This is a genomic window from Blastococcus sp. SYSU DS0616, assembly GCF_054051015.1.
Window position 1 is genome coordinate 56,655 of record NZ_JBJHAJ010000009.1, and the last position, 83,360, is coordinate 140,014.

Here is an 83,360-nt window from a genome sequence, read left to right on the forward strand (position 1 = left end):
GTAGAAGGGGTAGTTCCACGGCTCGATGGCGAGCAGGACGCCGATCGGGCGGGTCTCGATGACCGCCTCGCCCTTGCCCATCAGCGGCTGGATCGGCGTCGGCTCCAGGAAGCCGGGGCCGTTGTCGGCGTAGTACTTGAGGATCATCGAGCAGAGGTACAGCTCACCGGTGGCCTCGTCGCGGCGCTTGCCCATCTCCGTGGTGATGAGCTTCGCCAGGTCCTCGCGGCGCTCGTCCATCAGCTCGGCGGCTCGGCGCACCACGGCGGCGCGGTCGGCGACCGGGAGCTCGCGCCACTGCTGGTAGGCGGCGTGCGCCCGCTCGATGATGCCGTCGATCGCCTCGGTCGGCGTGAAGTCGAACTCCTTCTCCGTCTCGCCGGTGAAGGGGTTGACCGTCGCGTAGCGCCGGTCGGCGCTGTCGCTGGCGGTCTTCGGGTGGTCGGTCGGTGGGTTCTGCGTCGCGGTCACGCGGTGATCCTCGTCTCTCGTCGAGCGTTCCGACAGAGGGGCCCTACCCGGTGGTCGCTGGCACACGCACGGGCGCCGGCTCGTCGGTGGCCGCACCTACAGTGCTGGGGGAACAGCCCCGTGCCCTCGAGGAGGCGTCATGTGCGGTCGCTACGCGGCCAGCCGCAAGCCCGAGGACCTCGCGCTCGAGTTCGAGGCGGTCCCGGCCGGCGGGCAGCCCCCGCTGGCCGCCGACTACAACGTGGCGCCGACCAAGGACGTCTACGTCGTCCGGCACGCCCGCGAGCGCGACACCGAGGGCAGGCCGACCGGTGGAGGGTTCCGCGAGCTGCGGGCGGTGCGCTGGGGGCTGGTGCCCTCGTGGGCCAAGGACGTGTCGGTCGGCAACCGGATGCTCAACGCCCGGGCGGAGTCGTTGACCGAGAAGCCGGCCTTCCGCAGCGCGGCGCGCTCGCGGCGGTGCCTGGTCCCGGCCGATGGCTGGTACGAGTGGGCCAAGCGCCTGGACTCCCCGGCCAAGCAGCCCTACTTCGTCACCCCCGAGGACGGGTCGGTGCTCGCCATGGCCGGCCTCTGGGAGGTCTGGGGAAAGGGGGAGGACCGGCTCTACACGTGCACCGTGGTCACCGCCCCGGCCACCGGTGCGCTCGCCGAGATCCACGACCGGATGCCGCTGGTGCTCCCGCGGGAGCGCTGGGCGGAGTGGCTGGACCCCGCACGCGAGGACGTGGCGGAGCTCGCCCGGTCCACCCCGCCGGAGCTCGTCGCCGGCCTGGAGCTGCGGCCGGTGAGCCCGGCGGTCAACAGCGTGCGCAACAACGGGCCCGAGCTGCTGGCCCGGGCGGACGGCGTGGACGCCCCCGCCGACCAGCCGGCGCTGTTCTGACGTGGCAGCGGACGAGGCATCCGCCGGTGCTCCGGTCGACACGCCGCCGCCACCCCCACCACCGGGCGGCGCGCTGCCGGCCTGGGTCGCGGCGGGGCTGACCTTCCTCAGCTCCGGCGCGGTCCTCGTGCTGGAGATCGTCGGCCTTCGGCTGATCGCGCCCTACGTCGGCGTGACCGTCCAGACGAGCACCGCCGTGATCGGCTTCGCCCTCGCGGCGATCGCCGTCGGCGCGTGGCTGGGTGGTGCGACGGCCGACCGCACGGACCCGCGCCGGCTGCTGGCGCCGCTGCTGATCGCCGGCGGGGCCCTGGTCGTCGCCGTGCTGCCGCTGGTCCGGTTCACCGGCTCGCTGCTCAGCGGGGCCGACGCCGGGGGCGTGCTGCTGCTGGCCGCGGTCGCCGTGGTCGTGCCCGCGGCGCTGCTCTCCGCCGTCCCGCCGATGGTCGTGAAGCTCCAGCTCGCCAGCCTGGACGAGACCGGCGCGGTCGTCGGGCGGCTGTCGGGCATCGGCACGCTCGGGGGGATCGCGGCGACGTTCGCCACCGGGTTCGTGCTCGTGGCGGTCCTGCCCAGCAGCGTCATCCTCGTCGCCACCGGTGCGGTCACCGTGCTCACCGGCGTGGCGGTCGGCGTGGTCCTGCGGCGCGGTGACGGGCTGCGCACCGTCCCGGCCGGCCTGCTCGTCCTGGCCGTCGTCGGCGCCGGCCTCGCCGCGGTCGCCCCCACCCCCTGCGAGGAGGAGACGGCCTACCACTGCGCGCGGGTGGTGGCCGATCCGGAGCGGCCCTCGGGCCGGGTGCTGATGCTCGACACCCTCAGGCACTCCTACGTCGACCTCGCCGACCCGACCCACCTGGAGTTCGCCTACATCCGGGCGGTCGCCGCGGTGACCGATGCCGTCTTCCCCACGGGCGAGCCCATCTCCGCACTGCACGTCGGGGGTGGTGGGCTCACGCTGCCGCGGTACCTCGCCGAGGTGCGGCCCGGCACCGAGAGCGTGGTGGTGGAGGTGGACCCCGGCGTGGTCGCGATGGACCGCGAGCAGCTCGGGCTGGAGACGTCGGCCGACCTGCGGGTGCGGGTCGCCGACGGCCGGGTCGGGCTGGCCGAGGAGCCGGCGGGGCAGCGCGACCTCGTCGTCGGCGACGCCTTCGGCGGGCTCTCCGTGCCCTGGCAGCTGACCACCCGGGAGGCGCTGGAGCTGGTCGACCGGGCGCTGGCCGACGACGGCGTCTACGCGGTCAACCTCATCGACCACCCACCGCTGTCGTTCGTGCGCGCCGAGCTGGCCACGATGCGCGAGGTGTTCGAGCACGTGGTCCTCCTGGCCCGCGCGCCGGTCCTGGCCGGGGAGGACGGCGGCAACGTCATCGCGGTGGGGTCGCAGCGGCCGCTGCCCGCCGAGGAGATCGCCGCCGCGCTGACCCGCCGGGACCTGGCCTGGCAGGTGGCGGAGGGGGAGGAGCTGACCCGGTTCATCGGGGACGCCCGCGTGCTGACCGACGACTTCGCCCCGGTCGACCAGCTCCTGACGCCGTACGCGGCGCCCTGACCTCAGCGTCCGATGGAGGCGGTGCGGGCGCGCGTCAGCCGCACCAGCTCGGCCGGGGGCAGCTCCAGCTGCAGCCCGCGCCTCCCGGCGCTGACCAGCACCGTCGGGAAGTCCAGTGCGGAGGCGTCGACGACCGTGGGCAGCGCCTTGCGCTGCCCCAGCGGGCTGATGCCGCCGAGGACGTAGCCGGTGGCCCGCTCGGCGTCGACCGGGTCGGCCATCGCCGCCTTGCGTCCACCGGCGGCGGTGGCCAGCGCCTTGAGGTCGAGGGTCCCGCTGACCGGCACCACGGCGACGGTGAGGACGCCGTCGACCCGGGTGACCAGGGTCTTGAACACCTGCCGCGGATCAGCCCCCAGCGCGGCGACCGCTGCCTCGCCGTGGCCCTGGTCGGCCGGGTGCTCGGGGTCGTACGGGTGCAGCGTGTGGGCCACGTTCGCCTGCTCCAGGACCCGTACCGCCGGGGTTGCCGCCACGGCGCCGCAGCGTAGCGAGCACGGCCCGTCGGGAATGGCCGCGGCCGCCGGTGCCGTTGCACCGGCCGTGAGCAGCAGCGTCTCCACCACTCGCGCACGGGCTGTGCACCGGCGTCCCCCGGGCCGTCCGGACGCCGCACGGCTAGGATCGACCGACGTGGTGCCCCGCGTCCGGGGGCCCCGGAGAGGACGGTCGGTGCCTGAGGATTCCGTGGTCGACAACCCCGGTCAGCTGCCCGAGGGCGCGCCGGTGGAGGTGCCCGAGGCCCGCGAGGGCGGGAGTCGCACGGAGCTCGCCGAGACCCGCGCCGAGCGGGACGCCCGGTTCGAGCGCGACGCGCTGCCCTACCTGGACCAGCTCTACCCGGCGGCCCTGCGGATGACCCGCAACCCGGCCGACGCCGAGGACCTGGTGCAGGAGACCTTCGTGAAGGCCTACTCCGCGTTCCACCAGTTCGCCGAGGGCACCAATCTCAAGGCCTGGCTGTACCGGATCCTCACGAACACCTACATCAACAGCTACCGCAAGAAGCAGCGGCAGCCGCAGCAGTACCCCACCGACCAGGTGCAGGACTGGCAGCTCTACGCCGCCGAGGAGCACACCTCCTCGGGCCTGCGGTCGGCCGAGATCGAGGCGCTGGACCACCTGCCGGACTCCGACATCAAGGAGGCCCTGCAGCAGCTGCCGGAGGACTTCCGGCTCGCGGTCTACCTGGCCGACGTCGAGGGGTTCGCCTACAAGGAGATCGCCGAGATCATGGGCACGCCCATCGGCACGGTGATGTCCCGGCTGCACCGCGGTCGCCGAGGGCTGCAGAAGCTGCTGGCCGACTACGCCCGGGAGCGGGGCTTCGTCCGCGCCGGGGCCGGTGAGGAGGCGACCCGCCCGTGAGCGACCAGCAGGGGGCCGGTGAGCCCCTCGACATCAACTCGTGCGACGACGTCCTGACGCACGTCTTCGAGTTCCTCGACCACGAGACCTCCGACGAGCGCCGGGGCGTGATCGCCGAGCACCTCGACGAGTGCTCGCCCTGTCTGCGCCAGTTCGGCATCGAGCAGGAGTTCAAGGCGCTGGTCCGGCGACGCTGCGGTGGCGACAAGCCGCCGTCGGGTCTGCGCGACCGCATCAAGATGCAGCTGACGAGCGTCTCGTTCGAGGAGGACGGGACCCAGGTCAGCGTCGAGCGGCTGACGATCGAGCACTCGGAAGAGCGTCCCACCGCCTGAGTGGGGGGCGAACGCCAGAGGCCCAGAACCCGACGGGTTCTGGGCCTCTGGCGTCCGGCCCCGTTCAGGGGCCCACCCTGAGCCTGCGAAGGGTGGGGAGGACGGGGTCCTTCTAGGCGTTGGGGCGCTTGCCGTGGTTGGCCTTGTTCCCCTTGCGGGAGCGACGCTTGCGTCCGCGCTTGGACATCGCTGCCCTCCTCTCATACTTGCTGGTGGGCCGGGCGGCCCGTGGGTTGTGCGGGGGGCCGGAGCCGGCGCACGCGGGGTGCGCCGCGCTGGCGGACCCGCCAAGCTGACCCGGCAAGCCTCTCACGGGGAGAGCCGGCCGTGCGCCGGGCAGGGCGAACGCAGGAGGAGCAGCAGTGCCGCAGCTGGGGATCGAGACCGTCCTCGTCGCCGGACGGGGACCCGCTGGGTGCGCCGTGGTCCGGGCGTGCCAGCGGCTCGGCCTCAAGGCGGTGGCGGTGCACAGCGAGACGGAGCGCTCGGCACGGCACGTCCGCCTGGCCGACGACGCAGTGCTGCTGGGGCCTGCGCCGGCCGCCGAGTCCTACCTGGCCGTCGACCGGATCGTGGAGGCGGCCCGGCGCAGCGGCGCCGATACGGTCCTCCCGGTTCCTCCCGCCCTGGCCGGCAACGCGCGACTGGCCGCCGAGGTGGTCCGGGCGGGTCTGCGCTGGGGCGGCCCCGATGCCGAGGTCCTGGAACGCCTCGGTGGCGACGGCGTGGAGCCGGCCAGCGAGCGCGGCTTCCTCGCCTGGGTGACCGCTGACGGACTCCGTTTCGACACCCCGGTGGCGCGGGATCGCGCCGCCGGCATCGCCCGGGTGTCCTGGACCCCCGGCGAGCCCCGGCAGCTGCCCGCGGCCGCGCACCGCCTCGCCGAGGTGGGCTGGCGCGGGCTGGTCACCGTCGGCATCGCCCCCGACGGCGAGCTGGCCGAGGTCGCCGCGGGCTTCTCGCTGGACATGGCGGTGCTCGAGCGGTCGCACGGTGTGGACGCCGTCGAGCTGGCGCTGCGCAGCGCCGTCGGGCCCCGGGTCCCCGGGCCGGGCCCCGTGGCCCGCACCGAGCCGCGGGCGGCGGTCGTCGCACAGCTGCGCGCCACGCTCCCGCCGGGGACCGCCGGCCGGATCAGCGGTCGCCTCCCCGGCTCCGGGCGACCGCCCGCGGCCGAGGGCGGCGTGGACCTGGTCGCGGTCAGCGGTTACGACCCCGGTGACCGGCTGGACGGCTGGTACGACGCGCTGCTGGCCACCGTGAGCGCCGGCGCGGACGACGTCGCGGCGGCGGCGCGTGCGGCCGGCCTGGCGCTGTCCGGGCTGGCCGGGGCCGGGGTGCCGCACGACGGCCCCGAGGTCTGCGCGGTGCTCGGCGGGCTGGCCGAGGGGCGCGCCTTCCCCGAAACCTGACGCCCGGGGCCCGTGCTTGGATGGGGGCTCATGATCGGGCGGGCGCGGGAGGTTCCGGTGGCGGTCGAGGAGATCCACGCGGAGATGGTCTCCAGTGTCTGGAAGGTCCTGGTGGAGCCCGGTGCGCGGGTGTCCGCCGGTGACACGCTGGTGATCCTGGAGTCCATGAAGATGGAGATCCCGGTGCTCACCGAGCGCGCGGGGACCGTGCAGGAGCTCCACGTGGTCGAGGGCGAGGTCCTCCAGGAGGGCGACCTCATCGCCACCGTCGCCGACGCCTGAGAAAGGACCCCGTCCTCCCCACCCCTCGCAGGCTCGGGGCGGTCCCCTGGACGGGGCCTCAGACGTCGCGGGTGTAGACGAGCAGGTCGACGCCGGGGGCGGGCGTCCAGTCGCGCGCCGGCAGCCGGGTGAAGCCCAGCCGCTCGTAGAGCCGGTGGGCCGCGCGCATGCGTGTGCCGGTGGAGATGACGACGCGCCGCCGGCCCGCCGCGCGGGCGCGGGCCAGGCACGCCTGCACCAGGGCGGCGCCCACTCCGCGGCCCTGCGCCCGCGGGTCGACCACGAGCATGCGGAAACCGGCCTCGTCGGGGGACTCGAGCACCTCGCCGAACTCGCCGCCCGCCACGAACGCCACGCTGCCGATCAGCCGGCCGGCCTCGTCGCGGGCGACCAGCAGCTCGGCCAGCCGCGCACGACCGGCCACGTCGGCCAGCTCGGCGGCGTACCCCGCCGACGCCAGGCCGCCGCGCACGTACACGTCCACGGTGAGCGCGGCGATGCGGTCGTGGTCGGCGGGGACCGCCGGCTCGATGCGGACGGCGGGGAGGGGAGGCACGCGGTGCAGCGTAGGAGAGGACCCGGTCCCGCTCGCCCGCTCGGGGTGGGCCTCGGGACGGGTCATAGGCTCGGGGCACCATGAGCAGCCTCTCGGAGCGCCTCACCCGTGGCACGGCGTCCAGCCCCGCCCAGATCGACCACGCCCGGCGGCTGGTCGCCGACTGGCAGCTGCTGGCCGACCTCGCCTTCGCCGACCTGACGCTCTGGGTGCCGCTGTCCTCGGGATCGTGGTGGTGCGTCGCCCAGGTCCGCCCGCTCACCGCGCCGACCAGCCGGCCGGAGGACATGGTCGGCGTCGAGGTGGACGCCGACGCGGCGCGGTCGTTCACCGCGGCGCTCCGCGACGGGCGGCCGGTCACCGACGGGGAACCGGACCGGTCGGGGACGCCCCCGCGCCGGCGCGAGGTCATCCCCGTGCGGCACGAGGGCGTGGGGATCGCCGTCCTGGCCAAGGACACCAACCTCGCGGTGACGCGGGCGCCGTCGACGCTCGAGCTCACCTACCTCGACATCGCCGCCGACCTCTGCCTCATGGTGTCCGCGGGCACCTTCCCGCCGGTCAGGGCGCAGGACGCGGAGATGAGCCCGCGTGTGGGGGACGGGCTGGTTCGCCTCGACGGGGCGGGCAGGGTCACCTACGCCAGCCCGAACGCCCTCTCGGCCTACCGCCGGATCGGGGTGGTCGGCGACCTGGCCGGCGCCGTCCTCGCGGAGGTGACGTGCCGCGTGGTCACCGACCGCGTGGCGGGGGAAGCGGCGGCCGCCGGCATCACCGCGGCGATCGCGGGTCGCTACCTGGACCCCATGGACGTCGAGGCAGCCAGCGCGACGCTGCTCCTGCGGGCCCTGCCGCTGCACGCCCCCGGCGCCGAGCCCGGGGCGCTGGTGCTGGTCCGCGACGTGACCGACGTGCGGCGTCGGGACCGGGCGCTGCTCACCAAGGACGCGACCATCCGGGAGATCCACCACCGGGTGAAGAACAACCTGCAGACGGTCGCCGCGCTGCTGCGTCTGCAGGCCCGCCGGATGACCGAGCCCGCGGCCCGGGCGGCGCTGGAGGAGTCGGTGCGCCGCGTGGCGTCCATCGCGGTCGTGCACGAGACGCTCGCCGGCAGCCGGGAGGACGTCGTCGACGTCGACGACGTCCTGGACCAGGTGCTCCCGATGCTCGGTGACCTGACCTCCGTGGGGCCCGCGGCCCGCACCCGCCGCACCGGCTCGTTCGGCGAGCTGCCCGCGGCGGCGGCGACCCCGCTGGTCCTCGCCGTGACCGAGCTGCTGCACAACGCGGCCGAGCACGCGTTCCCCGAGGGGGAGCCGGGGGTCATCGAGCTGGTCGCCGAGCGCGAGGGGGACGACCTACGGGTCCGGGTCCGCGACGACGGGCAGGGCCTGCCACCGGACTTCGACCCGGCGACGAGCGACGGGCTCGGCCTGCAGATCGTGCGGACGCTGGTCACCAGCGAGCTGGGCGGGAGCCTGACGATGGGGACGCTGGAGGGCCGGTCGGGCACCGAGGTCGTGCTGACGTTGCCCTGCACCGCCCGGCCGCGGCGGTGAGAGCTGCACCGTCCCGGACGACGCCGAGGCCGGTCCGGGAGGACCCGGACCGGCCTCGTGGCGGTCGGTGCGTTCGCGGTGGTGCGGTGGGCCGCCGGTGAACCCCGGCGGCCGTCGTGGTGGTCCGGATCAGGCGGTGTGGACCCGGGTGCGAGCCTGACGCCGCTTCAGCGCGCGCCGCTCGTCCTCGGAGAGCCCACCCCAGACACCGGAGTCCTGGCCCGAGCGCAGGGCCCAGTCCAGGCACGACGAGACCACCGGGCAGCGCTGGCACACGGCCTTGGCCTGCTCGATCTGGACGAGAGCGGGGCCGGTCGTCCCGATCGGGAAGAACAGCTCCGGGTCCTCGTCCCGGCAGAGCGCGCGGTGGCGCCAGTCCATGGCGTTGTACTCCTCGATGTCGTCTGCGGTCGGTGCGTCAGTCGCCTTGCTCGGTCTGCGATCGCCGGGCCGACACCGGTCACCCAGCGTCTTGGCGGCAGCGACTGCCTGCTTTGTTACCGGCAGGTTGCGTCCCAGCAGCGATGTTTTCACGTGCCGGACGCCTGTCAAGCGAATCGGGGTCGACGCTGACCCCCGCGTGAGCAACCTCACCACGCCCGTGCTAGGCCCGCCACCCGGCGGGGGGAAAAGCCGTGCCGATCACTCAAGAAGAGCCGTCAGGCGATCACGCGCAGGGCGTGCGGGACGTCCGTGATCCGGACGCCGGTGGCCGTGCCCAGGTGGTCGCCGTCGACCTGCCAACCCTGCGGCCGGACGGCGGTGATCGACAGCTCCCGGAGGTCGTGCCACCGGTGCAGGCCGCGTCCGCGCAGATCCGGCTCGGGCCGCATGGTCTGCCGCAGGGCGCGCAGCATCCGGGCGGCACCCATGCGGCCCAGGGCGAAGACGTCCAGCCCGGTGTCGAAGGAGGCCTGCGGCGTCGGGTTGACCGGTCGCGCCCCCAGGTAGGTCCAGGGGCTGACGTTGGACACCAGGCAGAGGAACAGCTCCTCGACGGGTGGCTCGCCGGGCACCTGGAGCGTCATCGCGGGGCGTCGCCGCTCCCGCCCGAACAGGAAGGCGCTGGTGCCCTCCCGGACGTAGAGCGCGCCGGTCGACCGGCGCCCCCGGGCGCGATGGGCCTCCACCCGGGCGATCACCTCGGCGTCGAACCCGAAGCCGGCGGCGAACACGAACCACCGGGGGGCGGTCCACCCCGGGCCGTCGGCGTCGGCGTCGGCCCGGGCGACCGCCTCTGCCGCCTCCGGCGCGACCCCGGTGACCGCCGCGGTGCTCGTGCCGGTGGCGCTCGCGGTGCCCAGCGACACCGACCGCGTCCGGCCGGCGCGCAGCGAGGCGAGGATCTCGGCGGTCGCCTCCACCGGGTCGCGCGACCGGCCGAGGGCCCGGGAGAACACGTTGGTCGACCCGCCCGGCACGACCGCCAGCGTCGGCACGGCCGGTCCGGGCCCGTCGGTGAGCAGGCCGTTGACCACCTCGTTCACGGTGCCGTCGCCGCCGAGGGCGACGACGACGTCGATCCCCTCGGCGGTCGCCCGGGCGCCCAGTTCACGGCCGTGCCCCCGGTGCGTCGTCTCGGCGACGTCCACCTTCAGCTCGCTGGCCAGCGCGCCGACGAGCACGTTGCGCATCTTGGCGGTCGTGGTCGTGGCCGCAGGGTTGACGACCACGAGCGCGCGCATGCCGCCAGGCTATCCAGCGGCCCGGCGTGGGTGCGGCAGGACGTCCGGTGGGCGACCGCAGCCCGGGCCCGGGCGTAATCTCGCCGTCGTGACCGAGGACCGCGGAGCGCCCACCCCGCCGCCCCGTCGCCTCGCCGACCGGCTGTTCGGCGCCACCGCCGCCCAGCCGGCGCCGCGCCCCGCCGGGCCGGCGACGGAGGCGCCGCCGTCACTGCGCCGGGCGGCCCTGGCGGTGGCCCTGGAGGCCGTGGCGTTCGCGGTGGGCGCGCTGGTGCTGCTCTACCTCACGTTGACCGGCGCCCCGCAGAGCGTGCCCCGCGCGCTCGCCGAGGTGGTGCTGGCCGCGCTGGCCGCCGGCGTGCTCGGGGCCGCCGCGCGAGGGCTGTGGAGGGTCGCCGGCTGGGCCCGGGCGCCGGTGGTGGCGATGCAGCTGTTCCTGGGGCTGACCGGCTTCACGTTCGCCTTCTCCGCGCAGCAGCCGCTGATCGGCCTGCCGATCCTGGCGCTGGTGGGCGCGGTGCTCTACCTGCTGGCCGCGCCCGACTCGCGGCTGGCGTACGACGGCCGCTGAACGAGGACCCCCTTCCCCCATCGCTCGCACGCTCGGGGCGGGCCCCTGAACGGGGCCGGTAGGGGGTGGGCGACGGGTTCCTTCTTCAGACCAGGTCGATCACGTCGGCGATGGAGTCGAGGACCCGGCTGGGCCGGAACGGGAAGCGGCTCACCTCGCTCGCGGAGGTGGACCCGGAGAGGACCAGCACCGTCTCCAGGCCCGCCTCGATACCGGCGACCACGTCGGTGTCCATGCGGTCGCCGACCATGATCGTCGACTCCGAGTGCGCCTCGATCCGGTTCATCGCGCTGCGGAACATCATCGGGTTGGGCTTGCCGACGAAGTACGGCTTGGCGCCGGTCGCCGCGGTGATCATCGCGGCCACCGAGCCGGTGGCAGGCAGCGGACCCTCCGGCGAGGGGCCGGTCACGTCCGGGTTGGTCGCGATGAACCGGGCGCCGCCCTCCACCAGCCGGATCGCCCGCGTGATCGCCTCGAACGAGTACGTGCGCGTCTCCCCGAGGACGACGTAGTCCGGATCGGTGTCGGTCATGACGTACCCGACCTCGTGCAGCGCGGTGGTCAGCCCCGCCTCGCCGATGACGTACGCCGAGCCGCCGGGCAGCTGGGTGGCGAGGAAGTCGGCGGTCGCGAGTGCCGAGGTCCAGATCGCCTCCTCGGGTACGAGCAGGCCGGTCCGGCTGAGCCGGGCCGCGAGGTCGCGGGGCGTGAAGATGGAGTTGTTGGTCAGGACCAGGAACCGGCGCCGTCGCTCGACCAGCCGGTCGAGGAAATCCTTGGCACCCGGCAGGGCGTTCCCCTCGTGGACGAGGACCCCGTCCATGTCGGTCAGCCAGCACTCGATCGGTCCGCGCTCGGTGGTCACGGGTCGAACGCTAGCGCCGCGCGGTCAGGTTCGGTCGTCGGAGGCGAACGACGCGAGCGCGTCGTCGGTCAGGCGGAACACCGTCCACTCGTCCATGGGGACGGCGCCGGCCGCCCGGTAGAACTCGATCGACGGGGTGTTCCAGTCCAGCACCGACCACTCCAGCCGGGAGTAGCCGCGCTCGACGCAGACCGCGGCGAGCGTGCGGAGCAGCTCCTTGCCCAGGCCCGTGCCCCGGTGCCGCGGCTGGACGTAGAGGTCCTCGAGATAGATGCCGTGGGTGCCGCGCCAGGTGGAGAAGTTGAGGAACCACAGGGCCATGCCCACGACCTGGCCGTCGCGTTCGGCCACGTGGCCGAACAGGGCCGGGGAGGCGCCGAACAGGCAGTCGGTGAGCTGCTCCTCGGTCAGCCGGACCTCGGAGAGGGCGCGCTCGTAGTCGGCGAGCTCGCGCACCAGCCCGACCACGGCGGGGACGTCGTCGGGCCGGATCGGCCGCACGCTCACGACAGGACCTCCTTGAGCCGTCCGGGCACCAGCCGGCCCAGCGGGGAGAGCACCGGGACGAGGACCGGGGCCAGCAGGTAGCCGTAGGCCAGCACGCACCCGGTGACGACGGGGAACAGCGCGAAACCGATCACCAGCAGCACAGCCGTGGCGACCAGCCCGTAGGGGCGACCGCTCTTGGGGCTGACCAGCGAGCGGAAGGACCGGAACCGGATGTTGGTCACCATCAGCACGGCCGGGACCGCGACCACCAGCAGCACCCAGAGCCGGTCGCGGCCCTGCATGTCGTCGCCGAACGCGAACACCGACGCGAGCACGACACCGGCCGCACCGGGGCTGGGCATGCCGATGAAGTACCGCTTGTCCGCCGTCGGGTCGATGGTGGTGTTGAAGCGGGCGAGCCGGATGGCCGCGCACGCCACCCAGAGGAAGCAGACCACCCAGCCCACCGGGTCCCACTCGTCGCGGCCCTCGGAGAACAGCGTGAACGCCAGCAGCGCCGGTGCCAGGCCGAAGGAGACCAGGTCGGCCAGCGAGTCGAACTGCAGGCCGAAGGGCGTCACCGCGCCCACCAGCCGGGCGACGGCGCCGTCGGTGATGTCGAACAGCACCGAGAGCCCGATCAGGACGGCGGCGAGGGTGTACTGACCGCGGATGGAGACCAGGATCGCGCCGAAGCCGCACAGCATGTTGCCGAGGGTGAACAGGCTGGGCAGCGTGGCCAGCGCGCGGCGCCGGCTTCCCCGCACGGAACCGCGGACGAACTCGACGGTGGCCGTGCGACGGGTCTGCGGACGGCGCTCACCGGACGCGGAGCTGGGCACGCCGATGCCCTCAGCCGGCCGAGGGCCAGCGGGCGATGACGGTCTCGCCGCCGCGCACGCGCTGCCCCTTGGTCACGGTGAGGGTGCACTCGCGCGGCACGAAGACGTCCATGCGGGAGCCGAACTTCATCAGCCCCATGCGTTCCCCCGTCGCCAGCGTGCGGCCCGGCCCGGTGCGGGTGACGATCCGGCGCGCCAGCACCCCGACGATCTGGCGGAAGACGACCGTGCGGTCGCCGTCCCGGAGCCGCAGCTCGCTGCGCTCGTTGCGGTGCGCCGATTCCTTGCGGTAGGCCGCCAGGAAGCTGCCCCTGCGGTAGGAGCTCTCCACGACCTCGCCGCGGTAGGGGGAGCGGTTCACGTGCACGTCGACCACCGACAGGAAGACGCTGATCTGCTGCCAGCCGCCCTCGGGGGCGTCGTCGGGCGCCACCCCTTCCTGGGGCTCGCCGGCGACCATGACCACGCCGTCCGCGGGGGAGAGGACGTCGTCCGGATCGGCCGGCACGGTGTCGCACCGCCGGTCGGGATCCCGGAAGAACAGGGCCATGTAGGCCGAGAGGGCCAAGAACGGCCAGACGGCCCACCGGCGTCCGGCCACGCCGAGGCCGGCCGCGGGAAGGAGGGGTCCGGTGATGAAAGGCCACCCGGCCCGGTCGATGCGCATCGTCCTCAGACCGTACCGGCCCCGGCCCGGGATGGTCCGGACGCCGGGTTCAGGCAGGGGGCGAGGTGATGTCAGGGTCGGCCCCCTGCTCGGTGGTGCGCGACCGGGGCGGCCCGCCGTACCAGTCGAGGCAGATCATCGTGGCGTCGTCGCGGAGGTCCCCGCCGGTCTCCTTGAGCACGGCCCGGCCGAGGGCGCGGACCACCTCACGCGGGTGAAGGTCGGCCGTGTCGGCGAGAGCCCTGGCGACGTCCAGGTCGACCGCGTTGCGCTCCTGCATGCCGTCGGTCAGGAAGACGATCCGGTCCCCGGGCTCGAGCGGGAAGGGCTGGGCGCCGAAGGACTTGCCGGGCACGACGCCGAACGGCGGTTCGACCCGTAGTTCGATCTCCTCCACCCGGCCGTCGCGCAGCCGCAGTGGGAGGACGTGCCCGGCGTTGACGACGGTCGCGGTGCCGGCGTGCAGGTCCACCTCCACCAGCTGCCCGGTGACGAACTGCCCGGCGTCCGCGTTCTCCGCCAGGGAGTCGTTGGCGTACCTGGCCTGTTCGGCGAGGTCGAGGCCGCGGCGTCGGCCGTTGCGCAGGGCGCCGACCAGGAGTGTGGCCAGCAGGGCTGCCGAGACCTGGTGGCCGACGGCGTCGGTGATCGACAGCTGGAGGCGGTCGCGGTCGAGCGTGTAGTCGAAGGTGTCCCCACCGACCGAGCTGGCCGGCTCCAACCAGCCGGCGAGGGTGAACTGGCCGGCCTCGCACGTGTAGGACGCCGGCAGCAGTCGGCGCTGGATCTCCGCCGCCAGCGCGAACGGCGTCGTGCGCTGGCCCCACTCGAAGACGTCGGTGTGCCTGCGGGCGGCGATGACGACGTAGGCGAGCGCGTGCGCCGCGTTGCGGACGTCGGCCATCTCCTTCTGGGAGGGGTATCGGGCCAGCTCTATCTCGATCACGCCGATCGCGTCGCCCCGGTCGGTGACCGGCACGACCATCACCGCCCCGCCGGCGGACTCCCGGACGTCGGCCTCCTGCGTCCGCAGCACCTGCTCGTAGACCGTGCCGTCCAGCGGCAGCGTCTCGGCCTGCTCGGCCCCGCGCTCGCGGGCGCCCTCGACGGGCACGGCGGATGTCAGCCGGACGACGGCCCGGCCGGTGAAATCGGCGATCAGCAGGGTCACCCTGCGGGCCTCGACCATTGCGCCCAGGGCGTCCGTCACGGCCTCCACCGCCTCGATGGGCGGCGCGGCCTCGACCTTCTCCAGGAGGGCCCCGACGTCGATCACGAAGTCCTCCGAATCACGCATGGGCAAACCCTAGGCGCAGGCCCGGCGCCGCCAGGCCCGAAGGGCTGCACGAGACGTGGCTGCCGGGCCGCCCACCTGGGCGGCCCGGCAGCCGAGGGGTCCTGCGGGAGGCTCAGGCAGCGGCCTTGGTCTCCCAGAAGATCTTGTCGATCTCCGCGATGTAGTCGAGCAGCTTCTGGCCCTCGGCGGGGTCCATGCTGCCCTTGCCGCCGGCCGCACCTGCCTGCTTCGTGGCCTTGTTGAACAGCTCGTGCAGGTGCGGGTACTTCTCGAAGTGCGGCGGCTTGAAGTAGTCGGTCCACAGCACCCACAGGTGGTGCTTGACCAGGTCGGCCCGCTGCTCCTTGATCATGATCGCCCGGGTTCGGTAGACCGGGTCCTCGTTGCTCTGGTACTTCTCCTGGATGGCCTTGACCGATTCCGCCTCGATGCGGGCCTGGGCCGGGTCGTACACGCCGCAGGGGAGGTCGCAGTGCGCGGTGGCCTCCACGGCGGAGAACATGCGGAACAGACGCATGAGAGGTGCCTCCGGGTTCGTGGGGTTGGATCTTCTGCGACCCTACCCCCGGTGATCAGCGCGAACACGTCGGGCGGTCGCGGTCCGGAAGGCGGTCCCGGGCTGCCGGCGCGCTGGGTGCTGGCCCGGGTGGCCGGCCCGTCGATGTCACCCACCGTCCGGCACGGGGACCGGCTGGTCGTGCGGCGGCTGCCCGTCGGGTCGCCGGTCCGCCCCGGTGACGTCGTGCTGGCCCGCTTCCCGGCCCGACCGGAGCTGCTGGTGGTCAAGCGGGTGCGCCGCGCCGTCGACGGCGGGTGCTGGGTCGAGGGGGACAACCCGTTCCTGACCGACGACAGCCGTTCCTTCGGTGTCGCCGTCGCCGTCGGCCGCGTCGTGGGCCGCCTCTGGCCGCGCCCCGGCCGGCTCCCGGACGCCCCTCCGCCGGGTCCGCTCTCAGACCTCGCGTAGCTGGGCGTACCGCGCGGCGCACTCGGCCATGGTCGGCAGCAACCCCTGCTCGCGCGCCTCGGCGAGGGTGGGCGCGTTCCGGTCCTTGGCCGACAGCTGGAGATCGAGGCCCGACGGCCAGGGCAGGTCCAGGTCGGGGTCCAGGGGGGAGATGCCGAACTCCCGGCCCGGGTCGTAGGCGGAGGAGACCAGGTAGGTGACCGAGCTGCGGTCGGCGAGGGCGACGAACGCGTGGCCCAGCCCCTCGGCCAGGTAGACCGCGCGCGGCTGCTCGCTGTCCAGCAGCACCGCGTCGTGCACGCCGAAGGTGGGGGAGTCGACGCGCACGTCGACGACGACGTCGAGCACCCGGCCGGAGGGGCAGTAGACGTACTTGGCCTGACCGGGGGGCACCAGGGCGAAGTGCACGCCGCGCAGGGCGCCCGCGCTGGAGACGCTGTGGTTGGCCTGCGCCAGGGTCAGCGGGTGTCCCACTGTCTGGGACAGCAGGTCGGCGCGATACCACTCGGTGAAACTGCCCCGCGTGTCCCCGTGCGGCGTCAGATCGATGACGTAACTGTCGGGCACGGCGAGCTCACTGATCTCCACGTGCGCACCGTAGCGACAGGGCGGCCTCCGGCCGTGGTTACGCTGCTGTGCCCATGAGCGGAAATCCGGCCTCCGGGGACCACGTCGGCACCGACCGCTTCGCCGCCGATCCGGCGTTCGCGGTGCACGAGGGCGGGAAGCTCTCCGTGTCCTCCACCCGCTCGATCGGCTCCATCGCCGACCTCGCCCTCACGTACACGCCGGGCGTCGCCCGGGTGTCCAGCGCGATCGCCGCCGAGCCGGAGCTGGCCCGCCGGTTCACCTGGGCGCCCCGTGTCGTCGCGGTGGTCTCCGACGGCACCGCCGTCCTCGGGCTCGGCGACATCGGCCCGGCCGCGTCCCTGCCGGTGATGGAGGGCAAGGCCTGCCTGTTCAGCGAGTTCGCCGGTCTCTCCTCGGTGCCGATCGTCCTCTCCACGACCGACGTCGACGAGATCGTCGAGACGGTCGCCGCCATCGCGCCGTCGTTCGGCGGGATCAACCTCGAGGACATCAGCGCCCCCCGCTGCTTCGAGATCGAGGCCCGGCTGCGCGAGCGCCTGGACATCCCCGTCATGCACGACGACCAGCACGGCACGGCGATCGTCGTGCTCGCCGCGCTGCGCAACGCCGCGGCGGTGGTCGGCCGGGAACTGGGGGACCTGCGGGTCGTCGTCTCGGGCGCCGGCGCCGCCGGCGTCGCCTGCACCAAGATCCTGCTCGAGGCGGGGGTGGGAGAGATCGCCGTGGCCGACTCGCGCGGCGTCCTGCACCTCGGCCGCGACGGGCTGACCGGCACCAAGCGGTGGCTCGCCGAGAACACCAACCCGTCGGGGTTCGCCGGCTCCATGGTCTCGGCGCTGCGCGGGGCCGACGTCTACCTGGGGGTCTCCGGGGGCTCGGTCCCCGAGGAGGCGATCGCGTCGATGGCGGAGAACTGCATCGTGTTCTCCCTGGCCAACCCGACGCCCGAGGTGGATCCGCAGATGGCCGCCAAGTACGCCGCCGTCGTCGCCACCGGCCGCAGCGACCTGCCGAACCAGATCAACAACGTGCTCGCCTTCCCGGGGGTCTTCCGCGGCGCGATCGACGCCGGCGCGACCAGCATCACCGAGGAGATGAAGCTCGCGGCCGCCACGGCCATCGCCGGCGTCGTCGGTGCCGACCTGCGGCCCGACTACATCGTGCCCAGCCCGCTGGACCGCCGGGTCGCGACCGCCGTCGCCGAGGCCGTGGCGGCCTGTGCGCGCGACCAGGGCGTCACCCGCTGATGGAGGACCTCGTCCTCCCCGCCCTTCGCACGCTCAGGGCGGGCCCCGGGACGGGGCCGGAAGGACATCAGGGCCGGTAGACCCGGCCGAGGACGCCGGCCAGCAGCCGCTCGGCGACCGGTCGGGGCAGCGCCGCGACCAGGGCGTGCACCGGGGCCATGCGCTCGGGTAGCGAGCCGCCGGAGATCCCGGCCAGCTCGAGCAACGCCTCCACCTCGGCCACGGTCAGCGCCGCGGGGTCGATCGTGGCGGCCGCCGCCACCAGCTCGGGATCGGGCACGGGGCGGGGGAGCGCGGCGGCCGCCCGGGCCGCGTCGCGGAGATCGGCCAGCAGGGCCGTCACCCGGTCGGCGGTGGCCGCCGTGACGGTGAGGTGCAGGGTGGCCGGGAGGTCCCCACCGTCCTGGGCGAAGGGCGGCTGCGGCTGCAGCAGCCAGCCGCGGGCGGTCATCTCGTCGGCGAGGTTGAGGACGTCCACGCCGTCCGGGCCGTCCGCGGCCAGCGCCACGAGGGTGGTGGCGGGGCGCCCGACCACGCGCACCCCGGGGATGTCGCGCACGCCCTCGGCCAGGGCGCACGTGGCCCGGCGCGCGCGGGCGGCGAGCTCCCGGTAGCCGTCGTCGCCCAGCCACCGGTGCACCGCCCAGGCGGCCGCCATGGCACCGGCCGGGCGGGTGCCGGCCAGGGTCGGGTTGACCACGGGGTAGCCCGGCCAGCCGGCGGTGGTGAACCAGTGCGCGTGCCGGAGCTCGGGGGTGGCGGTCAGCAGGACCGAGACGCCCTTGGGCGCGTAGCCGTACTTGTGCAGGTCCACCGACAGCGACGTCACCCCCGGTACCGACAGGTCGAAGGGCTCCGGGACGTCGTCCAGGAAGGGCAGCACCCAGCCGCCGATGCAGGCGTCCACGTGGCAGGGCACCCCGGCGCCGGCCGCGAGCCCGGCGATCTCCCCCACGGGGTCGAGCACTCCGTGCGGGTAGGACGGCGCGCTGACGACCGCCAGCACGGTGCGCTCGTCCAGCTGCCGCACCACCGCCGACGGGTCGGCGCGGCAGGTCTCCGCGTCGACGGGGATGTCGACGACCTCCACCCCGAACAGGTGCGCGGCCTTGCGGAAGGCCGCGTGGGCGGTGACCGGCAGGAGCAGCCGGGGCCGTCCGGCCCCGCCCCGCGCCCGCCACTGCTCGCGCGCGGCGAGGACGGCGAGCTCGCAGCTCTCGGTGCCGCCGCTGGTCAGCGTCCCCACGGCATCAGGCCCGCCGCCGAGCAGTCCGAGCGCGGCGCCGACCAGGTCGTTCTCGATGCGGGCCACGCTGGGGAAGGCGGTCGGGTCCAGCGCGTTCGTCCACTGGAACGCCGCCTGGGCGGCCGCCGCCAGCTCCTCGACCTCGGCCCGGCCGGAGTCGTAGACGTAGGCCATGGTGGCGCCCCCGTGGGTGGGCACGTCGCCGGCCTGCAACGCGGTGAGCTCGGCGAGCACGTCCTGCGGGTTCACGCGGGGACCTCCTGGGCGGTCGCGGGGGTGAGGCGGTAGCGGGCGAGCACGGGCAGGCTGGCCAGGACGAGCACGGCGGGCAGCACGCTGAAGCCGAGCCGGACGGCGGTGAGGGCGGTCGAGGACTGGGTCACCGTCTCCCCACCGGTGGAGGAGACGTAGCCGGCCAGCGCGAGCAGTCCGCCGAGCAGCCCCGGGCCGATCGCGAGCCCGAGGGTCTCGGCCGCCGTCCAGACCCCGGTGAACACGCCGGCCCGTCGCCGGCCGGACGCCGCCTCGTCGGCGGCGATGACGTCGGGCAGCATGGCGAGCGGGAACATCTGCATGCCGGCGTAGCCGATCCCCACGAGGACGACGAGGGCCAGCACCAGCCCGGTCCCGCCCGCGTCGCCCACCGCCAGGCCCGCCGCCGCGGCCGCGAAGAGAGTGACCGAGGAGAGCAGCCCGGCGCGCTTGCCCACGGTGCGGCTGACCCGCAGCCACAGCGGCATGACGAGGATCGCCGGGCCCACCAGCGCGGCGAACAGCAGCGATCCGGCGGCCGGGTCGCCGAGGACCTGGCGCGAGTAGTACGGCACCCCGGCCAGCATCACGCCGATCCCCAGCGCCTGGACGACGAACCCGGTGAGCAGCACCCGGAACGGCCGGGACCGCCACGCCAGCGCCAGCGCGGCGCCCAGCCGTTCCTCGCTGCGCACCTGGGTGAGCGTCGGCGCCCGCCGGGTCCCGGCGACCGCGCCCAGCATGCCGACCGCCAGCAGCACGGCCACGAAGACCGCCATCGCCAGGTGACCGCCGCGCCCGCCGCCGGCCAGGTCGACGACGGCGGGCGCCCCGGCGCCGGCGAGCAGGATGCCGACGGCGAGCGCCGCCACGCGCCACGACATCAGGGTGGCCCGCTCACCCGGGTCGTCGGTGATCTCCGCCGGCTGGGCTACGTAGGGCACCTGGAACAGCCCGTAGGCGGTGGCCGCCAGCAGGAAGGTCACCGCGACCCAGGTGGCGGCCACCCAGGGCGGGGCGCCGGGGCCGGCGAACACGAGCACGAACAGCGGGGGCAGGGTGACCCCGCCGGCCAGCATCCACGGCCGGCGGGGCCCCCAGCGGCTCACCGTGCGGTCCGACCGGCTGCCGATCCACGGGTTGAGCCAGACGTCCCACGCCTTGGGCAGGAACACCACCAGACCCGCGACCCCGGCGGCCACGCCCAGCACGTCGGTCAGGTAGTACAGGAGCAGCAGCCCCGGCACCGTGCCGAACGCCGCCGTCCCGATCGAGCCCAGCGCGTACCCGAGGTGGACGCCCCGGTCGAGCCGGGGACCAGGTGAGACGGCCGTCACAAGTGCTGCACGGTAGCGGCTCAGTCGCCCTTCACGTTCACCAGCTGGCGCAGCGTGTGGCGCACCTCCACCAGGTCGGCCGCGTCGGCCATGACGACGTCCACGTCCTTGTAGGCGGCGGGGATCTCGTCGAGGAACGCGTCGCTGTGCCGCCACTCGATGCCGCGCATCGACTCCTCCAGCTGGGCCCGGGTGAACGTCTTGCGCGCCTTCGTGCGCGAGAACACCCGGCCGGCGCCGTGCGGCGAGCTGTTCAGCGACTCCGGGTTGCCCAGGCCGGTGACGACGTAGCTCGCCGTCCCCATCGAGCCGGGGATGAGCCCCGCCTGCCCCTTCTCCGCCTGGATCGCGCCCTTCCGCGACACCCACAGCTGCTCGCCGAAGTGCTTCTCGTGCTGGCTGAAGTTGTGGTGGCAGTTGATCCGCTCGAGCTCCGGCGTGCTGTCGGCCCGCATGTGCCGGGCCAGGCAGTCGGCGACCCGGTCCATCATCTCCTCGCGGTTGAGCAGCGCGAAGTGCTGCGCCCAGCGCAGCTCGGCGACGTACCGGTCGAACTCCGGAGTGCCCTCGTCGAGCCAGGCGAGGTCGCGGTCGGGCAGGTCCAGGCCGTCCCGCCGGGCCCGCTCCTGGGCGATCGCGATGTGCTTCTGGGCGATCTTGTTGCCCACTCCGCGGCTGCCCGAGTGCAGGAACAGCCAGACGCGGTCGCGCTCGTCGGCGGTCACCTCGATGAAGTGGTTGCCGGAACCGAGGCTGCCCAGCTGCATCGCCCAGTTCGGCGCCGTCGTCGTGACCGAGGCCAGCACGCGGTCGCCGAGCTCCTCGGCCTTCGCCTCCAGCTCCTCCACCCGCCGCCGGGCGGTCGCGGTGAGCTTCTTGTTGTACCGGCCCGCCGACAGCGGGACCGCCCGCTCGATGTCCCCGCGCAGCGGCGCCAGGGGGCCACGTGCCCGCACCTCGTCCACCGACCAGGGTGTGCGGACGGCGATCATGCCGCAGCCGATGTCGACGCCGACCGCCGCCGGGATGATCGCCGCGCGCGTCGGCAGCACCGACCCCACGGTCGCGCCCTTGCCGAGGTGCGCATCGGGCATGAGCGCCACGTGGGGGTCGACGATGTCGAGGGAGGCGGTGCGCTCGGCCTGCCGGCGGGTCTCGTCGTCGAGGATGCTCGCCCAGTTCAGGAGCTTGTCGGACAGTCTTTCCACCCCTGGAGTCTGCGGGTCCCGGCCGATCACGGCGAGCGGTTTGTCCCAGGGGCCGATCGTGGGTACCGAACCGCGCATGGGAGCCAGCAGGGCGGCCGTCGCCGCCTCGGGTCAGTGGGTCGATCCCGACGACGGGATCCGGTACCCCGCCGGGGAGGTGCACGCCTGGGAACGCGGGCGCAACGAGACCTCCTGCGGGCTGTCGCTGCACCGCTCGCGGCTCACCCGCTTCCCGCACGTCGGCTGGCCGGACGTGCAGCCGGAGTCGGGCCGGCACGCCGAGGAGGTGCAGGAGGTCTGCCGCCGCTGCCGGGCCGCCCAGGGAGCCCGGCGGGACGACCGAGGGTGGACGCGCACCAACCCCCGCCCGTGAGCTGTGCCCAGCCGGTGCCGAGTTCGACAGCACGGTGTGCTGCGCCGTCCGCACGCCCTGACCCCCGCTGACAGCGTCGCCAGGTCAACGTGAGCGCTTGGCGGCCCTGCGTTCGGCCTTGCGTTCGGCTTTGCGTTCGGCCTTGAGTCGGGCCTTCCGTGCGCGGGCCTCGACGGCCTGGCGGGTGGTGCGGCCGTCCCTGCGGCCGAGCAACCAGCCCAGCAGCCGCGCGAGGGCCAGGTCGGGTCCGGCGTGGTTGCCCGGGGTGCCCTGGGACTGCTCGCCGAGGAAGTTCGGGTCCGGGGCGTGCCAGGGGTCGTGGCGGGGATCGGGACGAGGCATCGCGGACCTCCGGGTGTGGTGACGTCGACGGTGGGGCGCCAGTCGCTGCCTGGGGCGCCCGGCTCGGCGGGGAGCTGCGGAGTGTTCCCGCAGATGGCGAGGTGCTCGGCCTCGGCGAGCGCGCAGCCGGCGGACGGCTCCGGTGCCGGCGTCCGGCGCCGGTCCGGCCCGATGGCCCCGCTCGGACCTCCGCACACCTGGCGCACCGTGCTGCCGAACTCAGCCGGCGGTGAGCAGTCGGTCGACGGCCAGGTGCAGCTCGGTGTTCGTGTAGGCGAGCACGACGGTGGCGACGACGAACAGCGGCACCAGGGCCACCCGCTCCACGGTCGCGCCGGTGCGGATGGGGGAGAGCGCGAGCCGCTTGCGCTTCCCCAGCCAGAGCAGCGGCACCGGCACCCCGGCGGTGGTGATCGCGTCGCCGGCGATGTGGGTGAGCACACCGGCCGCGACCGCCCAGGGCAGCCAGGACGGGGAGGTCGTGTGGTCCAGCAGCAGCCAGGCGCCGCCCCACGACAGCACCAGGTTGCCCAGGATCGTGGTCTCGGTGCGACCGGGGATGACGAAGTGCAGGGCGCGCAGCGCCAGCCCGATGGCCAGCGCGAGCAGCAGCAGGCTGGACCAGAACGCGCCGGAGGCCGCCATGGCCAGCGCTCCGAAGGCGATCGGGGCGAGGACGGCGTCGTGGGTGCCCCAGCGGTGCCCGCCGGACAGCGCCCCGATCGCGCCCGCGGGCACGTCGGTGACCGGGCCCCACATGTCCGAGACGGTGGAGTTGCGGTGGTCGAGGTCGGGCAGCATCGCGAAGCCGCCGACGGCGGCGACCCAGGCCGCCTGGCCGACCGCTCCCTGCACGGGGGCCCACGGCAGGGTGGCGGCGCCTGCGGCCAGGCCGGAGAGCGCGTGGGAGTGACCGAGCACGTGCCCAGCGTGCCGCCGCGCCGAGCCGCGGCCGGGCAGGCGCTGCGGCGTGTCCCCGTCGATCAGTCGTCGAGCAGGTGGCGCAGCAGCCGCTCGGGCGCGGCGAAGAAGGTCTGCCAGTCGCGCACCAGGTCCAGCTCGGCCCACGGGCGCTCGGCGAACCCCGTCTCGTCCAGCTCGTAGACGCGGGCGCCCGGGAGCGCGGCCAGCACGGGGGAGTGGGTGGCCAGCAGCACCTGGGATCCGGTGCCGGCGACGCCGTGCAGCAGCGCCATCAGCCGGAGCGACGACCGGAACGACAGCGCCGACTCCGGCTCGTCGAGCACCCACAGCCCGCGCTCGAGGGTCCGGGACTCGAGGAAGGCCAGGAAGCCCTCGCCGTGGGAGCGCGCGTTGAGCGGCACGCCGTCGAAGGCGCGGGTGGCCGGGGAGGCGTCCATCCCGGCGAAGTGGTCGTGCATGGCCTCCGCCCGGAGCCAGACGCCTCCCTGCGGCCGTGGGCGCTGGCCGTCGAGCAGCAGGTCACGGTGCAGCTCCGAGTCGTCCACGGCCGGGGCCAACGGCCCCCAGTGCTTCACCTGCGCGGTGAGCGACGCGCCCCACGCACGGGCGACCGCCTCCAGCAGCGTGGACTTGCCGCTGCCGTTCTCCCCGACGACCACCGTCAGCGGAGCGAGCTCCATCCCGCCGGAGCGCAGCTGGGCGACGCCCGGCAGGTCCCAGAACCAGGCGTCGGGATCGGCGACGTCGGCCCGGACACGCACCCGCGACAGCGGGAGATCCGCGCCCGCGGCGGGGCCGGTCACTCGTCGAGGTCGTCGTCGTCCGTGCCGCCGCGGGCCAGCCAGGTGGCCAGCCGCTCCACGGGCACCTCGAAGTCGGGGTGCTGGTCGACGAACGCCTGCATCTGGTCGGCCAGCCAGGCCAGGGTCACCTGCTCCTCGCCGCGCCGTCCGGCCAGCTCCTCCAGGCCCCGATCGGTGAAGTACATGCCCCAGAACCTACGACGCCCGGTCCCCGAGCGGATCGGGGACCGGGCGTCGCACGGTCCGGTGCCGGCTCAGCCGGCCAGGTCAGCCGGCGAAGGCCTCGGCGACCAGCTTGCGCTGCTCGACCTCGTGCACCTTCGCCGAGCCGACCGCCGGGCTGGCCGACGCCCGGCGGCTGACCCGACGCAGCTTCCGCCCCTCCGGCAGCTCCTCGGGCAGGTTGACGGCCATGAACTGCCAGGCGCCCATGTTCGCCGGCTCCTCCTGCACCCACACCACGTCGGTGGCGTTCGGGTAGCGCTCCAGCTCGGTGCGGATCTGCTCGGCCGGCAGCGGGTACAGCTGCTCGACCCGCACGATCGCGGTGTCGGCGCGGCCGTCGGACTCCCGCTGTGCCATGAGGTCGTAGGCGACCTTGCCGCTGCAGAGGAGCACGCGCTTCACCGCGCCGGCGTCCAGGGACTCCCCGCCGACCCCCGTGTCGGGCAGCACCGGGCGGAAGTTCTGCTCGGTGAAGTCCGCGACCGGGCTGACCGCCGCCTTCGCCCGCAGCAGCGACTTCGGCGTGAAGACGACCAGCGGCCGGTGCACGTCCGACAGCGCCTGACGGCGGAGCAGGTGGAAGTAGTTGCCGGGGGTCGTGCAGTTGGCGACGGTCATGTTGTTCTCCGCCGACAGCTGCAGGAACCGCTCGATGCGGCCGCTGGAGTGGTCGGGACCCTGACCCTCCATGCCGTGCGGCAGCAGGAGGACGACGCCGGAGCGCTGGCCCCACTTGGCCTCGCCGGAGCTGATGAACTCGTCGATGACCATCTGGGCGCCGTCGACGAAGTCGCCGAACTGGGCCTCCCAGAGCACCAGTGCCTTGGTGTTGGCCACCGAGTAGCCGTACTCGAAGCCGAGCGCCGCGTACTCGCTCAGCAGCGAGTCGTAGACGAAGAACTTCGCCTGGTCCTCGGTCAGGTTGGCCAGGGGGGTGTACTCCGCGCCGTTCTCCCGGTCGATGAGCACCGAGTGGCGCTGCACGAAGGTGCCGCGGCGGGAGTCCTGCCCGGCCAGCCGGACGGGCACGCCCTCCATCAGCAGCGAGCCGAACGCCAGCAGCTCGCCCATGGCCCAGTCGATGCCGCCCTCGCTGGCCATCGCGGCCCGCTTCTCCAGCATCTTCTGCAGCTTCGGGTGCGGCGTGAAGTCCGGCGGGAAGGAGACGTGCGCGTCACCGATGGTCTTGAGGACCTCCTGCGTGACGGCCGTCTGCACCGTGGACTCCTGCGGCGTGCGCGGGTCCATCACCGGCTCGGGCTTGGAGGAGTCCTGCGCGTCGTGGGTCTCGGCGAAGGCGCGCTCCAGCTGGCCGCGGTAGTCCTTGAGGGCCTCCTCGGCCTCCTCGAGCGTGATGTCGCCGCGACCGACCAGCGCCTCGGTGTAGAGCTTCCGGACCGAGCGCTTGCGGTCGATGATGTCGTACATCTGCGGCTGGGTCATCGAGGGGTCGTCACCCTCGTTGTGCCCGCGCCGGCGGTAGCAGACGAGGTCGATGACGACGTCCTTCTTGAACTGCTGCCGGTACTCGACCGCAAGCCGGGCCACCCGCACGCAGGCCTCGGGGTCGTCCCCGTTCACGTGGAAGATCGGGGCGTTGACCATCCGCGCGACGTCGGTCGAGTAGAGCGTCGAGCGCGCCGAGCCGGGGCTGGTGGTGAAGCCGACCTGGTTGTTGATGACGACGTGCACGGTGCCGCCGGTGCGGTAGCCGCGGAGCTGGGAGAGGTTCAGCGTCTCCTGGACCACGCCCTGGCCGGCGAACGCGGAGTCGCCGTGCAGCAGGAGCGGCAGGACCGTGAAGCCCTGCTCGCCCTTGTCGATCATGTCCTGCTTCGCGCGGACGATGCCCTCGAGGACGGGGTTGACCGTCTCCAGGTGGGACGGGTTGCTGGCCAGCGAGACGGCGATCTCGGCGTCGGTGCGGAACGGGTTGCGGAACGTCCCGGTGGCGCCGAGGTGGTACTTCACGTCACCGGAGCCCTGGACCGTGCCCGGGTCGATGTTGCCCTCGAACTCACCGAAGATCTTGGCGTAGCTCTTGCCGAGCACGTTGGCCAGGACGTTGAGCCGGCCGCGGTGGGCCATGCCGATCGCGACCTCGTCGAGCCCGTGGTCGGTGCCGGCGATGAGCACCTCGTCGAGGATCGGGATGACCGACTCCCCGCCCTCCAGGCTGAACCGCTTCTGCCCGACGTACTTCGTCTGCAGGAAGGTCTCGAACGCCTCGGCGGCGTTCAGCCGGCCGAGCACGTGCTTCTGCTTCTCGCGGTCGGGCTGCTCGTGCTTGATCTCGATCCGCTGCTGGAGCCACTCGCGCTCCTCGGGATCGGTGATGTGCATGTACTCCACGCCGACCGTGCGGCAGTAGGAGTTGCGCAGCACGCCGAGGATGTCCCGCAGCGGCATGAGCCGCTCACCGGCGAAACCGCCGACCGGGAACGTCCGGTCCAGGTCCCACAGGGTGAGACCGTGCTGGAGGATGTCGAGGTCGGGGTGGGTGCGGACCTTGAACTCGAGCGGGTCGGTGTCGGCCATGAGGTGGCCGTTGCGCCGGTAGGACTCGATGACCTCGATGACCCGGGCTTCCTTGTCGATCTGCCCCTCGCGCGTGACCCGCACGTCCGGCATCCAGCGCACCGGCTCGTAGGGGATCCGCAGCGAGCGGAAGACCTCGTCGTAGAAGCCGTCCTCACCCAGCAGCAGCGAGTGCAGCTTGCGCAGGAAGTCGCCGGACTCCGCGCCCTGGATGATCCGGTGGTCGTAGGTCGAGGTGAGCGTGATGATCTTCGAGACGCCCATGTCCGTGAGCACCTCGGGGCTCATCCCCTGGAACTCGGCGGGGTACTCCATGGCCCCCACGCCGATGATCGCGCCCTGCCCGGCGGTCAGCCGCGGCACCGAGTGGTTGGTGCCGATCGTGCCCGGGTTGGTCAGGCTGATCGTGGTGCCGGAGAAGTCCTCCATCGTCAGCTTGTTGTTCCGGGCGCGCCGGATGATGTCCTCGTAGGCGGCCCAGAAGGCGGCGAAGTCCATCTCCTCGGCGGCCTTGATCGACGCCACCACCAGGGACCGCGAGCCGTCGGGCTTGGGCAGGTCGATGGCGAGCCCGAAGTTGACGTGCTCGGGCGCCACCAGCACCGGCTTGCCGTCGACCTCGGCGAAGGCGCTGTTCATGTTCGGGAACGCGTCGAGCGCCCGGATCAGCGCGTAGCCGATCAGGTGCGTGAAGGAGACCTTGCCCCCGCGTGCGCGGGCCAGGTGGTTGTTGATGACGATGCGGTTGTCGACCAGCAGCTTCGCCGGGACCGCGCGCACGCTCGTCGCCGTCGGCACGGTCAGCGAGGCGTTCATGTTCTTGACCACCGCGGCGGCAGCGCCGCGCAGCGGGGACTGCTTGCCGTCGCCGGCCGACGGCTTGGGCGCCGGCTTGGCGGCGGGGGCGGCCTTCTCCGCGGGGGCGGCCTTCTGCGCGGGGGCGGCGGGCTTCGGGTTGCTCTTCTGCACGGGTGCGCTCCCGGTCGGCTCGGACCCGGCGGCCGGGCGCTGGACGTCCGGCGCTGCCGCGCCGGCGGGCTCCGGCGCCGCGCTGGGCGCCGGAGCGGACTGCGGCGGGGACGCCGGTGCGGGGGCGCCCTTGGCGGGCGGCGCCTGCTCGCGGTCACCGCCACCGACGGGGCTGCCCGGCCGGTAGTCGGCGAAGAACTCGTGCCACGCCTGATCGACGCTGGACGGGTCGGCGAGGAACTGCTGGTACATCTCCTCGACCAGCCACTCGTTGGTGCCGAAACCGGCGACCGGGGACGAGGTGGACGACGGGCGGGATGAGTTCACGCTTGACACGGGGTCGAGTGCCTTCTTCGTCTTGGGGCTGCGTCTGAGGGGCGTCGCTGGACCGGGTGTCGAGTCTACGCCCGTGCCGGGTCGCCGACCCGGGACGGAGCGGGGACCGCGCGCCCGTCCCGCATGGTGGTCAGTGCGTCGCGCCGTGGGCCACGAGCAGTTCGACCAGGGCGTCGTTGCCGCTGGCCTCGTGCTCGTCGGCCCGCCGGTGCCGGGCCGCCGCCACGCGGCTGATGTCCAGCGCGCTGGCACCGTCGTGGGTGGTGGCGTTGACGTCGGCTCCCGCGTCCAGCAGCAGCCGGACGATCTCGGGCACGTCCCCCGTGGCGCCCGCCGCGACCGCCGCGTGCAGCGGCGTGCGGCCGGTGTCGGGATCCCGGCGGTCGACGTCCGCGCCGGCGTCCAGGAGGAGCCGCACCAGCTCCGCGCTGCGGCCGGTGGCGGCCGCGTGCAGCGCGCCGCCATCGGGGTCGGCGCCGCGTGCCAGCAGCAGCCGGGCGGTGCCGGCGGCGCCGCCGAACGCGGCCCACGCGAGCAGGTCGACCCCCGTGGCCGGGTCGGTCAGCGCTGCGCCGCCGTCGAGCTCGGCGGTGAGCCGGTCGACGTCGTCGAGGTAGGCCGCGCTGGGGGCGTCGACCACCGCGCCCAGCTCCACCAGCACCGGGACCAGCCCGGGCGCGTGCTCGAGCGCCAGGTGCAGCGGCGTGCGGTGCTGGTCGGTGCGGGCCGAGAGGTCGGCGCCCGCCCCGGCCAGCACGCGGACGACGTCGACCCGGTCGCAGGCGACCGCCAGGTGCAGCGGGGTCCAGCCGTCCTGGCCGTCGCGCTCGACGGTGCCCTGGACCAGCTGAGGCGACTCGGCGACCGCCGTCCGGACGGCATCTGTCTCCCCGTCGGCGATCAGCCGGCCGAGTCGTTGGACCGTCATGCGAGTGGTCACGCGTTCTCCGTTCTGCGTTCGGGGCTGCTGTTCGACCGGAGCAGGGGTCGTAGGCCTGCCACTGGCGCCTCAGGCGATGTCGCGGCGGACCGCCAGGAAGGTGCCCAGGAACGCCGCCAGGAGACCGTAACCGAGCAGCAGGAGGCCGCCCTGCCACGGCGTCAGCAACTCGGGTGCCTCGAAGTCGGACGTGAGGGCCTGCACCGCCCCGCCGGGCAGCCACTTGTAGGCCGCCTGGATGGCCCCGACGGAGGCCACGATCGGCTCCACGACGTAGAGGTAGACCAGCGCACCGACGATCGCGCCGACCTGGTTGCGCAGCAGCGCGCCGACCCCGACGCCGATCACGGTGAACAGGACCAGCACCAGACCCGACAGGGCGATGGTGCGCAGGTTGTCCCCGGCCAGGGACGGCGTGGCCCCGCGGGCACCCGCGTAGACGACCGCGACCAGGACGTTGACCGCCAGGACCACCAGCGCGAACGGGAGGGCGACGAGCGCGTACGCGAGCAGCTTCGCGCCGACCACCCGGCCGCGGTGCGGGGTCGTCAGGAAGGTGGGGGTCGCGGTGCGGTGCCGGTACTCCTGGGTCATCCCGATGATGCCGAGGATGAGCAGCAGCACGCTGGCGTTGGAGCCGACGGAGAAGATCAGCTCCTCGTAGGCGGGGGTGCCGACCGCCGGCAGTCCCGGCTGGCCCTGCTGCTCCACGCCGGCCAGGGCGGTGAACAGTGCCGTGAAACCGCCGGCCAGGACGCAGGCGCCGATCAGCAGCCCGATCCACACCCGGGTGGTGAAGAGCTTGGTCCACTCGGCGCGGACGAGGTCGGTCATCGGGAGACCTCCGGGGACGTGGCGCCGGCGGCGTACTGCTCCTGGCCGGCCGTGAGCTGGAAGTAGATCTCCTCGAGGCCGCTGGTGCGGGAGCGCAGCTCGTGCAGCTCCACCCCGGCGGCGAAGGCGCGGGCGCCGACCTCGGCGGTGGTCCGGCCGGAGACGGTCAGGGAGTCGCCGTCGAGGGTGACCGGTATGCCCGCGGCGCGCAGCGACTCGGCCAGCCGCGCGATCTCCGGGCTGCGCACCAGCACCGTGCCGCCGCTCTCGGCGCCGGAGCGGAGCTGCTCCATCGAGGCCTCGCGGACCAGCCGGCCGGCGCCGACGATGACGACGCGATCGGCGGTCTGCTCGACCTCGGCGAGGAGGTGGCTGGAGACCAGCACGGTGCGGCCCTGCTCGTGCGCGAGGTGGCGGAGGAAGCCGCGCAGCCACTGGATGCCCTCGGGGTCCAGCCCGTTGGCGGGCTCGTCGAGCACGAGGACGGCGGGGTCGCCCAGCAGCGCCGTCGCCAGACCGAGCCGCTGGCGCATGCCGAGGGAGTAGCCGCCCGCCCGGCGGCCGCCGGCGTCGGCCAGGCCGACCTGGGCCAGCACCGCGTCCGCGCGCTGCAGCGGCAGCCCGGCGGCGCGGCAGTAGACGCGCAGGTGGTTGCGGCCGGAGCGGGCGGGGTGGAACGCCGTCTCCAGGACCGCCCCGACGGTGCGGATCGGCTCCCGCAGGCCCGCGTACGGGGTGCCGTTGAACGTGGCGGTGCCCGCGTCGGGCTGCACGAGCCCGAGCAGCATGCGCAGCGTCGTGGTCTTCCCCGCGCCGTTGGGGCCGAGGAACCCGGTGACGGTGCCCGGCTCGACGGTGAACCCGAGATCGCTCACCGCCCGGACGGCGCCGAAGGACTTGGTGAGCCCCTGGACCTCGACCCGCACGGGGCCGGTCGTGGGGGCGGGGGCGGTGGAAATGTCGCTCTCCTCGTCTGCTGGCCCGTGTTCCCCACCCATCCAAGCGCACGCGGGTGACCTTCCGGGAGCCCATGGGTGCACGTTCCCCGCCACGTGGTCGACTGGGTGCGTGGGACCGGTGCGGCTGGGGCGTGCGCGGCTGGCGGTGACCGTCGTCTTCGCGGCGAACGGTGCCCTCTTCGGGAACTGGGCGGTGCGGATCCCCGCGGTCAAGACCGCCCTCGGGCTCTCCGACGCAGCACTCGGCGGCGCCCTGCTCGTGCCGGCGGTCGGGGCGCTGATCGCCATGCCGCTGGTCGGTGCGCTCAGTGCCAGGCTCGGCAGCCGGACGACGACGGTGGCCACCGCGCTGGCCTTCTTCGCGGTCCCGGTCCTGCTGGGGCTGGCGCCGTCGCTGCCCTGGCTGGTCCCGGCGCTGCTGGTGTTCGGGCTGGCGTTCGGCGGCCTGGACGTGGCCATGAACGCCCAGGCCGTCACGGTGGAGCGGGCGATCGCCCGGCCGGTGATGTCGTCGTTCCACGCGGCGTTCTCGGCCGGGGCCCTGGTGGGGTCGCTGACCGGTTCGCTGGCCGCGGCGGGGGACGTCGGGCTGCCCTGGCACCTGGGCGGCACCGGCCTGGCGCTGCTGCTCCTGACCGCGCCGCTGTTCCCGGCGCTGCTGCGGGAGCAACGGACCGAGGGGGAGGCGGGGCCGCTGTTCGCGTGGCCCCGCGGCCGGCTCCTGCCGCTGGCCCTCATCGCGCTGGTCGTCCTCCTCGCGGAGGGCGCGGTCGGCGACTGGAGCGCGGTCCACCTGCGCGACGAACTAGGTGCCTCCGCCGGGGTGGCGGGGCTGGCGTTCACCGCCTTCAGCCTGACGATGGTGGCCGGCCGGCTGGCGGGCGACCGCGTCGTCGCTGCGTGGGGGAGGGTCCGCACCGTCCGCACCTCGGCACTGGTGGCCACGGCCGGCGGGGTGCTGGTGGTCGCCGGCCCGACCGTCGCCGTGGTGCTGGTCGGCTTCGCCGCCCTGGGGGCCGGGCTGGCCTGCACGGTCCCCCTGGTCTTCTCCGCCGCGGCGGAGGGCGAGCCGGAGGCCGGGCCGGCGCTCGCCGCGGTGAGCACCCCCGGGTACCTCGGCTTCCTGCTCGGCCCGCCGGCGATCGGGGGCCTGGCCGAGCTGGTGGGGCTCTCCGCGGCGCTGGCGCTGCTGCCGCTGCTGCTCGCCGCGGTGGCGCTCCTGGCCGGCCGCACCGGCCCCGCCCGCGTGACCCCGGGCACACGGGCGGTCGTCGTCCCCTAGAGTGCCCGCCGTGAGCGAGCCCGTGACCGCCTACTCCACGGTCGTCGTCGGAACCGACGGCTCGCAGTCCTCGCTGCGCGCCGTCGCCCGGGCAGGAGCGCTGGCCGGCGCCTGCGGGGCGACGCTGGTCGGCCGGCTGCTGGGCTCCGTGCCGGCCGATGCCACCCGCGGTCGCGGTGCGCTGATCGTGCACACCACCGACTGAGGTCTGCGACGGGCATGGTTGATCCCGGGGAGGGTCCGGACCCCGGCGCCCGGGAGGCGCTGGAGCGGCTCCTGCTCGGCGGGCCGCGCCGGTACACCCGGCTGGAGGTCGGCCGGATGGCGGGGATGCCGCCGGAGCGGACGCAGCGGCTCTGGCGGGCGCTGGGGTTCCCCGACGCCGCCGACGACGACCCCGCCTTCACCGACGCCGACATCGCCGCTCTCGGCGTGCTGTCGACGCTGATCGACTCCGGCTTCGTCGACCCGGAGAGCGAGGCCTCGATCGCGCGGGCGATGGGGCAGTCGCTGTCCCGGCTGGCCGACTGGCAGACCGACATGCTGGCCGACGCGCTGCTCCGCGGCGCGCAGGCCGGCGAGGACCCGGCCGCGACCACCGAGCGCGCGGTGGCGGCCGCGCAGGCGCTCCTGCCCCGGCTGCGCGAGGTGCAGGACTACGTCTGGCGCCGGCACCTCGTGGCCAACGTCGACCGGCTGCTCGCGGCCACCGGCCCCGGCGACCGGCGGGAGCTGGCGGTGGGGTTCGCCGACCTGGTCGGCTACACCTCCCGCAGCCGCGGCATGGGCGGCCGCGAGCTGGGTGCGATGGTGGAGGACTTCGAGAGCACCGCCGCCGAGGTGATCGCCCGGCACCACGGCCGCGTCGTGAAGACCGTCGGTGACGGCGTGCTGTTCACCGCCTGGTCGGCCACGGACGCCGCGGACATCGGACTGGAACTCCCTGACGCCTGGGCGGCCGCCGACCGTCCGCCGCTGCGGGTGGGAGCCGCCTACGGGGCGGTGCTCACCCGCCTCGGCGACGTCTACTCGCCGGTCGTGAACCTCGCCAGCCGGCTCACCTCGCTCGCCCGGCCCGGCGCGCTGCTGGTCGACCGGGACCTCGCCGACCGGCTGCGCGGGCTGCCGGACTACCGGGTGCGGCCGCTCCGCCGGGTCTCGGTGCGCGGCTACGACCACCTCCAGCCGTGGCTGGTCCGGCGGAGCAGGACGACGAGCGGCGAGGACGCCGACAGCGGCTACGGCGACGACGCCTTCGACGTCGAGGACGACCCGTCGGCGAGCCGGGGCTGACCCCGACCGGGCGGCTTGGCAGGCTGGAGGGGTGAGCGCCACCCTCGTCGCCCGCGGACTGGCGGCCGGCCACGGCGCCCGCGTGCTCTTCTCCGACCTCGATCTCGTCGTCGCCCCGGGCGATGTCGTCGGCCTGGTCGGGGTGAACGGCGCGGGCAAGTCCACGCTGCTGCGCACCCTGGCCGGGGAGCTCGCCGCCGAGGCCGGCAGCATCGCCCTCAGCCCGCCGACGGCCACCCTGGGCTACCTCCCGCAGGAGCACGAGCGGCGACAGGGGGAGACGGTCCTCGCCGCGCTCGCCCGGCGGACCGGTGTCACGGCCGCCCAGGCGGCCCTGGACGCCGCGACCGATGCGCTCACCGCCGGCGCGGCGGGCGCCGACGACGCGTACGGCGACGCACTCGAGCGCTGGCTCGCGCTCGGCGGCGCGGACCTCGAGGAACGGGCGGCCGAGGTGGTCGCCGAGGTGGCGCCCGGCGTCGCGCTGGACGCGCTGATGACCGGGCTCTCCGGCGGGCAGGCCGCGCGCGTGGGGCTGGCCTCGCTGCTGCTGTCCCGCTACGACCTCCTGCTGCTCGACGAGCCGACCAACGACCTGGACCTCGCCGGGCTCGACCAGCTGGAGCGGTTCGTGACCGGTTCCCGGGCCGGTGTCGTCGTCGTCAGCCACGACCGCGAGTTCCTCGCCCGCACGGCCAACCGGATCGTCGAGCTCGACCTCGCCCAGCAGCTGGTGCGGGTGCACGACGGCGGCTACGAGGCGTACCTGGCAGAGCGGGAGGTCGCCCGCCGGCACGCGCGCGAGGAGTACGAGGAGTTCGCCGAGACCAAGGCGGGGCTGGAGGCGCGCGCCCGGATGCAGCGCAACTGGATGGCCAAGGGTGTCCGCGACGCGGTCAAGAAGCAGAAGGACCCCGACAAGTTCATCAAGGCGCACAACCGGGCCTCGGCGGAGAAGCAGGCGGCCAAGGCCAAGCAGACCGAGCGGATGATCGAGCGGCTGGACGTGGTCGAGGAGCCCCGCAAGGAGTGGGAGCTCCGCATGGAGATCGCCGCCGCGCCGCGGGCCGGCGCCGTCGTCGCCACGCTGCGCGGCGCCGTCGTCCGCCGGGGCGGCTTCACCCTCGGCCCGGTGGACCTGCAGGTCGACTGGGGCGACCGGGTGGCGATCACCGGCGCCAACGGATCGGGGAAGTCGACCCTGCTGGCCGCTCTGCTCGGCCGCGTTCCCCTGGACGAGGGGTCGGCGTCGCTCGGGCCGTCGGTCCGGATCGGCGAGATCGACCAGGCCCGGGAACGCTTCCTCGGTCAGGAGCAGCTGCTCGACGCGTTCGGCGCGGAGGTCCCCGACTGGCCGACGGCGGAGGTGCGGACGCTGCTGGCGAAGTTCGGCCTCACCGCCGACCACGTGCTGCGCCCGGCGGTCACCCTGTCGCCGGGGGAGCGCACCCGCGCCGCCCTGGCGCTGCTGCAGGCCCGAGGCATCAACGTGCTGGTGCTCGACGAGCCGACCAACCACCTCGACCTGCCGGCGATCGAGCAGCTGGAGCAGGCGCTGGCCGGCTACACGGGCACGCTGCTGCTGGTCACCCACGACCGGCGGATGCTCGCCGCCGTCGCCACCGACCGCCGGCTCGAGGTCGACGGCGGGCGGGTCACCGAGCGCTGAGCCGGTCAGCCGGCGGGGGCCCCGAGCTCGTCGGCGATACCGACGGTGTCCATGCCCGCCCACGTGTCGGACACGTGGTGCGCCAGCACCATCAGGTCGCGCAGCTCGCCGCTGCGGTCGCGGATGTGGTCGCGCAGCAGGGCCTCACCGCTGAAGCCGAGGTCGCTGAAGAGCGCCAGCGCCGCCCCCTGCTCGGCGACCACCTCGACGACGAGCTTCGACAGCCCCGAGGAGACCGCGCCGACCAGGGCCTGCCGGGCCAGCTCCCGCCCGAGCCCGCTGCCGCGGCGGGACGGGGCGACGACCAGGCGGACCTCGCCGACGTGGTCCGACCAGCCCGGCAGCGGCCGGACGGCGACGTAACCGGTCACCTCGTCGCCCTCGACCGCCACCCAGCGGCCGCCGGCGGAGTCACCGGTCGCCCACGAACGGACGGTCTCGGGGTCGGTGACCTCCTCCTTGATGAAGGTCAGGTCTCCCTCGGGGAGGTCACCGAAGAACCGCAGCAGCGCGTCGCAGCGATCGGGTCCCAGTTCCACCACCGTCACGTCAGGCCTCCTGGCTGGTCTCGTCGGCGTCGAGCGGGTCGCTGCGCCGGCGGACGAAGTCGATGATCGTGGGCACCGTGGTCTTCGCCGCGGTGCGCCCGACGACCAGCCCCATGTGTCCGGCGTCGAGGCAGAGCTCGTGCTTGTCGGGGGAGCCGACCAGGTCGATCAGCGGTGCGGTGGCGTCCGGCGGCACGATGTGGTCGCGGTTGGCCCGCACGGTCAGGAACGGCACCTGGATGTCGGCGAGGTGCACCGGGTCCCCACCCACGGCGAGCCGGTCGTCGACCATGCCGTTGTTCCGCACCAGCATCTCCGCCGTCTGCCGCGCGGCGGCGCCGGGGAAGGGCACGTGGTCGTCCGACCACCCCGTCATCGCCTGGTAGGAGGCGACGTACTCGTCGTTCCAGAGCCGCTCCCACAGGGTGACGTAGCGGGTCACCTCCGCCGTCGGGGTCAGCGCCCGGAAACCCTGGACGACGACCGAGGGCGGGACGTTGCCGTCCGCGTCGAGGACCGAGCCGACGTCCATCCCGCCGACGGCGAAGATGTCGGCGAGCGGCCCCATGTGCCGGAAGTCGACCGGTGTCGCCAGCACGGTGAGGCTGCGCAGCGGCGCGTCGGGGTGGTGCGCGGCGTAGAGCAGGGCCAGGTTCCCGCCGAAGCAGTAGCCGAACAGGTTGACCTCGTCGGCGCCGGAGAGCTCGAGGACGCGGTCGACCCCGGCGGGGATGTAGTCGTCGACGTAGTCCTCGAGACCGTTGCCCGCGTCGCGCTCGTCGGGCTCGCCCCAGTCGAGCATGTACACGTCGAAACCGGCCTTCAGCAGCTGCTCCACGAAGCTGTTGCCGGGCGTCAGGTCGAGGATGTAGCTCTTGCTGATCATGCTGAACACGATCAGCAGCGGTGGCCCGTAGCGGACGCCGCCATAGGGGTCGGGGTCGTTGCGGTAGTGCCAGAGCTGGGTGCGGCCCCGCTGCCAGACGACGTCCTTGGGGGTCTGCCCGACACCGGGCCGGTCGACGCCGGCGACGAGCTTGATGCCGTTACGGGCGCGCAGGGTGTTGCGCTCGACGTCGCGCCGGACGCGGTCGAGCACCGTCTGCGGGCTGGGCACCGTCGGCATCGCTGTCCTCCGTGGTCGGGGCGGTCGTCGTTCGGGCCGGGCCGGGGCGCGACGGAGAGCCGCGTCGCCGCTCCTGCTCCAGCTGGATGGTCAGCCGGCGCACCTCGCGGTCCAGGGAGCCGATCTGCGCGCGCAGCCGGCTGATGTCGCTGCCCGCGGGCAGGTTGACCAGGTGCCAGGCGCGCGCGCTCAGGTCCCGGACGGAACTGCCCGCGACGGTCTGCGCGCGACGCAGCAGCGCGGTGGCCAGGGAGAAGTACTCGCTGCGGACCAGGTCGTCGGCCCGGGGCGCGATCGCGCGCTCGGCGGCGTCGTAGGCCTGTCGCCACATCGGGGCGCTCACCGGCGCTCCCCGGTCGCCGGCGCCGCGCGGTCGAGCGGCTGCTGCGCGAGGTCGGTCATGGTCGGTCTCCCTGTGCCCGGTGTCTGGACCCAGCGCCCCTACCCGGCTCGACCGGTGATCTACCGCACACGGCCGATACGGTGGCGGGACACCCCATCGTCTGCGAGGAGATCCCCGCTCATGCCCGACCGCTCGATCCTCGACCTGTTCCGCCTCGACGACCGCGTCGCCATCGTGACGGGGGCGTCCTCCGGGCTGGGGGCGGTCTTCGCCCGCACCCTGGCCGAGGCCGGCTGCGACGTCGCCCTGGGGGCCCGCCGGGTCGACCGGCTGGCCGACACCCAGCGCGCGGTGGAGGCGGCCGGGCGGCGCGCGATCAGCGTGGCCACCGACGTGTCCCGGCCCGAGGACTGCCAGGCCCTCGTCGACGCGGCCGTGGCGGAGTTCGGCAAGGTCGACATCCTGGTGAACAACGCCGGTGTGGGCACCGCCGCGCCGGCGACCAGGGAGACGCCCGAGCAGTTCCGGCAGGTCATCGACGTCAACCTCAACGGCTGCTACTGGATGGCCCAGGCCTGCGGCCGGGTGATGCAGCCCGGCAGCTCCATCGTCAACATCTCCAGCGTGCTGGGGCTGACCACGGCCGGCCTGCCGCAGGCGGCCTACGCCGCGAGCAAGGCGGGGCTGATCGGGCTGACCCGTGACCTCGCCCAGCAGTGGACCGGGCGCAAGGGCATCCGCGTCAACGCGCTGGCGCCGGGGTTCTTCACCTCGGAGATGACCGACCAGTACCCCGAGGGCTACCTGGAGTCGCAGCTGTCCCGGGTCCTCGTCGGGCGGAAGGGCGAGCCCGAGGAACTCGCCGCTGCGCTGGTCTTCCTGGTCAGCGACGCCGGCGGGTACGTCACCGGCACCACCATCCCGGTCGAGGGCGGGATGCTCACCAGCTGAGCGACGGGTCCGCGGCGGCGAGGTCGGCGCGGGCGGTGCACGGGCGGACCCGGTCGGCGTCGGGGTCCGGTTCCGGCAGCGCGGCCGCCCCGCTGTCGCGCAGCGGTCGCGGGCGGCGGGGGTGGCGGCTGCCGCTCCCGCCGCCCCGGTGCGGGTAGACCAGGACGCCGTTGACCGGGTCGGGCGCGGCGTCGAGCGCCGCCCGCACCGCCGGTGCGTCGCGGAAGCCGTCGCGCTGGCCCTCCTCGTCGAAGACGAACTCCAGGACGACGCCCCAGCGGTGCTCGTGCTCGTCCCAGAACCGGGCGCCGGACGTCACCGCCGTCTCGACGAGCAGGTCGTGCCAGGCGCGCAGCCATCCCGAGGCGGGGGTGCCGCCGTCGAAGACCTCGATGGTGACCCAGTTCACAGTTGTCCGACGCTATGCGGTTCCGCCGGTCACCGGTAGGGCCGCCGGAGCGGTGGTCACGCTCGGCGTTCGACGCGCTCGATCAGCGCGGTGATCCGGTCGGTGAGCTGCGGCCAGACCTCGCGCGGCAGGTCGTGGCCCATGCCGTCGACGACCAGCAGCTCCGCCCCCGGGACCGCCGCAGCCGTCGCGCGACCGCCGGAGACGTTCACCAGGCTGTCCTGCTCGCCGTGGATCACGAGGGTGGGCACGGCGACCCGGGCGAGGTCGGCGGTCCGGTCGTGCGTGGTGAGGATGGCGGCCAGCTGCCGGGCCACGCCGGCCGGGTCGTACGCCCGGTCGAAGGAGAGCCCGGCCCGGTCGCGCACCGCGGCCTCGTCGAACTCGAAGCCAGGAGAGCCGATCACCCGGTAGGTGTCCACGACGCGCTGGATCGCGCCCTCGCGGTCGCCCGCCGGTGCGGCCAGGAGCACCCCCATCGCGGCCTCGTCCGGGGCGCCCACGGCCGGGTCGCCGGTGGTCGACATGATCGAGGTAAGGCTGCGCACCCGGTCGGGGTGGGAGATGGCCACCAGCTGGGCGATCATCCCGCCCATCGAGGCGCCGACGACGTGCGCGCTGTCGAGGCCGAGGGTGTCGAGCAGGCCGACGGTGTCCTCGGCGAGGTCGGTCAACGAGTACGCGACCGAGGAGCGGTCGCCGCCGAGGATCGCCAGGACGTCCGGGGCGCCGGCGCCGTCGAGGTGGGTGGACAGCCCGATGTCGCGGTTGTCGAAGCGGATGACGAACAGCCCCTGCTCGGCCAGGCCGCGGCAGAAGTCGTCGGGCCAGCCGATCATCTGGGTGGCCAGCCCCATGACGAGCAGGACCGGCGGATCCGCCGTCTCGCCGAACGTCTCGTAGGCGAGCTCGAGATCGCCCACCCGGGCCATGTGGATGCCGCTGGTCTCCATGCAACGGACGCTAGTGCAGCCGTCCGGCACTCAGGTCGCGGCCCGGGCGGGCGAGGGGCTGTCAGGCCTGCCGTGTGCGCCGGGTCAGCGGTCCCGGTGCCCGTTCTCGGCGCGGTCCTCGACGTTCCCGTGGCGCAGCAGGCTGGCGACGGCCAGCACGAGGCCGCCCCAGATGACGACCATCGCCACCACCATCATCGCGATCGCCTCGGCGCTCATCGCCGGCCTCCCTCGTCGTGCCCGGTTCCCGGGCGGTTCGGGTCCGCCGCGGAGGTCGCGTGCAGCGGCGCCGCGGGGTCGGAGCCGGGTGGCGGCCCGTCCAGGTGGGTCCCGGAGCGCCACGGCAGCCGGGCGAGGAGGAAGCCGACCAGCGGGAGCGCCACAGCCATCAACCAGCCGAAGACCAGCAGCAGCCACGTCGGGTAGTCCCCGGCCCCGTAGGGCGCGGTGAGGTCCTCTCGCACCGTGAAGACGAGCACGATGGCCAGGCCCGCCGGGGCGACGACGCTGGTCAGCACCCGCCAGCCGGTGCCGACCCGCGGCCGGCCGTGGACGTTGAGGTGCTCGCTGAGACGGGGCAGAGCCCGCACCAGCCAGGAGACGACCAGCATGCTGACGAGCGCCACGACGAGGATGCCGTACTGGTTGACGAAGCGGTCGACGACGTCGAGCACGTAGATGCCGCTCGTCGTGCTGAAGAGCACCAGGCTCAGCACCGCGGCCGGCACGCCGACCGCGAGGGTCGCGGTGAGGCGGCTCGTGTCGAGCTTGTCGCGGACCGCCGAGATCACCACCTCGATCACGCTGATCAGCGAGGTGATGCCGGCGACGACGAGCGACCCGAAGAACAGGACGCCGAGGAGGGCGCCGGCCGGCGCCTCGCTGATGATCGTGGGGAAGGCGATGAAGGCCAGGCCGATCCCGCCGTCGACCACGTCGCCGACCGCGTCCCCGCTCGCCTGGGCCATGAAGCCCAGGGCGGCGAACACGCCGATGCCGGCGAGCAGCTCGAAGCTGGAGTTCGAGAAGCCCACGACGAGGCCGGAGCCGATCATGTCCTCGCGGCGGCGGACGTACGACGCGTAGGTGATCATGATGCCGAAGCCGACCGACAGCGAGAAGAAGATCTGGCCGAACGCGGCGGCCCAGACGGGGGCCGAGGTGAGCGCCGACCAGTCCGGCGTGAAGAACGCGTCGAGGCCCGCGCCCGCGCCCGGCAGCAGCAGCGCCTGCACGACGAGGGCGGCGAAGGCGAGCACCAGCACCGGGATCAGGACCAGCGACGTCATACCGACCCCGCGCTGGACGCCGAGGGCCATGATCACGAGGACGGCCAGCCAGACCAGCGCCAGGGGCACGAGCACCCCGGGCACCACGTCGGCGGTGACCTCGACGTCACCGGCCTGCAGGAACTCGCCGAAGAAGAAGCCTTCCGGGTCGGCGCCCCAGGCCTGGTCGAGCGAGAAGAGGGTGTAGCGCAGCGCCCAGGCGAGCACCGCGGCGTAGTAGACGGCGATGACGAAGCAGATGCCCACCTGCCACCAGCCGAGCCCCTCGGTGCCGCGGCGCAGCCGGGCGAAGGAGAGCGGCGCGGAGCCGCGGTGGCGGTGGCCGATCGCGTAGTCGAGCAGGAGGAACGGGATGCCGGCGGTGAGCAGCGCGACCAGGTAGGGCAGCAGGAAGGCGCCGCCGCCGTTCTCGTAGGCGACGTAGGGGAACCGCCAGATGTTGCCGAGCCCGACCGCCGAGCCGATCGCCGCCAGGATGAAGACGCGGCGGGAGCTGAACGCGCCGCGCCGGCGCTCCTCGTGCGTCTGCGGGGTGCCGTCTCCCGCTGTCGTGCTCATCTGACCTCCTGCGTGGTGGTCTGCCGATCCTGCGAGCACCTCGAACACCGGTCCCGATGGGCCGTCGGCGGGAGGTGCCAGAACTGGGGCCACGTCGAACGCCCGGACTCTAGCGGGCCGGGCCGCGGTCCGGGTCCTGATCCCCAGCGTCCTGGTCGTCGGCACCTGGAGCCGTCCTCCCGACCGGCCGCGGGGCGAGCACGGGGCCGCGCCGCACCGCCGAACGGGGTTGCGCCGGCGTCTCCCGGGGCAGCCCGGTGGCATGGAACCCGTGGTGCGCACCGCAGCCGAGGCCGAGACCGAGGTGTGGGACGACCCGGTCCGGGGCCACGTCGCCTTCCAGGTGCTGATCAGCCGGGACCGGACGCCGACGTCCTCGCTCTACACCGGCCTCGCCGAGCTGCCCCCCGCCGGCTGGCTCGGTCGGCACCGGCACATCCAGGCCGAGGTCTACCACGTCATCGCTGGCACCGGGGTCGTCGTCCTGGACGGGGTCGAGCACCCCGTGGCCGGCGGGTCGGCCGTCTTCATCCCCGGGAACGCCGAGCACGGCATCCGGAACACCGCGGAGGAGCCGCTGCGCTTCGTGTACGCCTTCGCGACCGACTCGGTCGAGGACGTGGTGTACCGGTTCTCCGGGGAGGAGTGAGCCGGCACGCCCGTGGCGTCGCGCGGCGGCGTCGGCCCGTCCGGAACGCGCGAGAGGCCCCGCTGGCACCCGTCTCCGGGGCCGGTGGGGCCTCTCCCGCTGTTCGTCCGCGGCCAACGGTCGGTCCACGCGGGCGACGGTCAGCGGCTGGTGGTGCCCCCGGCAGGATTCGAACCTGCGCACCCGCCTCCGGAGGGCGGTGCTCTATCCCCTGAGCTACGGGGGCTCGGTGGTGGGGCAGGGGAGAAGTTACCAGCCCCCGACCCCGCCCCGTGCGGCGGCTCCTGCGCCGCGGGTCACGGCTCGGGGAGGGGGGTTCCGCCCCGGGCCGTGAGCATCCGCGTCATCGTCGTCGTCTCCACGCCCTGCGCCTGCTCGATCGACCGGGCGAGGTCGCGCACGGCCTCCACATCGGCGTGCTCGGCCGCGTAGCGGGCCATGTCGAAGCCGCCCTGGTGGTGGCGGATCATCAGCTGGAGGAACCGGACGTCGAACTCCGTGCCCGACAGGCTCCGCAGCTCCGCCAGCTCCTCCGTGGACGCCATGCCGGGCATGTCCGCGGCGGTGTCCATGGCGCCCATGTCGTGACCGGCGTGCTCGTCCGCGGGCATCCACGTCATGGGCTCGCCGGACTGGGGCAGCCCCCAGAGCGCCAGCCAGCCCTGCATCCGCCCCGCCTGGTTGGTCTGCGCGGCCGAGATGTCGAAGGCCAGGTGCTCGAGCTCGGGGTCGTCGCTGCGCTCGTCGACCAGGTTGGCCATCTCGACGCCCTGCAGGTGGTGCCGGGACATGTCCCGGGCGAAACCGGCGTCGACCGAGTCGGCGGCCGGCGTGGGCGTGCCCCGCCCGATGCCCAGCGCCACGGCGAGCCCGCCGCCGAGCAGCACCAGCCCGACGGCGATGACGGCGAGCAGGGCGGTGCGCAGGCCGCGGGTGGGCGAGCGGTGGGGCGCGGTCACGGGGTCACCTCCCGGTGGACGGCGGCGGTCACTGGTCGGACGTCGCGCCTGCGTCCGCACTCTCCAGCAGCGGGTCGGCCAGGAAGGTCGGGCTCTCGCAGGTGGCGCCGGGCTCCGGGAAGCTGTCCGGCTTGTAGGTCATGAGGTCGGCGAACTGCTTGATCCGCTCGTCGTCGGCGCTGTCGACCTTCAGCTGGTGGCCCCACGACTGGACGCTGATCGGGGTGTCCTGCCCCTCGTACGGCGAGAGGATCCGGCCGGAGACGCCGTCGACCAGCTCGGCCAGCTTCTCCACGTCCGCATCGGAGACCTCGTCGGGGTTGTAGGTGATCCACACCGCGCCGTGCTCCAGGCTGTGCACCGCGTTCTCGTGCCGGATGTCGACGTCGTAGACGGTGCCCGTGCAGTCGGCCCAGAGGTTGGCGTGCTCGCCGCCGACCGGCGGGGACTCGCTGTACTCGATGGGGCCGTCGTTGTGCAGGCCGCCCTCGTACTCGTAGGTCTGCGCGCCGGCGATCTCGTCGATCGAGTCCACGCGCGAGGCGTCTGCCGCCCGCACCTGGACGACGGCCCAGGTGATGACGGCCGCGGCGAAGACGACCACCGCCACCGCGGCGGCGATCAGCCCCCACGGCCGCTGCTGTGCCACGACCTGCGTCGGCGGCCGGGTGCGGCCACCGGTCGCCCGCCCACCGGACCGGGTGGCCCCACCACCGCTGGCTCGGCTCTTGTCGGGCGTGCGGTCCTTGGCCAAGGCCTCTCCTCGTTACGGGGCGCATCCGCGCCGCTGCGTTCCGGCGCGCGGGTAGGCCCCGCTCACCGCGGGCGAGTCTAGGTCGCGCGCCTGTGCGGAAGCTGGGAGCCGGGCGGCCCGGCGGGCCACCGGAAGCCGGTCAGTACGCTCGCCGGGTGACACCGGAGCAGCTTCAGGACGTCGTTCGTACCGCCGTGGCCGCGGTCGTCGAGCGAGGCGCGCTGCCCGTCGATGTCCCCGCGGAGGTCGTCGTCGAGCGGCCGCGCAACCACGAGCACGGCGACTACGCCACCAACGTCGCCCTGCGGCTGGCCAAGCCCGCCGGTCGCCCGCCGCGTGAGGTCGCCGACCTGCTGGCCGCCGAGCTGCGCACGCACGCGGGTATCGCCGGCGTCGACATCGCCGGGCCGGGCTTCCTCAACATCACGCTCGCCCAGGGCGCGCTCGGCCTCATCGCCGTCCAGGCCGTGACCGCCGGGGACGCGTACGGGCGCACCGGGGCCCTCGCCGGGCAGCGGCTGAACGTCGAGTTCGTCTCGGGCAACCCGACCGGCCCGCTGCACATCGGGCACACCCGGTGGGCCGCCATCGGGGATGCGCTGTCCCGGCTGGTGGAGGCCGCCGGCGCCGAGGTGACCCGCGAGTACTACATCAACGATGCCGGCGCGCAGATCGACCGGTTCGGCCGCAGCCTGCAGGCCGCGGCCCACGGGCGGGCGGTGCCCGAGGACGGGTATGCCGGCGCCTACATCGACGAGATCGCCCAGCAGATCCGCATGTCCGAACCGGATGTGCTGGACCGCGACGACGCCGCCCAGCTGCACGTCTTCCGCGAGCGCGGCATGGAGTTGATGCTGACCGAGATCCGGCAGTCGCTGCTCGACCTCGGTGTCGAGTTCGACGTCTGGTTCAGCGAGCGGGAGCTGCACCGGTCGGGAGCCCTGGACAAGGCGCTCGCCCGGCTGCGGGAGCAGGGCCACGTCTACGAGGCCGACGGTGCGGTCTGGTTGCGGACGACGGACTTCGGCGACGACAAGGACCGGGTGCTGGTCAAGGCCGACGGCGAGACCACCTACTTCGCCTCCGACTGCGCCTACTACCTGGACAAGCGGGCCCGCGGGTTCGACCGGGTCGTCATCGTGCTGGGGGCCGACCACTCGGGCTACGTCGGCCGCTACAAGGCGCTCGTCGCGGCGACCGGCGACGATCCCGAGGCGAACCTGGAGATCGTCCTGGGCCAGCTGGTGAACCTGGTGCGCGACGGTGCCCCGGTCCGCATGAGCAAGCGGGCAGGGACGATCGTGCTGCTCAGCGACGTCGTCGACGCCATCGGGGTGGACGCGGCGCGCTACGCCCTGGCACGTGCCTCGATCGACCAGCAGATCGACATCGACGTCGACCTGTGGAGCCGGCGCACCAACGACAACCCGGTCTTCTACGTCCAGTACGCGCACGCCCGCATCTCCTCGGTGCTGCGCAACGCCGCCGACCTCGGGATCGCGCTGGGCGAGGCGGCCGATGTCGACGGCGCCGCCCTGGTGCACGAGCGGGAGAACGACCTGCTGCGGGCGATCGGCGAGTTCCCGCGGGTGCTCACCTCCGCCGCCGAGCTGCGCGCGCCGCACCGGGTGGCCCGCTACCTGGAGGAGCTGGCCGGCACCTACCACCGCTTCTACGACGCCTGCCGGGTGCTGCCCCGCGGCGACGAGGAGACCACCCCGCTCACCACCGCCCGGCTGTGGCTGTGCGCGGCGACCGCGGTGGTGCTGCGGAACGGCCTCGGGGTGCTCGGCGTCACCGCGCCGGAGCGCATGTGATGCGGGCCCACCCCGCAGGGCCGCTGCACGGGACCATCACCCCGCCGACGGCCGCCGGCGCGCCGCCGGCCGAGCTCGGGTCGCTCGACCCGCACGTCTGGCCCCGGACGGCGCGGCGGGTCGACGGCGAGCTGCACCTCGGCGGCCGCCCGGTGACCGATCTCGCCCGCGCGCACGGGACGCCGCTGTTCGTCCTGGACGAGGACGACTTCCGGGGGCGCGCCGCGGAGTTCGCCGGGGCGTTCGCCGACGCCGACGTCCACTACGCCTCCAAGGCGTTCCTCTGCGGCCAGGTGGCCCGGTGGATCGCCGATGACGGCCTGCACCTGGACGCCTGCAGCGGCAACGAGCTGGCGCTGGCCCTGGCGGCCGGCTTCCCCGCGGAGCGGATCGCGCTGCACGGCAACAACAAGTCCCTGGTCGAGCTGCAGCTGGCCGTCGACTCCGGCATCGGGCACGTCGTCCTGGACTCCTTCGACGAGATCGACCGGCTGGTGCCGCTCGCCGAGAAGCGGGTCGCCGATGGCGGGACGCCGGTGCCGGTGCTGATCCGCGCGACGGTCGGCATCGAGGCGCACACCCACGAGTTCATCGCCACCGCGCACGAGGACCAGAAGTTCGGCTTCTCCCTGGCCACCGGTGACGCGCTCACCGCGGCGGTGCGGGTCATCCGCGAGCCCGCGCTGCGGCTGACCGGCCTGCACAGCCACATCGGGTCGCAGATCTTCGACACCGCCGGCTTCGAGGCCGCGGCGCACCGGGTCGTCGGGCTGATGGGGCAGGTGCACCAGGCCACCGGTCAGGTGCTTCCCGAGCTCAACCTCGGCGGCGGCTTCGGCATCGCCTACCTGGCCGAGGACGACCCGGTCAGCCCGGTGGACGTCGCGACCCGGCTGCGCGCCGTCGTCGCCGCCGAGTGCGCCCAGCTGGGGCTGCCGGTGCCGCGCCTGGCGGTCGAGCCCGGTCGTGCGATCGCGGGCCCGGGCACGGTCACGCTGTACGAGATCGGCACGATCAAGCCGGTGCGGCTCGGCGCGAGCGGGGCCCCGGGCGCGCCCCAGGTGCGCAACTACGTGTCGGTCGACGGCGGGATGAGCGACAACATCCGCACCGCCCTGTACGACGCGGCCTACACGTGCGTGCTGGCCAACCGCGTCTCCGATGCCCCGCCGGCCCTGTGCCGGGTGGTCGGGAAGCACTGCGAGAGCGGCGACATCCTGGTCCGGGACCTGTGGCTGCCCTCCGACGTCCAGCCGGGTGACCTGCTCGCCGTCGCCGCCACCGGCGCCTACTGCTGGTCGATGGCGAGCAACTACAACTACCTGCTCAAGCCCCCGGTGGTCGCCGTCCGGGACGGCGCCGCCAGGGAGATCGTGCGACGTCAGACACTGTCGGACGTGTTCGCCCTCGACGCGGTCCTCGCCGACCGCCCTGCCCCCTCGCCGGCCATCGACCAGCCGGCGCCCGAGCACCCCGCGGGAGCGACCTCGTGAACGGACCCCTCAAGGTGGCCCTGCTGGGCTGCGGGACGGTCGGCGGCGCGGTGCTGCGGGCGCTGCAGGAGCAGGCCGACGACCTCGGCGCGCGGATCGGCCGCCCGGTGGAGGTGGCCGGCGTCGCCGTGCGCCGCCCGGCGCACCACCCCGACGTCCCGGCGCACCTGCTCACCACCGACGCGCACGGGCTGGTGACCCGCGACGACGTCGACCTCGTCGTCGAGGTGATCGGCGGCATCGAGCCGGCGCGCTCGCTGATGCTGGCGGCGTTCGAGGCGGGCAAGTCGGTGGTCAGCGCGAACAAGGCGCTGCTGGCCGAGGACGGCGTCGCCCTGCACGCCGCGGCCGCGAAGGCCGGGGTGGACCTCTACTACGAGGCCGCGGTGGCCGGGGCGATCCCGATCCTGCGGCCGCTGCGCGAGTCGCTGGTCGGTGACCAGCTGTCCCGCATCGTGGGCATCGTCAACGGGACGACCAACTACATCCTGTCGCGGATGGCCGAGACCGGCGCCGGCTTCGGCGAGGCGCTGGCCGAGGCCACCGAGCTGGGCTACGCCGAGGCCGACCCGACCGCCGACGTGGACGGTTTCGACGCCGCCGCGAAGGCCGCGATCCTCGCCTCGCTGGCGTTCCACACGCCGGTCTCGGCCGCGGACGTCCACCGGGAGGGCATCTCCACGGTGACCGCCAGCGACGTCGCCCGCGCCGCCGAGATCGGCTGCACGGTGAAGCTGCTGGCCATCTGCGAGCGCGTGCCCGCCACCGACGGCGACGGCGACTCGGTGGCCGTCCGGGTGCACCCGGCGATGATCCCGACCGCCCACCCGCTCGCCTCCGTCGGCGGCGCGTTCAACGCCGTCTTCGTCGAGGCCGAGGCGGCCGGGCAGCTGATGTTCTACGGCCAGGGCGCCGGGGGAGAGCCCACCGCCAGCGCCGTCCTGGGGGACCTCGTCGCCGTCGCCCGCAACCGCGTGGCCGGCGCCTCGGGCCAGGGCCCCACCGGCTACGCCGACCTCGCCGTCCGTCCCATGGCCGAGACGCCGACGCGCTACCACGTCAGCCTCGACGTGGCCGACAAGCCGGGTGTGCTCGCCGCCGTCGCGCAGGAGTTCGCGCAGCACGGCGTGAGCATCTCCACGGTCCGGCAGACCGGCCGCGGGGACGCCGCGACGCTGGTCATCGTGACCCACAGCGCCCCGGACGCGGCGCTGTCGGCCACCATCGCCGCGCTGCGGGAGATGCCCGCGGTCCGGGGCGTCACCAGCGTGCTGCGCGTGGAGGGTCTGTCATGACGGTCTCGTCGTCGGTCGTGTCCCCGGGCTGGCCCGGTCTCATCGAGGCCTACCGGTCCCGCCTGCCGGTCTCCGGCACGACCCCGGTGGTCACGCTGCAGGAGGGCGCCACCCCGCTGGTGCCGGCGCGCGAGCTGTCGCGGCGCACCGGCTGCGACGTCTACCTCAAGGTCGAAGGGGCGAACCCCACCGGCTCCTTCAAGGACCGCGGGATGACGATGGCCATCACCAAGGCGCTCGAGGAAGGGGCGCAGGCGGTCATCTGCGCCTCCACCGGCAACACCAGCGCGAGCGCCGCGGCCTACGCCGCCCGCGCCGGCATGACCTGCGCCGTCCTCGTGCCCCAGGGCAAGATCGCGATGGGCAAGCTGGCCCAGGCGCTGGTGCACGGCGCCAAGCTGCTGCAGGTCGACGGCAACTTCGACGACTGCCTGGCGCTGGCCAGCAAGCTGGCGATCGACTACCCGGTCAGCCTGGTCAACAGCGTCAACCAGTACCGGATCGAGGGGCAGAAGACCGCCTCCTTCGAGATCGTCGACGTGCTCGGCGACGCCCCGGACATCCACTGCCTGCCGGTGGGCAACGCCGGCAACATCACCGCCTACTGGCAGGGCTACCGCGAGTACGCCGACGACGGCCCCGCCACGCGCACACCGCGCATGTGGGGCTTCCAGGCCGCCGGCGCGGCTCCGATCGTCACCGGCCAGGTGGTGGAGAACCCGAGCACCATCGCCACCGCCATCCGCATCGGCAACCCCGCCTCGTGGACGAAGGCGCTGGCCGCGCGCGACGAGTCCGGCGGGCGCATCGACGCCGTCACAGACCGGGCGATCCTGTCGGCCTACCGGCTGCTGGCCCGCAGCGAGGCGGTCTTCGTCGAGCCGGCGTCGGCGGCGTCGGTCGCGGGCCTCCTCCAGGTGGCCGACGCCGGGGAGCTCGAGCCCGGCCAGCGGATCGTCTGCACCGTCACCGGGAACGGTCTCAAGGACCCGGAGTGGGCGATCTCCGGCGCGCCGGCGCCGCTGACCGTGCCGGTCGACGCCGCGGCCGCCGCGGCGCAGCTCGGGCTGTGAGCGTCCTCGACCCCGACCGGGTGACGATCCGCGTCCCGGCGACCAGCGCGAACCTCGGGCCGGCGTTCGACTGCGCCGGCCTGGCGCTGACCCGCCACGACCACGTCTCCTTCGCGGTCGAGCCCGGCGGGCTGTCGGTCGAGGTGCAGGGCACCGGTGCGGGCGAGCTGCCCACCGACGAGTCGCACCTGGTGGTGCGCGCCTTCCGCGCCGCCTGCGCCGAGCTGGGCTGGACGCCACCGGGCCTGCGGGTGGTCGCCGAGAACGCGATCCCGCAGGGCCGGGGGATGGGCTCCTCCGCCGCGGCCGTCGTCGCGGGGGTCCTGGGGGCCTGGTCGCTGTGCCCGGACGTCGACACGGTCGACGGGAACGCCGTCCTGCGGCTCACCACCGAGCTGGAGGGTCACCCCGACAACGTCGCCGCCTGCCTGCTCGGCGGGCTGACGTTGTCGTGGACCGGTGAGCGGGGTGTCGGCGCGGACAGCCTGCCCGTGCACGAGGACGTGCTCCCCGTGGTCCTCGTGCCGGACGCGACGCTGTCGACGGAGGTGGCCCGCGGGTTGCTGCCGGACGTCGTGCCGCACGCCGACGCCGCCTTCAATGCGGGCCGGTCAGCGCTGCTGGTGCACGCCCTGACCTCGGGCACCTCGATGCTCGAGGCCACCGAGGACCGCCTGCACCAGCGGCAGCGCACCGCGGCGATGCCGGGCACCCTCGCGCTGATCGACCGCTTGCGCGAGGCCGGGCACGCGGCGGTCGTCTCCGGCGCGGGGCCGTCGGTCCTGGTGCTGGGCCGGCGGACGGTGCGGAGCGACGACCGGGCGGCCGGGGCCGAGGAGATCGAGGAGATCGCCGCGCTGGTTCCCGGGAACTGGTCGGTGCTGCCGCTCGAGGTGGACCCGACGGGGGCGCGCGTCGACCGCCCCGTGCGCCAGGTATCGTCTCGATAACGGGGAACACGCCGAGATCATCCGGTGTTGTCCTGCCCGTGAGCTGCGACTAGGCTCACGGCGTAGCCGCCCACTCGGGTGAGCCTCGCGCGGGGCCGAAGCAGATGTCCGAACCTCTTCGCCGCTGATCCGCCTCGCACCTCTCGACCTGTCTCCTGACGCGCACCCGCCCTCCGGGCCGGTCCGCCGGGGACCGGGCACCCCCTGCGCTGAGACGCGCAGGTCACCCGCAGGGAAGGACCTGTACGTGAGCGAAACCACCGACCTCGGCACGACCGGCGCGCCCGATGCCGCCGCCTCCGCCGAGGGCACTGCCGCTTCTGGGACGGCGGGCCGTCCCCGCCGCCGCGGCAACGGGCTGTCGGGCATGCTCCTGCCCGAGCTGCAGCGCCTGGCCGGCGAGCTGGGCATCCCCGGCACCGGCCGGATGCGCAAGAGCGACCTGGTCGCCGCCATCTCCGCCCGCCAGGTGGGCGCCGGCTCCGAGGGCGGCGCGCCTGCGCCGCAGACGGAGAGCGGCTCCACCGGCGGCACCGACGCCCCGGCCGGCGTCGCCGCGTCGGCGGCCCCCCTCGAGGCCCCGGTCAGCGGCGGCGCCAACGGCGGCCCCCTGACCACGGAGGCGCCGGTCCGCACGCGGCGTGCGGCCAGCCGCCCCGCCGGATCGCCCGGCGCCCCCGCCGAGGGCTCCGCCCCAGCGGTGGGATCGCCCGGCGCCCCCACCGAGGGCTCCGCGCCGGCGGTGTCCGCCCCGGCGGAGGCTCCCACCGAGGCCCCGGCGGTCCCCGCAGCTGAGTCGGCACCGGCCGGCCCGCGCGAGGACGAGCAGCGCGACGGCGACCGTCCGCAGCGCACCCGCGGCCGCAACCGCGGCGAGCGGGACGGCAGCCGTGACGGCGGCCGGGAGAACAACGACCGCGCCGAGCGGGGCACCCCCCGCGACGGGGGCGAGCGCGCCGGCAACCGCGACGGCGGCCGGGAGAACAACGACCGCGCCGAGCGCGGCGCCACCCGCGACGGCGGCGACCGCGCGGAGCGGGGCAACCGGGACGGCGGCGCCCGCGACGGCAACCGGGGCCCCGACCGGGACCGCAACGACCGGGGCGGTCGGCCGGACAACCGCACCGACAACCGCACCGACGGCGGCCGCAACGAGCGCCCCGCCGAGGACGACGACGAGGACTTCGAGGGTGGCCGCGGTCGCCGCGGTCGCCGGTACCGCGACCGCAACAAGCGCGGCGGCGGCAACCGGGACCGCTTCGAGGCGGGCGAGCCGACCGTCAGCGAGGACGACGTCCTGCTGCCCGTCGCCGGCATCCTCGACGTCCTGGACAACTACGCGTTCGTCCGGACGTCGGGCTACCTGACCGGGCCGAACGACGTGTACGTCTCGCTGTCGCAGGTGCGCCGCTACGGGCTGCGCCGCGGTGACGCCATCACCGGCGCGGTCCGCCAGCCGCGCGAGGGCGAGCGCAAGGACAAGTACAACGCGCTGGTCCGCCTCGACACGGTCAACGGGCTGGACCCGGAGCAGGCCCGCAACCGGCCGGAGTTCACCAAGCTCACCCCGCTCTACCCGCAGGACCGCCTGCGGCTGGAGACCGAGCCGCACCTGCTGACCACCCGGGTCATCGACCTGGTCATGCCGATCGGCAAGGGGCAGCGCGCGCTGATCGTCAGCCCGCCCAAGGCCGGCAAGACGATGGTGCTCCAGTCGATCGCCAACGCGATCACGACGAACAACCCCGAGTGCCACCTGATGGTCGTCCTGGTCGACGAGCGTCCGGAAGAGGTCACCGACATGCAGCGCTCGGTGAAGGGCGAGGTCATCGCCTCGACCTTCGACCGGCCGCCGGCGGACCACACCACCGTGGCGGAGCTCTCCATCGAGCGGGCCAAGCGCCTGGTCGAGATGGGCCACGACGTCGTCGTCCTGCTGGACTCGATCACCCGCCTGGGCCGCGCCTACAACCTGGCGGCCCCCGCCAGCGGGCGCATCCTCTCCGGCGGTGTCGACTCCACGGCGCTCTACCCGCCCAAGCGCTTCCTCGGCGCGGCCCGCAACATCGAGAACGGTGGCTCGCTGACGATCATCGCCTCGGCGCTGGTCGAGACCGGCTCCACGATGGACACGGTCATCTTCGAGGAGTTCAAGGGCACCGGGAACGCCGAGATCAAGCTGGACCGCCGGCTGGCGGACAAGCGGGTCTTCCCGGCGGTCGACGTCAACGCGTCGGGCACCCGCAAGGAGGAGATCCTCATGTCGCCCGACGAGCTGGCCATCGTCATCAAGCTGCGCCGGGTGCTCGCCGCGCTTGAGCCGCAGCAGGCCCTGGAGCTGCTGCTCGACAAGCTGAAGAAGACGCGCAACAACGTCGAGTTCCTCATGCAGATCCAGAAGACGACGCTGGGCCCCGGCGGGGAGTGACCCTCCCGCCCGCCGGCGGGGCTCGAGCATCAGGGATACTGAGCAGCTGAGCCCCGTCGGCGCGGCCGGAAATAGCCGTCCGGTCCCCGGCGTTCACAGCACTGAACGACACAGACTCCGCAGAAGAGGCGCAGCCATGAAGCCCGACATCCACCCGGCCTACAACGTCACCACCGTGACCTGCGGCTGCGGCAACACGTTCACCACCCGCAGCACGAGCCCGACCGGTCAGCTGACCGTCGAGACCTGTTCCGCCTGCCACCCCTTCTACACCGGCAAGCAGCGCATCCTCGACACCGGCGGTCGCGTCGCCCGCTTCGAGAAGCGGTTCGGCAAGCGCGCCGCCGGCGCCTCGACCGACGCCCAGTAGCACCCCCGACGGCGCCCGTCCCACCCTCGCGGTGGGACGGGCGCCGTCGTCATGTCCAGCTCCGTCCGGCTGCTCCACGGTGGTGGAGCACCCCCGTCCCGAGAGGCAGCAGCGATGAGCAGTACCGAGACGTCGGCGCCCGACCGGCTGGCCGGGCTGCTCGCCGAGCACGCGCGCCTCGAGCAGGAGCTGGCCGACCCGGCGGTGCACGCCGACCAGTCCCGCGCCCGCCGGATGGGTCGTCGCTACGCCCAGCTGGCTCCGCTCGTGGAGACCGCTCGCGCGCTCGACGAGGCGCGCGACGACCTCGGCGCGGCCCGGGAACTCGCCACGGAGGACGCATCCTTCGCCGCGGAGGCGACCGCGCTCGAGCGGCGGATCGCCGCGTTGACCGACCGGCTGCGCGAGCAGCTGCTGCCCAAGGACCCCGACGACGACAAGGACGTCATCCTCGAGATCAAGGCGGGGGAGGGCGGCGCGGAGTCGGCGCTGTTCGCCGGCGACCTGATGCGCATGTACCTGCGCTACGCCGAGCGGCGCGGGTGGTCCACCGAGGTGCTCGACGCCGTCGAGGCCGAGCTCGGGGGGTACAAGGACGTCGCGATCGCGGTCAAGTCCCGCACCGACGAGGGCATCTGGTCGCGGCTGAAGTTCGAGGGCGGCGTGCACCGGGTCCAGCGGGTGCCCGTGACCGAGAGCCAGGGGCGCATCCACACCTCCGCGGCCGGGGTGCTCGTGCTGCCCGAGGCGGAGGAGGTCGACGTCAGCGTCGACCCGAACGACCTGCGCATCGACGTCTTCCGCTCCTCGGGCCCGGGCGGGCAGAGCGTCAACACCACCGACTCCGCGGTCCGCATCACCCACCTGCCCAGCGGCATCGTGGTCAGCTCGCAGAACGAGAAGAGCCAGCTGCAGAACCGGGAGTCCGCGCTGCGCGTGCTGCGCGCCCGGCTGCTGGCGGCCGCCCGCGAGGAGGCCGCGGCGACCGCGAGCGACCAGCGGCGCAGCCAGGTGCGCACCGTCGACCGCAGCGAGCGGGTGCGCACCTACAACTTCCCGGAGAACCGCATCTCCGACCACCGGGTCGGCTACAAGTCGCACAACCTCGACCAGGTGCTCGACGGCGACCTCGACGGCGTCATCGACGCGCTGGTCAGCGCCCACACCGCCGAGCTGCTGGCGGCCGGCTCCTGAGCGCCCGCGCGCTGCTCACGGCGGCGTCCCGCCGCCTCGCCGAGGCCGGCGTCGAGTCGCCGCGGGTGGACGCCGAGCTGCTGCTCGCCCACGTCCTCGGGGTGGCACGCACCCGGCTGCTGACCCTGGACGCCGTCGACGACGCGGCCGCCGAACGGTTCGAGGAGCTGCTCGGCCAGCGCGCCGACCGGGTGCCGCTGCAGCACCTGACCGGCCGGGCGCCCTTCCGGTACCTGGAGCTCGCGGTCGGGCCCGGGGTGTTCGTGCCGCGGCCGGAGACCGAGCAGCTGGTGGGCTGGGCCCTCACGCGGCTGGCCGGCGTCGCGGCGCCCGTCGTCGTCGACCTCGGCTCCGGCTCGGGGGCGATCGCCCTCTCCCTCGCCCACGAGCACCCCGGCGCGCGGGTGACGGCGGTGGAACGCGATCCCGGGGCGATCGGCTGGACCCGGCACAACGCCGCTGCCCGCGCCGCGGCGGGGGACACCCCGGTCGACGTCGTCGCCGGGGACATGACCGATCCGGAGCTGCTGCGGGAGCTGGACGGCGCCGTCGACCTCGTGGTCAGCAACCCGCCGTACGTGCCCGACGGCGCGCGGGTGCCCCGGGAGGTCGCCGACCACGACCCCCCGCTGGCCCTCTGGGGCGGCCCCGACGGGCTGGACGTCGTGCGCGGGCTGCTGGTCACCGCGGCCCGGCTGCTGCGGCCCGGCGGCTGGCTGGGCATCGAGCACGCCGATCAGCAGGGGAAGGCACTGCCCGCCGTCGTCCGCGCCCACGGCGGGTTCACCGACGTCCACGACCACCCCGACCTCGCCGGCCGCCCCCGCCACACCACCGCTCGCCGCTCCGGCTGAGCCCTGCGGAAGACTGCATGTCCGTGGCCGACCTCTACGACTGCTCCGACCCCGAAGCCCGCGCCGCCGGCCTGGACGCCGCCGCGGCGGCCATCAGCCGGGGTGAGCTGGTGCTGCTCCCGACCGACACCGTCTACGGCGTCGCCGCCGACGCCTTCGCGCCCGCAGCGGTGACCCGGCTGCTGGCCGCCAAGAACCGGGGGCGGGCCATGCCGGTCCCGGTGCTCGTCGGCGAGGCCTCCACCCTGGCCGGGCTGGTGCTGCAGACCCCCGCGGTCGCCACGCGCCTGGCGCAGGAGTTCTGGCCCGGTGGGCTCACCCTCGTGCTCGAGCACGCCCCGTCGCTGGCGTGGGACCTCGGTGACGCCGAGGGCACGGTGGCCGTCCGGCTGCCCGACGACGAGCTCACCCGCGACCTGCTCCGCCGCACCGGGCCGCTCGCCGTCTCCAGCGCCAACCGCTCCGGTCGCCCCGCGGCGACCAGCGCGGAGGAGGCCGTGCAGCAGCTCGGCGAGCACGCCGCGGTCGTGCTCGACGGCGGCCCGCGGGACAGCTCGGCGGCGAGCACGATCGTCGACTGCACCGGCCCCGCACCTCGGGTGCTGCGCGTCGGCGCCGTCCCGGTCGAGCGGCTGCGCGAGATCGCGCCCGAGCTCACCGACTAGGAGGACCCCCGTCCTCCCCACCCTGCGCACGCTCAGGGCGGGCTCCGGGGGACGGGGCCGCTTCTCGGGTCACCTGTCCGCACGCGTCGGAGGGATACCGTGGAGCACTGACCGCCGCGCGCCCGGAGCCGGGTACCGCGGGCGCCCGCACGGACGTTCTGGAGCGCGACCGAAATGAGCACGCCCTACTGGGGACCGGACTTCGGGGCCCTGGCCGCCGTCGATCCCGACATCGCCGACGTGGTCACCGACGAGCTGGACCGGCTGCGCGGTGGGCTGCAGCTGATCGCCAGCGAGAACTTCACCAGCCCGGCCGTCCTCGCGGCGCTCGGCAGCACGCTGTCGAACAAGTACGCCGAGGGTTACCCGGGGCGCCGCTACTACGGCGGGTGCGAGGTCGTCGACCGCGCCGAGGAGATCGGCATCGCCCGGGCCAAGGAGCTCTTCGGCGCCGAGCACGCCAACCTCCAGCCGCACTCCGGCGCCAACGCCAACCTGGCCGCGTACGGCGCCTTCCTCCAGCCGGGTGACACCCTCCTCGCCATGGCGCTCCCCCACGGCGGGCACCTGACCCACGGCGCGAAGGTCTCCTTCTCCGGCAAGTGGTTCAACGCGGTGCAGTACGGCGTGGACCCGCGCACCGAGCACATCGACTACGACCAGGTGCGCGACCTCGCCCGGGAGCACCGGCCCAAGATGATCATCTGCGGCGGCTCGGCCATCCCGCGGCTGATCGACTTCCCGCTCTTCCGGGAGATCGCCGACGAGGTCGGGGCGATCCTGATGGTCGACGCCGCGCACTTCATCGGCCTGGTCGCCGGCAAGGCGATCCCGAGCCCGGTGCCCTACGCCGACGTGGTCACCTTCACCACCCACAAGGTGCTGCGCGGGCCGCGCGGCGGCGCGATCGTGTGCAAGGCGGAGCACGCCAAGGCCATCGACAAGGCGGCCTTCCCGATGATGCAGGGGGGCCCGCTCATGCACGCCGTCGCCGCCAAGGCGGTGAACTTCAAGGAGTGCCTCCAGCCGGAGTACCAGGCCTACGCCCGCCAGGTGATCGCGAACGCGCAGGCGCTCACCGAGGGCCTGGCCGCCGAGGGGCTGCGGCCGGTGGCCGGCGGCACCGACACCCACCTGGCGCTGCTGGACCTGCAGGAGACCGGGGTGACCGGTGCCGACGCCGAGGCCCGGTGCGGCGCCGCCGGCATCGTGCTGAACAAGAACGCGATCCCGTTCGACCCGCAGCCGGCCTCGGTCGCCTCGGGCATCCGGGTCGGCAGCCCCGCGGTCACCACCCAGGGCATGACCGAGGCCGACATGAAGTCGATCGCCTCGCTGATCGGTGCCGCGATCCGGGACGCCGACGGCAGCCGCACCGCCGAGGTGGCCGCGGGTGTCCGCGAGCTGGTCGGTGCCCACCCCGCCTACCCTCACCCGACCCGGCCGACTGCCTCCCCCGAGCCGACGCGGACCGTCTGACCCGTGCGCGAGTACGTCGTCGTCCTGCTCACCGCGGCGCTGGTCACCTTCCTGGCCACGCCCGTGGTGCGGATGATGGCGATCCGGCTGCGGATGATGGCGGCCCCGCGTGAGCGCGACGTGCACGTCATCCCGACCCCGCGGGGCGGCGGCGTCGCCATGTACCTGGGCGTGGTGGCCGCCGTCCTGGTCGCCTCGCGGCTGCCGGCGCTGCAGCGGACCTTCGACGACACCCAGGTCTACGCGGTGCTCGTCGCGGGCGGGCTCATCTGCGCGCTCGGGGTGCTCGACGACAAGTGGGGCCTGGACGCGCTGACGAAACTCACCGGTCAGATCGCCGCCGCGGGCGTGATGGTCCTCATCGGCGTGCAGCTGGCGTTCCTCTTCCTGCCGTTCGCCGACATCGGCACCGTCTCGCTCGGCCCGGACGTCGGTGTGCCGCTGACCATCCTGCTGACCGTGTTCGCGGTGAACGCGCTGAACTTCATCGACGGGCTCGACGGCCTCGCCGCGGGGGTCTCGGCGATCGCCGCGCTCGCGTTCTTCGCCTACAGCTACAACCTGGGGCTGACCGGCTACGGCGACGTCGCGAGCGCCCCGGCACTGATCACCGCGGTGCTGGCCGGGACCTGCCTGGGCTTCCTTCCGCACAACTTCAGCCCGGCGCGGATCTTCATGGGCGACTCGGGCTCGATGCTCGTCGGGCTCATGCTGTCGGCCGCGGTGGTCACCGCCACCGGGCGGGTGGACGCGCAGACCTTCGGCTCCGCCGCCAGCCTGCTGCCCCTGACGCTGCCGCTGCTCGTGCCGATCGCCATCCTCTTCATCCCCTTCACCGACCTGGTGCTGGCCGTCGTCCGGCGCACCCGCGCGGGACGCTCACCGTTCTCTCCGGACAAGATGCACCTGCACCACCGGCTGCTGTCGATCGGGCACTCGCACAAGCGCGCGGTGCTCGTCATGTACTTCTGGGCGGCCCTGCTCTCCTTCGGCGCGGTCGGGCTCTCCATCACCGGTGGGCAGGTCGAGCTGCTCGTGGCGATCGCCGTCCTGCTCGTCGTCGGCGTGGTCGTCGTGCTCAGCCCGCGGGCGCGCCGGGCGGCCCGGGAGGCCCGCGCCGCCGAGATGGAGGCGCAGCGCCGGCGCAGCCGGGCCGACCACCCGACCGCACGTGCCGCCGTCCCCCGGGCGGCGCCGCACCGCCGGGCCGCCGGGGTTGCACCACCCGCCGCTGGGACCAGTTCCCCTGATCCCCGGGAGACCGTCGGATGAGCACCTCACGCACCACCCCGCCGGCCACCGGCGGCACCTGGGACGTCTCCTTCCTCCGCGTCGGGGCCCTCGTCACCGCCGCCGTCGCGGTCGTCGCGGCAGCGCTGGCGTGGCTGCTGGGGGAGGGCAGCGACGCGGTGGCGGTGCTGGTCGGCGCGGTCATCGTCACGGCGTTCTTCGCCGTCTCCGGCCTGGCGGTGGCCTGGGCCGGCCGGATCGGTGACACGCTCACGCTCCCGGTGGCGCTGCTCGCGTTCATGGTGAAGGCGATGGTGCTCTTCGGCGTGCTGCGCGCCCTGCCCGAGGAGGGCTGGCTCGACCAGCGGACGCTCGCGTGGTCGGTCGTGGTCGGCGCGCTCCTCTGGAGCGGGATCCAGCTGCGCTGGGTGTGGACGCGGCAGGTGTTCTACGTGCCCCCGCCGGCACCACCCGGACGGGGGACCGTCGAGCACCCGCCGAGCGGCGGCGGGGACGGCTGATAGTGTCCGAGCCGATGGCCGACAAAACCTCCGGAGACGGAGGCGCTCGTCCACGCCCTGCGAGCCCGGCTCGTCAGCCCTCCGGGGCGGACGCTGGCTGGGCGGTCACCGGGACGATCCTCTCCGGGATGGCCGTGTGGGGCGGGGTCGGGTGGGTGCTCGACCGGTGGCTGGAGACGCGGTTCTTCCTGCCGGTGGGCATCCTTCTCGGAGTCGCGGTTGCCATCTACGTGGTCGCCGTGAAGTTCGGGGCCTTCGACCCGCTCCCCGGGTCGGAGGAGGCCAGCAGCACCCAGGGCGGGCGACGAAGCCCGCCCGGCAGGACGCAGAAGGGACGAAGGTGACCTCCAGCGCTTCCGCGCTCAGCGGCGTGCTCGCTGTGGAGAGCGATCCCGGCGGCGGTTTCACGCCCCCGGGGATCGGCGAGTTCTTCCCCGAGACCCTCTTCGGCTTCTCGTTGCTCGGCATCCAGTTCGACTTCGACCGGATCATCCTGGCGATGTGGCTGGCCACCGCCGCGATGCTGGTCTTCCTGGTGCTGTCGGCGCGCAAGGCGGCGATCGTCCCCGGCCGGCTGCAGTTCATCGGCGAGTCGGGCTACTCGCTGGTGCGCGACGGCATCGCCCGCGACGTGGTCGGCCCCAAGGGGCTGCCGTTCGCCCCCTTCCTGGCCTCGCTGTTCTTCTTCATCCTGGCCAACAACCTGCTGGCGATCATCCCCGGCATCCAGATCTCGCCGATGGCGCGGTTCGCCTTCCCGCTGGTCCTGGCACTGATCTGCTGGGTCGTCTACATCGGGGTCGGCATCAAGAACCAGGGCCTGTGGCCCTACTTCCGCGACATCATGTTCCTGCCGGGTGTGCCGAAGCCTGCCTACATCCTGGTGACGCCGCTGGAGATCCTGCAGAACTTCGTCGTGCGGCCGTTCACCCTGGCGATCCGGCTCTTCGCCAACCTCTTCGCCGGCCACATGCTGCTGGTCACCTTCGCGCTGGGCGCCACCTACCTGTTCACGGTGGGCAACTTCTCGGCCGTCTTCGGCCCGCTGTCGGCGCTCATGGCGATCGTGATGACGTTCTTCGAGCTGCTGATCATCTTCCTGCAGGCCTACGTCTTCACCATGCTGATGGGCACCTACCTCAACGGTTCCGTCGAGGCCGCGCACTGATCTGATCAGGTGGCCGCGCCGCGGTCGCCCCACGCACTGCACCACCCGCACGATCCCGCCAGCCGCCCGGTAGCTACCGGGCGACCGACACAGGAGGAACACCCCGCAATGGACGTTACGGCAGAACTGGTCGGCAGCATCGGCTCGGTCGGCTACGGCATCGCCACGATCGGCCCCGGCATCGGTGTCGGTCTGGTCTGGGCCGCCTACATCCAGGCCACCGCCCGCCAGCCCGAGTCGGCCGGCCTGACCCGTACCTACGCCTTCCTCGGCTTCGCCCTCGCCGAGGCGCTGGCCCTCATCGGCTTCGTCGCCCCCCTCGTCTACGGCACGGGCAGCTGATCCCTACCCGTCGCACGGGTACGGATCACCGATTCCAGACAGGGACGTGCAGAGCATGAGCATCCTGGCCGCCGAACAGCCGAGCGTGCTTCTCCCACCACTCGGCGAGATCATCATCGGGCTGATCGCCTTCCTGATCCTGCTGTTCGTGATCGCCAAGTTCGTCGCGCCCCGCTTCGAGCAGGCCTTCCAGGCCCGCCGCGAGGCGATCGAGGGCGGCATCGAGCGCGCCGAGGCCATGCAGGCCGAGGCGAAGGCGGCGCTCGAGCAGTACCGGGCGCAGCTCGCCGAGGCGCGCACCGAGGCCGCGCAGATCCGGGACCAGGCCCGCGCCGAGGGCCAGCAGATCCTCGAGGAGCTGCGGGCGCAGGCGCAGGAGGAGTCGGCGCGGATCGTGGCGCGGGGCGAGGAGCAGATCGCTGCTTCCCGCCAGCAGGTCGTGCACGAGCTGCGCGGCCAGATCGGTGCTCTCGCCGTCGAGCTCGCCGGGCGGGTCGTCGGGGAGTCCCTCGCCGACGAGGCGCGCCGGCAGGGCACCGTCGACCGCTTCCTCGACCAGCTCGACGGCATGGTCGGGACCGGTCGGCGGGGCGGCGCGACCGCCGAGAGCGCGCGCTGATGGAGGCCTCGAGCCGCGCCGCGCTCCTCGTGGCCCGTGAGCGACTGGCCGAGCTGACCCGGGACCCCTCGGGGCTCCTGGGCCGTGCGCGCGACCGGATCACCGGTCAGGCGCGGGCCACCTCCGCCGAGGACCTGCTCACGCTGGCCGGTGAGCTGTTCTCGGTCGCGCGACTGCTCCAGGCGCAGCCGTCGCTGCGGCGGGCGCTGTCCGACCCCGCGGGCAAGCCGGAGGAGCGGGCCGCCCTGGTGCAGCGGCTGTTCGCCGACCGCCTCTCCCCGGTCGGGCTCGACCTGCTCGGGGTCAGCGTGCGGCAGCGCTGGTCGCGTCCCCTGGACCTGGTCGAGGCCGCCGAGGACCTGGCGACCGAGGCAGCGCTGGACGCCGCCGACGTCCGGAACGAGCTGGACGACGTGGAGGACGAGCTCTTCCGCTTCGGCCGGATCGTCTCGGGCGACCGCGAGCTCTCGCGCATCCTCAGCGACCGGAGCGCCTCCCCGCAGGGCAAGGGGGAGCTGCTCGAGCGGTTGCTGTCCGGCCGGGTCAGCCCGGTCACCGAGCTGCTGCTCCGCAACGTCCTGACCGGCTCGCACGTCGGTCAGGCCGCGGTGGCCGTCGAGCGGCTCTCCGAGGCCGCCAGCCGCCGTCGTGGTCAGTCGGTCGCCCGGGTGACGACGGCGGTGCCGCTCACCGCCGCCCAGGAACAGCGGCTGACCGAGGTGCTCGGCCGCCTGTACGGGCGGACCATCGGGCTGCAGGTGACCGTCGACCCGACGGTGCTCGGCGGCCTCCTCGTCCAGGTGGGCGACGAGGTCATCGACGGCAGCATCGCGCATCGGCTGGAAGCCGCCCGACGGCAGCTCGCCGGCTGACCGCCCACCACCACTGATCACGACCCCGCAGGGAAGAGGACTCCACGCCATGGCCGAGCTGACGATCTCCGCAGACGAGATCCGCAGTGCCATCCAGAACTACGTCACCGAGTACTCGCCTGACGTGTCCCGCGAAGAGGTCGGGATCGTCACCGAGGCCGGCGACGGCATCGCCCGGGTCGAGGGCCTGCCCTCCGTCATGACCAACGAGCTGCTCGAGTTCGAGAGCGGCGTCCGCGGCCTGGCGCTGAACCTGGACACCCGCCAGATCGGTGTCGTCGTCCTGGGTGACTTCGCCGGGATCGAGGAGGGGCAGCAGGTCCGCCGGACCGGGGAGGTCCTCTCCGTCCCCGTCGGTGACGGCTACCTCGGGCGCGTGGTCGACTCGCTCGGCAACCCGATCGACGGTGCCGGCCCGATCGCCACCACCGGCCGGCGCGCCCTGGAGCTGCAGGCGCCCACCGTGGTGCAGCGGCAGTCGGTGCACGAGCCGATGCAGACCGGCATCAAGGCCATCGACGCCATGACGCCGATCGGCCGGGGGCAGCGGCAGCTGATCATCGGTGACCGGCAGACCGGCCGGACGGCGATCGCGATCGACACCATCATCAACCAGCGCCAGGCCTGGGCGACCGGCGACCCGAAGCAGCAGGTCCGCTGCATCTACGTCGCCGTCGGCCAGAAGGGCTCGACGATCGCCTCCATCCGCGCGGCCCTCGAGGACGCCGGCGCCCTGGAGTACACGACGATCGTCGCCGCCCCCGCCTCGGAGGCCGCCGGCGTGAAGTACATCGCCCCCTACACCGGCTCGGCCATCGGACAGCACTGGATGTACGAGGGCAAGCACGTCCTGATCGTCTTCGACGACCTGTCCCGCCAGGCCGAGGCCTACCGCGCCGTCTCCCTGCTGCTGCGCCGCCCGCCGGGCCGCGAGGCGTACCCGGGTGACGTCTTCTACCTCCACTCCCGGCTGCTGGAGCGCTGCGCCAAGCTCTCCGACGAGCTCGGCGGTGGCTCCATGACGGGTCTGCCCATCGTGGAGACCAAGGGCAACGACGTGTCGGCGTACATCCCGACCAACGTCATCTCGATCACCGACGGCCAGATCTTCCTCGAGACGGGTCTGTTCAACTCCGGTGTCCGCCCCGCCATCAACGTCGGCATCTCGGTGTCCCGCGTCGGCGGCTCCGCGCAGATCAAGGCGATGAAGTCGGTCGCCGGCCGGCTGCGCCTGGACCTCGCGCAGTACCGCGAGCTCGAGGCGTTCGCCTCGTTCTCCTCCGACCTGGACGCCTCCAGCCGGGCCACCCTGGAGCGCGGTCAGCGTCTGGTCGAGCTGCTCAAGCAGGGCCAGTACTCGCCGTACCCTGTGGAGCGCGAGGTCGTGTCGCTGTGGCTGGGTACGACCGGCAAGCTCGACCGCGTCCCGGTCGCCGACGTGCGCCGCTTCGAGTCCGAGTTCCTGGAGTTCGTCGGCCGCGGTGACAACGCCGTCTTCGAGTCGATCCGCCAGACGAAGAAGCTGGAGGACGACGCCGTCGCCAGCCTCGAGCGGGCGGTGGAGACCTTCTACGGGCAGTTCACCACCTCCGAAGGGCAGTCGCTCGCGGGCAACGAGCCCGAGGCCGAGGCCATGGACGCCTCGGAGCGGGGCCAGGAGCGCGTCCAGGTCAAGCGGGGCAGCTGACCCATGGCCGCTTCTCTCCGCGCGCTGCGGCGCCGCATCCGCTCCACCCAGTCGACGAAGAAGATCTTCTCGGCCCAGGAGCTGATCGCCGGTGCCCGCATCGTGCGCGCCCAGGCCCGGGTGGAGGCGTCCAAGCCCTACGCCCGGGAGATCACGCGCGTGCTGTCGGCGCTGGCGTCCTCGGCGTCGCTGGACCACCCGCTGCTGACCGAGCGGGAGAACCCGCGCCGGGCGGCGGTCCTGGTGATCACCTCCGACCGCGGGTTCGCCGGGTCCTACAACGTCAACGTGCTCCGGCGGACCGAGGAGCTGCTCGCCCTGCTGCGGCAGGAGGGCAAGGAGCCGGTGCTGTACGTCGTCGGCCGGAAGGGGGAGACCTACTACTCCTTCCGCGACCGCCCGACGGCCGGCACCTTCACCGGGTTCTCGGAGCAGCCGGGCTACGCCGACGCCCAGGAGGTCGGTCGCGTCCTCATCGACGCCTTCACCGCGGGTGAGGACGACGACGAGTCCGGGGCCGGCACCGACGGCGCCCAGGGCGTGGACGAGCTGCACATCGTCTACACCGAGTTCCGGTCGCTGCTCTCGCAGGTCCCGGTCGCCCGGCGGATGGCTCCGCTGGAGGTCGAGGAGGTCGACGAGTTCGACTACGAGCGGGAGGAGCGGGCGTCCGGCGGGGCCGGCGACACCGGCATCCCGACGTCGTACGAGTTCGAGCCCTCGGCCGAGGGGCTGCTCGACGCCCTCCTGCCGAAGTACATCACCACGCGCATCTACGCAGCGATGCTGGAGGCGGCCGCCTCCGAGTCCGCCTCGCGTCGCCGGGCCATGAAGTCGGCCTCGGACAACGCCGAGGAGCTGGCGAAGAACCTGTCCCGGCAGGCCAACCAGGCGCGCCAGGCGGAGATCACGCAGGAGATCAGCGAGATCGTCGGCGGCGCCGACGCGCTGGTCTCCTCCGGCGCCAACGACTGACCCCACCGAACAGCAGACACCCGAGCCCCAGGGCAGGAGAGCAGTACAGATGACCGTCACCGAGGACCGTCCGACCACCTCGCAGACCACCGGCACCGGCCGGGTCGTGCGGGTCACCGGGCCGGTCGTCGACGTCGAGTTCCCGCGCGACGCGATGCCCGACCTGTACAACGCCCTGAAGGTCGACGTCACGCTCGCCGACCTCGGCAAGACGCTGACCCTCGAGGTCGCCCAGCACCTGGGTGAGAACGTCGTCCGCACCATCTCGATGGCGCCGACCGACGGGCTCGTCCGGGGCGCCGAGGTCACCGACACCGGGAACCCGATCATGGTCCCGGTCGGCGAGGTGGTCACCGGGCACGTCTTCAACGCCCTGGGCGAGTGCCTCGACACGCCCGGCTACGCCGCGGACGCCCTGCGCTGGTCGATCCACCGGAGCGCACCGCGGTTCGACCAGCTCGAGGGCCGCACCGAGATGCTGGAGACCGGCATCAAGGTCATCGACCTGCTCACGCCGTACGTGGCCGGCGGGAAGATCGGCCTGTTCGGCGGCGCCGGGGTGGGCAAGACCGTCCTCATCCAGGAGATGATCCGCCGCGTCGCCCAGGAGTTCGGTGGTGTGTCGGTGTTCGCCGGCGTCGGCGAGCGCACCCGTGAGGGCAACGACCTGATCACGGAGATGACCGAGTCCGGCGTCATCGAGTCCACCGCGCTGGTGTTCGGGCAGATGGACGAGCCGCCGGGCACCCGGCTGCGCGTCGCGCTCTCCGCGCTGACGATGGCGGAGTACTTCCGCGACGAGATGAACCAGGACGTCCTGCTGTTCATCGACAACATCTTCCGGTTCACCCAGGCCGGGTCCGAGGTCTCCACGCTGCTGGGCCGCATGCCCTCGGCCGTGGGGTACCAGCCGACCCTCGCCGACGAGATGGGTCAGCTGCAGGAGCGGATCACCTCGACCCGTGGCCGGTCGATCACCTCCATGCAGGCGATCTACGTGCCCGCCGACGACATCACCGACCCGGCGCCGCACACCACGTTCGCCCACCTCGACGCGACGACCGTGCTCTCGCGGCCGATCTCGGAGAAGGGCATCTACCCGGCCGTGGACCCGCTGGACTCCACCAGCCGGATCCTCGACCCGCAGTACGTGGGCTCGGAGCACTACGAGATCGCCCAGACCGTGAAGCAGGTGCTGCAGCGCTACCAGGAGCTGCAGGACATCATCGCCATCCTCGGCATCGACGAGCTCTCCGAGGAGGACAAGGTCACCGTCCAGCGGGCCCGGCGCGTCGAGCGCTTCCTCTCGCAGAACATGTTCGTGGCCGAGGCCTTCACCGGTCAGCCGGGCTCGTTCGTGCCGCTGGCGGAGACGCTCCAGGCGTTCAAGGCGATCACCGAGGGCGAGTACGACAACGTCCCGGAGCAGGCCTTCTTCATGTGCGGTGGTCTCGAGGACCTCGAGAAGAACGCCGCGAAGCTCCGGAAGTAAAGGGATCCCGCTGCCCCCCACGCCACGCTCCGCGCGGCGTGGGGCCCCGCAGCGGGACCGATCCAGTACGTCCCGACGGCCGGGTTCCCGAGAGGGGGCCCGGCCGTCGGCGTTCCGGAGGTGGGGATCGCCCGATCGGGTGGTTCTGCGCTCCGGGGTCTGCGGGGAGGCCGCGCACCTGCCGACCATGCCCGCAGGCGCGCCCGGGAGACGGGCGCCGGCACGAGGGGCGACGTGGAACGGGACAGGGCGCTACTGCCGTCCGGGAGCCGGAGTGCTCCCGACTGGACCTGGCCGCCGTGCGCGCCGGTGGACCGGCGGATCGCGGACTTCGACACCGAGCGCTGGGCGGCGGCCAGCTGCGTCCGGCACCCGTGGGTGCGCGTCGGCCGCTGGACGCTGCTCTACCGTCGCGCCGCCTGAGGAAGGACGCCTCTGCCCCCACCGCTCGCGGTCCGGGCAGGCCCTGGGCGGGGGCCACGCGCGACACGCCGGTACAGTGGCCGCATCGTCCGCCGTCCCGCCCGGGCCGGCGGAGCACGAACCGCAGCGCACCTCTTCCCCGGTGGAGAGGTGGACCCCGAGGAGTGTCGTGGCGACCCTGCAGGTCGAGTTGGTGGCCGTCGAGCGCAAGATCTGGTCGGGCGAGGCCACGCGCGTCATCGCCCGCACCACCGAGGGCGAGCTCGGTGTCCTGCCCGGCCACGCGCCGCTGCTCGGCCAGCTGGCGGACGGCGGCGTCGTCACGATCCGCACCGAGTCGGGCGAGGACATGGTGATCGCCGCCCACGGTGGCTTCCTCTCCGTCACCGAGCGGGGTGTCTCCATCCTGGCCGAGACGGCGGAGATCTCCTCGGAGATCGACGTGGAGCGCGCTCGCGAGGCGCTGCGGCGCGCCGAGAGCGACGGGGACTCCCCGGCCGCGCGCCGCGCGCAGTCGCGGTTGAGGGCGGCCGGCCAGGGCGACTGACCCGACCGGCGAGCGCGCGGGATGACCACCGCCCTGTGGGTGCTGATCGGCGTCCTGCTGCTGCTCGTCGTCGTGGTCTTCCTGCTGCGCCGCCGGTTCCTGCTCTCGGGGCTCGGCGCGGTCACCATGTGGCTGCGCCCCGAGGGGACGCCGCGCTGGTCGGTGGGTGTCGCCTGGTACGGCGGCGACGCCCTGCTCTGGTACCGGGCCCTCTCGCTCTCCGTGCGCCCGCAGCAGCGGCTCACCCGGGCCGGGTTCCGCGTGCTCGCCCAGCGACCGGCGGGACGCGAGGATCTCGCGCTGCCCGCCGACGTCCACGTGCTGTCGTGCAGCACCGCGCAGGGGCGCCGGGAGCTGGCCATGGACCGCTCCACGGTGACCGGCTTCCTGTCCTGGGTGGAGTCGGCGCCCCCCGGTAGCTGAGCGGGCGGCTCAGTCCTCCCGCGAGGCAGCGCGGCGCTGGGCGTGGACGCCACTGTGCGCCCCGGGCTCCCACAGGATGTCGCCCTCGGGGTTGGCCACCCGGCCGAGGATGAACACCAGGTCCGACAGGCGGTTCAGGTAGCGCGCGGTCTCGGGGTTGGTGCGCTCGGCGTCGCTCTCCAGGAGCGCCCAGACGCTGCGCTCGGCCCGGCGCACCACCACCCGTACCTGGTGGAGCAGCGCGGCCAGCGGGGTACCGCCGGGCAGGATGAAGCTGTCGAGCTTCGGGAGCGTCTCGTTGTAGGTGTCGCACGCCGCCTCGAGCCGCTCGGTGTAGGCGGCCGTCACCCGCAGCGGCGGGTACTGCGGCTCCGCCACGATCGGCGTGCACAGGTCCGCGCCCACGTCGAACAGGTCGTTCTGGATGCTGCGCAGGAGTTCGGCCAGCTCCGCTCCCGGGGCGCCGAGGGCCAGCGCCACGCCGATCGCGCTGTTGGCCTCGTCGACGTCGGCGTAGGCGACCAGCCGGGGATCGGTCTTGGCCACCCGGCTCATGTCGCCCAGATGCGTCTGACCGGCATCGCCGGTCTTCGTGTAGATGCGGGTGAGCCGGACAGTCATGCCCGCAGCCTAGGAGAAGGACCCTCCTGCCCCCCACCCCTCGCTGACGCTCGGCGCGGGTCCCTGCGGGAGGGCCGTTCCAGCACGTCACCGGCGCTCGGAGCGAGTCCCTGCAGGAGGGCCGGGCCAGCACGTCGCCGGGCTCGCGGTGGGGCCCTGCAGCCGGGCCGCCGTAGGGTGGGCCGGTGGAGTGCTTCGAGGTGACCGGGGGAGCGAGGCTCGCGGGCCGGGTGCGGGTCACCGGTGCCAAGAACAGCGCGTTGAAGCTCATGGCGGCCGCGCTGCTGGCCGCCGGGCGCTCGACCATCGACGAGGTGCCCGACATCCTCGACGTGGCCATCATGAGCGAGGTGCTGCGCCGGCTGGGCTGCGCGGTCTCCTACGAGCGCACGCCCGGCAGTGGCGGCGGTGGCCGCCTGACGATCGACGTCCCGGACCAGCCCTCGACCGAGACCGACTACGACCTGGTGCGCCGCATGCGCGCCTCGATCAGCGTCCTGGGCCCGCTCGTCGCCCGCTGTGGCAGCGCGCGGGTGGCGCTGCCAGGTGGTGACGCCATCGGTTCCCGTGGGCTGGACATGCACATCTCCGGCCTGGAGCGGCTCGGCGCCACCATCGTCAGCGAGCACGGCTTCCTCGTCGCGACGGCGCCCCAGCTCACCGGGACGTCGATCTGGCTGGACTTCCCGTCGGTCGGGGCCACGGAGAACCTGGTGATGGCGGCGGTGCTCGCGCAGGGCACGACCGTCGTCGACAACGCAGCGCGCGAACCCGAGATCGTGGATCTCTGCCGGATGCTCTGCGAGATGGGCGCGCGCATCGACGGCGCCGGCACCTCCACCATCACCGTCGAGGGCGTCGACTCCCTGAGCCCCGTCGAGTACACGACCGTGCCCGACCGCATCGTGACCGGCACCTGGGCGATCGGGGCGGTGATGACCCGCGGCGACGTCGTCATCGAGCGCGGCGTCGCCGAGCACCTCACCGTGGCCCTGGACAAGCTGACCGACGCCGGCGCCACCGTCGAGGCGCTGCCCGGTGCCATCCGCGTCGCGATGGCCGACCGGCCCCGCTGCGTCGACGTCGTCACCCTGCCCTTCCCCGGCTTCCCCACCGACCTGCAGCCGATGGCGGTGGCGCTGGCCGCCGTCTCCACCGGCACGGCCCTGATCACGGAGAACGTGTTCGAGGGCCGCTTCATGTTCGTCAACGAGCTGGTGCGGCTGGGCGCCGACGTCCGGATCGACGGGCACCACGCCGTCGTCCGCGGCCGCGAGCGGTTCTCCAGCGCGCCGGTGCTGGCCACCGACATCCGCGCCGGTGCCGGGCTCGTGCTCGCCGGGCTGTGCTCCGACGGCATCACCGAGGTGCAGGACGTGCACCACGTCGACCGCGGCTACCCCGACTTCGTCGACCAACTGTGCGGCCTCGGCGCCGTGGTGCGGCGCACGGAGCGACCGGACTAGGGGCGAGCTCAGGCCTCGCCGAACGAGGCGGCCAGCGACCGGGCGCGCTCGGCGTCCTCCGGGAACACCAGCACCTCGGCGCGGTGGGCCGCCGGGTAGCGCACGGTGGAGCGGATGCCGGCGTCGGACAGCAGCGCCCGCAGCGCGAGGGCCGATTCGCGGTGGGTCAGCGTGGCCACGCGGGTGAGGAGCCCGTCGTCGGGTGCGCCGGCGCGCCGGCCCCCGGCCGGATCGCCGCCGAAGGCCCACCGGGTGAACAGAGCCAGCACCGCGACCACGGCGACCGCGACCACCGGACCCAGCTCGAGGGGCAGGCTCCCCACCTCCACCGGACCTCCCTGCGGCCCTCGTGCCGGGGCGTGGCCCGGGCGGAGCGAGTGCCCGGGGGCACGAGGTGCTTCCGCCGGACGAGTGTGCCACTGCACACGTCGGGGCGCGGGGCTGCTACTCGCGGGTAACAGCCCTACACTCCGCTGGCATGCCGTTCCCGCAGACGCCGAACGAGCGCGACCGCCCCTGGGTCATGCGCACCTACGCCGGCCACTCCTCGCCGGCCGAGTCCAACGCCCTCTACCGCCGCAACCTGGCGAAGGGGCAGACCGGCCTCTCGGTCGCCTTCGACCTGCCGACGCAGACCGGCTACGACCCCGACGACGAGCTCGCCCGCGGGGAGGTCGGGAAGGTCGGCGTGCCGGTCACGCACATCGGTGACATGCGCGCGCTCTTCGACGGCATCCCGCTCGACGAGATGAACACGTCGATGACGATCAACGCCACCGCCATGTGGCTGCTCGCGCTCTACCAGGCGGTCGCCGAGGAGCACGGGCACGACGTCACCAAGCTGGCGGGGACGACGCAGAACGACATCATCAAGGAGTACCTGTCGCGGGGGACCTACGTCTTCCCGCCGGCGCCGTCGATGCGGCTGATCACGGACATGGTCGCCTACACAGTCACGACGATGCCGAAGTGGAACCCGGTCAACATCTGCAGCTACCACCTGCAGGAGGCCGGGGCCACGCCGGTGCAGGAGATCGCCTACGCGATGAGCACCGCGATCGCGGTCCTGGACTCGGTCCGCGACTCCGGCCAGGTGCCGCAGGAGCGCTTCGGCGAGGTCGTCGCCCGCATCTCCTTCTTCGTCAACGCGGGCGTCCGCTTCGTCGAGGAGATGTGCAAGATGCGGGCCTTCACCCAGCTCTGGGACGAGCTGACGGAGGAGCGCTACGGCGTCCAGGACCCCAAGCACCGGCGCTTCCGGTACGGGGTGCAGGTCAACTCCCTCGGCCTGACCGAGGCGCAGCCGGAGAACAACGTCCAGCGCATCGTGCTGGAGATGCTCGCCGTGACCCTGTCCAAGGACGCCCGCGCCCGCGCCGTGCAGCTGCCGGCCTGGAACGAGGCGCTCGGGCTGCCCCGGCCGTGGGACCAGCAGTGGTCGCTGCGCCTCCAGCAGGTGCTCGCCTACGAGACCGACCTGCTCGAGTACGAGGACCTGTTCACCGGCTCGGTCGTCGTCGAGAAGAAGGTGGCCGAGCTCGTCGAGGGCGCCCGGGCCGAGATCGCCCGCGTGCAGGAGATGGGCGGGGCCGTGGCCGCCGTCGAGTCCGGCTACATGAAGGGCGAGCTGGTCGCCTCGCTGGCCGAGCGCCGGCGGCGGATGGAGAGTGGTGAGGACGTCGTCGTGGGCGTCAACCGGTTCGACACGACCGAGCCCAACCCGCTCACCGCCGACCTCGACACCGCGATCATGGTCGTGGACCCGGCCGTCGAGGCCGCCGCGTGCGAGGCGGTGCGGAAGTGGCGTGCCGACCGTGACCCCGAACCGGTGCGCGCGGCCCTGGAGGCGCTGCGCGAGGCGGCGTCCTCCGACGTCAACCTCATGCCCGCGACCCTCGCCTGCGCCCGCGCCGGCGTGACCACGGGGGAGTGGGCCGGCGTGCTGCGCGAGGTGTTCGGCGAGTACCGGGCCCCCACCGGCGTGGCCGCGGCCGCCGGCGGTGGCGAGGCCGACGAGAACCTGACCGCCGTCCGCGAGCGGGTGCGGGCCACCGGTGAGGAGATCGGTGGGCGGCTGCGCTTCCTGGTCGGCAAGCCCGGCCTGGACGGCCACTCCAACGGCGCCGAGCAGATCGCCGTGCGGGCCCGCGACGCCGGGTTCGAGGTCATCTACCAGGGCATCCGGCTCACGCCGGCGCAGATCGTGAGCGCCGCCGTGGAGGAGGACGTGCACGTGGTGGGCCTGTCGGTGCTCTCGGGCTCCCACCTGCAGGTGGTCCCGGCGGTGCTGCAGGGGCTCCGGGACGCCGGGCTGGACGACGTCCCGGTCGTGGTCGGCGGGATCATCCCCGACAGCGACGCCCGGCGGCTGCGGGAGCAGGGCGTCGCCCGGGTCTTCACGCCCAAGGACTTCGGCCTGAACGACATCATGGGCCAGGTCGTCGACGTGGTCCGCGAGGCGAACGGTCTGCCCGACCTGGTGCCCGCGCCGGCCTGACCACCGGGCCGAAGCGGACGTCGACGCCCGGGGAGAACAGCACGCTGTCGGGCGGGCCCGAGACGTCGCCCAGGCCCGCCGCGGGCAGCAGCGTGTCGTCGAGGGCGACGAGCTCCGCCCGGTGCAGCGGCCAGGCGGGGTGCTCGGTGGGCCAGTAGGCCGGGCCACCCCGTCCGGGCCGGTGCAGCCCCCACCGGGCGGTCAGGAAGAGCGCCAGCGGGTCCGGCCGGAGCAGCCGGCTGCCCACCTGCAGCGTGAGGCTGCTGTGGGCCCCGGCGGGCGCGGGCCAGCGCCGGCGGCAGCTGTAGGTCAGGCGGTCGCCGGCGCGCTCGATCCGCATGCGCGACCACGCGTACGGCAGCCGAGCGGCCCAGCGGGCGGTGACCACCGGAACGAGGCGTCCGGCGTCCAGCGACCGGAAGACGACGCCGCGGCGGCCCTGCTCGTCGACCGAGTAGAGCCGGACGTTGGTCTCGGCGAACGAGCCGAGGTAGGGGATGCCCGGCGCCCCGAGCAGCCCGATCCGCTGCATGCGGAACGGGATCAGCCCGACGTAGGTGGCGCCGTCGAGCACGTCGGGGCGGGTGCCGGCCGGCAGCAGGGGAGCGACGCGCACCGGGTCCACCGCCCAGTGGAGGAACGCGACGTCGCGCCAGCCCTGGGTGAACACGGTGCGGCCCGCCGGTCGCGGGGCGGTCGGGCTGAGCGGCTCGGTCTCGGGCACCGGCCCAGCTTCCCCGCTCGGAGCGCGATCGTCGTTGCCGAGCGCGCCCGGACGTGGTGAGGTCGGGCATGGCCGACGGTGCACCCCGGGTCGAGCGCGACGGCGACGTCGTCCGCATCACGATGACGCGCGCGTCGAAGCGCAACGCGCTCTCCCGCGAGCACCTGACGCAGCTGCTCGCCGCCGTCACCGAGGCGGGGGGAAGCGACGCCGCGGGCATCGTGCTCGGCGCGGAGGGGCCGGTGTTCAGCGCCGGCCACGACTTCGCCGACGTCGCCGGGGCCTCCCTGCCCGAGGTGCGCAGCCTGCTGCGGCTGTGCACCGAGCTGATGCAGACGATCCAGGACGTGCCGCAGGTCGTCGTGGCGCGGGTGCACGCCCTGGCCACGGCCGCCGGCTGCCAGCTCGTGGCCTCGTGCGACCTGGCGGTGGCCGCCGAGTCCGCGGGCTTCGCCGCGCCCGGCGGCAAGGGCGGCTGGTTCTGCCACACCCCGATGGTCGCGATCGCCCGGAACGTCGGCCGCAAGCGAGCCATGGAGCTGGCGCTGACCGGCGACGTCATCGACGCGGCGACGGCACTGGACTGGGGGCTGGTCAACCGGGTCGTGCCCGATGCCGATCTGGACGCCGCCGTCGACGAGCTGGTGGAGCGGGCCACCCGGGGCTCGCGGGCGAGCAAGGCGTGGGGGAAGCAGACGATGTACGCCCAGCTGGACCGGCCGGAGCAGGACGCGTATACCACCGCGATCGAGGTCATGGCCGCGGCCAGCCAGCTGCCCGGCGCGCGCGAGGGGATGGCGGCGTTCCTGGAGAAGCGGCGGCCGGTCTGGCCGGACTAGGGATGCACCCGAGCGGGTGAACCCGGCCACAGCCGGAATGCCCGGGGGCGCGGGAGGACTGATCCCCCCGTGCAGAACATCTGGGGGCTGACGCGGCGGCGCACCGTCGACTTCGGCCGCGTGACCGTGGACCGCTGTCGGGGCTGACGCCCCGTCCCGCCCGCCCGGTCATCCCCCCAGAACGGAACCACCCTCGTGCTCGCTCGTCTCCGCCGCGTCCCCTTCGCGGCCCAGGTACTGCTGGGCCTCGTGGTCGGCATCGCACTCGGGCTGGTCGCCCGCGACCTCGGCCCCGTGGCCGACGGAACACCCAACTGGCTGACCAGCACCCTGCAGACCATCGGCAGCACCTTCGTCACGCTGCTGAAGACCCTCGTCCCCCCGCTGATCGTCACCGCGGTGATCGTCAGCATCGCCAACCTCAAGCAGGTGTCGAACGCGGCGAGGCTGGCCGGCCAGACCCTGCTCTGGTTCGCCATCACCGCGCTGATCGCCGTCGGCATCGGCATCGCGCTCGGGCTGCTCACCGAGCCCGGCCGCAACAGCTCCGTCGACGCCACGGCCCAGGCCGACCCCACGCGGACCGGCTCCTGGTTCGACTTCCTGAACGGCATCGTGCCCGGCAACATCCTCGGCCTGCAGTCGTCGGCCGAGGGCGCCCTGTCCTTCAACGTCCTCCAGCTGATCGTCATCGCCGCGGCGATCGGCATCGCGGTGCTCAAGGTGGGGGAGGCCGCCGAGCCGTTCCTCGGCTTCGTGCGCTCCGCGCTGGCGGTCGTGCAGAAGGTGCTGTGGTGGGTCATCCTGCTCGCGCCGCTGGGCACCGTCGGACTGATCGGCAACGCCGTCGCCAGCTACGGCTGGGAGTCCCTCGGCTCGCTCGGGGTCTTCGCCGGCGCGGTCTACGCGGGGCTGGCCCTGGTGCTGTTCGTCGTCTACCCCGTGCTCCTGCGCCTGCACGGCCTCTCGCCGTTGCGGTGGTTCGCCGGAGCCTGGCCGGCCATCCAGCTGGCCTTCGTCTCGCGCTCGTCGATCGGCACGCTGCCGGTGACCGAGCGGGTGACCGAGCAGAACCTGGGCGTCCCGCGGTCCTACGCCTCGTTCGCCGTCCCGCTCGGCGCGACGACGAAGATGGACGGCTGCGCGGCGATCTACCCCGCGCTGGCGGCGATCTTCGTCGCCCAGTTCTTCGGGGTGGACCTCGGCCTCACCGACTACCTGCTCATCGTGCTGGTGTCGGTCATCGGTTCCGCCGCCACCGCGGGGGTCACCGGCGCGGTGGTCATGCTGACGCTGACCCTCTCCACGCTCGGCCTGCCGCTGGCCGGCGTGGGGCTGCTGCTGGCCGTCGACCCGATCCTGGACATGGGGCGCACCGCGGTGAACGTGGCCGGCCAGGCGCTGGTGCCCACGATCGTGGCCAAGCGGGAGGGCATCCTCGACCTGGAGCGCTACCGCTCGACGCGGACGATCGACCCGCTGGCCCCGGTCGAGGAGCGGGGCGGCGTGGACGCCGACCTGCGCGAGCCCGCCACCGCCTGAGAAGACATCCCTGCTCCCGTCACTCGAACGCTCGTGCCGGGGCCCTGCAGGGGGCCGGGCCCGGACCTCTCCGGAGGTCCGGGCCCGTCGTCACGCCTGCCCCAGGTCCGCGCAGCCGGACTCGTGCGGCAGCAGCGGCCGCAGCACCAGCGACCACCGCGAACCGTCGGGGGTGACCCAGGGCGTGGCGGCGTTCGCCTCCGCCGCGGCGTCGAGCACCGCCCGCGCCTCCTCCCCGGTGGCGGTCACGCAGGTGATTCCCGGGCCGATCGGCTCGCCCGGGAGCTCCGGGCCCGGCCACTGCTGCTCGGCCTGGGCGGGGTCCACCTCGACGTAGGGGGTCGCCACCGCGGCGACGGCGTCGGGCTGGTACGGCTCGGGCCCGCTCACCCGGTCCGCGCCCAGGGCCGTGACCGGGTCGCGGAGCGCATCGGCCAGCTCGGCCAACCGGGCCCGGGCGGCCGCCTGCTCCTCGGTGAGCCCCGTGTCGAACTCGCCTCGCGGGTCCGACCCCACCCCCAGGGCGTAGACCTCGCGGGTGACCGTCTCCCCGTCGGTGCGGAGGGTGAACCGCGTGCTGGTCATGTCCGCGACCGGCGGCTGGCCGAGGTCGCCGGTCTCGGTCACCCCGGCGGACACCGCCCGCTCGACGAGGTCGCGCACCCCGCCGTCACCGAGCCGGTACAGCTGCAGGTTGGGCAGCGCCGGCGCCGGCCAGATGGCGATCTGAGGGCCGTCGGTGATCAGCCGGCCGTCGGCGTACAGGGTCGCCGACGGCACCCGGCCGGCGAGCAGGGCCGGCGTGGTGAAGCCGCCGACCTCGCCGACCTGGAGCACGACGGTCGCGTCCTCGCCCGCGGGCGACGGGTCCTCGGCGGAGGCGCCGCCGCCGGCCGAGTCGGCGCAGGCGCCGAGCAGCAGGGCCAGGACCAGCAGGGCGGTGACGCGCACGGGACGGGTGCTCATACCGGGAGGACGGGTCGGGGTGGCCGGGAGGTTCCCCGCGGGCCGTCCCCGTTCAGGCGGGCAGCCGGTCGAGCACGTCACGCGCCGGCCGCGGCCGGCCGAACAGGTACCCCTGCCCGTAGCGGACCCCGCGGGCGACGAGGACGTCGCGCTCGGCGGCGTGCTCGACGCCCTCGGCCACCAGCCGCGCCCCCGTCTCCTGGGCGAACGTCACCATGGCCGAGGTCATGGCCTGGCGCGCGGGGTCGGTGTGCAGCCCCATGACCAGGCCGATGTCGAGCTTGATGACGTCGGGGTCGAGCCGCAGGATGTGCCGGAGGCTCGAGTAGCCGGCGCCGGCGTCGTCCACGCTGACCGCGACGCCCGTGCGGCGCAGCAGCGTCGTGACGGCGACGACCGCCTCGTAGTCGTCGACCGGGCTGTGCTCGGTGATCTCCACGGCCAGCGGGCAGTCGGCGTGGGCCAGCAGCAGGTCGACCACGGTCGGGCACAGGAGGGCGTCCGGCGAGAGGTTCACCGCGAGGGTCAGCCCGCCGGGCAGCCGGCCGGCCTCGGCCAGCGCGGCGCGCACCGTGACCTCCTCCAGCTCCACGCCGACCCCGACGGCGGCGGCCTCGCCGAACAGCGCCGCCGGCCCGTCCCCGCCCCACCCGGGGAAGCGGGCGAGGGCCTCCTGCCCGGCGATCGCGCCGGTCACCATGTCGACCACCGGCTGGAGGTGGATCTCGACGGCGCCCCGCGCCAGGAAGGCACGCACCCGGGCCCGGCGGGCGGCGAGGTCGAGGCCGCCCGCTGCGCCGGCATGCCGGAAGTGATCGCTGATCAGGTCGGCCAGCAGCTCGACCGTGCGCACCGACTCGCCGTCCAGCTGCGTGCCCGGGTCGCGGCTCACGCAGCACAGCATCCCGATGGGCCGGGAATCGTGTCCCCGCACCGGGGCGCCGACGTAGGAGCCGATGTTCAGGTCGCCGGTCACCGGCAGGTCGCGCGTCCGGGGATCGCGAGCGGCGCCGGTGACCAGGGGAGGGAGCTGGCCGCTGAGCACCCGCACGCAGTAGGAGCCCTCCAGCGGGGCCGTCATCCCCTCCTGCACGTTCATGGACTCCAGGTCGCCGGTGGCGGAGGTGATCAGCTGGCTGCCCTCGGTGAAGAGCGAGACCCAGGCGACGTCCATGCCCAGCCGGGTGCGGGCGGCGTCGAGCAGCCAGTGCACCCAGTCGCCGTCCAGGCGCTCCCCGTCCCGGGTACCGATCGCTCCCGCTGCGCCCACCCGCCCATTCTGAGTGCCGGTGGCGGAGGTCACCACGATTTCGTCCTGGTTCTTTCCGGAACTCGGCGCCGGCGCGGCGACCGGTCGAGGAGCGGTAGCCTCGTCGCCCGTGCGTCTGGTCATCGCCCGCTGCTCCGTCGACTACATCGGTCGACTCACCGCCCACCTCCCCATGGCGACCCGTCTGCTGCTGGTCAAGGCGGACGGCTCCGTGTCGGTGCACGCCGACGACCGCGCCTACAAGCCGCTGAACTGGATGAGCCCGCCGTGCCGGCTGGACGAGGCGCTGACCGACGGTGCGGGCACGTGGACGGTGACGAACAAGGCCGGTGAGCAGCTGGTCATCAACATCGCGGAGGTCCTGCACGACCACAGCGAGGACCTCGGCGTCGACCCCGGGCTGCAGAAGGATGGCGTGGAGGCCGAGCTGCAGCGGCTGCTGGCCCTGCACGTGGAGACGTTCGGCCAGGGCTGGTCGCTGGTGCGGCGCGAGTACCCGACGGCGATCGGCCCGGTGGACCTGCTCTGCCGGGACGCCGCCGGTGGGGTGGTCGCGGTGGAGATCAAGCGCCGCGGCGAGATCGACGGCGTGGAGCAGCTGACCCGGTACCTGGAGCTGCTCAACCGCGACCCGCTCCTCGCCCCGGTCAAGGGCGTCTTCGCCGCGCAGGAGATCAAGCCGCAGGCCCGGGTGCTGGCGCAGGACCGGGGCATCGAGTGCGTCACCGTCGACTACGCCGTCCTCAAGGGCACCGACGACCCGTCCCAGCGCCTCTTCTGATCCGGCTACCGGGCGGTAGCCCCCGCACGACCGGAATCCGGGGGTGAGAGACTTCCCCGCGATCACCGGCGATGGGAGATGGCAACGTGGCCAGGGAACTGAACGAGGTCGGCGTCGTGGGGCTGGGCACCATGGGTGCCGGCATCACCGAGGTGCTCGCGCGGGCGGGGCTCTCGGTCACCGCCGTGGAGGTCGGTGACGAGGCGCTGGCGCGTGGCCGCGGCCACCTGGAACAGTCCACCGACCGGGCCGTGGCGCGCGGCAAGCTGGACCCGGCCGAGCGGGACGCCATCTTCGAGCGGATCCGCTTCACCACCTCGCTGGAGGACCTCGCGAACGCGGAGCTGGTCATCGAGGCGGTGCCCGAGCGGATGGAGCTCAAGGCGGAGCTCTTCGCCAAGCTGGACAAGATCTGCCCGCCGGACACGATCCTGGCGACCAACACCTCCAGCCTGTCGGTCACCGAGCTGTCCGTGGTCACCGGCCGGCCGAGCAAGGTCATCGGCATGCACTTCTTCAACCCGGCCCCGGTCATGAAGCTGGTCGAGGTCGTCCGCACCGTGGTCACCGAGCCCGAGGTGGTCGAGACCGTCGAGGCGCTCGCCGACCGGCTGGGCAAGGTCGACGTGACCATCGGCGACAAGGCCGGGTTCATCGCCAACGCGCTGCTGTTCGGCTACCTCAACCACGCCGTCTCGATGTACGAGAACCGCTACGCCTCGCGCGAGGACATCGACGCGGCCATGCGCCTGGGCTGCGGCCTGCCCATGGGCCCGCTGTCGCTGATGGACCTCATCGGCATCGACACCGCCTACGAGATCCTCGACACGATGTACAAGCAGTCGCGGAACCGGCTGCACGCGCCCAGCCCGGTGATCAAGCAGATGATGACCGCCGGGCTGCTGGGCCGGAAGTCCGGCCGGGGCTTCTACACCTACGCCGAGCCCGGCTCGGCCGAGGTCGTCGCCGACGCGCAGACCCCGACCCCCGGCGGGGCCGCGGCCGGCGCCCGCGACGTGCGGACCGTCGGTGTCGTCGGCTCGGGGACGATGGCCACCGGCATCATCGAGGTCGTCGCCAAGGGCGGCTACGACGTCGTCTTCGTCGCCCGCGCGGCCGAGAAGGTCGAGGCCGTGCAGAAGGCGCTGGCCAAGTCGCTGGACAAGCAGGTCGTCCGGGGCCGCCTCGAGGAGGCCGCCCGCGACGAGATCCTCGCCCGGGTCACCGGCACGACCTCGCTGGACGACCTCGCCGACCGCGACCTGGTCATCGAGGCCGTCGTCGAGTCGCTGCCGGTCAAGGAGGCGCTGTTCGCCAACCTCGGCGAGATCGCCAAGCCCGGCGCGGTGCTCGCCACCACCACCTCGAGCCTCCCGGTCATCGAGTGCGCCAAGGCCAGTGGCCGTCCGGCCGACGTCGTGGGCATGCACTTCTTCAACCCGGCCCAGGTCATGAAGCTGGTCGAGGTGGTCTCGACGATCTCGACCGCGCCGGACGTCGCCGCCACCATCCACGCGGTGTCGGCGCAGCTGGGAAAGCACGCGGTCTCCTGCACCGACCGGGCCGGCTTCATCGTCAACGCCCTGCTCTTCCCGTACCTGAACGACGCGGTGAAGATGCTCGAGGCGCACTACGCCACCGCCGACGACATCGACGCCGCGATGAAGGTCGGCTGCGGGTACCCGATGGGGCCGTTCGAACTGCTCGACGTCGTGGGCCTCGACGTCTCCCTCGCGATCGAGAAGGAGCTCTACACCGAGTTCCGGGAGCCCGGCTTCGCCCCGGCGCCGCTGCTCGAGCACCTGGTCACCGCCGGCTACCTCGGCCGCAAGACCGGTCGCGGTTTCCGGGACTACGCCGGCCGCTGACGCGTGCCCCGTCGCCGTCCCCGGGCCGGCTCCCGACCTGCGCGTCGGGAGCCGGCCCGCTCCGTCGATGCCGTCGAGGAGTCCGGTGACGGGGACTGGGTGGTCCGGCCGGTCACCGGCAGCTCGACCGGCAAGACCTACCGCTGCCCCGGCTGCGACCAGGAGATCCGCCCGGGGACGCCGCACGTGGTCACCTGGCCGGCCTACCTGCGGGACTCCGACCTCGAGCCCTGGGACGTCGAGTCGGCGGCCGACCGGCGCCGGCACTGGCACACCGTGTGCTGGCGGTCGCGCGCCCGGCGTCGCTGAAGGAGGACCCCGCTGCCCCCCACGCGTCGCGAGCTCGGCGCGGGCCCCTGCAGCGGGGCCGTTCCATCAGGTCACGAGCTCGGCCGACACCACCACGTTGTCCCGGTAGCTGCCCGTCGCCGGGTCGAACGCCCCGCCGCAGGTGATGATCCGCAGCTGGGGCCCGGGGGTCGGCGCGTAGACCGTCGTCCCCGGGAACTCCGCCTTGGCGTACCGGTCGACGGCGGTGACCCGGAAGCGGGCCGTCGTCCCGTCGCCCCGGTCCACCAGCACCTCGTCCCCGGGGGCCACCCCGCCCAGTCCGGCGAGCGCCCCGGCGCGACCGGCCCAGTCGACGTGCCCGGTGAGCACCGCCGGGCCGGCGGCGCCCGGGCGCGGGCCCCTGGAGTACCAGCCCGCCACGGAGGGGTCAGCCGGAGGGACGAGCGCGCCGGAGCCGTCGAGCCCGGCCGCGACCAGCGGGGCGTCGATCTCCGCTGTGGCGATGCGCAGCCGCACCGGGGCGGCGGCGGGCTCCGCTGATCGTGCGGCGGCGCGCCAGGGCGCGCCGGCCAGGACGGAGACGGTGCGGGGGAGCCAGCCGCCGACCGCGCCGGCCCCACCACCGCCGGCCTCCACCCCGCCCACCGGCCGGACGGCGGGGCCGGTGGCGTCCGCGACCACTCGCAGCTCCACGCCGCCGCCGGGGCGCTGTAGGGCGAGCACCGTGCGGATCGAGCCGGCGGGCAGGTCCAGCTCGGCTTCGGCGCCGGTGGCCGGCACCAGGGCGTGGTGCCGGCCACCCGGCACGACGACGGGCGGCCCGGCGTCCGGGAAGCCCAGACCGGCCGCGAGCACCGGGCCGTCGGCCAGCACGACGTCGAGCGGGGTGGCCGCGGGCGCGGCGGCGAGCACCCGCACCCGGGCGGCGCCGGACGGCGGAGGGCTCAGGTCGTCGTCGAGCGGCTGCAGGGTCAGGTCGGCGAAGGTGCCGGTGAGCGCCACGGTCCGGGCCCGCCCCGGGGAGAGGTCGACGCGGGCCGAGAGCACCGGGGCGGTACCGGCGGACGCACCGGCGGCCCGGACGCTGACCGCGTACGCGCCGGCGGGCAGCTCGGCGTAGGCGTCCACCGCGCCGTACCCCAGCCCCGCCGCGACGACGGGCCCCGGGTCGACGAGGACCTCACCGGGAGGTGCGGCCGCGGTCAGCGAGACGTCGACCGCCGGGGTGTCGGGCGAGAGGTGGGCGACCCGCAGGAGGCCGGACCGCGGCTCGTCGGCGGCCGCGCGACCCGGCGCGCCCAGCACGGCCGGCAGCGCGAGGAGCAGCAGGGCCAGGAGCGCCGACAGCCCGCGTGCCGGCCGGACACGGGGGTCCGGGGTCACGCGGGCTGTCGCAGGGCGGTACCGGGGGATCAGGAGCGCCCCTGGCCCACCGGTTCGTCGATCGACTGCGTCGTCGGGGCGGCCTGCGCAGCCGGGGTCGACCCCGTGGCGTTCGGCCGCGACGGCAGGGGCAGCGCGCGGGTGGTCGGCTCCGCGCGCGTGACCGCCGGGAACGTGGCGGTCACCGGCTCGGGGCGGGTCGGCTGGCGCGCCGCGGCGGACTCGCCCTCGGCCCGGGGGGCCTGGACGGCGGGCTGCTGCCCGGTCTGAGGGCCGGCGACCGCTGCGGGGGCCTGGCCGGCGGGTGCCGGCGCCTGCGCGCGCTCCGGCCGCTCCGCCGGGGCCGCCTGCTGCTGCGGAGCTGTCTGCTGGGGGGCGGTCTGCGGGGCTGCGGGCTGCCGCTGACCGGCCTCGCCCGTGGGTGCGGCGTGCTGTGCGCGCCGCTCGGTGTCGGCGTCGTCGCGGGACTGCTGCGCGCGGTCGCCGAGGTCGGGGAGGCTGTCCAGCAGCCGCCGGGCCTGCACCAGCCGGCTGGTGAGCTCGTCGCGGACCTCGCGGATCGCCTCGGCGCGCGCCTCGGCGTCGGCGACGAGCTGGGCGGCGTGCTGCTCGGCGGCGGCGATCCGCTGGCGTGCGGCCTGGGTGGAGACGCGCTCGCGCTCCTCCTCGGCCTGGGCGGCCTCGGCCCGGCGGGCGCGCTGCGCGATGTCGAAGTCCTCCTCGACCTTCGCCCGGCGGGCCTGCGACTCGGCGTCGAGGCGGGCCACCCGCTCCTGCGCCTTGGCGACCAGCTCGTCGGCCCGCTGCTGCGCCTTCTGCATGATCTGCTCGGCGGCCTGCCGCGCCTCGGCGATCATCCGCTCGACCTCGGCCTGCCCGGCCGCGTGCCGCTCCTGCAGCGCGCGCTCCTCGGCGTCGGTCTGCTCGCGGACGGCCTGGGCGTCGAGCTCGGCGGCCCGCCGGATCTCGCCCGCCTCCTCCTCCGCCAGCTGCAGCATGTGCTGGATGCGCTCGCTGATGTTCTCGAACGTGGGGGCGGCGGCGGTCGCGGCCTTGCGCCGCAGCGACTCGACCTCGCCGTGCAGGGCCGACAGCTGGCTGGCCAGGTCGGCCGAGCGCTCGACGGCGGCGTCGCGGTCGGCCAGCGCGATGCGGAAGTCCGCCTCCAGCCGTTCGATCGTGTCGGCGACCTGGTTGCGGTCGTACCCCCGCAGGACGACGTCGAAGGAGTGCTGCGCCTCGTGCATCGGCATGTCACGGCGGGGGTCGCTCATGGGTTCATCCTCGCAGAAGGCCAGGGGCTCGTCACCGTCCTGGGCATGGTGTGCCCCAGGTGTCCCGGATGTCCCGGGTGACACGCCGGGCGACGTGAGCCGGGGGGGGGGGGGGGGGGGGGGGGGGGGGGGGGGGGGGGGGGGGGGGGGGGGGGGGGGGGGGGGGGGGGGGGGGGGGGGGGGGGGGGGGGGGGGCGGGGG

At 74.0% G+C, this 83,360-nt stretch carries 87 protein-coding genes and 1 tRNA gene (1 of these 88 only partly in view); 47 read left to right on the forward strand and 41 right to left on the reverse strand.

Features of this window, described 5'->3' with window-relative positions:
• A protein-coding gene (locus tag ACI79K_RS08915) for an NAD-dependent succinate-semialdehyde dehydrogenase (RefSeq protein ID WP_456589277.1) crosses the window boundary here: on the reverse strand, window positions 1-471 show its 5' portion. It extends 993 nt beyond the left edge of the window; 471 of the gene's 1,464 nt are visible here — the first part of the coding sequence; the start codon lies at window positions 469-471; the stop codon falls past the left edge of the window.
• Between the two features lie 139 nt (window positions 472-610).
• On the opposite strand from ACI79K_RS08915, the gene ACI79K_RS08920 reads away from it, so the two are divergent.
• Both ACI79K_RS08920 and ACI79K_RS08925 read left to right on the forward strand, forming a co-directional pair.
• On the forward strand, window positions 611-1,357 hold the full coding sequence (locus ACI79K_RS08920) for an SOS response-associated peptidase (protein ID WP_456599536.1): 747 nt from the start codon (window positions 611-613) through the stop codon (window positions 1,355-1,357).
• A 1-nt stretch (window position 1,358) separates the two neighbouring features.
• On the forward strand, window positions 1,359-2,912 hold the full coding sequence (locus tag ACI79K_RS08925) for a fused MFS/spermidine synthase (protein WP_456599537.1): 1,554 nt from the start codon (window positions 1,359-1,361) through the stop codon (window positions 2,910-2,912).
• A gap of 2 nt (window positions 2,913-2,914) precedes the next feature.
• Here ACI79K_RS08925 and ybaK read toward each other — a convergent pair whose 3' ends face one another.
• Entirely contained in the window at window positions 2,915-3,388 is a 474-nt protein-coding gene (ybaK, locus tag ACI79K_RS08930; RefSeq protein ID WP_456599538.1) for a Cys-tRNA(Pro) deacylase, read from the reverse strand.
• A 196-nt stretch (window positions 3,389-3,584) separates the two neighbouring features.
• On the opposite strand from ybaK, the gene ACI79K_RS08935 reads away from it, so the two are divergent.
• Both ACI79K_RS08935 and rsrA read left to right on the forward strand, forming a co-directional pair.
• The gene (locus tag ACI79K_RS08935) at window positions 3,585-4,280 is read left to right on the forward strand and encodes a sigma-70 family RNA polymerase sigma factor (RefSeq protein ID WP_456589273.1); all 696 of its coding nucleotides are present in this window, start codon (window positions 3,585-3,587) and stop codon (window positions 4,278-4,280) included.
• On the forward strand, window positions 4,277-4,615 hold the full coding sequence (gene rsrA, locus ACI79K_RS08940) for a mycothiol system anti-sigma-R factor (protein ID WP_456589272.1): 339 nt from the start codon (window positions 4,277-4,279) through the stop codon (window positions 4,613-4,615). Before ACI79K_RS08935 ends, rsrA begins: the two co-directional genes overlap by 4 nt.
• 112 nt (window positions 4,616-4,727) lie before the next feature.
• On the opposite strand, the gene ACI79K_RS08945 is transcribed toward rsrA, so the two are convergent.
• Window positions 4,728-4,802, reverse strand: coding sequence for a 50S ribosomal protein bL37 (locus ACI79K_RS08945; protein ID WP_014377707.1), 75 nt, complete (start codon window positions 4,800-4,802; stop codon window positions 4,728-4,730).
• Between the two features lie 175 nt (window positions 4,803-4,977).
• Here ACI79K_RS08945 and ACI79K_RS08950 point away from each other — a divergent pair, with 175 nt between their 5' ends.
• Complete coding sequence (locus tag ACI79K_RS08950) at window positions 4,978-6,027, forward strand: biotin carboxylase N-terminal domain-containing protein (RefSeq protein WP_456599539.1); 1,050 nt, start codon at window positions 4,978-4,980, stop codon at window positions 6,025-6,027.
• A gap of 30 nt (window positions 6,028-6,057) precedes the next feature.
• Window positions 6,058-6,309 carry a biotin/lipoyl-binding carrier protein gene (locus tag ACI79K_RS08955; protein ID WP_456599540.1) on the forward strand — a complete coding sequence of 84 codons (252 nt, stop codon included), beginning with the start codon at window positions 6,058-6,060 and terminating at the stop codon, window positions 6,307-6,309.
• Between the two features lie 58 nt (window positions 6,310-6,367).
• On the opposite strand, the gene ACI79K_RS08960 is transcribed toward ACI79K_RS08955, so the two are convergent.
• Window positions 6,368-6,865, reverse strand: a complete 498-nt coding sequence (locus tag ACI79K_RS08960) for a GNAT family N-acetyltransferase (RefSeq protein WP_456599541.1) — start codon at window positions 6,863-6,865, stop codon at window positions 6,368-6,370.
• Window positions 6,866-6,945: 80 nt separating this feature from the next.
• Between ACI79K_RS08960 and ACI79K_RS08965 the strand changes: the two genes are divergently transcribed.
• Window positions 6,946-8,427 (forward strand): sensor histidine kinase, encoded by a 1,482-nt coding sequence (locus ACI79K_RS08965; RefSeq protein ID WP_456589268.1) that lies wholly within the window; start codon window positions 6,946-6,948, stop codon window positions 8,425-8,427.
• A 129-nt stretch (window positions 8,428-8,556) separates the two neighbouring features.
• On the opposite strand, the gene ACI79K_RS08970 is transcribed toward ACI79K_RS08965, so the two are convergent.
• Window positions 8,557-8,808, reverse strand: coding sequence for a WhiB family transcriptional regulator (locus tag ACI79K_RS08970; RefSeq protein ID WP_091928851.1), 252 nt, complete (start codon window positions 8,806-8,808; stop codon window positions 8,557-8,559).
• Between the two features lie 278 nt (window positions 8,809-9,086).
• Window positions 9,087-10,112, reverse strand: a complete 1,026-nt coding sequence (locus ACI79K_RS08975) for a diacylglycerol/lipid kinase family protein (protein ID WP_456599542.1) — start codon at window positions 10,110-10,112, stop codon at window positions 9,087-9,089.
• An 88-nt stretch (window positions 10,113-10,200) separates the two neighbouring features.
• Between ACI79K_RS08975 and ACI79K_RS08980 the strand changes: the two genes are divergently transcribed.
• Entirely contained in the window at window positions 10,201-10,683 is a 483-nt protein-coding gene (locus tag ACI79K_RS08980) for a hypothetical protein (protein WP_456597177.1), read from the forward strand.
• An 85-nt stretch (window positions 10,684-10,768) separates the two neighbouring features.
• Here ACI79K_RS08980 and ACI79K_RS08985 read toward each other — a convergent pair whose 3' ends face one another.
• From ACI79K_RS08985 to sodN, 6 genes are all read right to left on the reverse strand, one after another.
• Window positions 10,769-11,551, reverse strand: coding sequence for an HAD-IIA family hydrolase (locus ACI79K_RS08985; protein ID WP_456599543.1), 783 nt, complete (start codon window positions 11,549-11,551; stop codon window positions 10,769-10,771).
• Window positions 11,552-11,575: 24 nt separating this feature from the next.
• The gene (locus ACI79K_RS08990; protein ID WP_456599544.1) at window positions 11,576-12,058 is read right to left on the reverse strand and encodes an N-acetyltransferase family protein; all 483 of its coding nucleotides are present in this window, start codon (window positions 12,056-12,058) and stop codon (window positions 11,576-11,578) included.
• On the reverse strand, window positions 12,055-12,882 hold the full coding sequence (gene pssA / locus ACI79K_RS08995) for a CDP-diacylglycerol--serine O-phosphatidyltransferase (RefSeq protein ID WP_456597999.1): 828 nt from the start codon (window positions 12,880-12,882) through the stop codon (window positions 12,055-12,057). The genes ACI79K_RS08990 and pssA overlap by 4 nt, the downstream gene beginning before the upstream one ends.
• A 10-nt stretch (window positions 12,883-12,892) precedes the next feature.
• The gene (locus tag ACI79K_RS09000) at window positions 12,893-13,549 is read right to left on the reverse strand and encodes a phosphatidylserine decarboxylase (protein WP_456589262.1); all 657 of its coding nucleotides are present in this window, start codon (window positions 13,547-13,549) and stop codon (window positions 12,893-12,895) included.
• Window positions 13,550-13,598: 49 nt separating this feature from the next.
• A complete protein-coding gene (locus ACI79K_RS09005; RefSeq protein WP_456599545.1) occupies window positions 13,599-14,846 on the reverse strand; it encodes a PP2C family protein-serine/threonine phosphatase in 1,248 nt (415 codons plus the stop codon).
• Window positions 14,847-14,958: 112 nt separating this feature from the next.
• On the reverse strand, window positions 14,959-15,363 hold the full coding sequence (gene sodN, locus ACI79K_RS09010; RefSeq protein WP_456589260.1) for a superoxide dismutase, Ni: 405 nt from the start codon (window positions 15,361-15,363) through the stop codon (window positions 14,959-14,961).
• A gap of 51 nt (window positions 15,364-15,414) precedes the next feature.
• On the opposite strand from sodN, the gene ACI79K_RS09015 reads away from it, so the two are divergent.
• Window positions 15,415-15,813, forward strand: coding sequence for a S26 family signal peptidase (locus ACI79K_RS09015; protein ID WP_456599546.1), 399 nt, complete (start codon window positions 15,415-15,417; stop codon window positions 15,811-15,813).
• Here ACI79K_RS09015 and ACI79K_RS09020 read toward each other — a convergent pair.
• Window positions 15,799-16,401: a dTDP-4-dehydrorhamnose 3,5-epimerase family protein gene (locus ACI79K_RS09020; protein WP_456589258.1), complete on the reverse strand. Its 603-nt coding sequence runs from the start codon at window positions 16,399-16,401 to the stop codon at window positions 15,799-15,801. The genes ACI79K_RS09015 and ACI79K_RS09020 overlap by 15 nt on opposite strands.
• 53 nt (window positions 16,402-16,454) lie before the next feature.
• On the opposite strand from ACI79K_RS09020, the gene ACI79K_RS09025 reads away from it, so the two are divergent.
• Window positions 16,455-17,651 carry an NAD(P)-dependent malic enzyme gene (locus ACI79K_RS09025; RefSeq protein WP_456589257.1) on the forward strand — a complete coding sequence of 399 codons (1,197 nt, stop codon included), beginning with the start codon at window positions 16,455-16,457 and terminating at the stop codon, window positions 17,649-17,651.
• 67 nt (window positions 17,652-17,718) lie between these two features.
• Here the strand turns inward: ACI79K_RS09025 and ACI79K_RS09030 are convergent, their stop codons facing one another.
• Genes ACI79K_RS09030 through ACI79K_RS09040 form a run of 3 tightly spaced genes read right to left on the reverse strand, consistent with a single transcriptional unit; the run spans window position 17,719 to window position 21,694 of the window.
• Window positions 17,719-19,146 (reverse strand): pyridoxal phosphate-dependent decarboxylase family protein, encoded by a 1,428-nt coding sequence (locus ACI79K_RS09030; RefSeq protein ID WP_456599547.1) that lies wholly within the window; start codon window positions 19,144-19,146, stop codon window positions 17,719-17,721.
• Window positions 19,143-20,486 (reverse strand): MFS transporter, encoded by a 1,344-nt coding sequence (locus ACI79K_RS09035; RefSeq protein ID WP_456599548.1) that lies wholly within the window; start codon window positions 20,484-20,486, stop codon window positions 19,143-19,145. The genes ACI79K_RS09030 and ACI79K_RS09035 overlap by 4 nt, the downstream gene beginning before the upstream one ends.
• 20 nt (window positions 20,487-20,506) lie before the next feature.
• Window positions 20,507-21,694: an RtcB family protein gene (locus ACI79K_RS09040; RefSeq protein WP_456589254.1), complete on the reverse strand. Its 1,188-nt coding sequence runs from the start codon at window positions 21,692-21,694 to the stop codon at window positions 20,507-20,509.
• Between the two features lie 76 nt (window positions 21,695-21,770).
• On the opposite strand from ACI79K_RS09040, the gene ACI79K_RS09045 reads away from it, so the two are divergent.
• Window positions 21,771-22,067: a hypothetical protein gene (locus tag ACI79K_RS09045; RefSeq protein ID WP_456589253.1), complete on the forward strand. Its 297-nt coding sequence runs from the start codon at window positions 21,771-21,773 to the stop codon at window positions 22,065-22,067.
• Window positions 22,068-22,151: 84 nt separating this feature from the next.
• Here ACI79K_RS09045 and ACI79K_RS09050 read toward each other — a convergent pair whose 3' ends face one another.
• The 8 genes from ACI79K_RS09050 to ACI79K_RS09085 form a co-directional block, all read right to left on the reverse strand.
• A complete protein-coding gene (locus ACI79K_RS09050; protein WP_456589252.1) occupies window positions 22,152-22,409 on the reverse strand; it encodes a hypothetical protein in 258 nt (85 codons plus the stop codon).
• Window positions 22,410-22,628: 219 nt separating this feature from the next.
• Window positions 22,629-23,330, reverse strand: a complete 702-nt coding sequence (locus tag ACI79K_RS09055; protein ID WP_456589251.1) for a metal-dependent hydrolase — start codon at window positions 23,328-23,330, stop codon at window positions 22,629-22,631.
• A gap of 62 nt (window positions 23,331-23,392) precedes the next feature.
• Window positions 23,393-24,136 (reverse strand): AAA family ATPase, encoded by a 744-nt coding sequence (locus tag ACI79K_RS09060; protein ID WP_456589250.1) that lies wholly within the window; start codon window positions 24,134-24,136, stop codon window positions 23,393-23,395.
• Window positions 24,133-24,321, reverse strand: coding sequence for a DUF6104 family protein (locus ACI79K_RS09065; protein ID WP_456589249.1), 189 nt, complete (start codon window positions 24,319-24,321; stop codon window positions 24,133-24,135). Before ACI79K_RS09065 ends, ACI79K_RS09060 begins: the two co-directional genes overlap by 4 nt.
• 82 nt (window positions 24,322-24,403) lie before the next feature.
• Window positions 24,404-28,195: a multifunctional oxoglutarate decarboxylase/oxoglutarate dehydrogenase thiamine pyrophosphate-binding subunit/dihydrolipoyllysine-residue succinyltransferase subunit gene (locus tag ACI79K_RS09070; protein ID WP_456599549.1), complete on the reverse strand. Its 3,792-nt coding sequence runs from the start codon at window positions 28,193-28,195 to the stop codon at window positions 24,404-24,406.
• A 139-nt stretch (window positions 28,196-28,334) separates the two neighbouring features.
• Window positions 28,335-29,144 carry an ankyrin repeat domain-containing protein gene (locus ACI79K_RS09075; protein WP_456589247.1) on the reverse strand — a complete coding sequence of 270 codons (810 nt, stop codon included), beginning with the start codon at window positions 29,142-29,144 and terminating at the stop codon, window positions 28,335-28,337.
• A gap of 69 nt (window positions 29,145-29,213) precedes the next feature.
• The gene (locus ACI79K_RS09080; protein ID WP_456589246.1) at window positions 29,214-29,978 is read right to left on the reverse strand and encodes an ABC transporter permease; all 765 of its coding nucleotides are present in this window, start codon (window positions 29,976-29,978) and stop codon (window positions 29,214-29,216) included.
• A complete protein-coding gene (locus ACI79K_RS09085; protein WP_456599550.1) occupies window positions 29,975-30,904 on the reverse strand; it encodes an ABC transporter ATP-binding protein in 930 nt (309 codons plus the stop codon). The genes ACI79K_RS09080 and ACI79K_RS09085 overlap by 4 nt, the downstream gene beginning before the upstream one ends.
• A gap of 142 nt (window positions 30,905-31,046) precedes the next feature.
• On the opposite strand from ACI79K_RS09085, the gene ACI79K_RS09090 reads away from it, so the two are divergent.
• Genes ACI79K_RS09090 through ACI79K_RS09105 form a run of 4 tightly spaced genes read left to right on the forward strand, consistent with a single transcriptional unit; the run spans window position 31,047 to window position 35,181 of the window.
• Window positions 31,047-32,219 carry an MFS transporter gene (locus ACI79K_RS09090; protein WP_456598006.1) on the forward strand — a complete coding sequence of 391 codons (1,173 nt, stop codon included), beginning with the start codon at window positions 31,047-31,049 and terminating at the stop codon, window positions 32,217-32,219.
• A gap of 10 nt (window positions 32,220-32,229) precedes the next feature.
• On the forward strand, window positions 32,230-32,424 hold the full coding sequence (locus tag ACI79K_RS09095) for a universal stress protein (protein ID WP_456589243.1): 195 nt from the start codon (window positions 32,230-32,232) through the stop codon (window positions 32,422-32,424).
• A gap of 14 nt (window positions 32,425-32,438) precedes the next feature.
• Window positions 32,439-33,512: an adenylate/guanylate cyclase domain-containing protein gene (locus ACI79K_RS09100; protein ID WP_456589242.1), complete on the forward strand. Its 1,074-nt coding sequence runs from the start codon at window positions 32,439-32,441 to the stop codon at window positions 33,510-33,512.
• A gap of 31 nt (window positions 33,513-33,543) precedes the next feature.
• Complete coding sequence (locus ACI79K_RS09105; RefSeq protein ID WP_456599551.1) at window positions 33,544-35,181, forward strand: ABC-F family ATP-binding cassette domain-containing protein; 1,638 nt, start codon at window positions 33,544-33,546, stop codon at window positions 35,179-35,181.
• A 5-nt stretch (window positions 35,182-35,186) separates the two neighbouring features.
• Here ACI79K_RS09105 and ACI79K_RS09110 read toward each other — a convergent pair whose 3' ends face one another.
• From ACI79K_RS09110 to ACI79K_RS09120, 3 genes are read right to left on the reverse strand one after another with little or no spacing between them, the layout of a single operon-like run.
• Window positions 35,187-35,729 (reverse strand): N-acetyltransferase family protein, encoded by a 543-nt coding sequence (locus ACI79K_RS09110; protein ID WP_456589240.1) that lies wholly within the window; start codon window positions 35,727-35,729, stop codon window positions 35,187-35,189.
• Between the two features lies 1 nt (window position 35,730).
• Window positions 35,731-36,855: an alpha/beta fold hydrolase gene (locus ACI79K_RS09115; RefSeq protein ID WP_456599552.1), complete on the reverse strand. Its 1,125-nt coding sequence runs from the start codon at window positions 36,853-36,855 to the stop codon at window positions 35,731-35,733.
• Window positions 36,776-37,198 (reverse strand): hypothetical protein, encoded by a 423-nt coding sequence (locus ACI79K_RS09120; RefSeq protein WP_456589238.1) that lies wholly within the window; start codon window positions 37,196-37,198, stop codon window positions 36,776-36,778. The genes ACI79K_RS09115 and ACI79K_RS09120 overlap by 80 nt, the downstream gene beginning before the upstream one ends.
• A gap of 180 nt (window positions 37,199-37,378) precedes the next feature.
• Between ACI79K_RS09120 and ACI79K_RS09125 the strand changes: the two genes are divergently transcribed.
• Entirely contained in the window at window positions 37,379-38,149 is a 771-nt protein-coding gene (locus tag ACI79K_RS09125) for an SDR family NAD(P)-dependent oxidoreductase (protein WP_456589237.1), read from the forward strand.
• On the opposite strand, the gene ACI79K_RS09130 is transcribed toward ACI79K_RS09125, so the two are convergent.
• The 4 genes from ACI79K_RS09130 to ACI79K_RS09145 form a co-directional block, all read right to left on the reverse strand.
• Entirely contained in the window at window positions 38,139-38,558 is a 420-nt protein-coding gene (locus tag ACI79K_RS09130; protein ID WP_456589236.1) for a hypothetical protein, read from the reverse strand. The genes ACI79K_RS09125 and ACI79K_RS09130 overlap by 11 nt on opposite strands.
• A 56-nt stretch (window positions 38,559-38,614) precedes the next feature.
• Window positions 38,615-39,511 carry an alpha/beta fold hydrolase gene (locus tag ACI79K_RS09135; RefSeq protein ID WP_456589235.1) on the reverse strand — a complete coding sequence of 299 codons (897 nt, stop codon included), beginning with the start codon at window positions 39,509-39,511 and terminating at the stop codon, window positions 38,615-38,617.
• An 84-nt stretch (window positions 39,512-39,595) separates the two neighbouring features.
• Window positions 39,596-39,730 carry a methionine/alanine import family NSS transporter small subunit gene (locus ACI79K_RS09140; RefSeq protein ID WP_456589234.1) on the reverse strand — a complete coding sequence of 45 codons (135 nt, stop codon included), beginning with the start codon at window positions 39,728-39,730 and terminating at the stop codon, window positions 39,596-39,598.
• Window positions 39,727-41,358 (reverse strand): sodium-dependent transporter, encoded by a 1,632-nt coding sequence (locus tag ACI79K_RS09145; protein WP_456589233.1) that lies wholly within the window; start codon window positions 41,356-41,358, stop codon window positions 39,727-39,729. Before ACI79K_RS09145 ends, ACI79K_RS09140 begins: the two co-directional genes overlap by 4 nt.
• Window positions 41,359-41,620: 262 nt before the next feature.
• On the opposite strand from ACI79K_RS09145, the gene ACI79K_RS09150 reads away from it, so the two are divergent.
• Window positions 41,621-42,007, forward strand: a complete 387-nt coding sequence (locus tag ACI79K_RS09150; RefSeq protein WP_456589232.1) for a cupin domain-containing protein — start codon at window positions 41,621-41,623, stop codon at window positions 42,005-42,007.
• A gap of 151 nt (window positions 42,008-42,158) precedes the next feature.
• Here ACI79K_RS09150 and ACI79K_RS09155 read toward each other — a convergent pair.
• The 3 genes from ACI79K_RS09155 to ACI79K_RS09165 form a co-directional block, all read right to left on the reverse strand.
• A tRNA-Arg gene (locus ACI79K_RS09155) sits at window positions 42,159-42,233 on the reverse strand.
• 70 nt (window positions 42,234-42,303) lie between these two features.
• Window positions 42,304-42,966: a DUF305 domain-containing protein gene (locus ACI79K_RS09160; RefSeq protein WP_456599553.1), complete on the reverse strand. Its 663-nt coding sequence runs from the start codon at window positions 42,964-42,966 to the stop codon at window positions 42,304-42,306.
• A gap of 28 nt (window positions 42,967-42,994) precedes the next feature.
• Complete coding sequence (locus ACI79K_RS09165; protein WP_456599554.1) at window positions 42,995-43,720, reverse strand: DUF3105 domain-containing protein; 726 nt, start codon at window positions 43,718-43,720, stop codon at window positions 42,995-42,997.
• 155 nt (window positions 43,721-43,875) lie between these two features.
• On the opposite strand from ACI79K_RS09165, the gene argS reads away from it, so the two are divergent.
• From argS to ACI79K_RS09280, 23 genes are all read left to right on the forward strand, one after another.
• Window positions 43,876-45,537 (forward strand): arginine--tRNA ligase, encoded by a 1,662-nt coding sequence (argS, locus tag ACI79K_RS09170; protein WP_456599555.1) that lies wholly within the window; start codon window positions 43,876-43,878, stop codon window positions 45,535-45,537.
• Window positions 45,537-47,030 (forward strand): diaminopimelate decarboxylase, encoded by a 1,494-nt coding sequence (lysA, locus tag ACI79K_RS09175; RefSeq protein ID WP_456589228.1) that lies wholly within the window; start codon window positions 45,537-45,539, stop codon window positions 47,028-47,030. The genes argS and lysA overlap by 1 nt, the downstream gene beginning before the upstream one ends.
• Window positions 47,027-48,325: a homoserine dehydrogenase gene (locus tag ACI79K_RS09180; RefSeq protein WP_456599556.1), complete on the forward strand. Its 1,299-nt coding sequence runs from the start codon at window positions 47,027-47,029 to the stop codon at window positions 48,323-48,325. The genes lysA and ACI79K_RS09180 overlap by 4 nt, the downstream gene beginning before the upstream one ends.
• The gene (gene thrC / locus ACI79K_RS09185; protein WP_456589226.1) at window positions 48,322-49,398 is read left to right on the forward strand and encodes a threonine synthase; all 1,077 of its coding nucleotides are present in this window, start codon (window positions 48,322-48,324) and stop codon (window positions 49,396-49,398) included. The genes ACI79K_RS09180 and thrC overlap by 4 nt, the downstream gene beginning before the upstream one ends.
• Complete coding sequence (thrB, locus tag ACI79K_RS09190; protein ID WP_456589225.1) at window positions 49,395-50,348, forward strand: homoserine kinase; 954 nt, start codon at window positions 49,395-49,397, stop codon at window positions 50,346-50,348. Before thrC ends, thrB begins: the two co-directional genes overlap by 4 nt.
• Window positions 50,349-50,595: 247 nt before the next feature.
• The gene (gene rho, locus ACI79K_RS09195) at window positions 50,596-52,776 is read left to right on the forward strand and encodes a transcription termination factor Rho (protein WP_456589224.1); all 2,181 of its coding nucleotides are present in this window, start codon (window positions 50,596-50,598) and stop codon (window positions 52,774-52,776) included.
• Between the two features lie 136 nt (window positions 52,777-52,912).
• Window positions 52,913-53,146: a 50S ribosomal protein L31 gene (gene rpmE, locus ACI79K_RS09200; RefSeq protein ID WP_456589223.1), complete on the forward strand. Its 234-nt coding sequence runs from the start codon at window positions 52,913-52,915 to the stop codon at window positions 53,144-53,146.
• A gap of 114 nt (window positions 53,147-53,260) precedes the next feature.
• Entirely contained in the window at window positions 53,261-54,340 is a 1,080-nt protein-coding gene (prfA, locus tag ACI79K_RS09205) for a peptide chain release factor 1 (RefSeq protein WP_456589222.1), read from the forward strand.
• 11 nt (window positions 54,341-54,351) lie between these two features.
• Window positions 54,352-55,194 (forward strand): peptide chain release factor N(5)-glutamine methyltransferase, encoded by an 843-nt coding sequence (prmC, locus tag ACI79K_RS09210; RefSeq protein ID WP_456599566.1) that lies wholly within the window; start codon window positions 54,352-54,354, stop codon window positions 55,192-55,194.
• Between the two features lie 17 nt (window positions 55,195-55,211).
• Window positions 55,212-55,859, forward strand: coding sequence for an L-threonylcarbamoyladenylate synthase (locus ACI79K_RS09215; protein WP_456599557.1), 648 nt, complete (start codon window positions 55,212-55,214; stop codon window positions 55,857-55,859).
• Window positions 55,860-56,033: 174 nt separating this feature from the next.
• Window positions 56,034-57,338 (forward strand): serine hydroxymethyltransferase, encoded by a 1,305-nt coding sequence (locus ACI79K_RS09220; protein WP_456589220.1) that lies wholly within the window; start codon window positions 56,034-56,036, stop codon window positions 57,336-57,338.
• Window positions 57,339-57,341: 3 nt separating this feature from the next.
• Window positions 57,342-58,610, forward strand: a complete 1,269-nt coding sequence (locus ACI79K_RS09225) for a glycosyltransferase family 4 protein (protein ID WP_456589219.1) — start codon at window positions 57,342-57,344, stop codon at window positions 58,608-58,610.
• On the forward strand, window positions 58,607-59,089 hold the full coding sequence (locus ACI79K_RS09230) for a hypothetical protein (protein WP_456589218.1): 483 nt from the start codon (window positions 58,607-58,609) through the stop codon (window positions 59,087-59,089). The genes ACI79K_RS09225 and ACI79K_RS09230 overlap by 4 nt, the downstream gene beginning before the upstream one ends.
• Before the next feature lie 128 nt (window positions 59,090-59,217).
• Window positions 59,218-59,433, forward strand: a complete 216-nt coding sequence (locus ACI79K_RS09235) for an AtpZ/AtpI family protein (protein ID WP_456589217.1) — start codon at window positions 59,218-59,220, stop codon at window positions 59,431-59,433.
• Entirely contained in the window at window positions 59,430-60,257 is an 828-nt protein-coding gene (atpB, locus tag ACI79K_RS09240) for a F0F1 ATP synthase subunit A (protein ID WP_456589216.1), read from the forward strand. The genes ACI79K_RS09235 and atpB overlap by 4 nt, the downstream gene beginning before the upstream one ends.
• Window positions 60,258-60,365: 108 nt before the next feature.
• Window positions 60,366-60,599, forward strand: coding sequence for an ATP synthase F0 subunit C (gene atpE / locus ACI79K_RS09245; RefSeq protein ID WP_346619795.1), 234 nt, complete (start codon window positions 60,366-60,368; stop codon window positions 60,597-60,599).
• A gap of 55 nt (window positions 60,600-60,654) precedes the next feature.
• On the forward strand, window positions 60,655-61,218 hold the full coding sequence (locus ACI79K_RS09250) for a F0F1 ATP synthase subunit B (RefSeq protein ID WP_456589215.1): 564 nt from the start codon (window positions 60,655-60,657) through the stop codon (window positions 61,216-61,218).
• Complete coding sequence (locus tag ACI79K_RS09255; protein ID WP_456599558.1) at window positions 61,218-62,090, forward strand: F0F1 ATP synthase subunit delta; 873 nt, start codon at window positions 61,218-61,220, stop codon at window positions 62,088-62,090. Before ACI79K_RS09250 ends, ACI79K_RS09255 begins: the two co-directional genes overlap by 1 nt.
• A 49-nt stretch (window positions 62,091-62,139) precedes the next feature.
• A complete protein-coding gene (atpA, locus tag ACI79K_RS09260) occupies window positions 62,140-63,777 on the forward strand; it encodes a F0F1 ATP synthase subunit alpha (protein ID WP_456589213.1) in 1,638 nt (545 codons plus the stop codon).
• A 3-nt stretch (window positions 63,778-63,780) separates the two neighbouring features.
• A complete protein-coding gene (locus tag ACI79K_RS09265; protein ID WP_456599559.1) occupies window positions 63,781-64,752 on the forward strand; it encodes a F0F1 ATP synthase subunit gamma in 972 nt (323 codons plus the stop codon).
• A 49-nt stretch (window positions 64,753-64,801) separates the two neighbouring features.
• The gene (atpD, locus tag ACI79K_RS09270) at window positions 64,802-66,244 is read left to right on the forward strand and encodes a F0F1 ATP synthase subunit beta (RefSeq protein ID WP_456589211.1); all 1,443 of its coding nucleotides are present in this window, start codon (window positions 64,802-64,804) and stop codon (window positions 66,242-66,244) included.
• Window positions 66,245-66,836: 592 nt separating this feature from the next.
• Window positions 66,837-67,214, forward strand: a complete 378-nt coding sequence (locus tag ACI79K_RS09275; protein WP_456589210.1) for a F0F1 ATP synthase subunit epsilon — start codon at window positions 66,837-66,839, stop codon at window positions 67,212-67,214.
• A 21-nt stretch (window positions 67,215-67,235) separates the two neighbouring features.
• Window positions 67,236-67,637, forward strand: a complete 402-nt coding sequence (locus ACI79K_RS09280; RefSeq protein WP_456589209.1) for a DUF2550 domain-containing protein — start codon at window positions 67,236-67,238, stop codon at window positions 67,635-67,637.
• A 9-nt stretch (window positions 67,638-67,646) separates the two neighbouring features.
• Here ACI79K_RS09280 and ACI79K_RS09285 read toward each other — a convergent pair whose 3' ends face one another.
• On the reverse strand, window positions 67,647-68,258 hold the full coding sequence (locus ACI79K_RS09285) for a cob(I)yrinic acid a,c-diamide adenosyltransferase (protein WP_456589208.1): 612 nt from the start codon (window positions 68,256-68,258) through the stop codon (window positions 67,647-67,649).
• 185 nt (window positions 68,259-68,443) lie between these two features.
• On the opposite strand from ACI79K_RS09285, the gene murA reads away from it, so the two are divergent.
• A complete protein-coding gene (murA, locus tag ACI79K_RS09290; protein ID WP_456589207.1) occupies window positions 68,444-69,724 on the forward strand; it encodes a UDP-N-acetylglucosamine 1-carboxyvinyltransferase in 1,281 nt (426 codons plus the stop codon).
• 8 nt (window positions 69,725-69,732) lie between these two features.
• Here murA and ACI79K_RS09295 read toward each other — a convergent pair whose 3' ends face one another.
• Window positions 69,733-70,053 (reverse strand): hypothetical protein, encoded by a 321-nt coding sequence (locus tag ACI79K_RS09295; protein ID WP_456599560.1) that lies wholly within the window; start codon window positions 70,051-70,053, stop codon window positions 69,733-69,735.
• A 149-nt stretch (window positions 70,054-70,202) separates the two neighbouring features.
• Between ACI79K_RS09295 and ACI79K_RS09300 the strand changes: the two genes are divergently transcribed.
• Window positions 70,203-72,221: a protein meaA gene (locus ACI79K_RS09300; protein WP_456589205.1), complete on the forward strand. Its 2,019-nt coding sequence runs from the start codon at window positions 70,203-70,205 to the stop codon at window positions 72,219-72,221.
• Here the strand turns inward: ACI79K_RS09300 and ACI79K_RS09305 are convergent.
• On the reverse strand, window positions 72,151-72,945 hold the full coding sequence (locus ACI79K_RS09305; RefSeq protein WP_456599561.1) for a YqjF family protein: 795 nt from the start codon (window positions 72,943-72,945) through the stop codon (window positions 72,151-72,153). The genes ACI79K_RS09300 and ACI79K_RS09305 overlap by 71 nt on opposite strands.
• 68 nt (window positions 72,946-73,013) lie before the next feature.
• Between ACI79K_RS09305 and ACI79K_RS09310 the strand changes: the two genes are divergently transcribed.
• Both ACI79K_RS09310 and ACI79K_RS09315 read left to right on the forward strand, forming a co-directional pair.
• Entirely contained in the window at window positions 73,014-73,784 is a 771-nt protein-coding gene (locus ACI79K_RS09310) for an enoyl-CoA hydratase-related protein (protein WP_456589203.1), read from the forward strand.
• A 195-nt stretch (window positions 73,785-73,979) separates the two neighbouring features.
• Entirely contained in the window at window positions 73,980-75,326 is a 1,347-nt protein-coding gene (locus ACI79K_RS09315) for a dicarboxylate/amino acid:cation symporter (RefSeq protein WP_456589202.1), read from the forward strand.
• Between the two features lie 90 nt (window positions 75,327-75,416).
• On the opposite strand, the gene ACI79K_RS09320 is transcribed toward ACI79K_RS09315, so the two are convergent.
• Window positions 75,417-76,292, reverse strand: a complete 876-nt coding sequence (locus ACI79K_RS09320; RefSeq protein WP_456599562.1) for a hypothetical protein — start codon at window positions 76,290-76,292, stop codon at window positions 75,417-75,419.
• Between the two features lie 52 nt (window positions 76,293-76,344).
• On the reverse strand, window positions 76,345-77,562 hold the full coding sequence (locus ACI79K_RS09325) for a sensor domain-containing phosphodiesterase (RefSeq protein WP_456599563.1): 1,218 nt from the start codon (window positions 77,560-77,562) through the stop codon (window positions 76,345-76,347).
• 109 nt (window positions 77,563-77,671) lie between these two features.
• Here ACI79K_RS09325 and nucS point away from each other — a divergent pair, with 109 nt between their 5' ends.
• The 3 genes from nucS (at window position 77,672) to ACI79K_RS09340 (ending at window position 80,520) form a co-directional block, all read left to right on the forward strand.
• Complete coding sequence (nucS, locus tag ACI79K_RS09330; protein WP_456589199.1) at window positions 77,672-78,343, forward strand: endonuclease NucS; 672 nt, start codon at window positions 77,672-77,674, stop codon at window positions 78,341-78,343.
• A gap of 86 nt (window positions 78,344-78,429) precedes the next feature.
• Complete coding sequence (locus ACI79K_RS09335) at window positions 78,430-80,211, forward strand: 3-hydroxyacyl-CoA dehydrogenase family protein (RefSeq protein WP_456589198.1); 1,782 nt, start codon at window positions 78,430-78,432, stop codon at window positions 80,209-80,211.
• Window positions 80,212-80,310: 99 nt separating this feature from the next.
• Window positions 80,311-80,520 (forward strand): hypothetical protein, encoded by a 210-nt coding sequence (locus ACI79K_RS09340; protein ID WP_456591305.1) that lies wholly within the window; start codon window positions 80,311-80,313, stop codon window positions 80,518-80,520.
• 66 nt (window positions 80,521-80,586) lie between these two features.
• Here ACI79K_RS09340 and ACI79K_RS09345 read toward each other — a convergent pair whose 3' ends face one another.
• Together ACI79K_RS09345 and ACI79K_RS09350 are read right to left on the reverse strand one after the other, a co-directional pair.
• A complete protein-coding gene (locus tag ACI79K_RS09345) occupies window positions 80,587-81,885 on the reverse strand; it encodes a class F sortase (RefSeq protein WP_456591304.1) in 1,299 nt (432 codons plus the stop codon).
• 29 nt (window positions 81,886-81,914) lie between these two features.
• The gene (locus ACI79K_RS09350; protein WP_456599564.1) at window positions 81,915-83,159 is read right to left on the reverse strand and encodes a hypothetical protein; all 1,245 of its coding nucleotides are present in this window, start codon (window positions 83,157-83,159) and stop codon (window positions 81,915-81,917) included.
• Between the last annotated feature and the right edge of the window lie 201 nt (window positions 83,160-83,360).

Bases quoted from the DNA above. Each gene is read 5' to 3' on its own strand.
- lysA (WP_456589228.1), top strand. From the start codon at position 45,537: ATGCGGGCCCACCCCGCAGGGCCGCTGCACGGGACCATCACCCCGCCG.
- ACI79K_RS09235 (WP_456589217.1), top strand. From the start codon at position 59,218: ATGGCCGTGTGGGGCGGGGTCGGGTGGGTGCTCGACCGGTGGCTGGAG.
- ACI79K_RS09220 (WP_456589220.1), top strand. From the start codon at position 56,034: ATGAGCACGCCCTACTGGGGACCGGACTTCGGGGCCCTGGCCGCCGTC.
- sodN (WP_456589260.1), bottom strand. From the start codon at position 15,363: ATGCGTCTGTTCCGCATGTTCTCCGCCGTGGAGGCCACCGCGCACTGC.
- ACI79K_RS09080 (WP_456589246.1), bottom strand. From the start codon at position 29,978: ATGACCGACCTCGTCCGCGCCGAGTGGACCAAGCTCTTCACCACCCGG.
- prfA (WP_456589222.1), top strand. From the start codon at position 53,261: ATGAGCAGTACCGAGACGTCGGCGCCCGACCGGCTGGCCGGGCTGCTC.
- ACI79K_RS08965 (WP_456589268.1), top strand. From the start codon at position 6,946: ATGAGCAGCCTCTCGGAGCGCCTCACCCGTGGCACGGCGTCCAGCCCC.
- ACI79K_RS08975 (WP_456599542.1), bottom strand. From the start codon at position 10,112: ATGCGCGCGCTCGTGGTCGTCAACCCTGCGGCCACGACCACGACCGCC.
- ACI79K_RS09280 (WP_456589209.1), top strand. From the start codon at position 67,236: ATGACCACCGCCCTGTGGGTGCTGATCGGCGTCCTGCTGCTGCTCGTC.
- ACI79K_RS09150 (WP_456589232.1), top strand. From the start codon at position 41,621: ATGGAACCCGTGGTGCGCACCGCAGCCGAGGCCGAGACCGAGGTGTGG.
- ACI79K_RS09100 (WP_456589242.1), top strand. From the start codon at position 32,439: ATGGTTGATCCCGGGGAGGGTCCGGACCCCGGCGCCCGGGAGGCGCTG.
- ACI79K_RS09145 (WP_456589233.1), bottom strand. From the start codon at position 41,358: ATGAGCACGACAGCGGGAGACGGCACCCCGCAGACGCACGAGGAGCGC.
- ACI79K_RS09215 (WP_456599557.1), top strand. From the start codon at position 55,212: ATGTCCGTGGCCGACCTCTACGACTGCTCCGACCCCGAAGCCCGCGCC.
- ACI79K_RS09115 (WP_456599552.1), bottom strand. From the start codon at position 36,855: ATGCCGACGGTGCCCAGCCCGCAGACGGTGCTCGACCGCGTCCGGCGC.
- ACI79K_RS09025 (WP_456589257.1), top strand. From the start codon at position 16,455: ATGAGCGGAAATCCGGCCTCCGGGGACCACGTCGGCACCGACCGCTTC.
- ACI79K_RS09265 (WP_456599559.1), top strand. From the start codon at position 63,781: ATGGCCGCTTCTCTCCGCGCGCTGCGGCGCCGCATCCGCTCCACCCAG.
- ACI79K_RS09350 (WP_456599564.1), bottom strand. From the start codon at position 83,159: ATGAGCGACCCCCGCCGTGACATGCCGATGCACGAGGCGCAGCACTCC.
- ACI79K_RS08955 (WP_456599540.1), top strand. From the start codon at position 6,058: ATGATCGGGCGGGCGCGGGAGGTTCCGGTGGCGGTCGAGGAGATCCAC.
- ACI79K_RS09050 (WP_456589252.1), bottom strand. From the start codon at position 22,409: ATGCCTCGTCCCGATCCCCGCCACGACCCCTGGCACGCCCCGGACCCG.
- ACI79K_RS09125 (WP_456589237.1), top strand. From the start codon at position 37,379: ATGCCCGACCGCTCGATCCTCGACCTGTTCCGCCTCGACGACCGCGTC.
- rpmE (WP_456589223.1), top strand. From the start codon at position 52,913: ATGAAGCCCGACATCCACCCGGCCTACAACGTCACCACCGTGACCTGC.
- ACI79K_RS09135 (WP_456589235.1), bottom strand. From the start codon at position 39,511: ATGGAGACCAGCGGCATCCACATGGCCCGGGTGGGCGATCTCGAGCTC.
- atpE (WP_346619795.1), top strand. From the start codon at position 60,366: ATGGACGTTACGGCAGAACTGGTCGGCAGCATCGGCTCGGTCGGCTAC.
- ACI79K_RS09045 (WP_456589253.1), top strand. From the start codon at position 21,771: ATGGGAGCCAGCAGGGCGGCCGTCGCCGCCTCGGGTCAGTGGGTCGAT.
- ACI79K_RS09005 (WP_456599545.1), bottom strand. From the start codon at position 14,846: ATGCGTGATTCGGAGGACTTCGTGATCGACGTCGGGGCCCTCCTGGAG.
- ACI79K_RS09000 (WP_456589262.1), bottom strand. From the start codon at position 13,549: ATGCGCATCGACCGGGCCGGGTGGCCTTTCATCACCGGACCCCTCCTT.
- ACI79K_RS09065 (WP_456589249.1), bottom strand. From the start codon at position 24,321: ATGTACTTCACCGATCGGGGCCTGGAGGAGCTGGCCGGACGGCGCGGC.
- ACI79K_RS09255 (WP_456599558.1), top strand. From the start codon at position 61,218: ATGGAGGCCTCGAGCCGCGCCGCGCTCCTCGTGGCCCGTGAGCGACTG.
- ACI79K_RS09320 (WP_456599562.1), bottom strand. From the start codon at position 76,292: ATGAGCACCCGTCCCGTGCGCGTCACCGCCCTGCTGGTCCTGGCCCTG.
- ACI79K_RS08920 (WP_456599536.1), top strand. From the start codon at position 611: ATGTGCGGTCGCTACGCGGCCAGCCGCAAGCCCGAGGACCTCGCGCTC.
- ACI79K_RS09300 (WP_456589205.1), top strand. From the start codon at position 70,203: ATGCCGTTCCCGCAGACGCCGAACGAGCGCGACCGCCCCTGGGTCATG.
- ACI79K_RS09250 (WP_456589215.1), top strand. From the start codon at position 60,655: ATGAGCATCCTGGCCGCCGAACAGCCGAGCGTGCTTCTCCCACCACTC.
- ACI79K_RS09310 (WP_456589203.1), top strand. From the start codon at position 73,014: ATGGCCGACGGTGCACCCCGGGTCGAGCGCGACGGCGACGTCGTCCGC.
- ACI79K_RS09285 (WP_456589208.1), bottom strand. From the start codon at position 68,258: ATGACTGTCCGGCTCACCCGCATCTACACGAAGACCGGCGATGCCGGT.
- ACI79K_RS09230 (WP_456589218.1), top strand. From the start codon at position 58,607: ATGAGCACCTCACGCACCACCCCGCCGGCCACCGGCGGCACCTGGGAC.
- atpA (WP_456589213.1), top strand. From the start codon at position 62,140: ATGGCCGAGCTGACGATCTCCGCAGACGAGATCCGCAGTGCCATCCAG.
- thrC (WP_456589226.1), top strand. From the start codon at position 48,322: ATGACGGTCTCGTCGTCGGTCGTGTCCCCGGGCTGGCCCGGTCTCATC.
- atpD (WP_456589211.1), top strand. From the start codon at position 64,802: ATGACCGTCACCGAGGACCGTCCGACCACCTCGCAGACCACCGGCACC.
- ACI79K_RS08970 (WP_091928851.1), bottom strand. From the start codon at position 8,808: ATGGACTGGCGCCACCGCGCGCTCTGCCGGGACGAGGACCCGGAGCTG.
- ACI79K_RS09140 (WP_456589234.1), bottom strand. From the start codon at position 39,730: ATGAGCGCCGAGGCGATCGCGATGATGGTGGTGGCGATGGTCGTCATC.